The organism is Rhizobium sp. CB2179, from assembly GCF_057653455.1.
This window is the reverse complement of record NZ_CM172781.1, coordinates 1009182-1120021: the sequence shown is the minus strand read 5'-3', so window position 1 is coordinate 1120021 and position 110840 is coordinate 1009182. Positions and strand designations below refer to the sequence as shown.

Annotated in this window: 114 protein-coding genes and 1 pseudogene (2 of these 115 cut by a window edge); 61 read left to right on the top strand and 54 right to left on the bottom strand. The window is 62.1% G+C overall.

Annotation, left to right across the window (positions count from 1 at the left end; genetic code table 11):
• On the top strand, window positions 1-491 hold the 3' portion of the coding sequence (locus tag AC244Q_RS05650; protein WP_128407180.1) for a helix-turn-helix transcriptional regulator. The gene continues 343 nt to the left of window position 1, outside the view; the window shows 491 of its 834 coding nt (coding positions 344-834); its start codon lies beyond the left edge, outside the window; its stop codon occupies window positions 489-491.
• A 203-nt stretch (window positions 492-694) separates the two neighbouring features.
• Window positions 695-856, top strand: coding sequence for a hypothetical protein (locus tag AC244Q_RS05645; protein WP_012756769.1), 162 nt, complete (start codon window positions 695-697; stop codon window positions 854-856).
• A 104-nt stretch (window positions 857-960) separates the two neighbouring features.
• On the opposite strand, the pseudogene AC244Q_RS05640 reads toward AC244Q_RS05645, so the two are convergent.
• Window positions 961-2328 (bottom strand): annotated as a pseudogene (locus AC244Q_RS05640) (MATE family efflux transporter).
• Window positions 2329-2409: 81 nt separating this feature from the next.
• Window positions 2410-2850 (bottom strand): glyoxalase superfamily protein, encoded by a 441-nt coding sequence (locus AC244Q_RS05635; RefSeq protein WP_012756767.1) that lies wholly within the window; start codon window positions 2848-2850, stop codon window positions 2410-2412.
• Window positions 2851-3205: 355 nt separating this feature from the next.
• Here AC244Q_RS05635 and AC244Q_RS05630 point away from each other — a divergent pair, with 355 nt between their 5' ends.
• On the top strand, window positions 3206-3538 hold the full coding sequence (locus AC244Q_RS05630) for a hypothetical protein (RefSeq protein ID WP_128407179.1): 333 nt from the start codon (window positions 3206-3208) through the stop codon (window positions 3536-3538).
• Here the strand turns inward: AC244Q_RS05630 and AC244Q_RS05625 are convergent.
• On the bottom strand, window positions 3489-3752 hold the full coding sequence (locus tag AC244Q_RS05625; protein ID WP_113547140.1) for a hypothetical protein: 264 nt from the start codon (window positions 3750-3752) through the stop codon (window positions 3489-3491). The two genes, AC244Q_RS05630 and AC244Q_RS05625, sit on opposite strands and share 50 nt — an antisense overlap.
• A 90-nt stretch (window positions 3753-3842) precedes the next feature.
• Here AC244Q_RS05625 and AC244Q_RS05620 point away from each other — a divergent pair, with 90 nt between their 5' ends.
• Complete coding sequence (locus AC244Q_RS05620) at window positions 3843-4709, top strand: LysR family transcriptional regulator (protein ID WP_128407178.1); 867 nt, start codon at window positions 3843-3845, stop codon at window positions 4707-4709.
• A 47-nt stretch (window positions 4710-4756) separates the two neighbouring features.
• Here the strand turns inward: AC244Q_RS05620 and AC244Q_RS05615 are convergent, their stop codons facing one another.
• Window positions 4757-5203 carry a baeRF12 domain-containing protein gene (locus tag AC244Q_RS05615; protein WP_012756763.1) on the bottom strand — a complete coding sequence of 149 codons (447 nt, stop codon included), beginning with the start codon at window positions 5201-5203 and terminating at the stop codon, window positions 4757-4759.
• Window positions 5204-5364: 161 nt separating this feature from the next.
• Here AC244Q_RS05615 and AC244Q_RS05610 point away from each other — a divergent pair, with 161 nt between their 5' ends.
• The 3 genes from AC244Q_RS05610 (at window position 5365) to AC244Q_RS05600 (ending at window position 7580) form a co-directional block, all read left to right on the top strand.
• The gene (locus AC244Q_RS05610; RefSeq protein WP_012756762.1) at window positions 5365-5766 is read left to right on the top strand and encodes a DUF2177 family protein; all 402 of its coding nucleotides are present in this window, start codon (window positions 5365-5367) and stop codon (window positions 5764-5766) included.
• Between the two features lie 199 nt (window positions 5767-5965).
• A complete protein-coding gene (locus AC244Q_RS05605; RefSeq protein WP_003558031.1) occupies window positions 5966-6367 on the top strand; it encodes a pilus protein PilZ in 402 nt (133 codons plus the stop codon).
• 97 nt (window positions 6368-6464) lie between these two features.
• Window positions 6465-7580: a pyridoxal phosphate-dependent aminotransferase gene (locus AC244Q_RS05600; RefSeq protein ID WP_128407177.1), complete on the top strand. Its 1116-nt coding sequence runs from the start codon at window positions 6465-6467 to the stop codon at window positions 7578-7580.
• A gap of 141 nt (window positions 7581-7721) precedes the next feature.
• Here the strand turns inward: AC244Q_RS05600 and AC244Q_RS05595 are convergent, their stop codons facing one another.
• Window positions 7722-7988, bottom strand: coding sequence for an SEL1-like repeat protein (locus AC244Q_RS05595; protein ID WP_012756760.1), 267 nt, complete (start codon window positions 7986-7988; stop codon window positions 7722-7724).
• A 443-nt stretch (window positions 7989-8431) separates the two neighbouring features.
• On the opposite strand from AC244Q_RS05595, the gene AC244Q_RS05590 reads away from it, so the two are divergent.
• The 5 genes from AC244Q_RS05590 to AC244Q_RS05570 all read left to right on the top strand — a co-directional run bounded on the left by AC244Q_RS05590 (window position 8432) and on the right by AC244Q_RS05570 (window position 11482).
• Window positions 8432-8770, top strand: coding sequence for a DUF2147 domain-containing protein (locus AC244Q_RS05590; protein WP_128407176.1), 339 nt, complete (start codon window positions 8432-8434; stop codon window positions 8768-8770).
• A 72-nt stretch (window positions 8771-8842) separates the two neighbouring features.
• Window positions 8843-9112, top strand: coding sequence for a CopG family ribbon-helix-helix protein (locus AC244Q_RS05585; protein ID WP_128407175.1), 270 nt, complete (start codon window positions 8843-8845; stop codon window positions 9110-9112).
• Window positions 9109-9405: a type II toxin-antitoxin system RelE/ParE family toxin gene (locus AC244Q_RS05580; RefSeq protein WP_128407174.1), complete on the top strand. Its 297-nt coding sequence runs from the start codon at window positions 9109-9111 to the stop codon at window positions 9403-9405. Before AC244Q_RS05585 ends, AC244Q_RS05580 begins: the two co-directional genes overlap by 4 nt.
• A 210-nt stretch (window positions 9406-9615) precedes the next feature.
• Complete coding sequence (locus AC244Q_RS05575; protein ID WP_012756756.1) at window positions 9616-9795, top strand: hypothetical protein; 180 nt, start codon at window positions 9616-9618, stop codon at window positions 9793-9795.
• A gap of 184 nt (window positions 9796-9979) precedes the next feature.
• The gene (locus tag AC244Q_RS05570) at window positions 9980-11482 is read left to right on the top strand and encodes an AMP nucleosidase (RefSeq protein WP_113547136.1); all 1503 of its coding nucleotides are present in this window, start codon (window positions 9980-9982) and stop codon (window positions 11480-11482) included.
• Window positions 11483-11491: 9 nt separating this feature from the next.
• On the opposite strand, the gene AC244Q_RS05565 is transcribed toward AC244Q_RS05570, so the two are convergent.
• Entirely contained in the window at window positions 11492-11707 is a 216-nt protein-coding gene (locus AC244Q_RS05565) for a hypothetical protein (RefSeq protein WP_245459826.1), read from the bottom strand.
• A 154-nt stretch (window positions 11708-11861) separates the two neighbouring features.
• On the opposite strand from AC244Q_RS05565, the gene AC244Q_RS05560 reads away from it, so the two are divergent.
• The 4 genes from AC244Q_RS05560 to AC244Q_RS05545 are packed head-to-tail and all read left to right on the top strand — an operon-like array spanning window position 11862 to window position 14201.
• On the top strand, window positions 11862-12218 hold the full coding sequence (locus AC244Q_RS05560) for a YciI family protein (RefSeq protein WP_113547134.1): 357 nt from the start codon (window positions 11862-11864) through the stop codon (window positions 12216-12218).
• Between the two features lie 10 nt (window positions 12219-12228).
• Entirely contained in the window at window positions 12229-12588 is a 360-nt protein-coding gene (locus tag AC244Q_RS05555; protein ID WP_113547133.1) for a YciI family protein, read from the top strand.
• 2 nt (window positions 12589-12590) lie between these two features.
• Window positions 12591-12950 carry a YciI family protein gene (locus AC244Q_RS05550; RefSeq protein WP_113547132.1) on the top strand — a complete coding sequence of 120 codons (360 nt, stop codon included), beginning with the start codon at window positions 12591-12593 and terminating at the stop codon, window positions 12948-12950.
• A gap of 9 nt (window positions 12951-12959) precedes the next feature.
• Window positions 12960-14201 (top strand): RNA polymerase sigma factor, encoded by a 1242-nt coding sequence (locus AC244Q_RS05545; RefSeq protein ID WP_128407173.1) that lies wholly within the window; start codon window positions 12960-12962, stop codon window positions 14199-14201.
• Here the strand turns inward: AC244Q_RS05545 and AC244Q_RS05540 are convergent.
• Window positions 14169-15131 (bottom strand): lysylphosphatidylglycerol synthase domain-containing protein, encoded by a 963-nt coding sequence (locus AC244Q_RS05540; protein ID WP_113547130.1) that lies wholly within the window; start codon window positions 15129-15131, stop codon window positions 14169-14171. The genes AC244Q_RS05545 and AC244Q_RS05540 overlap by 33 nt on opposite strands.
• A 173-nt stretch (window positions 15132-15304) precedes the next feature.
• Between AC244Q_RS05540 and AC244Q_RS05535 the strand changes: the two genes are divergently transcribed.
• From AC244Q_RS05535 to AC244Q_RS05520, 4 genes are all read left to right on the top strand, one after another.
• Window positions 15305-16798: an ArnT family glycosyltransferase gene (locus AC244Q_RS05535; protein ID WP_113547129.1), complete on the top strand. Its 1494-nt coding sequence runs from the start codon at window positions 15305-15307 to the stop codon at window positions 16796-16798.
• A 137-nt stretch (window positions 16799-16935) separates the two neighbouring features.
• On the top strand, window positions 16936-17952 hold the full coding sequence (locus AC244Q_RS05530) for a glycosyltransferase family 2 protein (protein ID WP_003546851.1): 1017 nt from the start codon (window positions 16936-16938) through the stop codon (window positions 17950-17952).
• A 12-nt stretch (window positions 17953-17964) separates the two neighbouring features.
• Window positions 17965-19464: a glycosyltransferase family 39 protein gene (locus AC244Q_RS05525; protein WP_113547128.1), complete on the top strand. Its 1500-nt coding sequence runs from the start codon at window positions 17965-17967 to the stop codon at window positions 19462-19464.
• A 1-nt stretch (window position 19465) separates the two neighbouring features.
• Window positions 19466-20953: an ArnT family glycosyltransferase gene (locus tag AC244Q_RS05520; RefSeq protein ID WP_113547127.1), complete on the top strand. Its 1488-nt coding sequence runs from the start codon at window positions 19466-19468 to the stop codon at window positions 20951-20953.
• A gap of 6 nt (window positions 20954-20959) precedes the next feature.
• Here AC244Q_RS05520 and AC244Q_RS05515 read toward each other — a convergent pair whose 3' ends face one another.
• On the bottom strand, window positions 20960-22327 hold the full coding sequence (locus tag AC244Q_RS05515) for an aspartate aminotransferase family protein (protein WP_128407172.1): 1368 nt from the start codon (window positions 22325-22327) through the stop codon (window positions 20960-20962).
• An 83-nt stretch (window positions 22328-22410) separates the two neighbouring features.
• Between AC244Q_RS05515 and AC244Q_RS05510 the strand changes: the two genes are divergently transcribed.
• Window positions 22411-23763 carry a glutamine synthetase family protein gene (locus AC244Q_RS05510; protein ID WP_113547125.1) on the top strand — a complete coding sequence of 451 codons (1353 nt, stop codon included), beginning with the start codon at window positions 22411-22413 and terminating at the stop codon, window positions 23761-23763.
• Window positions 23764-23798: 35 nt separating this feature from the next.
• On the opposite strand, the gene AC244Q_RS05505 is transcribed toward AC244Q_RS05510, so the two are convergent.
• Entirely contained in the window at window positions 23799-24743 is a 945-nt protein-coding gene (locus AC244Q_RS05505; RefSeq protein WP_128407171.1) for a diacylglycerol/lipid kinase family protein, read from the bottom strand.
• A gap of 299 nt (window positions 24744-25042) precedes the next feature.
• On the opposite strand from AC244Q_RS05505, the gene AC244Q_RS05500 reads away from it, so the two are divergent.
• Window positions 25043-26269: an MFS transporter gene (locus tag AC244Q_RS05500; RefSeq protein WP_113547124.1), complete on the top strand. Its 1227-nt coding sequence runs from the start codon at window positions 25043-25045 to the stop codon at window positions 26267-26269.
• On the opposite strand, the gene AC244Q_RS05495 is transcribed toward AC244Q_RS05500, so the two are convergent.
• Window positions 26228-26632 (bottom strand): winged helix-turn-helix transcriptional regulator, encoded by a 405-nt coding sequence (locus tag AC244Q_RS05495; RefSeq protein WP_113547123.1) that lies wholly within the window; start codon window positions 26630-26632, stop codon window positions 26228-26230. The two genes, AC244Q_RS05500 and AC244Q_RS05495, sit on opposite strands and share 42 nt — an antisense overlap.
• Before the next feature lie 103 nt (window positions 26633-26735).
• Here AC244Q_RS05495 and AC244Q_RS05490 point away from each other — a divergent pair, with 103 nt between their 5' ends.
• Window positions 26736-27749, top strand: coding sequence for a zinc-binding alcohol dehydrogenase family protein (locus AC244Q_RS05490; protein ID WP_113547122.1), 1014 nt, complete (start codon window positions 26736-26738; stop codon window positions 27747-27749).
• A 314-nt stretch (window positions 27750-28063) separates the two neighbouring features.
• Entirely contained in the window at window positions 28064-29437 is a 1374-nt protein-coding gene (gene mgtE, locus AC244Q_RS05485; protein ID WP_113547121.1) for a magnesium transporter, read from the top strand.
• A 23-nt stretch (window positions 29438-29460) separates the two neighbouring features.
• Here mgtE and AC244Q_RS05480 read toward each other — a convergent pair whose 3' ends face one another.
• Window positions 29461-29982, bottom strand: coding sequence for an Lrp/AsnC family transcriptional regulator (locus AC244Q_RS05480; RefSeq protein WP_206641100.1), 522 nt, complete (start codon window positions 29980-29982; stop codon window positions 29461-29463).
• 96 nt (window positions 29983-30078) lie between these two features.
• Here AC244Q_RS05480 and AC244Q_RS05475 point away from each other — a divergent pair, with 96 nt between their 5' ends.
• The gene (locus AC244Q_RS05475; protein ID WP_113547119.1) at window positions 30079-30984 is read left to right on the top strand and encodes a DMT family transporter; all 906 of its coding nucleotides are present in this window, start codon (window positions 30079-30081) and stop codon (window positions 30982-30984) included.
• 98 nt (window positions 30985-31082) lie between these two features.
• On the opposite strand, the gene AC244Q_RS05470 is transcribed toward AC244Q_RS05475, so the two are convergent.
• Together AC244Q_RS05470 and AC244Q_RS05465 are read right to left on the bottom strand one after the other, a co-directional pair.
• Window positions 31083-31697: a L,D-transpeptidase gene (locus AC244Q_RS05470; RefSeq protein WP_012756735.1), complete on the bottom strand. Its 615-nt coding sequence runs from the start codon at window positions 31695-31697 to the stop codon at window positions 31083-31085.
• Between the two features lie 135 nt (window positions 31698-31832).
• A complete protein-coding gene (locus AC244Q_RS05465; RefSeq protein ID WP_113547118.1) occupies window positions 31833-33497 on the bottom strand; it encodes an electron transfer flavoprotein-ubiquinone oxidoreductase in 1665 nt (554 codons plus the stop codon).
• A gap of 252 nt (window positions 33498-33749) precedes the next feature.
• Between AC244Q_RS05465 and AC244Q_RS05460 the strand changes: the two genes are divergently transcribed.
• Window positions 33750-34538, top strand: a complete 789-nt coding sequence (locus tag AC244Q_RS05460; protein WP_003557979.1) for an SDR family oxidoreductase — start codon at window positions 33750-33752, stop codon at window positions 34536-34538.
• 10 nt (window positions 34539-34548) lie between these two features.
• Here the strand turns inward: AC244Q_RS05460 and AC244Q_RS05455 are convergent, their stop codons facing one another.
• Window positions 34549-35427 (bottom strand): phosphotransferase family protein, encoded by an 879-nt coding sequence (locus AC244Q_RS05455; protein WP_128407170.1) that lies wholly within the window; start codon window positions 35425-35427, stop codon window positions 34549-34551.
• Window positions 35428-35722: 295 nt separating this feature from the next.
• On the opposite strand from AC244Q_RS05455, the gene AC244Q_RS05450 reads away from it, so the two are divergent.
• The 6 genes from AC244Q_RS05450 to AC244Q_RS05425 all read left to right on the top strand — a co-directional run bounded on the left by AC244Q_RS05450 (window position 35723) and on the right by AC244Q_RS05425 (window position 43136).
• Window positions 35723-37018, top strand: coding sequence for an efflux RND transporter periplasmic adaptor subunit (locus tag AC244Q_RS05450; RefSeq protein ID WP_012756731.1), 1296 nt, complete (start codon window positions 35723-35725; stop codon window positions 37016-37018).
• Window positions 37015-40131: an efflux RND transporter permease subunit gene (locus AC244Q_RS05445; protein WP_012756730.1), complete on the top strand. Its 3117-nt coding sequence runs from the start codon at window positions 37015-37017 to the stop codon at window positions 40129-40131. Before AC244Q_RS05450 ends, AC244Q_RS05445 begins: the two co-directional genes overlap by 4 nt.
• A 219-nt stretch (window positions 40132-40350) precedes the next feature.
• Window positions 40351-41643: an Hsp70 family protein gene (locus AC244Q_RS05440; protein ID WP_113547117.1), complete on the top strand. Its 1293-nt coding sequence runs from the start codon at window positions 40351-40353 to the stop codon at window positions 41641-41643.
• Window positions 41644-41713: 70 nt separating this feature from the next.
• Window positions 41714-42613 carry a uracil-DNA glycosylase gene (locus AC244Q_RS05435; protein WP_113547116.1) on the top strand — a complete coding sequence of 300 codons (900 nt, stop codon included), beginning with the start codon at window positions 41714-41716 and terminating at the stop codon, window positions 42611-42613.
• Between the two features lie 131 nt (window positions 42614-42744).
• On the top strand, window positions 42745-42936 hold the full coding sequence (locus AC244Q_RS05430) for a hypothetical protein (protein WP_003546802.1): 192 nt from the start codon (window positions 42745-42747) through the stop codon (window positions 42934-42936).
• Between the two features lie 44 nt (window positions 42937-42980).
• Window positions 42981-43136 (top strand): hypothetical protein, encoded by a 156-nt coding sequence (locus AC244Q_RS05425; protein WP_164902339.1) that lies wholly within the window; start codon window positions 42981-42983, stop codon window positions 43134-43136.
• Here the strand turns inward: AC244Q_RS05425 and AC244Q_RS05420 are convergent, their stop codons facing one another.
• Together AC244Q_RS05420 and AC244Q_RS05415 are read right to left on the bottom strand one after the other, a co-directional pair.
• Window positions 43137-44009 carry a hypothetical protein gene (locus AC244Q_RS05420; protein WP_012756726.1) on the bottom strand — a complete coding sequence of 291 codons (873 nt, stop codon included), beginning with the start codon at window positions 44007-44009 and terminating at the stop codon, window positions 43137-43139.
• A gap of 245 nt (window positions 44010-44254) precedes the next feature.
• Window positions 44255-45193 carry a DMT family transporter gene (locus AC244Q_RS05415; protein WP_012756725.1) on the bottom strand — a complete coding sequence of 313 codons (939 nt, stop codon included), beginning with the start codon at window positions 45191-45193 and terminating at the stop codon, window positions 44255-44257.
• Between the two features lie 347 nt (window positions 45194-45540).
• Between AC244Q_RS05415 and AC244Q_RS05410 the strand changes: the two genes are divergently transcribed.
• The 3 genes from AC244Q_RS05410 to AC244Q_RS05400 all read left to right on the top strand — a co-directional run bounded on the left by AC244Q_RS05410 (window position 45541) and on the right by AC244Q_RS05400 (window position 51986).
• The gene (locus AC244Q_RS05410; RefSeq protein ID WP_012756724.1) at window positions 45541-46647 is read left to right on the top strand and encodes a methyl-accepting chemotaxis protein; all 1107 of its coding nucleotides are present in this window, start codon (window positions 45541-45543) and stop codon (window positions 46645-46647) included.
• A gap of 188 nt (window positions 46648-46835) precedes the next feature.
• Window positions 46836-49484 carry an aminopeptidase N gene (pepN, locus tag AC244Q_RS05405; protein WP_113547115.1) on the top strand — a complete coding sequence of 883 codons (2649 nt, stop codon included), beginning with the start codon at window positions 46836-46838 and terminating at the stop codon, window positions 49482-49484.
• 192 nt (window positions 49485-49676) lie between these two features.
• Window positions 49677-51986, top strand: coding sequence for a PAS domain-containing sensor histidine kinase (locus tag AC244Q_RS05400; RefSeq protein ID WP_113547114.1), 2310 nt, complete (start codon window positions 49677-49679; stop codon window positions 51984-51986).
• Window positions 51987-51998: 12 nt separating this feature from the next.
• Here the strand turns inward: AC244Q_RS05400 and AC244Q_RS05395 are convergent, their stop codons facing one another.
• The 13 genes from AC244Q_RS05395 to AC244Q_RS05335 form a co-directional block, all read right to left on the bottom strand.
• Complete coding sequence (locus AC244Q_RS05395) at window positions 51999-52649, bottom strand: glutathione S-transferase family protein (protein ID WP_113547113.1); 651 nt, start codon at window positions 52647-52649, stop codon at window positions 51999-52001.
• 100 nt (window positions 52650-52749) lie between these two features.
• Window positions 52750-55707: a bifunctional [glutamine synthetase] adenylyltransferase/[glutamine synthetase]-adenylyl-L-tyrosine phosphorylase gene (locus AC244Q_RS05390; protein WP_113547112.1), complete on the bottom strand. Its 2958-nt coding sequence runs from the start codon at window positions 55705-55707 to the stop codon at window positions 52750-52752.
• 235 nt (window positions 55708-55942) lie between these two features.
• Complete coding sequence (locus tag AC244Q_RS05385) at window positions 55943-57352, bottom strand: sensor histidine kinase (RefSeq protein ID WP_017993455.1); 1410 nt, start codon at window positions 57350-57352, stop codon at window positions 55943-55945.
• On the bottom strand, window positions 57349-58104 hold the full coding sequence (locus tag AC244Q_RS05380) for a response regulator transcription factor (RefSeq protein WP_017993454.1): 756 nt from the start codon (window positions 58102-58104) through the stop codon (window positions 57349-57351). Before AC244Q_RS05380 ends, AC244Q_RS05385 begins: the two co-directional genes overlap by 4 nt.
• A gap of 66 nt (window positions 58105-58170) precedes the next feature.
• Window positions 58171-59766, bottom strand: a complete 1596-nt coding sequence (locus AC244Q_RS05375; RefSeq protein ID WP_017993453.1) for a Do family serine endopeptidase — start codon at window positions 59764-59766, stop codon at window positions 58171-58173.
• Between the two features lie 215 nt (window positions 59767-59981).
• A complete protein-coding gene (locus AC244Q_RS05370; RefSeq protein WP_012756717.1) occupies window positions 59982-60437 on the bottom strand; it encodes a cytochrome c-type biogenesis protein in 456 nt (151 codons plus the stop codon).
• Entirely contained in the window at window positions 60434-62431 is a 1998-nt protein-coding gene (locus AC244Q_RS05365) for a heme lyase CcmF/NrfE family subunit (protein ID WP_128407377.1), read from the bottom strand. Before AC244Q_RS05365 ends, AC244Q_RS05370 begins: the two co-directional genes overlap by 4 nt.
• Window positions 62428-62895, bottom strand: a complete 468-nt coding sequence (gene ccmE / locus AC244Q_RS05360) for a cytochrome c maturation protein CcmE (RefSeq protein ID WP_128407378.1) — start codon at window positions 62893-62895, stop codon at window positions 62428-62430. The genes AC244Q_RS05365 and ccmE overlap by 4 nt, the downstream gene beginning before the upstream one ends.
• Complete coding sequence (gene ccmI, locus AC244Q_RS05355; protein WP_432431724.1) at window positions 62892-64049, bottom strand: c-type cytochrome biogenesis protein CcmI; 1158 nt, start codon at window positions 64047-64049, stop codon at window positions 62892-62894. The genes ccmE and ccmI overlap by 4 nt, the downstream gene beginning before the upstream one ends.
• Window positions 64050-64231: 182 nt before the next feature.
• Window positions 64232-64654: an RT0821/Lpp0805 family surface protein gene (locus AC244Q_RS05350; RefSeq protein ID WP_012756713.1), complete on the bottom strand. Its 423-nt coding sequence runs from the start codon at window positions 64652-64654 to the stop codon at window positions 64232-64234.
• Window positions 64655-64772: 118 nt separating this feature from the next.
• The gene (locus tag AC244Q_RS05345; protein ID WP_113547103.1) at window positions 64773-66176 is read right to left on the bottom strand and encodes a sensor histidine kinase; all 1404 of its coding nucleotides are present in this window, start codon (window positions 66174-66176) and stop codon (window positions 64773-64775) included.
• Window positions 66166-66837: a response regulator transcription factor gene (locus AC244Q_RS05340; protein WP_012756711.1), complete on the bottom strand. Its 672-nt coding sequence runs from the start codon at window positions 66835-66837 to the stop codon at window positions 66166-66168. Before AC244Q_RS05340 ends, AC244Q_RS05345 begins: the two co-directional genes overlap by 11 nt.
• A 55-nt stretch (window positions 66838-66892) precedes the next feature.
• Window positions 66893-67141: a hypothetical protein gene (locus AC244Q_RS05335; protein ID WP_003557930.1), complete on the bottom strand. Its 249-nt coding sequence runs from the start codon at window positions 67139-67141 to the stop codon at window positions 66893-66895.
• 373 nt (window positions 67142-67514) lie between these two features.
• Here AC244Q_RS05335 and AC244Q_RS05330 point away from each other — a divergent pair, with 373 nt between their 5' ends.
• Window positions 67515-68741, top strand: coding sequence for an MFS transporter (locus AC244Q_RS05330; protein WP_113547102.1), 1227 nt, complete (start codon window positions 67515-67517; stop codon window positions 68739-68741).
• Window positions 68742-68980: 239 nt separating this feature from the next.
• Here AC244Q_RS05330 and AC244Q_RS05325 read toward each other — a convergent pair whose 3' ends face one another.
• The gene (locus tag AC244Q_RS05325) at window positions 68981-69286 is read right to left on the bottom strand and encodes a Dabb family protein (RefSeq protein ID WP_012756708.1); all 306 of its coding nucleotides are present in this window, start codon (window positions 69284-69286) and stop codon (window positions 68981-68983) included.
• 51 nt (window positions 69287-69337) lie between these two features.
• Window positions 69338-70042 (bottom strand): hypothetical protein, encoded by a 705-nt coding sequence (locus tag AC244Q_RS05320; protein ID WP_113547101.1) that lies wholly within the window; start codon window positions 70040-70042, stop codon window positions 69338-69340.
• A 156-nt stretch (window positions 70043-70198) separates the two neighbouring features.
• Here AC244Q_RS05320 and AC244Q_RS05315 point away from each other — a divergent pair, with 156 nt between their 5' ends.
• Window positions 70199-70330: a hypothetical protein gene (locus tag AC244Q_RS05315; RefSeq protein WP_020486941.1), complete on the top strand. Its 132-nt coding sequence runs from the start codon at window positions 70199-70201 to the stop codon at window positions 70328-70330.
• 130 nt (window positions 70331-70460) lie between these two features.
• On the opposite strand, the gene AC244Q_RS05310 is transcribed toward AC244Q_RS05315, so the two are convergent.
• From AC244Q_RS05310 to AC244Q_RS05295, 4 genes are all read right to left on the bottom strand, one after another.
• Window positions 70461-71021: a TetR/AcrR family transcriptional regulator gene (locus AC244Q_RS05310; RefSeq protein ID WP_012756705.1), complete on the bottom strand. Its 561-nt coding sequence runs from the start codon at window positions 71019-71021 to the stop codon at window positions 70461-70463.
• A 20-nt stretch (window positions 71022-71041) separates the two neighbouring features.
• Window positions 71042-71503: a nuclear transport factor 2 family protein gene (locus AC244Q_RS05305; RefSeq protein WP_113547100.1), complete on the bottom strand. Its 462-nt coding sequence runs from the start codon at window positions 71501-71503 to the stop codon at window positions 71042-71044.
• 82 nt (window positions 71504-71585) lie between these two features.
• The gene (locus AC244Q_RS05300; protein WP_113547111.1) at window positions 71586-72518 is read right to left on the bottom strand and encodes a pyridoxamine 5'-phosphate oxidase family protein; all 933 of its coding nucleotides are present in this window, start codon (window positions 72516-72518) and stop codon (window positions 71586-71588) included.
• 61 nt (window positions 72519-72579) lie between these two features.
• Complete coding sequence (locus AC244Q_RS05295) at window positions 72580-73191, bottom strand: glutathione S-transferase family protein (RefSeq protein ID WP_113547110.1); 612 nt, start codon at window positions 73189-73191, stop codon at window positions 72580-72582.
• Window positions 73192-73333: 142 nt separating this feature from the next.
• On the opposite strand from AC244Q_RS05295, the gene AC244Q_RS05290 reads away from it, so the two are divergent.
• The gene (locus AC244Q_RS05290) at window positions 73334-74233 is read left to right on the top strand and encodes a LysR family transcriptional regulator (RefSeq protein ID WP_012756701.1); all 900 of its coding nucleotides are present in this window, start codon (window positions 73334-73336) and stop codon (window positions 74231-74233) included.
• Window positions 74234-74342: 109 nt separating this feature from the next.
• Here the strand turns inward: AC244Q_RS05290 and AC244Q_RS05285 are convergent, their stop codons facing one another.
• From AC244Q_RS05285 to AC244Q_RS05275, 3 genes are all read right to left on the bottom strand, one after another.
• Window positions 74343-74711 (bottom strand): DUF983 domain-containing protein, encoded by a 369-nt coding sequence (locus tag AC244Q_RS05285; RefSeq protein WP_003546717.1) that lies wholly within the window; start codon window positions 74709-74711, stop codon window positions 74343-74345.
• 311 nt (window positions 74712-75022) lie between these two features.
• Window positions 75023-76426 (bottom strand): aminotransferase-like domain-containing protein, encoded by a 1404-nt coding sequence (locus tag AC244Q_RS05280; RefSeq protein WP_012756700.1) that lies wholly within the window; start codon window positions 76424-76426, stop codon window positions 75023-75025.
• Between the two features lie 377 nt (window positions 76427-76803).
• A complete protein-coding gene (locus AC244Q_RS05275; RefSeq protein WP_012756699.1) occupies window positions 76804-77763 on the bottom strand; it encodes an SDR family NAD(P)-dependent oxidoreductase in 960 nt (319 codons plus the stop codon).
• A 126-nt stretch (window positions 77764-77889) separates the two neighbouring features.
• Here AC244Q_RS05275 and AC244Q_RS05270 point away from each other — a divergent pair, with 126 nt between their 5' ends.
• Together AC244Q_RS05270 and AC244Q_RS05265 are read left to right on the top strand one after the other, a co-directional pair.
• Complete coding sequence (locus tag AC244Q_RS05270) at window positions 77890-78834, top strand: AraC family transcriptional regulator (RefSeq protein ID WP_113547099.1); 945 nt, start codon at window positions 77890-77892, stop codon at window positions 78832-78834.
• Between the two features lie 156 nt (window positions 78835-78990).
• A complete protein-coding gene (locus AC244Q_RS05265; RefSeq protein WP_012756697.1) occupies window positions 78991-79896 on the top strand; it encodes a S1C family serine protease in 906 nt (301 codons plus the stop codon).
• A 67-nt stretch (window positions 79897-79963) separates the two neighbouring features.
• Here the strand turns inward: AC244Q_RS05265 and AC244Q_RS05260 are convergent, their stop codons facing one another.
• Complete coding sequence (locus tag AC244Q_RS05260; RefSeq protein ID WP_041935489.1) at window positions 79964-80965, bottom strand: LacI family DNA-binding transcriptional regulator; 1002 nt, start codon at window positions 80963-80965, stop codon at window positions 79964-79966.
• A 208-nt stretch (window positions 80966-81173) separates the two neighbouring features.
• On the opposite strand from AC244Q_RS05260, the gene AC244Q_RS05255 reads away from it, so the two are divergent.
• Genes AC244Q_RS05255 through AC244Q_RS05245 form a run of 3 tightly spaced genes read left to right on the top strand, consistent with a single transcriptional unit; the run spans window position 81174 to window position 84227 of the window.
• The gene (locus tag AC244Q_RS05255; RefSeq protein ID WP_012756695.1) at window positions 81174-82088 is read left to right on the top strand and encodes a sugar phosphate isomerase/epimerase family protein; all 915 of its coding nucleotides are present in this window, start codon (window positions 81174-81176) and stop codon (window positions 82086-82088) included.
• A gap of 41 nt (window positions 82089-82129) precedes the next feature.
• A complete protein-coding gene (locus tag AC244Q_RS05250; protein WP_012756694.1) occupies window positions 82130-83053 on the top strand; it encodes a TIM barrel protein in 924 nt (307 codons plus the stop codon).
• Between the two features lie 7 nt (window positions 83054-83060).
• Window positions 83061-84227 carry a Gfo/Idh/MocA family protein gene (locus AC244Q_RS05245; RefSeq protein ID WP_162770431.1) on the top strand — a complete coding sequence of 389 codons (1167 nt, stop codon included), beginning with the start codon at window positions 83061-83063 and terminating at the stop codon, window positions 84225-84227.
• A 103-nt stretch (window positions 84228-84330) separates the two neighbouring features.
• Here AC244Q_RS05245 and AC244Q_RS05240 read toward each other — a convergent pair whose 3' ends face one another.
• From AC244Q_RS05240 to AC244Q_RS05225, 4 genes are all read right to left on the bottom strand, one after another.
• Window positions 84331-84492, bottom strand: a complete 162-nt coding sequence (locus tag AC244Q_RS05240; protein ID WP_012756692.1) for a hypothetical protein — start codon at window positions 84490-84492, stop codon at window positions 84331-84333.
• Window positions 84493-84557: 65 nt separating this feature from the next.
• Window positions 84558-84950 carry a hypothetical protein gene (locus tag AC244Q_RS05235; protein WP_012756691.1) on the bottom strand — a complete coding sequence of 131 codons (393 nt, stop codon included), beginning with the start codon at window positions 84948-84950 and terminating at the stop codon, window positions 84558-84560.
• 66 nt (window positions 84951-85016) lie between these two features.
• A complete protein-coding gene (gene groL / locus AC244Q_RS05230; protein WP_012756690.1) occupies window positions 85017-86651 on the bottom strand; it encodes a chaperonin GroEL in 1635 nt (544 codons plus the stop codon).
• A gap of 49 nt (window positions 86652-86700) precedes the next feature.
• Window positions 86701-87018, bottom strand: coding sequence for a co-chaperone GroES (locus AC244Q_RS05225; protein WP_012756689.1), 318 nt, complete (start codon window positions 87016-87018; stop codon window positions 86701-86703).
• Between the two features lie 512 nt (window positions 87019-87530).
• Here AC244Q_RS05225 and AC244Q_RS05220 point away from each other — a divergent pair.
• The 6 genes from AC244Q_RS05220 (at window position 87531) to AC244Q_RS05195 (ending at window position 90159) form a co-directional block, all read left to right on the top strand.
• Window positions 87531-87794 carry a hypothetical protein gene (locus tag AC244Q_RS05220; protein WP_012756688.1) on the top strand — a complete coding sequence of 88 codons (264 nt, stop codon included), beginning with the start codon at window positions 87531-87533 and terminating at the stop codon, window positions 87792-87794.
• Window positions 87791-88126, top strand: a complete 336-nt coding sequence (locus AC244Q_RS05215; protein ID WP_012756687.1) for a hypothetical protein — start codon at window positions 87791-87793, stop codon at window positions 88124-88126. The genes AC244Q_RS05220 and AC244Q_RS05215 overlap by 4 nt, the downstream gene beginning before the upstream one ends.
• On the top strand, window positions 88123-88452 hold the full coding sequence (locus tag AC244Q_RS05210; protein WP_012756686.1) for a hypothetical protein: 330 nt from the start codon (window positions 88123-88125) through the stop codon (window positions 88450-88452). The genes AC244Q_RS05215 and AC244Q_RS05210 overlap by 4 nt, the downstream gene beginning before the upstream one ends.
• The gene (locus AC244Q_RS05205) at window positions 88443-88718 is read left to right on the top strand and encodes a DUF1488 family protein (protein WP_012756685.1); all 276 of its coding nucleotides are present in this window, start codon (window positions 88443-88445) and stop codon (window positions 88716-88718) included. Before AC244Q_RS05210 ends, AC244Q_RS05205 begins: the two co-directional genes overlap by 10 nt.
• Before the next feature lie 27 nt (window positions 88719-88745).
• Window positions 88746-89588, top strand: coding sequence for a transglutaminase-like domain-containing protein (locus AC244Q_RS05200; protein ID WP_012756684.1), 843 nt, complete (start codon window positions 88746-88748; stop codon window positions 89586-89588).
• A gap of 190 nt (window positions 89589-89778) precedes the next feature.
• Window positions 89779-90159, top strand: coding sequence for a VOC family protein (locus AC244Q_RS05195; RefSeq protein WP_012756683.1), 381 nt, complete (start codon window positions 89779-89781; stop codon window positions 90157-90159).
• Window positions 90160-90166: 7 nt separating this feature from the next.
• Here the strand turns inward: AC244Q_RS05195 and AC244Q_RS05190 are convergent, their stop codons facing one another.
• A complete protein-coding gene (locus AC244Q_RS05190) occupies window positions 90167-91129 on the bottom strand; it encodes a LysR family transcriptional regulator (RefSeq protein ID WP_012756682.1) in 963 nt (320 codons plus the stop codon).
• 123 nt (window positions 91130-91252) lie between these two features.
• Between AC244Q_RS05190 and AC244Q_RS05185 the strand changes: the two genes are divergently transcribed.
• The 5 genes from AC244Q_RS05185 to AC244Q_RS05165 all read left to right on the top strand — a co-directional run bounded on the left by AC244Q_RS05185 (window position 91253) and on the right by AC244Q_RS05165 (window position 95622).
• A complete protein-coding gene (locus AC244Q_RS05185; protein WP_012756681.1) occupies window positions 91253-92653 on the top strand; it encodes an MFS transporter in 1401 nt (466 codons plus the stop codon).
• A gap of 96 nt (window positions 92654-92749) precedes the next feature.
• Complete coding sequence (locus tag AC244Q_RS05180) at window positions 92750-93127, top strand: hypothetical protein (protein ID WP_017993428.1); 378 nt, start codon at window positions 92750-92752, stop codon at window positions 93125-93127.
• Window positions 93128-93326: 199 nt separating this feature from the next.
• Complete coding sequence (locus tag AC244Q_RS05175; protein WP_012756679.1) at window positions 93327-93662, top strand: hypothetical protein; 336 nt, start codon at window positions 93327-93329, stop codon at window positions 93660-93662.
• Window positions 93663-94131: 469 nt separating this feature from the next.
• Window positions 94132-94275: a hypothetical protein gene (locus tag AC244Q_RS05170; RefSeq protein ID WP_003546677.1), complete on the top strand. Its 144-nt coding sequence runs from the start codon at window positions 94132-94134 to the stop codon at window positions 94273-94275.
• 297 nt (window positions 94276-94572) lie between these two features.
• Window positions 94573-95622 (top strand): fatty acid desaturase, encoded by a 1050-nt coding sequence (locus AC244Q_RS05165; RefSeq protein WP_113547096.1) that lies wholly within the window; start codon window positions 94573-94575, stop codon window positions 95620-95622.
• A gap of 100 nt (window positions 95623-95722) precedes the next feature.
• On the opposite strand, the gene AC244Q_RS05160 is transcribed toward AC244Q_RS05165, so the two are convergent.
• Window positions 95723-96637 carry an SDR family oxidoreductase gene (locus AC244Q_RS05160; protein WP_113547095.1) on the bottom strand — a complete coding sequence of 305 codons (915 nt, stop codon included), beginning with the start codon at window positions 96635-96637 and terminating at the stop codon, window positions 95723-95725.
• Between the two features lie 170 nt (window positions 96638-96807).
• On the opposite strand from AC244Q_RS05160, the gene AC244Q_RS05155 reads away from it, so the two are divergent.
• Window positions 96808-97377 carry a TetR/AcrR family transcriptional regulator gene (locus AC244Q_RS05155; protein ID WP_012756675.1) on the top strand — a complete coding sequence of 190 codons (570 nt, stop codon included), beginning with the start codon at window positions 96808-96810 and terminating at the stop codon, window positions 97375-97377.
• On the opposite strand, the gene AC244Q_RS05150 is transcribed toward AC244Q_RS05155, so the two are convergent.
• The 4 genes from AC244Q_RS05150 to AC244Q_RS05135 form a co-directional block, all read right to left on the bottom strand.
• Complete coding sequence (locus AC244Q_RS05150) at window positions 97374-98000, bottom strand: exopolysaccharide biosynthesis protein (protein ID WP_041935487.1); 627 nt, start codon at window positions 97998-98000, stop codon at window positions 97374-97376. The genes AC244Q_RS05155 and AC244Q_RS05150 overlap by 4 nt on opposite strands.
• A gap of 28 nt (window positions 98001-98028) precedes the next feature.
• Window positions 98029-98331, bottom strand: coding sequence for a hypothetical protein (locus AC244Q_RS05145; RefSeq protein WP_012756673.1), 303 nt, complete (start codon window positions 98329-98331; stop codon window positions 98029-98031).
• A gap of 44 nt (window positions 98332-98375) precedes the next feature.
• Window positions 98376-99359, bottom strand: coding sequence for a TerC family protein (locus AC244Q_RS05140; protein WP_012756672.1), 984 nt, complete (start codon window positions 99357-99359; stop codon window positions 98376-98378).
• 200 nt (window positions 99360-99559) lie between these two features.
• Entirely contained in the window at window positions 99560-100036 is a 477-nt protein-coding gene (locus AC244Q_RS05135) for a YcgN family cysteine cluster protein (RefSeq protein WP_113547094.1), read from the bottom strand.
• 203 nt (window positions 100037-100239) lie between these two features.
• Here AC244Q_RS05135 and AC244Q_RS05130 point away from each other — a divergent pair, with 203 nt between their 5' ends.
• The 3 genes from AC244Q_RS05130 (at window position 100240) to AC244Q_RS05120 (ending at window position 103784) form a co-directional block, all read left to right on the top strand.
• Window positions 100240-102450 (top strand): transglycosylase domain-containing protein, encoded by a 2211-nt coding sequence (locus AC244Q_RS05130; RefSeq protein ID WP_113547093.1) that lies wholly within the window; start codon window positions 100240-100242, stop codon window positions 102448-102450.
• A gap of 205 nt (window positions 102451-102655) precedes the next feature.
• A complete protein-coding gene (locus AC244Q_RS05125; RefSeq protein WP_012756668.1) occupies window positions 102656-103243 on the top strand; it encodes a DUF1214 domain-containing protein in 588 nt (195 codons plus the stop codon).
• On the top strand, window positions 103236-103784 hold the full coding sequence (locus tag AC244Q_RS05120; protein WP_012756667.1) for a DUF1254 domain-containing protein: 549 nt from the start codon (window positions 103236-103238) through the stop codon (window positions 103782-103784). Before AC244Q_RS05125 ends, AC244Q_RS05120 begins: the two co-directional genes overlap by 8 nt.
• Before the next feature lie 13 nt (window positions 103785-103797).
• Here AC244Q_RS05120 and AC244Q_RS05115 read toward each other — a convergent pair whose 3' ends face one another.
• Window positions 103798-103965: a hypothetical protein gene (locus tag AC244Q_RS05115; protein WP_164902352.1), complete on the bottom strand. Its 168-nt coding sequence runs from the start codon at window positions 103963-103965 to the stop codon at window positions 103798-103800.
• A 540-nt stretch (window positions 103966-104505) separates the two neighbouring features.
• On the opposite strand from AC244Q_RS05115, the gene AC244Q_RS05110 reads away from it, so the two are divergent.
• The gene (locus AC244Q_RS05110) at window positions 104506-104712 is read left to right on the top strand and encodes a hypothetical protein (RefSeq protein ID WP_113547109.1); all 207 of its coding nucleotides are present in this window, start codon (window positions 104506-104508) and stop codon (window positions 104710-104712) included.
• Between the two features lie 248 nt (window positions 104713-104960).
• Window positions 104961-106010, top strand: a complete 1050-nt coding sequence (locus tag AC244Q_RS05105) for a DUF2336 domain-containing protein (protein WP_012756663.1) — start codon at window positions 104961-104963, stop codon at window positions 106008-106010.
• A 125-nt stretch (window positions 106011-106135) separates the two neighbouring features.
• Here AC244Q_RS05105 and AC244Q_RS05100 read toward each other — a convergent pair whose 3' ends face one another.
• Window positions 106136-106738, bottom strand: coding sequence for a TetR/AcrR family transcriptional regulator (locus tag AC244Q_RS05100; protein ID WP_113547092.1), 603 nt, complete (start codon window positions 106736-106738; stop codon window positions 106136-106138).
• Between the two features lie 184 nt (window positions 106739-106922).
• Here AC244Q_RS05100 and AC244Q_RS05095 point away from each other — a divergent pair, with 184 nt between their 5' ends.
• Window positions 106923-107930: an SDR family oxidoreductase gene (locus AC244Q_RS05095; RefSeq protein WP_128407380.1), complete on the top strand. Its 1008-nt coding sequence runs from the start codon at window positions 106923-106925 to the stop codon at window positions 107928-107930.
• Between the two features lie 115 nt (window positions 107931-108045).
• Here the strand turns inward: AC244Q_RS05095 and AC244Q_RS05090 are convergent, their stop codons facing one another.
• The 3 genes from AC244Q_RS05090 to AC244Q_RS05080 all read right to left on the bottom strand — a co-directional run.
• Window positions 108046-108393 (bottom strand): DUF1491 family protein, encoded by a 348-nt coding sequence (locus AC244Q_RS05090; RefSeq protein ID WP_113547090.1) that lies wholly within the window; start codon window positions 108391-108393, stop codon window positions 108046-108048.
• Window positions 108394-108526: 133 nt separating this feature from the next.
• The gene (locus tag AC244Q_RS05085) at window positions 108527-109975 is read right to left on the bottom strand and encodes a methyl-accepting chemotaxis protein (RefSeq protein WP_113547089.1); all 1449 of its coding nucleotides are present in this window, start codon (window positions 109973-109975) and stop codon (window positions 108527-108529) included.
• Between the two features lie 135 nt (window positions 109976-110110).
• Window positions 110111-110840, bottom strand: the 3' portion of a protein-coding gene (locus AC244Q_RS05080) for an oxidoreductase (protein ID WP_113547088.1). 245 nt of this gene lie beyond the right edge of the window; only the last 730 of its 975 coding nucleotides appear in the window; its start codon lies off the right edge, out of view — the gene reads right to left on this strand; its stop codon occupies window positions 110111-110113.

Here is a 110840-nt window from a genome sequence, read left to right as displayed (position 1 = left end):
AGCGCCGGCGGATCGATCCGCGCGCGCAGGCGCTGGTCGCTCTCCTGCGTCATGGTCTCAGCCGCAACGTCGCCGAAACGCTGGAAGCGGAAATATTGGCGCTGACGCTGGTGCGCCGCTCGCTCGGCGAGCGCACATCGCATGCGGCGGGCGCCAGCGCCGGCCGACAGAAGCTCGTCGACCGGGCAAAGCTGGTGCTCTCCTCCGATCTCGCGCGGCGCTGGACACTTTCGGAAATCGCCACCGAAGTGGGCGTCTCGCCCGTTTATCTCACCCAGGTCTTCCAGCAGGTCGAGGCGACGCCACTTTACCGCTACCAGCTGCGGCTGCGGCTTGCCCGCGCGCTCGATCTGCTTGGCCAATATGAGGATCTGACCGCGCTCGGTCTCGACCTCGGCTTTTCCAGCCACAGCCATTTCAGCGCTTCCTTCAAGCAGACTTTCGGGCAGACTCCGGCCGAATTCCAACGCGCGGCGCAGCTTCGGCGCTAGTGAAAGCCTACAGCGCCGCGGGTCTTTTCGAGAGCCGCAAGGACGCTGTAGCACTTTGAATCCCCGCATAATTCCTTAAATCGATCCCAATTTAAGGAATTATGCGGGGGGTCGATCGCTAAAGATTTCGACAGCGGCAATGCGGACTTCAATGATCTTATCAGCCTGTCCCGATCGCGGGACGATCAACGGAGGATCATCAGATGAAGAAGACCACATGCGCCGCCTGCGACTGCGAACTCGGTGCGGAGACCATCACCGTCAAGCTCGGCGGCAAGACTGTCGAGGTCTGCTGCCAGGAATGCGCCGAGGCGCTGAATGAGGCGGAAGCCGCGACAACGGCCGCTTCGAGCGGCAAGGAATAGACGATATCAGGCAAAAGCCGCGCTCCCGGCGCGGCTTTTGCGTCTATATCTTTATTCTGCACAATTCCGGACGCAAACCGTTGCACCGTTTTGCTGGAATTGCTTTAGACGGGCAGAAGCCCGTACCGCCAGCCCCGGCGTTTGGCGTTCTGCGACAGCACCAGGAAGGCAAGGATGAACATGCCTGCCTCGGCAAAGACCGGCACCATCCAGATCCCCTGTTCGCCGAAGACGAAGGGTAGCAGGAAGGTAAGCGGCAGGGTGAGCAGATAGGGCCGCGACAGGCCAAAGATCGCCGCACGCGGCGCATCGCCGATCGACTGGAAATAGGATGACAGGATCATCATCTGCCCGAAGAGAAAATAGGCGCCGATCGTCCAGGGCAGAATTCGCCTGACCTCGGCAATGATCGCGGGATCGGCGACGAAGACGGCGCCGAGGCGGCCGGCCAGCAGCTCGACGATGATCTCCACCAGGGTGCAATAGACGAGTGCGGCGAGCATGGCGATCTGCAGGCTGCGGCCGACGCGGAGCCGGAGGCCGGCGCCGTGATTGTTGCCGGCGACCGTCTGCAGCGCGATGCTGAGACCAAGCAGCGGCAGATAGGTGAAGGTCATGATCCGGGTGATGATGCCGTAGGCGGCCACCGTCGCGACCTAGTCATGTTCGCTCCAGAGAGAGATGTTGATCAGAATGGCGGCCGAGGCCAGCGATATGCCGATGAAACCGAGGCTCATCGGCGCGCCGAAGGCGACGATGCCGCGCCATTCGGCAAGAGCCAACCCCGGAGACGGCCTTAGTGCCGCCGGCCGGCGCCAGCGAAAGGCGAGCACGGCTGCGAGACAGACGCATTGCGATGCGATGGAGCCGGCTGCCGAACCGAGCACGCCCCAATGCATCACCGCCATGAACAGCCAGTTGGCGAAGATGTTGAGCAGCGAGGCCGACAGCGTCACCAAGGTCATGAAACCGATCTTGCCTTCGCAGCGCAGCCCGTCGAGATGCAGCGACAGGAAGAAGCTGATCGGCGCACAGGCGATCATCGCGCCCATGAACAGCATGGCGCCATCGGCCACGGCAGCATTGCCGGCAGCACCGGCATCGATGATCTGTCGGCCAACGATCCAGTAGACCAGATTGAGGATGAGGGTGACGGCGAGCGCCAGCGCATGCGCGCCGGCAAACACCCGACGCGCGCCTTGACGATCGCCGGCGCCGAGCCGGCGGGCGAGGATACTCGCCATACCGTTCGAGACCAGCGATTGCAGGGCGACCAGCAGCATCAAACCGGGAAAAATCAGGCTGACGGCAGAGAGCGCATCCGGGCCGACATAGGCGCCAAGGAAATAGGCGTCGACGACGGTGAACAGGCCGTTGACGGTGGTGATCGCGACGATCGGTGCCGCCGTTTTGATGAAGACGCCCGGCAGCCAGCCGGTGAGAAAGGCATTGCCTTCGGAAAGATCGGTCATGGAGAAATCCGTGCGATAGGAGGCAGGGCCCGATCCGGCTAAATCATTTGGATCCGGACGGCCTCAAAAGGACAAAACAATCTAGAGATCGAGCACCAAATGCGGCACGCCGTTCGAGGTCTTCCTCGGCGACACGCCGTCGGCATCGATCTGCGCGTTCACACGCCGGCGAAAGGCTGAAAAGCTCTCGAAGGTGACGACATCCACCGGCTCGTCGAAATGGATGGTGATCCTGTGAAGGTCGCCGCCCGGCAGGGCCGAAAGCGCCAGGACTTCGCCGGTGAACGGCTGATTGAGATAACGGCCGCGAATATGCGCGCCGACGAAGAGCGGTGTCTTCGGGCTGGCATTGGGCTTTGCCGCAAGGGCCGCGAGCGTGTTCCAATCGCGTACACCGTGCTGGCGGGCAATCATTTCCAGAGCCGCACTGTGGGTCAGCGGGGTGCCGCGATCGTTCATCGCCTGGCGCAGGCGCTTGGCCTGAGCCTTCAATTCTTCAATGGCAGGATAGGTCGTCGTCATGGCGTGAGCCTTCGCAAGGCATGCTCTTCGACTGTGGATGGGAGCTCGCATTGCCGCCAGTCAGCATGCACAAAGGGCCGTGACCATGATCGCGAGGACTTCACCATGGATTTTCATCCGCGAGCGGCCGGTGCCTCGAACCGGCCTTTGTATGCGCGAACGCCGCCGACATGTCAAGAATGGCGCATCTGCCTTGGGAATGCGCAACTTTGGGGCAAATCTGCACGAAATCGGTGCGATTTTCCCGCAGCGGTCACATAAGCATTCAATTTTTAACGATGTTCTTCAGCAAATGTCAGCATTCTTCACGTAATATCCTGTCGCATTACAAGCGGAGGCTAAAAGGGCCTTTCAGATGCACCTCGACACAGAACACCCCAAGCCGGAACGTGCCTACAGGGAATTCAATCTCGACAGGCCCAGCAACATCATCTTCGTCGGCCATCACCTCAGCACCGGAACGCAGGTGCGCTGCCTGATCCGCACGATCACGCTTGCCGGCGCATTGCTCGAAGTCAGCCCGAACCTGGAAATACCGAGCCATTTCTTCCTCGAAATCCTCGGCATCCATGACGAGATCGGTGCGACCGTGGTCAAGCGCGAAGGTGAATTGGTGACGATCAGCTTCAACATGCTGATCAATCCGGAATTCCTGCACCACGTGTTGCGATTGAACTTCGAAACCTGAGGCTTTTTCCGATCCGCGAATCATCGCGGCACGGCACCTTTGTTTCTGCAGCCCGTCTTGCGACAAGACGCGCGATGATCGAAACGGTCCAGAGAAATCCACGCCATTCCGGACGATCAAGCGGATCGGCGAGCGGATCGGCAAAGCGATCGCGGCGGATTCGGCGATTGCAGATTTCGATTTCCCTGAAGAGAATAACCCAGTTGAGATCCATTACTTCATCCTCCATCTATTGCTGGAGCACTTGAGCTAAGCCTTCGCGCCCTTCTGATGTAGAGGCGCTGGGGAAAGGGGGTTTTCATCCATGAAAGATGCGAGCTGGGACGACCTGCAACTTTTCTTCCATGTTGCGACCGGCGGCGGGCTGTCGGCGGCGGCTCAGCGCACCGGGCTCAGCGCGCCGACGATCGGCCGGCGCATGCTGGCGCTCGAACGGGTGACCGGCCGCTCGCTGTTCAGCCGCGGCCCCACCGGTTATCTTCTGGCCAAGGACGGGCAGGAGCTGCTCGATCGCGTCCGGCTGATGCAGGATGCGGCGCGTGCGATCTCCGACTGGCGCGGCGAGGTGCTGACACTGCCGATCGTCTCGACGGCGGCCGACAGCTGGACTTCACGCTTCGTCGCCGACCATCTGGCCAGCGTCTGGACGCCGAAAGACAGCTTCCGCATGTGCTACAAGACCTGCGATGCGAGCGTCGATTTCACCTATCGCGAGGCGCATATCGCCATTCGCCACAGCCGGCCGGAGAGCGGCAACGTCGCGATCCGCCGTTCGGTCAAGGTGGCGCATGCGGCCTATCAGGCCGCCGGCTATGACGAGACAAACTGCAACTGGATTTCGCTCGGCACCGATACCGCCATCACGCCGGCGGACAAATGGACTTTCGAGCAGCCGGATTATTGGATCACCAGCTGGACGAACACGCCACATATGCTGTTTCACCTCATCCGCGGCGGTGCGGGACGCGGCGTGCTGCCCTGTTTCATCGGTGACCAGGAGCGCAGGCTCGTCCGCGCCGGCCCTGTGATCGACGAGCTGACTTACGAGATGTGGATCGTCGCGCATGACGACGAACGGCAACGGCCGGAGGTCAGGATCGTGATCGACCGCCTGGCGGCGCTCTTTGCCGATCATGAAGACCTGTTTGCCGGGCATAAGGCGGCGACATAAGAAAACGCGGGCCGTTCGACCCGCGTTCTCTGAGGTTGCTAACCGGCTCAGGCGGCGAGATGCCGCTCGATCTCGTCGACCGGCATATTGGTATAGTCCTTCGCCAATTCTACGGAGATCGCTGCCTGCGTGTCGGCGCTGAGGGCCGGCCGCAGCGCGCCGAGTGCTCTCGGCGGCGCAACGAGGACGATGCGGCGAACATCCTTTTCCTGCGCCAGCTCATCCAGCCTTTCCGCGACCTGTTTCAGGAATTGGGCTTCGGCCTGATCCTGCCAGTTGGTCTCCTCGACAGCACTGCGGCTGAAGCCATCGGCGGCATGGCTGCGGCCGGGCTTGTCGGCGCCGATTTCGCGATCCGGCTCACTCGGCTGCGTCAGAGTTTCCAGCACCTTCAGGTTCATCAGTTGGGCATCGCCGGCATTCTGCATGATCAGAGCCTTGGCTCCGTTGCAGACCACGACCCATGATTTCCAAGGGATTTTAACGTCGGTCATCTTCAACTCCTAGCTGTCGTCATTCGAAGCGCGCCGTGCTTCATCGATCAAGGCAGAACGCCTGGCCATTGAAAGAGTTCGGGAAAATTGCACCGAAATCGAACGGGCGGCGATCCGGCCGGCCCTGGCTGCGTAGAAAGGCCAAGTTCGGGAGATTGACGATGAAGACATCACTGCTCGCCTATGCCGGCACCTTTCTCACCCTTCTCATCTGCGACGGGATATGGCTCGGCCTCATCGCCCGCAACTTCTATCGCGATCAGCTGGGAGCGCTGATGCTGCCCTCGCCTAATCTCGCGGTCGGCGCACTGTTCTACCTGTTCTTCGCCGCCGCGGTGGTTGTGCTTGCCGTGCTGCCGGCGCTGTCGGCGGGCTCGATCGCCACCGCGTTTCTCCACGGTGCCATTCTGGGACTGGCGGCCTATGGCACTTATGACATCACCAATCTCGCTACGCTTCGCAACTGGCCGCTCGCCATGAGCCTGGTCGACATGGTCTGGGGCACGGCCCTGACGGCGCTGACTGCCGCCGGCGGATATCTCGCCGTCAGATTTTTTGGCTGAAACGGGAGCCTGGAGATGAAAGCCCGCGTCCCGATTATGAACATCGGGCGTCCCGCTTGGGCACAAAGTTTAAACTCGTTAAAATTGTCATTTTATATTTGACGAATGTGCAAAACATTCATGTGACCTTGGTTCGAGCAAGACCCCAGCTTGCTCGCGATCAAGACCCCAAATGTGCCCCGTCTGACGGAGAATGTGAATGACTATGCTCCGCGCCACACACCTTGCCACGGTCAAGTCCGCTGTCTACGACCTGCGCTGGGAAGAATTCAGTGTCAAACGGCCAGCCCGCATTGTCGCCGTCCGGCCGTGCCTCACAGGCGTCTCCATGCGAAGCGCCGAGATCATCGATATCTCCCAGGGCGGCGCCACCTTCATCGTCTCGACCACGGCCGGCCTGCCAAAGCATTATTATCTCAACATTCTCGGCCTCGCCTACCGGATCGGCTGCGCCGAGGTCTATCGCCATAAGGAACGCATCGGGGTGCGGTTCATCAACATCATGGACCCCGAGGTTCTGCGCCGCGTCGTCCGCACCGATTTCCTTGTCGGCAACATGGAAGCAATCGCTGCCCGACGCGCGCCGATCTTCCGCGCCTGAACAGGCCGAGTCGTTGCGGAAATAATCTTGCTTGCGTTGGCCGTGCCCGGGCCTATTGTTTCGCCAATTGTCATTATGTCCGGGAAACTGCCGTCGCATGTCCGCCTTTTCGCGCTTTACACCTCTTGCCAGCGCCCTGCCCTCCACAGTCCCCTTCGTCGGCCCCGAGGCGATCGAGCGCCAGCGCGGACTTGCCGTTTCGGCGCGCATCGGCGCCAATGAGAACGGCTTCGGCCCAGCCGCTTCCGTGTTTGCAGCGATGCGCGAAGAGGCCGGCAATATCTGGAAATACAATGACCCGGAGAATTTCGCGCTCAGGGAAGCGCTGGCCGCCCATCTCGGAGTCTCGGCCGCCAATATCGCCATCGGCAGCGGCATCGACGAATTGCTTGGCCAGATCGTCCGGCTGGTGATCGAGCCGGGCGCGCCCGTCGTTACCTCGCTCGGCGCCTATCCGACCTTCAATTTCCACGTCGCCGGTTTCGGCGGCCGGCTGGTGACCGTTCCCTACGCAAACGACCGCGAGGATCTCTACGGGCTGCTCGATGCGGTGAAGCGCGAGAACGCGCCGCTCGTCTATTTCGCCAATCCCGACAATCCGATGGGAAGCTGGTGGGATGCCGACAGCATCGTCGCGTTCGCCCGGGCGCTGCCCGAGACGACGCTGATGGTGCTCGACGAGGCCTATAGCGAGACGGGACCATCAGGTTCGCTGCCGTCGGTCTCCTCGCTGATCGAAATGCCGAACGTTGTTCGCACCCGCACCTTCTCCAAGGCCTACGGACTTGCCGGCTCACGCACCGGCTATGCCATCTCGACGGCAGGCACGGCGCAGGCCTTCGACAAGATCCGCAATCATTTCGGCATGAACCGGCTGGCAACGGCTGCAGCGCTCGCGGCGCTGAAGGACCAGGCCTATCTCGTGGAGGTGGTCGGGAAAATCCATGCGGGCCGGGAGCGGATCGGCGGCATCGCCCGGGCGAACGGCCTCGTCCCCCTGCCCTCGGCAACAAATTTCGTGGCGATCGACATAGGCCGCGACGGCTCTTATGCGCGGTCGATCGTCGACGGCCTGATAGAGCACGGCGTCTTCATCCGCATGCCTGGTGTGGCGCCCCTCAACCGCTGCATCCGCATCAGCGTCGGGCCGGAGGCGGATATGGCGCTGCTCGAACAGGCTCTGCCGCAGGTTCTGAAAAAGATCGGCCGATAAAACAGAAGAACCGCGGCCGGTGGAGGAAATCCGGTCGCGGTTCTCTTCTCCCGGCGTCGGCCCCCTCCAAAGCGCCCCGCCACCCCCCTCTTTTTGAGGTTGTTATTACTGCTCTTGTCGAATTCCTGATCGGAGACGGTCTTAGTGAACCGTCATCCACTCGCGGGCGGCGCGCAACGCTGCTGCGAGCTGCATCTTGTCCATGGCGGCGGCCACGTCGGCACGAAGCTCGGCGGCGCGGTCGTTGCCCTTGATTGCGGCGATGTTCAGCCATTTGTGGGCTGCAACGAGATCGACTTCGCAGCCGCGGCCGGTCGCATACATCAGACCCATTTCGCAGAAGACATCGGCGCTGTTGTCGCCACCCATGGTGGCCGTTTCAGCATTGTGCATTTCAAAGCGTGCCATCGGTTTTATCCCTGTTAGCCTGTTTATGACTTACCCTGTTTTACCTCGGGGCCTTGCCGTCTATCGCGGCTTGCGGCCCTTCCGGTCCGGCGGGTTTGCCCCGCTCGTTTGATGGGTTCACTATGCCAAACGGCTTTCAAAAAACGCCTAAAATGCATGATTAATTTGAGACAAACAAAGTGCAAACACTTGGTAAAATTGGATTTTCGTTAAACATCGGACTCCCTGCGAATTAAGGATTTTCGAGCGGGTTTTACGAAAGATTCAGATTTGAAAATAAACGGAACGTTCATCATGAAATCAGCAGGCGATCTCTTTGAACGCTCGCCGCATAGCTTTTTCTCCCGTTTTTCAGCAGTCAGCATGATAGTGATTGACCTTATTTACCTTTACGTTCGCGTCAGTTATTTTCACGGCCGAACAGGGACATCATGGAGGAAAAGATGATCCGCAGCTTCGTTCTTGCCGGCGTCATAACAGTCATCGCGGGTATCGCGCATGCCGAGGAGCCGATTGTCGGCAACTGGAAGACGGCCGCCGGCGATACGGCGGTGATCGCATCCTGCGGCGGCAGTTACTGCGTGACGCTGAAGACCGGTAAATATGCCGGCCGGAAGATCGGCACGCTTGCGGGAACCGGCGGCAGCTATGCCGGCGAGATCACCGACCCGGCCGCCGAAAAGACCTATAGCGGCGCGGGCAAGGTTTCCGGCAATTCGCTAAGGATGCAGGGCTGCGTGATGAAGATCCTTTGCAAGTCTCAGACCTGGACGCGGCTCTGAGAGAACGCGGGGGATAGCTGGCAAGGCCGACATGTGTTAGATTGTACACAGTTCAACACAGGAGTTTTCGAAATGGCCGGCAGCACGACCATGACGATTCGGGTCCGCCCCGACGTAAAAGAAAAGCTCGACAGGATTGCCGCCGATACGCACCGCAGCAAATCGTTCCTCGCTGGCGAGGCCGTAGCGGCCTATGTGGAGCGCGAGCTTGAAATCATCGAGGGTATCAAGCGCGGCATGGCCGATGCGGAAGCTGGGGGCGTTATACCGCACGAGCAGGCTGTCGCCGAAATGCGTGAGGTCATCGAAGATGCCAAGCGCAGGAAGACCCCGCGCGGATGAGGCCGGTTCTTTGGTCGAAGGAAGCACACCAAGATAATCTGGAAATTCTGCGTTACATCGCGAAGGACAGCCCCGATGCGGCCGAAAGGGTCGTGGACGCCATCGAGGAAGCCGGCAAGAAACTTGGGGAATTTGCAACCGGTCGGTCAGGGCGAGTAGCTGGCACTTATGAAAAATCCCTCACCCGGCTCCCCTACATAATTTCTTATGAGCTGCGGTCGATCGCGGGACGTGAAAGCGTCGTTATCTTGCATGTGATCCATACCGCGCGGGATTGGCCGGCCGAAGAATAGCCGAACCAACTTATAAGCGTATCGTAGCGCACCTGCGCAGCCATTATCCAAAACGCCAAGCATGTCGACGCGGCATGCCTCCAAGTCCCTGGCGGTCGGCCGAGCCTGTCCGGCAAGCTGAACGGCTGATGAACCGGCAGCTCAGCACCCGTTCAGCCATCGCATGCCAAAACTCTTGTCACGATAGAGTTGCGTATCGGGGATAAGGGGATGAACATCTATATTCTGGCAAGACGCTTTAGCATCATCACGCTGTTTGCGGCGATCTTCGCGATCACGTTTTCGGCAGTCGTGGTGCACGAAGGCGGCGGCGGGGCGCAGTCGCATTTCGGGGCGAGCTATACCTGCCTGGAGAGAAACGGCACCTTCTGCGCGCCTGCGGTGCGTTGACTAAAGCGCATCGCATCGAACCGAATTCATGCAATGCGCATTAAGTCTTTGATTTATGCAGATCGTCATACAAAACCGCTGCACACTTTTGGGCGACATCGCATCGGACAGGCAGCAGGATAAAAAATCGGAATCCGCCGGCGCGCGTCGTTTGCTTGTCAAGAACAACTCTCTATAATGTGTCATGAACAAACGAATCCCCCCTTTGTCGCCCCTCGACATTTCCTCTCCACCGCCTTTCCAGCCTGAGAGTTTCGATGATCCCGCCAAGGCGGTCGAGGCGCTGACGGCGCTTTACGAGCGCAATACGGCGTTTCTCATCCAGAGCTTCGCCGAACTCGCACAGGGCGCGCCGATCTCCTCGCGCTACCGCGCTTTTTATCCGCAGGTCAGCATCGAGACGACAAGCTTCGGCCATGTCGATTCGCGGCTTTCCTATGGTCATGTCACGGCACCCGGCATCTACACGACGACCGTCACCCGGCCGAAGCTCTTCAAGCATTACCTGAAAGAGCAGCTGGGGCTGCTGGTGAAGAGCCACAATGTGCCTGTCATCGTCTCGGAATCGACGACGCCGATCCCCTTGCACTTCGCCTTCGGCGAGGGTGCGCATGTGGAAGCATCGACCAACGCCTTCATCGACGTTCCGATGCGCGATATCTTCGACACACCCGATCTCAACACCACCGACGACGAGATCGCCAACGGCGAATATATCCCGCCGCCTGGAGAGCCCTCGCCGCTTGCGCCATTTACCGCGCAACGCATCGACTATTCGCTTGCCCGACTGTCGCATTATACGGCGACGCATGCCGAGCATTTCCAGAATTTCGTACTGTTTACGAATTACCAGTTCTATATCGACGAATTCTGCAGCTGGGCGCGCAAGCTGATGGCCGAGGGCGGCGACGGCTATACCGCCTTCGTCGAGCCCGGCAATGTCGTCACCCTGCCCGGCTCGAACGCGCCGGAAACGGATTCCGCCCTCACCCGCCTGCCACAGATGCCAGCCTACCATCTGAAGAAGAAGGGCCATGCCGGGATCACCATGATCAATATCGGCGTCGGCCCCTCCAACGCCAAGACGATCACCGACCACGTCGCCGTGCTGCGCCCGCATGCCTGGCTGATGCTCGGCCATTGCGCCGGTCTTCGCAACAGCCAGCGGCTCGGCGACTATGTTCTCGCCCATGCCTATATGCGCGAGGACCATGTCCTCGACGACGACCTGCCGGTCTGGGTACCGATCCCGGCGCTGGCCGAAGTGCAGGTGGCGCTGGAAGCCGCCGTTGCCGAAATCACCGGTTATGAGGGTTTCGAGCTGAAGCGCATCATGCGCACCGGCACCGTCGGCACGATCGACAACCGCAACTGGGAACTGCGCGACCAGCGCGGGCCGGTGAAGCGGCTCTCCCAGGCGCGCGCAATCGCGCTCGACATGGAATCGGCAACGATCGCCGCCAACGGCTTCCGCTTCCGCGTGCCCTATGGCACGCTGCTCTGCGTCTCCGACAAGCCGCTGCACGGCGAATTGAAGCTGCCGGGCATGGCGACGGCCTTCTACCGCACGCAGGTCAACCAGCACCTGCAGATCGGCATCCGCGCCGTCCAGAAGCTTGCCGCCATGCCGAAGGAAGCGTTGCATTCACGCAAGCTGCGCAGCTTCTTCGAAACGGCCTTCCAATAGGCCGTTTCCTCATCTGCCCGTGACGACAGGCGCCGACCCCTCGGCCAGCATCTGCGGCCTGCCGGCGGCAAGGTTCAGCCCTGATATCAGCAGGGTGAAGGCGACGACGACGAAAACGATGCGCAGAAGAACCTTCAGCGCATCGGCATCGTCGAGTACCAGCTGATGCCTCTCACGACGGCGTGCCCAGATCTGGCTTGCCAGGGCGATTTCAAGAATGCTCATTTCCGTTCTCCTCGACAGGTTTCGATGAAGCCTTGTCGAGTGCTGCCTTGCGATTTCGACAGCCGGCCGGCACAAAGATTTTTTCCACCGCTGTCGAAACGCAGGGAACTCGGTCGTCCAGAGTTATTGAGACGCTCACAAGGAGGCTGCCGCGATGAAATATCTCTGTCAGGTCTGGTTCGATGGCGGGGTACTCGACGCCATGACGAAAGAGGAAAAGATAGAACTCGACAGCAATTCCTTGAACTATGACAAGGACCTCGTCGAAAGCGGGCATATGATCGTCGCCCAGGCGCTGCAGCCGCCGAAATCGGCGGTGACCGTGCGGGTGCGCGGTGGCGAGATGTCAGTGACCGACGGTCCCTTCACTGAGACGAAGGAGGCGCTCGGCGGCTTCATCCTGATCGAAGCAAAGGATCTCAACGAAGCGATCCGGATTGCGTCAGGCATCCCGCTCGCCAGGCTCGGCGCGATCGAGGTGCGGCCAATCCACGAATTCGGAGCTAAATGAGGAGAGACCAATGAAATTTCTATGCCAGATCTGGTTCGACACGGAAAAAAGCAAGCTGGTCCCTCAAACCGAATGGGATGCGCTCACACAGGAGTGCATCACCAGCGACAATCGCTGGCGCGAGAGCGGTCATCTGCTGGTGGCGCTCGCCTTGCATGAACCGTCAACGGCGGTCACGGTCCGCCTGCGCAATGGCGAAGCCTTTGCGACCGATGGCCCATTTGCCGAAATCAAAGAGCACCTCGGTGGTTTTGTGCTGATCGAAGCCGAGAATATCGAGGAGGCGAAGACGATCGCGTCGAGTTTTCCGATCCTCAAATATTGCTCGATCGAAGTGCGCCCGACTTACTCCATCCAGGATGGGAAATAGCCATGCGCTACATCTGCCTGATTTATAACAGCGCCGACACGGACGGGACGCTGACGCCTGATGAAACCGATGAACTCGTCAAAGCGCATTTCGCCTTCGACGAGGAGCTGCGCCGCGACGGCATCATGATCCATGCCGATGCACTTGAGATGCCTGACAAGGCGACCGTGCTGCGGGTTCGAGACAATAGGCTGTCCGCTACCGACGGCCCCTATGTCGAGACGAAGGAGCATCTGGCCGGTTTCTACGTGATCGAGGCGCCGGATGTGTTGAAAGCCAGGGAAATTGCCGGGCGGATCCCGTCGGCGCGTTTCGGCGCGGTCGAACTGAGGCCCGTGCGGATGCTGACTCTGCCGGACTGAGGTGCCCCATTGGAAAGCGTGATCGAGGACATCTATCGGACGCAGTCGCGCCGGGTGCTGGCGACGCTGATCCGCCTGCTCGGCGATTTCGACCGGGCGGAGGAAGCGCTTCACGACGCCTTTGCCGCGGCCGCGCGGACATGGCCGACGGACGGTATTCCCGGCAACCCAGTCGCCTGGCTCGTTTCGACGGGGCGCTTCAAGGCGATCGACACGATCCGGCGGCGGGCGCGTTTCGATGCTTCGCAGCATCATATCGAAGACAGCCTCTACACGCCCGATGCAACGGAGATCGGCGGCATGGAACCGATCGAGGACGACATGCTGCGGCTGATCTTCACCTGCTGCCATCCGCTCATTCCGGCCGATGCGCAGATGGCGATGGCGCTGAGGGAAATCTGCGGGCTAACCACCGAAGAGATCGCCCATGCCTTCCTCATTCCGGCGCCGACGGTCGCCCAGCGGATCGTGCGCGCCAAAGGCAGGATCCGGGCGGCGAAGATCCCCTACGAGGTGCCGGGCCGCGAGGCGCTGCCGCCGCGGCTAGACCGGGTGCTGCACGTTATCTACCTCGTCTTCAACGAGGGCTATTCGGCCTCTTCGGGCGAGGAGGTGGTCCGCGCCGACCTGACCGCAGAGGCGATCCGTCTGGCGCGGCTGCTTCTGGCGCTGCTACCGCATCCCGACGTTTCCGGCCTGCTGGCGCTGATGCTGCTGCAGGACTCCCGCCGCACCGCCCGCCGCGTCGGGGACGGATCGCTGGTGCTGCTTGCCGATCAGGACCGCTCGCTCTGGGATCATGTGAAGATTGCGGAAGGCCTGGCGCTGCTCGCCGCGGCGATGGAAGCCGGAGAAATCGGTACCTATACGCTGCAGGCGGCGATCGCCGCCGAACATGCCCGGGCGCCGGCTGCCGAAGAGACCGACTGGCGGCGGATCGCCTTTTATTACGATCTGCTTCTGGCGGCGCAGCCCTCCCCGATCGTCGAGCTCAACCGCGCCGTGGCGATTGCGATGGCGGAAGGGCCGGCGAAGGGGCTGGATCTGGTCGATAGCGTTCTGGGACGCCGGGAGCTGCAGGCCTATCATCTCGCCCATTCGGCGCGCGCCGACTTCCTGCGCCGTCTCGGCCGGACCGATGAGGCGATCGCGGCCTATGAAACGGCGCTGTCTCTCTGCCGGCAGGAGCCGGAGCAGGCGTTTCTGAGAAAACGGATTTCAGAGCTTGCCGCGACGCCCGAGCGGCAGTGAAATCGCGGTGCCTGTCAGTGCCGAGACGATGATCAGCAGGTGGGCATTGACGCTTGCCTGCGCCAGCGCGGCCAGGGCCAGCCGCTCGCTCGAGGCGCCCAAGGCGATGGCGCCGGCGGTGATGCCGGCCGGATAGGTGCCGACGCCGCCCGGCGCATGCATCGGCAGCACGGAGGAGAGCTCGCCGCCGAGCGCTCCGCCGAAGCTCGCCGCCATCGGCAGCACACCCATCAGGCCGAGCGCCCAGGCCAGCACCATCACCTTCACCAGCCAGTTGACGATGGTCATCGCCCAGGCACGCGCAAAGGCGATGGCATCGATCGGCAAGCCGTTTTCGATCTCGGCGACAAATTTCTGCGCCTTGTTCGGCAGCAGTCTGGCGGCTAGGCGCAGCAGCGGCTTGCGGGCGGCGAAAGCCGCGACCGGCAGCAACAGGAAGACCGTCCAGAGCGACCAGGCAACAGCCGCATCGGCTGAAGCGACGGCAAAACCGATGCCGGCGGCGGCCAGAAGGGCGTGCAGATCAAGCAGCCGCATGACGAACAGCGCCGAGGTTCCGCGCGTCAGAGGAATGCCGAATTCGGTGCGCATCAGCAGCGGAAAGCTGGTCTCGCCGGTGCGGAAGGGCAGCATGATGTTCAACAGGTTGTGGATCTGCGTGACGCGGAAGAGGACCGCGAACCGGCCAGCCGTTTCCTTCGGAAAATAATCATAGATGCGCCAGGTGCGCAGGAAATAGGTGCTCGTCAGCAGCACCAGCGCACCGATCACCGGACCCGCGCCGACATCGGCCCACTGCCTGATGATAACAGGCCAACCCCAGAACCATTGGATGAAGAGGCCATAGGCTGCGACGATGACGACCGTCAGAACGGTCATGCGATTGCGCATAAACCAGGATTGCCGGCTTTCAACGATCGAACTCTTCATGTAGTAGGCATTCCTCGCTTGGCTTCGGCATAGGCAGCGGTTCCGTCGCCAGGCCTTTTAGGAGAAATGAAGGTTGCGCACAACGACGGAGTTGATGGCGGCGGTGGCGAACAGGCTTCCACGCCGACGATCCGAGCGCCGTGACGGCGCCTTGCCGGCTTGACGTGGAGACGATGTTGGAGCGGATTACCAAAAGCATTACGAGCGCAAGTATTTTTCTGGCAGGCTATTTCCTGCTGAACATCGCGCTTCGCATCGCCTTGCCGCATACGCTCGATCTCGACGAGGCGGAGCAATCCTTCTACTCGCAATACCTGCTTGCCGGCTACGGCCCGCAGCCGCCCTTCTACAACTGGATCCAATATGCCATCGTTTCGGTGACCGGCATATCGATGTGGGTGCTCTCGGTGCCCAAGAACATCATCCTCTTCGGCTGTTATCTCTTCTACGGGCTTGCTGCCCGCGAGGTACTGAAGAGCCGTTCGCTCGCAGCCGTCGCCATGTTGAGCCTGATTACTCTGCCGCAGGTCGGCCTGATGGCGCAGCGCGAACTGACCCATACGGTTGCCCTGCTGTTTGCGACCTCGCTCTTCCTCTTCGGTTTTTTCCACACGCTGCGCCAGCCGACGATCGGGAGCTATCTCCTCATCGGCATCGCCACGGGCATCGGGCTCATCTCGAAGTATAATTTCGCCATCCTGCCATTTGCTGCTCTCGTCGCCGTGCTGCCAGAGCGGGAATGGCGCAGCCGGCTCATCGACTGGCGTTTGCTGCCGGCCGCCGTCCTTGCCATTCTGATCGTGCTGCCGCATGCGCTCTGGCTGCCTGACAATCTTGCCAGCGCCTCTGCGCCGACGCTGGAGCGGATGACTGCCGAACACCTGGCCCCGGCCGGCCTCCCCCGCATCGGGCAAGGACTGCTGTCTCTCGTCATCGCCGTCCTCGGCTTCGTCGCATTGCCGATCGTTCTGATCGCGGCCGCCTTCCGGCGCAACTTCTTTCGCGCGCTCTCCTCTTCCAGCCCGATGATCCGGGTGATCGAGCGGATGATGGTCATCAGCCTGCTCGCCTTCGTCGGCGTGATCCTCTTCGCCGGCGCGAGCGATATCCACGAGCGCTGGCTCGACCCATGCCTGCTCGTCCTGCTGATCTATCTGTTCCTGAAACTGGAAACCGCAGACCTCGATCTTTCCGCCGGTCTTGCGCGCTTCCGGCCGGTGGTGCCGGTCTTCATGGTCGTCATCCTGTCGATCCTTCTTTTCCGGATCGTCGGCATTCAATATATCGGCACTTATACGAGAACGAACGTACCCTTTTCCGGCTACGTTGCTGAATTGACCGCGACCCGCAAGCCGGTTCTGATCGTGGCGGGAACCAAGTTCGTTGCCGGCAACATGCGGCTAAAGTTTCCCGACGTTCCCGTCGTGATCCCGTTCTTCCCCGGTCCCGGAGTTCCCGAATATGCTGACGCGAAGGGGCCGGTGCTGGTTATCTGGCGCGGCGAGACCGCAGATGATCCAACAATTTCCCCCGGCTTCGCCAATGACCTCGTCAAATCGGGCATTCATCTGCCAGAGTTGAAGACGCTGACGCTGCCCTATCTCTTCGGTGACGGCAAACGCAGCTTCTCCATTGGTTACTCCTGGGTGGACGGCGGCGCGAAATAGCGCCCCGGCAGATCAGCCGATTGCGGGAAACCGGCATTGCCCGCTGGCAACCGGCGGACACTTCATGTAGTAGCCTTCCGCAAGTGCGGCGGCAGCAGTAAAGATTGCTCGGCCGTCCGGCCTTTTGGAGATGAAAGTTGCAGACAACCGTAGAGCCCATTCGCGGTACGAATGATCCGGTACAATCGCTCGAACTGTCGCTGGTCGTGCCCATTTTCAACGAAGAGCAAAGCGTCGGCCCGCTTGTCGAGCGCGTCGCGGCTGCGATGGTTAGCTACCCCCATCGCTGGGAGCTGATCCTCGTCGACGACGGCAGCACGGATGCGACGCTCGTCAACGCCCGCAAGTATGTGGGACGCGAGGGGCTGGCGCTCAGGATCGTCGAGCTGCAGCGCAACTTCGGCCAGACAGCCGCCATGCAGGCCGGCATCGATACCGCCCGTGGCCGCCTGATCGCGACGATGGACGGCGACCTGCAGAACGACCCGAAGGACATTCCTTCGATGGTCTCCGAGCTGGAACGGCGTGAACTCGACCTCTTGGTCGGCTGGCGCAAGAACCGCAAGGACGGCCTGTTCCTGCGCAAGATCCCCTCCTGGTGCGCCAACTACCTGATCGGCCGCATCACCGGCGTCAAGCTGCATGATTACGGCTGCAGCCTGAAGATCTACCGTGCCTCGATCATCAAGCAGGTGAAGCTGATGGGCGAGATGCACCGCTTCATCCCCGCCTGGGTCGCCGGTGTCGTCCCGAGCTCGCGCATCGGCGAGATGGCCGTCACCCACCATGCCCGCGAGCACGGCGTTTCGAAATACGGCATTTCGCGCACCTTCCGCGTCATCCTCGATCTGCTGTCGGTGATGTTCTTCATGCGCTACAAGGCGCGGCCAGGGCATTTCTTCGGTTCGCTGGGTCTCGGCCTCGGCGCGCTCGCCATGCTGATCCTGCTCTATCTCGGCTTCGACAAATTCATCCTCGGCAACGACATCGGCACGCGACCGATGCTGATGGTCGGCGTCGTGCTGCTGCTGTCGTCGGTACAGATGATCACCACCGGCATCCTGGCGGAAATGATCGCGCGCACCTATTACCGCGACGATGCCTCTCCGAATTATATCGTGCGGCAGATCTTCGACGATCAAAGCCAAGCCTAAGCCGGCAGCACGATGCTGGAGCGCGCGACGAGGACGATCAGAACCGCGGGCCTGCTGCTTGCAGCCTATTTCGTGCTCAACATCGCGCTGCGCATCGCGCTTCCGCATTCGCTGGAGCTCGACGAGGCCGAGCAATCCTTCTTCTCGCAATATCTGCTGGCCGGCTACGGCCCGCAGCCGCCCTTCTACAACTGGATGCAATATGCAGTCGTTTCGGTGACGGGCATGTCGATCGGCGCGCTGATCGTTCCGAAGAACATCCTGCTGTTCCTGTCCTATCTCTTCTATGGCCTTGCCGGGCGGCGCGCGCTGAAGGACGAGGCGCTTGCCGCCGTCGGCATGCTGGCGCTGATCACCCTGCCCCAGGTCTCCTACATGGCCCAGCAGGATCTGACCCACACGACGGCGCTGCTCTTTGCCAGCTCGCTGTTTCTCTACGGCTTCTTCCGCACGCTCGACCGGCCCGATATGGCGAGCTACCTGCTGCTCGGGCTTGCGACCGGCATCGGGCTGATCTCGAAATATAATTTCGCCCTGATGCCTGTCGTCGCCTTGATCGCCATCCTGCCCGATGCCGAATGGCGGCGCCGGGCGCTCGACTGGCGCATGCTGGCAGCGATCGCTGTTGCGCTCGTCATCATCCTGCCGCACGCGATCTGGCTGCAGGGCAATCTCGCATTCGCCTCCTCCGACACTCTGGTCAAGATGGCCGCCGGCAGCGAACCCGCCGGCGCCGTGCGGATCGGCAAAGGCCTTCTCGCCTTTCTCGTCGCCATCATCGCCTTTGCGGCGCTGCCGGTGGTGATCTTCGCCGCTACGTTCCGCCGGGATTTTGTCAGGGCGCTTTCGGCGGGCAACCGCTGGACTGGGATGATGGAGCGGATGATGCTTGCAAGTCTTGCCGGCATCGTTCTGATCGTGCTGTTCACCGGCTCCACCACGGTGCGCGAGCGCTGGCTCGACCCGTTCCTGCTGGTGCTGCCGATCTATTTCCTGGCGAAAATACAGGCGGCCGGGCTCGACCTTTCCGCCGGACTACGCCGCTTCCGGCCGGTACTGCCGGTGCTGATGGCCTGCGTGCTGATCGCACTCGGCTTGCGCGTCGTCGGCGCCGGGCTGATCGGCACTTACAGCCGGCCGAATGTGCCGATGGCGGGTTTTTCGCGCGAGATTACGCGACAGGCGCAACCGGCGCTGGTGATCGCTTCCGACACCTATATCGGCGGAAACATGCGGCTGCAATTTCCCGATGTGCCGGTCGTGATTCCGGATTTTCCGGCACCCGGCATTCCGTCCTATGCCGAGGCCAAGGGGCCGGTGCTGATCGTCTGGCGCGGCAAGAAGACGGCGACGGCTGCCGATGCGGTCATGCCGGAGCGGTTTTCCTCGGCGCTGACGACGGCTGATATCGCGCTGCAGGAGATCGGCTCGCTGTCGCTTCCTTATTATTTCGGCCGCCGGGGCGACAATTTCGCGCTCGGCTACGCCTGGGTTCAGCCGGGGGCCAGATAGAATGACCGAAAGCAACCGTCGCGACACCAGTTGGATCTTTGTGCTGCTGGCCGCTTATTTCGTGCTTCAGGTCGGCGTGCGGCTCGCAACCTCGCATTCGCTCGATCTCGACGAGGCCGAACAGGTATTCCGCTCGCAATGGCTTGCCGCCGGCTACGGTCCGCAGCCGCCCTTCTACAACTGGCTGCAATATACCGTCTTCCAGTTTGCCGGTGTCTCGCTAACCGCGCTTTCGGTGGTGAAGAACCTGCTGCTGTTCAGCTCCTACGTGCTCTACGGCCTGACCGCGCGGCTTATCCTGCGCGACAAGGCGCTGGTGGCGATCGCCACGCTCGGGCTGCTGACGATCCCGCAGATGGCTTTCGAGATGCAGCGCGACCTGACGCACACGGTCGCCGTGTTCTTCTCGGCCAGCATCTTCTTCTACGGCTTCATCCGCAGCCTGAAGCAGCCGAGCCTTGCCTCCTATCTGATTGCAGGCATCGGCATCGGTTTCGGCCTGCTTGCCAAATATAATTTCGCGATCCTGCCGGCGGCAGCCCTGATTGCCGCGCTTTCGGATGCGCGCCTGCGGCCACGGATCTTCGACTGGCGGCTGGTGCTGACGGCGGCGGTGGCGCTCGTCATCACCCTGCCGCATCTCTTCTGGCTGAAGGACAATCTCGATTTCGCCACCGCACGCACCCTGGAGAAGATGACCGCGAGCGGCCATGCGAGCTATCTCACGCAGGTGGCCATGGGCGTCAGTTCACTGGCTCTCGCCACCATCAGCTTTGCCGGATTGACTGTGGCGGTATTCGCGCTCGTCTTCGTCAAGAGCCTTCGTCCGGCACTCGGCTCCGGTTCGGAATGGACGCGGCTGCTCGAGCGGATGATGCTCGTCTTCCTGGCCGGCATTCTGCTTCTGATCGTCTTCGGGGGTGCTGCCGGCATCAAGGATCGCTGGCTGGTGCCGATGCTCTTCATCCTGCCGCTCTATTTCTGCCTGAAGATCGAGGCAGTGGGCGTCGCGACAGACAGGGCGTTCCGGCGTTTCATGCCCATCGTCGCCGTCATCATGATCGGCGTGCCGTCGGCCCTCTACGGCAGCGTCGCGACGGCACGCTTCACCGGCCATTACGAGCGGCTGAACAGGCCCTATGCCGGCATGCTGGAAATCCTGCGCAAACAGTTCGAACCGGCGGCGATCCTTGCCGGCGACAGCCTGCTTGCCGGCAATCTCAGGCAGGATATTCCCGGCGTGCCGATCCTCTCCGTGGATTATCCCGGCTTCAACCCGGATCTCTCCAGCCGGCGGCCACTTCTCCTGGTATGGCTCCTTCCGCAGAAGGGGGGAAGCGAAGCGCTTCCGCCTGATATGGCTGAATGGTTGCAGGCCAATCTCGGCGTTGCCGCACCGCAGGCTTCGGCGATCGACGTGCCCTATTTCTACCGGCGCGGCGACGACAGCGACCGTTTCGGGTACGCCTGGGTCAACCAGCCGGGCTGAGCGCAATCAGGATTTCAGCTCCTTCCAGGTCAAATCCAGCGCCAGCCTGGTGATCCTCGCCATCTCGTCCACCTCGGCGTGGCTGATGACGAGAGGCGGCGAGGCGAGCATGCGGTCGTCGGTGGCGCGCAGCACGAGGCCGTTCGCCAGCGCGTGGTTGCGCACCAGCGCACCGACCTGATCGGGCTTGGCATAACGGGTGCGGGTGCTCTTCTCGGCGGCAAGCTGCAGTCCGCCCATCAGGCCGATGCTGGCGGCTTCGCCGACCAGATCATGTTCGGCGAGCGCTGCCCAGGCCCGGCCGAAATAGGGACCGATATCGTCACGCACGCGTTCGACCAGTCTTTCCTCCTCGATGATGCGCAGGTTTTCGACTGCTGCGGCAGCGCAGACCGGGTGGCCGGAATAGGTGAAGCCGTGATTGAAGTCGCCGACCTCGTTGATCAGCACATCGGCGATGCGGTCGCTGACGAGCACGCCGCCGATCGGCAGGTAGCCGGAGGAAAGCCCTTTGGCGAGCGGCGCCAGATCGGGCTCGACGCCGAAATACTGGTGGCCGAACCAGGCGCCCAGTCGGCCGAAACCGCAGATCACCTCGTCGGTCACCAGCAGGATATTGCGCGCCTTGCAGATGCGGTCGATCTCCGGCCAGTAGGTCTCGGGCGGGATGATGACGCCGGCAGCCCCCTGTACCGGCTCGGCGACGAAGGCGGCGACGTTCTCCTCGCCGAGTTCGTCGATCTTCGCTTCGAGCTCTCGGGCAACCTTGAGACCGAATTCGGCGGGTGAGAGATCGCCGCCCTCGCCGTACCAATAGGGCTGGCCGATATGGACGATGCCGGGGATCGGCAAGTCGCCCTGCTCATGCATGTATTTCATGCCGCCGAGGCTGGCGCCGGCAACGGTCGAACCGTGATAGCCGTTCTTTCTCGATATGACGATTTTCTTCGACGGCTTGCCGATGGCGCTCCAATAGACGCGCGCCATGCGGAACCAGGTGTCGTTCGCCTCCGAGCCGGAGCCGGTGAAGAAGATGTGGTTGAACCGCTCCCCGGCATGGGAGGTGACCTTCTGCGCAAGCAGCGTCGCCGGCGTCGAGGTCGTGCCGAAGAAGGTGTTGTAATAGGGCAGCTCATTCATCTGCCTGGTGGCGGCATCGGCGATCTCCCGGCGGCCATAGCCGATATTGACGCACCAGAGGTCGGCGAAGCCATCAAGATATTTCCTGCCGTGATTGTCGAAGATGTAGACGCCCTCGCCGCGTTGGATGATACGCGCGCCCTCGGCATTCAGCTTCTTCATGTCGGCGAAGGGATGCAGGTGGTGCGCAGCGTCGATCGCGGCAAGATTCGAGGGTGGGTAAGTATCGGGCATGACTGGTAAAAGACCCTCGCGGATTGAAAGGCTGATGTCGATGAGATAGGAGCTTGGCCTTGTCCCGGAGGATTTTCAAGGTCATGGCGAGCGACAGGATGGACGGCAAGGCCGACGGCGGCGATCCGCGCTTCGAGATCCTGATCGTCGGCATGAATGGCGACCTGCGTGGCAAGCAGCTTCCACCTGGTACCGAAGACAAGGTCTGGGCCGGTGACATCCGCCTGCCGACCTCGACGCAATCGCTCGACATCTGGGGCGACGACAATGACGATATCACCGGCCTGTCGCTGACGATCGGCGATCCCGACGGCAAGGTCATCCCCGACCGGCGCAGCCTGGCGCCGATGCCCTGGGCGCCCGAGGGCTCGATGCAGGTGCTCGCCACCATGCACGAATTCGACGGCAGCCCGAGCTTCATGGATCCACGCGCCATCCTCGCTTCGGTGGTCGAGCGCTATTCGGCACGCGGACTGACGCCCGTCGTCGCCACCGAGCTGGAATTCTATGTGATGTCGGGAGACTGGCGCGAAACCGGACGCCCCTCCCCGCCCGAAAGCCTCACCTATTGCGGCCAACCGAACGGTTTCCAGCTCTACGATATGAGCGCCGTCGACGCGCTCGACGGCTATTTGCAGACGCTGAGGGCCTATGCGAGAGCGCAGGACCTGCCGGCGGATGCGACGACGGCGGAATTCGGTCCGGGACAGTTCGAGGTCAACCTGCTGCACCGCCCGGATGCGCTGGCAGCCGCCGACGATTGCCTCTATCTCAAGCGCATCGCCGAACAGGCGGCGCGCCGCCACGGGCTGAAATCGACCTGCATGGCCAAGCCCTATTCCGAACATGCCGGCTCCGGCCTGCATGTGCATGCGAGCATTATCGACGGGCAAGGCCGCAACATCCTCGATGCCAAGGGCGGCGAACCGAAGCTGCTCAAATCGGTGACAGCAGGCCTGCTTAACACCATGCGCGAGGCGCAGCTGATCTTCGCCCCCTTCGCCAATTCCTACCGCCGCTTCCAGCCGGGCTCGTTTGCGCCTGTCGATCTGACCTGGGGCAGCGGCCATCGCGGCACGGCGATCCGCATCCCCGACAAGGATGGGCCGGCAGCACGCATCGAGCACCGCGTCGCCGGCGCCGACGCCAATCCCTATCTGCTGCTGGCAGCGATCCTCGGCGGCATGCTCACCGGTCTCGACGGCGAACTGGACCCCGGTGAGGAGACGACTCCCTCGCGCATACCTGCGAATACGACGCGACTGACGCATGATTTCCTCAGCGCCGTCGAGACTTTCCGCACCTCGCCGTTCATCGCCGATATCTTCGGCGCGCGCTATCAGGCGCTCTATGGCGACACCAAGCGCAAAGAAGCGCTTGCGCATCTGCGCACCGTTTCGGATTTCGACTACCGCACTTATCTGCCGCGGCTCTGAAATTACGCGGCCGCCGATTTACGCAGCGGGCCGACTTACGCAGCGGGCTCGCGGCGTTCGTCCGCATTCACTTGAGCGGCAAGCCCCTGCTTGACGAGAACCTTCAATTCGCCCGGATGCAGCCGGATCGAGACGTCGCGTTCGAGCGGCAACAACTCGCCGTCCATGACGCAATTGGCCTTGGAGCGCAGTTTCGGGAAATGCAGGTGCACTTCGGCCGGGTGCATCACCATGACATCGGCATTCTCGCGGACCTTGCCGCGCAGCATGTCGATGGCGAGGCGGGCGACACCAAGCGGCTTCAGCGGATTTGCCGTGTAAAAGCCGAGTTCGCCGCTTCTCAAATAATCGGCGTAAAGCAGCGCGTTCTCGCCGAAGGGATTGTTGGAGACTGATATCGCCGACACCCTGCGGCGCTCGCGCATGCCGATCGCCTCGAACTCGACCTCGAATTCCGGCGGGTTGAAGATGACGCCCAAGGCAGCCTTCGTACTCGCCCGGATCTTGCCCAGCCGGGAACGATAGCTGTAGGCGTTGCGGTAACGCACCATGCGGGCATGCAGGCCGGCGGAAAACTGGTGGATGAAGGGCCGGCCGTTGGCGCTGGCGATATCGACATTGTCGACCTCGCCAGAGGCAAGCACATCGAGCGCCTGCCAGATATCGAGCGGCACACGCAGCGAGCGGGCAAAGAGGTTCATCGTGCCGGCCGGCACGACGCCGAGCGCAATGCCGTTTTTCCAGGCAATCGATGCCGCCGCCGAAATCGTGCCGTCACCACCGCCGGCAACGATACCGTCGATATCGTCGCGCTTGGCAGCCCGCTCCATGGCGGGAACGATTTCCTTTCCTGAGAAGACGATGGCGTCAAAATCGTGCCCCGCTTCGCGGAAAGCCGCCTCCGCCCTTTTTTCATAGGCCAGCATGTCGGTGGTCTTGAAGGTCCCGCCGTCGCGATTGAAAAAGCCTACAAGCTTCATAAGAGCTCCCGTCTCTGGCGCGGAAATGCTCCTGCCTTGCCCTGAGATGGTTGCGGTATCGCCGATTTCAAGCGCAGCCTTCTTTCCTGACAAAGGACAGAAGTGCAAAAATTGCAATAGACGTATGCACATAGCAGGACGCTGCACTGCAAAAAATGCACTCGACGGCAGCCGAGAGCTCACGGATAGATGGTCTATCGGAGACATCGTCTCCACCTCCCGCCATTTCCACCGATCGGCTTGCGGCTGCGCCTGCGCCAGGGGCCATTGCCAAGCAGAAACCGCCTCGAGGAGCTCTCGTGAGTGAGATTGCCGCCAATATTTCCATCGATAGCCGGGATGAAGAGCTGCCGTCGGCAATGACCGTGGCGCTGGTCCAGCTGGCGCTCGCCTGCGGCGGCTTCGGCATCGGCACCGGCGAATTCGCGATCATGGGATTGCTGCCCAATGTCGCCGAGACCTTCTCGGTCACGACGCCACAAGCCGGCTACGTCATCAGCGCCTATGCGCTCGGCGTCGTCGTCGGCGCACCTGTTATTGCCGTGCTCGCCGCGAAGATGGCGCGCCGCACGCTGCTTTTGACGCTGATGCTGATCTTTGCCGCTGGCAATATATCGAGCGCCATGGCGCCGACCTTCGAAAGCTTCACGCTGCTGCGCTTCGTCAGCGGCCTGCCGCACGGCGCCTATTTCGGCGTCGCGGCCCTTGTCGCCGCCTCGATGGTGCCGGTGCATCGCCGCGCCCGTGCCGTTGGCCGCGTCATGCTCGGCCTGACCGTCGCGACACTTCTCGGCACGCCGTTGACGACCTTCTTCGGCCAGTCGCTCGACTGGCAGGTGGCGTTTTTCTCGGTCGGCGTGCTCGGCCTGCTGACGGTGGCACTGATCTGGTTCTACGTTCCGAAGGACAGGGTTTCCGCGGAAGCGGGTTTCCTGCGCGAACTCGGCGCCTTCCGCCGGCCGCAGGTGTGGCTGACGCTCGGCATTGCCGCTGTCGGTTACGGCGGCATGTTCGCGATGTTCAGCTATATCGCCTCGACGACGACTGAGGTGGCGATGCTGCCGGAGACGGCCGTTCCGATCATGCTGGTCCTCTTCGGCGTCGGCATGAATGCGGGCAATTTCATCGGCTCTTGGCTCGCCGACAAATCGCTGCTCGGCACGATCGGCGGGTCGCTCATCTATAATATCGTCGTGCTGACCATCTTCTCGCTGACCGCCGCCAATCCCTATATGCTCGGTCTCTCCGTCTTTCTCGTCGGCTGCGGTTTTGCCGCCGGACCGGCGCTGCAGACGCGGCTGATGGATGTCGCCGCCGACGCGCAGACGCTTGCGGCCGCTTCCAACCATTCCGCCTTCAACATCGCCAATGCGATCGGCGCTTGGCTCGGCGGTCTCGTCATCGCCGGGGGCTACGGTTTTGCGGCGACCGGTTATGTCGGCGCGGCACTGTCCTTCCTCGGCCTCTTCGTCTTTGCAGCCTCGCTACGCCTCGAGCGCCGCGACCGGAGCACGCAGGCCGTCTGAGGCCAAGCGCAGCTCGCGGCCTTCCGGGCTGCAGAAGACATAATCGTCACCCCAGGCGGCCAACGCCTGGATGACGGGCTTTAGCGTCCGGCCGAGCGGCGTCATTGCATATTCGACCCTCGGCGGCACGACCGGATAGACGGTGCGTGAGACAAGGCCGGACTCTTCCAGTTCACGCAGCTGCTTGGTCAGCATGCGCTGGGTCACGGCCGGCAGCTTACGACGCAATTCGTTGAAGCGCAGGGTTCCCTCCATCAGATGAAACAGGATCACGCCCTTCCACTTCCCGTCGAGGTAAGTCAGCGTCGCTTCGACCGGGCAGCCGGGGAAATTCTTGACGAGCTTGGCGCGCGGCAACGACATTTTACAGTATCCTTTTGGGTACTACGTACAGAATTTGTGCATTCTTGCGTTGTCAGATCATAGTGCGCATCTAGCTTCCGTGCAACGAACACAGGAGTTTCCCATGCGCGCCGTCGCCTATAAAAAGCCCCAACCGATCTCCTCCGAAACCTCGCTGATCGATGTCGATCTGCCGATGCCGGAGGCCAAGGGTCACGATCTGCTCGTCGAGATCAAAGCCGTTTCGGTCAATCCCGTCGACGTCAAGGTGCGCGCCCATTCCGCACCGCCCGCAGACGAGTTCAAGGTGCTCGGCTGGGATGCCGCCGGCATCGTCAAGGCCATCGGCGCCGATGTCACCCTGTTCAAGCCCGGCGACGAGGTGTTCTACTCCGGCGTCATCAGCCGCCCGGGCAGCAATGCCGAATTCCATCTCGTCGACGAGCGCATCGTCGGCACCAAACCGAAGAGCCTCGACTTCGCGGCCGCGGCGGCCCTGCCGCTGACCTCGATTACGGCCTACGAGGCGCTGTTCGACCGGCTGAAGGTGCAGGACGCAGTTTCAGGAGCGGCACGATCCATCCTGATCATCGGCGGCGCTGGCGGCGTCGGCTCGATCGCCATTCAGATCGCCCGGGCATTGACCGACCTGACGGTGATCGCTACGGCCTCGCGGCCGGAAACGCAGGACTGGGTGAAGGAACTCGGCGCGCATCACGTCGTCGACCATTCCAAACCGATCGCGCCGCAGGTGGCAGCGCTCGGCATCGGCGCGCCGGGATTCATATTCTCGACCACCAACACCGACAGCCATATCGGCGACATCGTCGAAGCGATTGCGCCGCAAGGCCGCTTCGCATTGATCGACGATCCGAAAACGCTCGACATCGTGCCCTTCAAGCGCAAGGCCGTCTCCGTTCATTGGGAGCTGATGTTCACCCGCCCGCTCTACGGCACGCCTGACATGATCGAGCAGCACAAGCTGCTGAACAAGATTTCCGAGCTCATCGACGGCGGAAAGATCCGCACCACGCTTTCGGAGATCGTCGGGCCGATCAATGCGGCAAACCTAAAGACGGCGCATGCCATGGTCGAAAGCGGCAGGATGAAGGGCAAGGCGGTGCTTGCAGGATTCTGAGGTCACAGCCGGCAGGCCGGTATTCGGGGACCCCCAAGATCATCCAAACCATACCCGCCTGGAATGCCGCATCGTGGGGTGCGGCATTCTGGCGTTAAGCATTTATCCCGCTTGACTTTTTCTGCGTCCGGGACCACCTAGCATTCACGTGGATGACACTCGTCGACCACGGATTTCAACGGAGCCATCATAACGATGCCAAGCGACAGTAGCAGTCGATTGCCTTTGCCGTACGCGACCCTCGTGCGCTGACCGACTCCTGTCGGCTCGCCCGATCGGACGCTACGGCGGATCGACGGAAAGGCGAGCCTCAAATGAATATCAATCGCTTCCCTCTTCGGGCAGGCCATGCCGCCCGTGTCTTCATCAACAACAGCCGCGGCGCAACGATCGCCGAACGTGTCGAATCGTTGAACGTACTCAGCGTCCAGGATGCCGGGCGGGTGCTGACCGGCATGCCGCTCGACTATGCGGTCAACATTCTCGACCGGCCGGAGCTTCGCAACGCTGCACAGATCCTTGCGCTGATCAGCCCCGAGGATGCCGCACGGCTGTTGCACGGCATGTCCAACGACCGCGTCGCCGACGTGCTGCTCGAACTCGACGGCGAGACCCGCGCCCGGCTTTTCTCCAGCCTCGACGAACCGGTGCGCATCGCGATCCAGCACCTGATGGGCTATCCGCCGCGCACGGCCGGCGGCATCATGACGACGGAGTTCGTCAGCGTGCCTGATAGCTGGACCGTCGCCCGCACGCTCGACCATGTGCGTCAGGTCGAACGCTCGCGCGAGACCGTCTACGCCATCTATGTGCTGGACGAGGTCAGCCATGCGCTACTGCATGTGGTGACGCTGCGCCGCCTCATCACCGGCGAGCCGGAGGCTTCAATCCTTTCAGTGGCACAGAAGGGTGCGCCGGTTTCGGCCGATCCGCTGATGAAGCAGGAGGATGTCGCCAGGCTGATCCGCAAGCACGACCTGCTCGCCCTGCCCGTCACCGACGAACAGGGGCAGATTCTCGGCATCGTCACTGTCGACGACGTGATCGACACGATGATATCGGACACGACGGAAGCGGCTCAGAGGTTCGGCGGCATGGAGGCGCTCGGCCAGCCCTACATGAAGATCAGCTTCGCCGGCATGATCCGCAAGCGCGCCGGCTGGCTCGCTGCGCTCTTCCTCGGTGAGATGCTTACGGCAAGCGCCATGCAGCATTTCGAAGGCGAGCTGGAAAAGGCCGTGGTGCTGACGCTGTTCATCCCGCTGATCATGAGCTCGGGCGGCAATTCCGGGTCGCAGGCGACATCGCTGATCATCCGGGCGCTGGCGCTCGGCGAGTTGAAGCTTTCGGACTGGTGGAAGGTGCTTTTGCGCGAACTGCCGACCGGCATCGTGCTCGGCGCGATCCTCGGCCTCGTCGGCTTCATCCGCATCGTCTTCTGGCAATCGGCCGGGCTCTACGATTACGGCCCGCACTGGCAGATGGTTGCCGTCACGGTGTTTGCCGCCTTGATCGGGATCGTCACCTTCGGTTCGATCTGCGGCTCGATGCTGCCTTTCGTGCTGCAGAAGCTGCGGCTCGATCCGGCCAGCGCGTCAGCCCCCTTCGTCGCCACGCTGGTCGATGTCACCGGGCTTGTCATCTACTTCTCGGTGGCGCTGCTCATCCTCAGCGGGACGCTGCTCTAGCCCGCAATAATGCCCGAGGGAAATTATTTTCCCTCGGGCAACTTCAACGGCCCATGCGTCTTCATGCTGCGGATGGCGAAGTTCGAGCGGATGTCGCTGACATTCGGCAGGGTCAACAGCGTTTCGGTCAGAAGCCGTTCGTAGGCGGCGAGATCCTCCACCACCACTTCGGCGAGGAAATCGGCCGTGCCTGAAATCAGGAAGCAGGAGACGATCTCAGGGATGGCGAGCAGCGCCTTCTGCTGCGCCTCGGAATTTTCGCGACTGTGCTGGACGACCTTGAATTCGACGAAGACGGTGAGGCCGAGACCGACCTCCTTGCGGTCGATATCTGCCGTGTAACCGCGGATGATCCCGGACCGTTCGAGATTGCGGATGCGGCGCAGGCAGGGCGACGGCGAAAGGCTCACCTTCTCGGCGATCTCGACATTGGTAGCCCGTGCATCCTCCTGCAGGCATTTCAGGATGGCGATATCGAATTTATCGAGATTTGGCATTTTCGCGATCCCTGTTGGCGTCAATTGGCAGAAGATTGCGCATAGCATGATTTTTGAGCTAGAGATAGCAAGGACATGCCCTGGCCTCTGGCGCTAGTCTTCTCTTCAACCGGACAGGCTCCGGATGAAAGAAAGGACAGGACGATGACCACCATTGCTTTCACGAACGACAAGTCGCCATCGCAGGTACTGGGTTATGCCGGCGGCACCATTACCGTGCTGATCTGGGCGGCATGGTTTCTTGTCACCCGCCACAGCGCCGCAACGCCGCTCGGCTCGATCGATATCGGGCTGATCCGCTTCGGAATTCCGGCGCTGGTGCTTTCGCCTGTCTGGCTGAAGACGGGACTGCTGCCGAAGGGCCTGCCGCTTCACCTGCTGGCGATCATGGTGTCCGGTTCGGGCGCCGTCTTCTTCCTGCTGACCACGCTGGCAATCCATTCCACGCCGGCGGCTTCTTCAGGGATTCTGCTCGGCGGCTCGATGCCGCTCGCCGCGGCGCTGATCGGGATTGCGCTGTTTCGCGAAAGACCTGACGGCACACGCATCGCCGGGCTTATCGCAATCGTTGCCGGCGTGCTGATCCTGCTCACGCGCAGCCTTGCAGACGCCTCGCTGCCATGGACGAGCTTCGTGCTGCTGCCGGCCGGCGCCATTCTCTGGGCAAGCTATACGCATGCCTTCCGCCGCTCCGGTCTGACCGCCGTACAGGCAAGCGCCCTGATCGCCGTCTGGTCCTTCCTGATCATGGGCGCGCTTGCCCTCGTCTTCGGCATCTCGCTGCCAGAGGCTACTCTCCCGGAGATCGGCCTGCAGGTGCTAAGCCAGGGCGTTCTTTCCGGCCTCGTCGCCATGGTCGCCTACGGCACCGCCGTCAGAACACTCGGCGGAACACAGGCTGCCGCCTTCACGGCGCTGACGCCGGTTCTCGCGACGCTTGGCGGCGGCTTGCTGCTTGGCGAAGCAATCGGCATGACGGAAATCAGCGCCGCCGTGATCACCGGCATCGGCGTGGCGCTGTCAACAGGTATCGCCACGCCACGCCGCTGAAATCCAGCCCCAACAGCAAATGGAAAGCCGCCTGCAGCCTTCGCTGCGGCGGCTTTTTCAATGGAGACGGCGTCCTTACCGAGTGTCGAACGGGCACTTCAGGCCTGGATAACGACGACCCTGGCGCCGACTTCGACGCGGCTATAGAGGTCGATCACATCGTGGTTCATCATACGGACACAGCCGCTCGACATGGCGAGACCAATCGATTGCGGCTGGTTGGTGCCATGAATGCGGAAATGCGTGTCGCCGCCGCCGCGGTAAAGATACATCGCCCGCGCGCCGAGCGGGTTGTTCGGGCCGCCCGGCATGCCGCCGGCGAGCTTGCGATAGCGCTCTTCGCGGCGCTGCATGTTTTCGGTGGGTGTCCAGCTCGGCCATTCGGCCTTGCGGCCGATATAGGCGTTGCCGGCAAAGGCCAGCCCCTCGCGGCCGACACCAACGCCATAACGTACTGCCCTGCCGCCGCCGAGGACGTAATAGGCGCGGCGCGCAGGTGTATCGACGATCACGGTGCCGGCAGCATGCGTGGTTTCGTAGGCCACTTCCTGGCGGCGGAGCTCCGGCTTGATCTTGTCGATCGGCACCTGCTTCAACGGGAATTTTTCGTCCGGAAGTGCGGCATAATTCGTCTGGCTGTTTAGACCGGTCGAAGAGCAGCCGGCCACGAAAAGCGGCAGAGCGATCAGAAAGCCCCGGCGGGAGATCGTCATGAATGTGTCCTTAGTGCGTCAACTTGATGTCGCAAGCTAAGGAAATTATGGTTAACGAACGGCTAACAGCCTCCGGCAGAAGGCGATCACGAAGGCGTCAGCACGCAAGAATTGTCGCGGTGGGGATAATCCGCCTCACATATTCGGATAGACGGGCCCCTCGCCGCCCTGCGGCGGTACCCAGTTGATGTTCTGGTTGGGGTCCTTGATGTCGCAGGTCTTGCAGTGCACGCAGTTCTGGGCGTTGATGACGAAGACATCCTTGCCGTCCTTTTCCACCCATTCATAAACGCCGGCGGGACAGTAACGCGTCGACGGGCCGGCATAGATGTCATGCTCGGACGACTTCTGCAGGTTCATGTCCTTGACCTGCAGATGCACCGGCTGGTCTTCCTCGTGATTGGTGTTCGACAGGAACACCGAGGACAGCCGGTCGAAGGTCAAGACGCCATCGGGCTTCGGATAGACGATCGGCTTGTGCTGCGAGGCCGGCTCAAGCGATTGGGCATCGGTCTTGCCATGCTTCAGCGTGCCGAAGACGGAAAAGCCGAACAGCGTGTTGGTCCACATGTCGAAGCCGCCGAGCGCCACACCAAGCGCGGTGCCGAACTTCGACCACAGCGGCTTGACGTTGCGGACGCGCTTCAAATCGCGGCCGATGTCGCCCTTGCGCCATTCGTTCTCGATCTCGGTCACTTCGTCATGGCTGCGGCCTGATACAATCGCCGCGGCGATCTTCTCGGCCGCCAGCATGCCCGACAGCACCGCATTGTGGCTGCCCTTGATGCGCGGCACGTTGACGAGACCGGCCGAACAGCCGATCAGCGCCCCGCCGGGGAAGGAAAGCTTCGGCACCGACTGGTAGCCGCCCTCGGTGATGGCACGCGCCCCATAGGACAGGCGCTTGCCGCCCTCGAAGGTGGTGCGGATCGCCGGATGGGTCTTGAAGCGCTGGAATTCCTCGAAGGGATAGAGATAGGGGTTCTTGTAATTGAGGTGGACGACGAAGCCGACGGCCACCAGATTGTCTTCCAGGTGATAGAGGAAGGAGCCGCCGCCGGTCTTCATGCCGAGCGGCCAGCCGAAGGAGTGCTGCACCAGGCCCGGCCTGTGGTTCTCCGGCTTGACCTGCCAGAGCTCCTTGATGCCGATGCCGAACTTTTGCGGTTCACGGTCTTTCTGCAGATCGAACTTGGCAATCAGCTGCTTGGCGAGCGAGCCGCGCACGCCCTCGCCGATCAGCACATATTTGCCGAGCAGTTCCATGCCGCGGGTATAGTTCGGCCCGGGCTCGCCGTTCTTCTCGATGCCCATATCGCCCGTCGCAACACCGATGACGGCACCCTCGTCATTGTAGAGTACTTCGGTTGCAGCAAAACCGGGATAGATCTCGACGCCGAGTTCTTCGGCCTTGGTCGCCAGCCAGCGACAGACGAGCCCAAGCGAGACGATGTAGTTGCCGTGATTGTTCATCAGCGGCGGCATCAGCACATTCGGCAGGCGAACGGAGCCGGCCGGGCCGAGCAGCAGGAAGTGGTCGGCGGTGACCTTGGTCTTGAACGGATGATCGGCCTCATCGCGCCAGCCGGGCAGCAGCCGGTCGATGCCGATCGGATCGACCACGGCGCCCGAGAGGATATGCGCGCCGACTTCAGCGCCCTTCTCCAGCACGACGACCGAGAGTTCCGGATTGACCTGCTTCAGCCGGATCGCCGCCGCAAGACCGGCAGGACCGGCGCCCACGATCACAACGTCGAATTCCATGCTCTCGCGTTCGGGCAGCTCAGTCGTCTCGGTCATTCACTCGTCTCCGCTTGGCGGCACGCGGCCGTCATCCCCGTCATGGCACTTTCTTGTCAAAACGAGAAAGCATTGTCGAGCCGGGATACGACAGCCAATCTTCCAATTCGCACAATGATAACGCCTCGCGCGGCAGAATTACATATCGTTTACGTCAACGTCAATTTTCAAGTGCCATCAAACCGCTGACATGCCCTTTCCTTTTCCGCCGCTTGCGCCTTATACATCGCTCAAAGCTATCGGAGAACAATCATGGATCTCGGCATCAAGGGCAAACGGGCACTCGTCCTCGCCTCCTCGCGCGGCCTCGGCCTCGGCATCGCCGTGGCGCTGGCGCGTGAGGGCGCAAACGTGCTGCTCTGCGGGCGCAGCGGCGACCAGCTGGAGGCCAATTGCAAGGCGATCAATGGCGAAGGCAAAGGCCGGGCCGACTGGATCTGGGCCGATCTCGGGGACGAACGCTTCGTCGAGATGGTGACGACGGCGGTAAAGGAAAAGTTCGGCGGGCTCGATATCCTGGTCAACAATACCGGCGGGCCGACACCCGGCACGACCGAGGACATGACGGGAGAAAAGCTCGAAATCTATTTCCTCTCCATGGTCGCGCGCGTGATCACGCTCACCAATGCGCTGCTGCCCGGCATGAAGGCGCAGGGCTGGGGCCGCATCCTGACGGTTGCCTCATCCGGCGTGATCGAACCGATCGCCAACCTGGCGCTGTCGAATACGTTGCGCCCGGCCCTTGCCGGCTGGAGCAAGACACTTGCCTCGGAAGTGGCGGGCTTCGGCGTCACCACCAACCTGCTCCTGCCGGGCAGCATCCTGACGGCGCGGCTCGACGATCTCGACGGGGCGGCGGCAAAGCGGACCGGCAAGAGCCTCGAGGAGATCCGTACCGACAAGGAAGCGCGCATTCCGGTCGGCCGCTACGGTAGGGTGGAGGAATTTGCCGCAACCGCGGCCTTCCTGTGCAGCCAGCCGGCAAGCTATATCACCGGCTCGCTCATCCGCTGCGACGGCGGCGCGGCGCGGTCCGTCTGAGCATTCCCTCTCAGCCGACGCGGGCCGACGCCGCCCATGTCGCCACACTTCGGATCATCTGTTCGACGTTCGCCGGATCGTCCGCAAGTTCGGCGAGCTCGGACAGACGATGGAAGCCGGTCAGGATCGCAATGCGCCGCCGGTCGAGCCTGCGTCCGGTCAGCATTTCATAGGCCGATACGATGCGGGCGGTCAGATCGGGCGAGATGAAATTCGAGTAGATGAATTCCTGGTGCAACGGGCCAAAACCTGAATCGGCGAAATCATAAATGCCGTTCAGCCGCCTTTGCGCGTGGTCGAAGGCCATGTTCCAACCATGACCGTCGAAGACGCCGTAGATGTTGCCATAGGGATCGGGCGGCAAGGCTTCGAAATCGAAAATGATCACCTGCGCAAAGCTCCGGATGTCAGGCGGCAGCAGCGCCAAAGCCTTTGTTCGCACCGTCTCGGGCGATTGCCATGGCTGGATCGCCCCGGCACCGGCCGACCGCATGCGATCGGCATCGAGCACATGCAGCTCGGCGTAAAAACGCGCGAGATCTTCCGCGAGGTGCTGACGATCGCTTTCGCCAAGCGCATCGTAATCTTCGACAATGAGATGTTCGCCGTCGAGCTTGGCATGGCTGGAGAAGATCGGCGGCCCGTCGTGAATGCGCATGTCGGGAACCGCCATCGACAGCGACGGCCGAACGATCTCGAGCAAGGCGGCTTCCTTCTGAAGCGCTCTTTCTGCGCCGAGATTGCGGGGAAACTTGAAGATCAGCGTGTCATCGACGTCGACGGCAAGCGAATCCCAGCCTTTTGCCGCCAGCTTGAAGACGGAGGCCGTGAGCTCAGGAAACACACTTGTTATGAGAGAGCGAAATTCGCTGGCGTCCAACTCAGTCATGACGACCTGCCTTCTCTAGTTTTTCCTCCCGGGCGACGGTCGGCTTACGGGCCGAAATCGTCGCCCCGCGAACCACCCTCGCCGCCGCCGTCAGACGGCACCGGCTACACTGGCTCTATATTAGTATAGTTTGAATATTACGGAATATTCATTACAAAAATTTAAGCCATTATAACCACTTAGTGATTACCCGCCGGGAATTATGTCTTTTTTGCGCCGCAATATAAGTGGCTCAATCGGGGCATAAAATTCGCAACCTTGCCCCCGCAACCTTGCCCAAAGTCCGGTATCGCCCATGAAGAAATTTTGGATCACCGTCAGCGTTATCGCAATTGCCGCCGTCGGCGTCTGGCAATTCGGGAATCTGGTCCCTAATGCCTCCCGCATTCCCTACCTCTCGCAGTTCATCAAGCAGCCGGCCGGCGGTAATGGCGGCGGGCAGCAGGCACAGGCCGATCAGGGGCAGGATGGTGGGCAACATCAGGGCGGCGGGCGCAGACGCGGTGGCGGCGGCCCGACCGTCGTTAAAACAGTCGCAGCCGTGAAAACGACACTGCCGATGGACGTGACGGCGACCGGCTGGGCCGATGCCGATGACAATACGACCATTGCCGCACAGGAACAGGGCCTGATCGTCAGCATCGATGCGCAGGACGGGGCGACCGTCAAAGCCGGCGACCTGATCGCCAAGCTGGACGATCGGACGGCCAAGGCGACGGTCGACAAGGACAATGCGATGATCGTGCGCGACGCGGCAACCCTTTCGGAAGCCGCGACCGCATTGACGCGTGCGCAGGATCTCTTCAACCAGAAGGCCGGCACCCAGCAGAGCCTCGACCAGGCAGTCGCCGCCCGCGATACCGCTGCAGCCACTGTTGACGCCGACAAGGCGTCGCTGGCCTCCGATCAGATCTTGCTCGAGCACACCGATATCCGCGCTCCCTTCGACGGCCGGCTCGGCGATATCGTTGTCAGCAAGGGGGCTTTCCTCAGTGCCGGGGCGGCAATCGTCACCATCGCGAAATACGATCCGATCTATGTGAAATTCCACCTGCAGGAACGCTATCTGCGGGAGCTGAAGAGTGCCTTGGCAGCCGGTCCGGTCGAGGTCAGCACCGCCCCCAATTCCACCAAGGGGCAAGTGCGAAAGGGCGAAATCAGCTTCTACGACAACACGGTCGATACGGCCTCGGGCACGATCCTCGCCAAGGCGAAATTCGAGAATGCCTCCGGTGCGCTCTGGCCCGGCCAGTCAGTCAACATCGTCGTGCATTTCAACAATGACGAACAGCAGGTGGTGGTGCCGACGGTTGCCGTCAGCCCCGGTCCGGAGGGATTCTTCGCCTTCGTCGCCAAGGACGGCAAATCGCATCTGACGGCCGTCACCGTTGCCCGTGCAAATGGCGGCTTCACCGCCATAGAATCGGGCCTTCAGGCAGGCGATCACGTCGTCGTCGAGGGCCAGGGCCAGCTCAGCGACCAGCAGGCGATCAACGAGCAATTCGACGAAAAGGCGCTTGATGTCGCCTCCGCCGAAGAGCCTCGGCAACAGCAGCCGTCCGAGACGATCGCGGTGGGAGCTCAGCAATGATCCCGAATTTTTGTATCCAGCGCCCCGTCGCGACGACGCTGCTTGCCATCGGCGTCATTCTGGCCGGTCTTGCCGGTTATCAGCTCGTGCCGGTCGCGGCCCTGCCGCAGGTCGATTTTCCCACGATCAACGTTTCGGCGCAGTTGAGTGGCGCCTCGCCGCAGACGATGGCAACCTCGGTTTCGACACCGCTGATCAAGCAGTTCGAGACCATTCCCGGGATCACCGAAATCAGCGCCTCCAGCTCGCTCGGCAGCACCAGCATCGTGCTGCAGTTCGACCTCAGTCGTAATATCGATGCGGCTGCAGCCGACGTGCAGGCGGCGATCTCGCATGCCACCCGGCAACTGCCCGACAATCTGACGACGCCGCCGAGTTATCGCAAGACAAACCCGGCCGATGCGCCCGTCATGCTGCTCTCGGTGCAGAGCAACACCATGCCGCGCAGCAAGCTTGACGACATCGCCGAGAACATCATCTCGCCGTCGCTTTCCACACTTCCCGGCGTCGCCCAGGTCAGCGTCTACGGTGCACAGACCTATGCCGTCCGCGTCGAGGTCGATCCCAACAAACTGCTGACCCGCGGCATCGGCATCGACACCGTCAACAAGGCGCTTGCTGCCGCCAACAGCCAGCAGCCCGTGGGAACACTGCAGAACAATTCGCAGAGCATGACCATCACGGCGAACACGCAGAGCACCAGCGCCGAGCAGTTCCGTTCGCTGGTCATTGCCAATCCGAACGGTGCGCCGATCCACCTCGGCGATATTGCCGACGTGCAGGACAGCGTCGAGAACCAGTATACCGGCAGCTGGTATGACGGCCAGCGTGGCATCATCCTCGCCATCCAGCGCCAGCCGGACGCCAACACCGTCGATGTCGTCGATGCGATCAACGCCAAGCTGCCGCAGCTTCACGCCGAAATCCCACCCTCGGTCAACACGGTCGTCATGAACGACGCCGCAAAGCCGATTCGCGATGCCATCTCCGATGTGAAGTTCACGCTGCTCCTGACGATCGGCCTCGTCGTTCTCGTCATCTACCTCTTTACCGGCCATGCGACCGCAACGATCATTCCCGGCCTTGCCGTTCCTCTGTCGCTAATCTCGACCTTCGGCATGATGTATGTGCTCGGCTATAGTATCGACAACATCTCGCTGCTCGGGCTAACGCTCGCGGTGGGGCTCGTGGTGGATGACGCCATCGTCATGCTCGAGAACATCCTGCGACATGTCGAGGAAGGCATGCCGGTGCGGGAAGCGGCGATCAAGGGTGCGGGCGAAGTCAGCTACACCATCATTTCCATGTCGGTTTCGCTGATCGCGGTCTTCATCCCGATCCTGCTGATGGGCGGTGTTGTCGGCCGCGTGTTCAACGAATTCGGCATGGTGGTCGCCATCGCCATCATCTCCTCGGCAATCGTCTCGCTAACCGTGACGCCGATGCTCGCCTCGCGCCTGTCGAACCACCAGAGCCGCCCGCCGCTCATCATCCGCATCTTCGATGCCGGCTTCGAACGGACGCTGCGCGGCTACGACAGGGCTGTCGGCTGGTGCCTTCGCCACCGCCCAACGATCCTCGGCGTTTTCCTCGCCTCGGTCGCGCTGACAATCTATTTCTTCATGACGCTGCCAACGAGCTTCTTCCCACAGGAGGATATCGGCCGCCTGACGATCAGCACGCAGGCCCGGCAGGACATTTCCTATTCCGCGATGTCGGCGCTGCAGCAGCAGGCGGCCGCCGTCGTGAAAGCGAACCCGGCGGTCAACCATGTGATGTCGACGATCGGCGGCAACCCCAACAAGCCGCAGAACAATGGCTCGATGTTCGTCGAACTCAAGGACAAGAAGCAGCGTGCGCCGCTTGACCAGACGCTGCGCGAACTGCGCACGGCGATCAACAAGATCCCCGGCTTGCAGGCCTTCGTGACGCCGAACCAGAGCCTGCGCTTCGGCGGCCGCCAGACCGCCAGCCAGTATCAGCTGGTCGTGCAGGCGCTGAACGTCGACCAGACCAACCTCTGGGCCGGCAAGATCCAGGCGGCGATGCGCAAGGACCGGCTGTTCACCGACGTGACCTCGGACGCCCAGAACAACGCCCTGCAGGCCAATATCGTCATCGATACCGAGCGGGCAGCCGCCTACGGGATCGACAACGACACGCTGCGCACGACGCTGCAGGAATCCTTCAGCGGATATTCCGCTGCGGAAATCCAGTCGACCGGCGACAGCTACGACGTCATCGTCGAATACGACACCAGCAAACCCTGGGACGACCAGAAGCTCTCGGAGATCCGTGTCGCCTCGGCCAATGGCAGCCTGGTGCCGCTTTCGAACTTCGCGCATGTCCAACGCACCACAGGCCCGGTCACCATCAACCAGACGGGCCAGCTGGTCTCGACCACCGTTTCCTTCAACCTGCCGGAAGGCGTCTCGCTCAGCGACGCCACGGCAGCGATCGACCAGATCAAGAAGGACATCAGCGTGCCGGCAGACGTCTTCACATCCTACGGCGGTACGGCGCAAATCTTCGAGCAATCGCAGGGCAATACGCCCTATCTGATCCTGGCGGCGGTGCTGACCATTTATGTCGTGCTCGGCGTGCTCTATGAAAGCTTCATCCACCCGCTCACCATCCTGTCCGGCCTTCCGGCCGCGGCATTCGGTGCGCTGCTGGCATTGAAGATCATGGGCTTCGACCTGTCGATCATCGCCCTGATCGGCCTCTTGATGCTGATCGGCATTGTCAAGAAGAATGCGATCATGATGATCGACGTGGCGGTGGAGACCATGCGCACGACGGGCGAGAAGGCGACGGCGGCGATCCACGAAGCCTGCGTGCGACGCTTCCGGCCGATCATGATGACGACCTTCTGTGCCCTGCTTGGCGCCCTGCCGATCGCGCTCGGCACCGGCGCAAGCTCGGAACTGCGTCAACCGCTCGGCATCGCCGTCGTCGGCGGCCTGATCGTCTCGCAGATGCTGACGCTCTTCATCACCCCGGTCATCTTCGTCGAGATGGACCGCTTCGGCAATTTCCTCGGCCGCCTGATCGGCCACAAGAAGGTCGAGGAGCCGGAGCTGCACGAGGCAAGGGCGATGGCCGCCGAATAACGGCGGACTGTTGAACCTTCATGGCTGATCTGCCCTGCGGCATCCTTCTTCTCCCTGGCGGGAGGAGAAGGATGCCTGCTCGACATATGCGCCTTCAATCCTCTTGAATGTGTCACGCCCCTGTGGCATCACCCGCCCTCCTGATTTCGGGGCGTGCTTACGCCCTTTCGCGGAGCGATGCTCCGTCTCCAATAACAATCGGCATGAAGAGGTGCGGGCATGGCTCAGGCGCTGGGTTTCGACTTCGGCACGACGAATACGGTTCTCGCCACGGCGGATGGCGGGGCGACGCGCTCGATGGCGTTCACGAGCACGGAGGGTACGGCCGACAGCATGCGCACGGCGCTTTCCTTCATGAAGGATGCCCAGCTCGGCGCATCGGCGCTGAAGGTGGAAGCCGGCCATGCGGCGATCCGCCAATTCATCGACAATCCCGGCGAATGTCGCTTCCTGCAGTCGATCAAGACCTTTGCGGCGAGCGCGCTGTTCCAGGGCACGCTGATCTTTGCCAAGCGGCATAATTTCGAGGATCTGATGGAGGTCTTCGTTCGGCGGCTGCGCAACTATGCCGGCGACAACTGGCCTTCGGATGTCAGCCGCATCGTCACCGGTCGGCCGGTGCATTTTGCCGGCGCCAGCCCCGATCCGGCGCTGGCGACCGAGCGCTACAATGAGGCGCTGTCGCGCTTCGGCTTTCCCGAAATCCACTATGTCTACGAGCCGGTCGCCGCCGCCTTCTATTTCGCGCAGAACCTGAAGCGGGATGCCACCGTGCTGGTCGCCGATTTCGGCGGCGGCACGACCGACTATTCGCTGATCCGTTTCGAGACCGTCGCCGGCAAGCTGACGGCAACGCCGATCGGCCATTCCGGCGTTGGCGTCGCCGGCGACCATTTCGACTACAGGATGATCGACAACATCGTCGCGCCGCTGATCGGCAAGGGCAGCCATTTCAAAAGCTTCGACAAGATCCTGGAAGTGCCGTCCAACTACTATTCCAGCTTCGGCCGCTGGAACCAGCTGTCGATCTTCAAGACGACGCGCGAATTCGAGGATCTGAAGAAGCTGGTGCGCACCAGCCTGGAACCGGAAAAGCTCGAAATCTTCATCGACCTCATCGACCACGACGAGGGCTACCCGCTTTATCAGGCGGTGTCGGCGACGAAGATGGCGCTCTCGGCATCCGAGGAGGCGCCTTTCGATTTCGCACCGCTCGGCCGCGGTGGACATCGCAGCATCAAGCGCAGCGACTTCGAAGGCTGGATCGCCGATGATCTTGCCCGCATCGAAGGCGCGCTCGACGACGTGCTCGACAAGACCGAGACGAAACCGTCGGAGATCGACAAGGTGTTCTTGACCGGCGGCACCTCTTTCGTGCCGGCGGTGCGCCGCATCTTCACCGAACGCTTCGAGCGCGATCGGATCGAAAGCGGCGGTGAACTGCTGTCGATCGCCCATGGCCTGGCGCTGATCGGCGAACGCGCCGACATCGCGCAATGGACTGTGCAATAGAGGCAGACAAGGACGGGCAATCTGCCGCCCGCCCTTTCAATGCCCCTGTCACTCCGTTAAGCTTACCCACATGATCTCCGCCAACGACCTTTCCCCAGCCGAGCTCGCAGCGCTTCTGCATTTCCATGCCGATGCCGGCGTGGAATGGCTGCTGGAGGAAGAGGCGATCGACCGCTTCGCCGAATTCGAGGCAATGAAGGCCGCCCGCCGCCCGGCGGCACAGGCGCAGCAGCAACGTCCCGCCGCTGGGGAACGCCCTGCCCCAGTTCAGTCACCGGCGCGCCCGAACACCGCAGCCCGCCCGGCACCTGCCGAACGCGCAGCGTCCGGTCCGCAACCGGCAATCCCGGATGGCGAGGCGGTGCAGCAGGCGCGCTTCGTCGCCGAAACTGCGCGATCGCTCGTCGAGCTCAAGACCGCGATCGAAACCTTCAACGGCTGCAACCTCAAGCACAGCGCCCGCTCGACCATCTTTGCCAGCGGCGATGCCGAAAGCGGGATCATGGTAATCGGCTCGGCGCCGAGCGCCGAAGACGATCGCGAGGGTTTGCCCTTCTCCGGAAAATCCGGTCAGCTGTTCGACAAGATGCTGGCGGCGATCGGGCTGACGCGCTCAACCATTCTGTTGACGCAGGTCATCCCCTGGCGGCCGCCTGGCAATCGTGCGCCCTCGGCGGCGGAAATGGACATCTGCCGACCCTTCATCGAGCGGCAGATCGCGCTTGCCGAACCGAAAGCGATCCTGCTGCTCGGCAATTTTTCGGCGCGTTTCTTCTTCGGCGAAAACGATACGATTCACGGCCTACGCGGCCGTTGGAAGGAGATTGCGGCTGCGGACTGTGTCATTCCTGCCATAGCCAGCCTGCATCCGCAGGATCTGTTAACCGCACCTGTAAACAAGCGGCTGGCCTGGAACGACCTGCTCGCCTTTCAAGCGAAGCTTAAGTCCCTCTCTTTGCTTAGAAATTAGCCAAAGTTGAGTAATTTGTGAATCAATCCATGCGTTTTTCGCATGGCTGCATCCCGTCGTGACGCATTGCGGAATCTATGCTGCATCGCAATATCAGCTGTGTCTTGGGAGGAATCACAGGAACCAAGGCCATGAACAAACGTTTTCGTCCTATCCATAGCGGGTTTGAAACCCTTCGCCTCGCCGGCGACCAGGTTCGTTCTACTCAAGGCTACAGCCGTTTCGGCTTTGCCACGAACGAACAGATGATTGCCCGCGGCACCGGCATCAACAGCCGTACGGCGCGCCCGAACGCCATTTTTTCGGACTTCCAGCAATATTAAGCGGCAGACCCTGCGCCTGCCCTTTCGTGTCAAGAGTACCCAACATGTCGAGCCTGATATCACTTCTGCGCAACATCGAAACCTTCGAGCACATCCGCGTCGCGGTCTGCGCCGCGCGGGAATATGAGCGCGAGCTCTCGGTCAAGCCGGCCGATGCCGGAACTCGCAATGGCGCAGGCACAGCGGCGATCGTTCTCTGATCAAACGGCCATTTCCTCGATCTGGGCTTTCGCCCATTCGAAGGCTTCGTCGACATAGGCGAACTTGACGGCTTGCCAGGCGCAATATTCCTCGACGAAATCCCGCGATATCCAAAGGTGCGTCTTGCGCGGCTCGTCATACCAGCCGACGCAGCCGCGTTGCGCCGCTTTTGCAAGCAGCCGCTGCAGGTGCGTGCGCGACATCATGAAATCGGCAGCAAGAGCCCGGGTTTCGACACGGCCGACGGACAGCCGCCCCGGCTCGCTGCTTTCCATATCCATCCGGCCGATGAAGTTGTCGACGACGAGGCCGCCGGCTTCCGTCCAGAGGAACAACGCCACCTGCTCCGGCGGTTCGCGCCAGGCGGCATCTTCGATGCAATGGCGGGCAATGCGCGGCTGAATGAGCCGCATCAGTGATGGATTTGCCTGGAGAAAGGCGGCCCTTTGACCGCCGTCGAGCAGGTCGAGCGCGGCGAGATTGGAGAAAAGCCAGGCAAACATTCCCTGATGGCTGACGTCGGCCGGTTCGAAATGACGTGGCCGCCGCCGCTCGTCGCCGGGCGTGTGGGTTATGAAGCGGTAGGTATAGAGTTCTTCGATGAAGGCGAGCACGGTGTTGCGGCTCGCCACCTTGTGCGCGGTAATGCGCCCGGTCAGGCGCACGGCGGTGAAACCCGATGTCGGGTCGCGCGGATCATATTCCAGATTGAGGGCATAGGCAGTCTGGGTCAGAAGCCAGCGTTGATGGGAAGCGAGCAATCGCGCCAGCCGCGGACCGGCATCGAACATGCCGCGCATCTGCCCAGCCAAAAAGCGAATGCTCATCAGAAAGGAAGAGTTCCCCACCAATTGCTCCGCTGTGAATGCCATTATGCTTTTCTCCACCTCCGCTCGCCGGCCAGCGTTCGGAGCAACGACACCCGAGAGCTCCTCCGGCATCAGCGGCCATTCAGACATGCACAGCTTGGAATAAATGATACTCTCTCATGTTCAACAATCATATTCCACAGGCCGACGGTATCCCAAGAATTCACCATTCTTTTCACTCTTTGAGCGCAATCCTCAACCCACTGCAATCGGCGCGTTAAAACCTTGATAACATGCACTTGCAGGTCTCAGGCTTGCGGCGTCGTGGCCTTGCGCGCCTCTCTTTGCTCGATGCCCAGTTGGTGCTCGCGATAGATGATGAAGATGCCGGCGGCGACGACGATGACGGTGCCGATCAGCATGGTCACGCTCGGCACGTCGCCGAAGACGAAGTAGGCGACGATGCCGCCGAGCAGGATCGAGGTATATTCGAACGGTGCGATGGTGGAGACGTCGGCATGGCGGTAACTTTCCGTCAGCAGGATCTGCGCGACGCCGCCGCAAAAGCCGGCGGCGATCAGATAGAGCGCCGTCGGCCATGGCAGGATGAGCCAGCCAAAGGGAAGAGAAGCCAGCGAGAAGACCGAGGCGGTGATCGAGAAATACAGCACGATCGTCGCCGTCTTCTCTTCCTCGACGAGCCGGCGCACCTGGATCATCGCCACGCCGCCGAGAACGGCCGAGAACAACACGCAGAGCGCACCGACGGCCTGGTCTGCTTCCATGCCGCCGTCGCGAAACAGCGTGAGTTTCGGCCAGGAAACGATGGCGACGCCGACGATGCCGACCAGGACGGCGCTCCAGCGATAGATGCGCACGGTCTCGCCGAGAAAAACGGCAGCGAAGATGACGGCGACGAGCGGCAGCGCATAGCCGAGCGCGATCGCCTCGGGCAGCGGCAGATGCAGGAGGCCGTAGAAACCGAAAGCCATCGACAAGATGCCGATCGTGCCGCGCTTCAGATGACCGATTGGATTGGCGGTGTAGAAGGCGGCGCGCAGCTGCCTGTTATAGGCCAGATAGGCCATGATCGGGAAGAGCGCGAAGAACGACCTGCAAAAGGTGACCTGACCCGGCGGGATGTCTGAGCCCGCCAGCTTGATGAAGGTCTGCATGGCCAGGAAGACCACGACCGACGAGACTTTCAGCGCAATGCCTCTCATCGGGTTTCTGAGAACCGAGTGCATGATCCTGGCTCTTGATACTGACTTAACCGGAACGGGGAGACGCGTTCGACTCGGGAACGCAGCAGGTGACGTCATCCATCGTAGCGAAAGAAAAACCCGATTGGCGAAAAAACCGCAAGCAACATGGCAGAATCGCAGAATCGCCGTCAGCCGCGGGATGAACCGTGCTGCATACGCGTCACTGCGCTGAAATTTCCATATTTGAGTCATTCACCCCCAAAATGTTCGTCTCCCGGCGCTCGGCGTTAACCAATTGAAAACCATAGGCAAGCATCGTTTTTTATCGCTGATCTCGAAATTTTCTTCACCGCACAAACAATTGCCCGCTCCTTTCAGGATCCCATTTGATGAAGCCGCTTAGCGCCGAAACCATCGCCCAGTCGCAGAATGCGACCCCGCGCTCCATGCGCGTCGTCACCGACGGCATCAGCACCGACCTCGAGCGCTTCAGCGCCGACAACACCCATATCGTCAAGCAGATCAAGCTGCTGGCGATCAATGCGCTGATCGAGGCGGCCAGAGCCGGCGAGACCGGAAAGGGCTTCGCGGTCGTTGCCAACGAGGTGCAGCGGCTGGCGCAGATCGCGACCGACATTACCGGCAGGTTTGAAAGCAACGTGCTCGGCCGCATCGGCCTCAGCCGCGCCATGGCCGATTCGCTGGTCGAGGAGATGGAGGGCGTTCGCCTCACCGATCTGGCGCAGACGCTGGTGCAGCTCATCGTCCGCAATCTCTTCGAGCGTACGGCCGATGTGCGCTGGTGGGCGACGGATCCGGCGCTCTGGCAGGCGCTGCAGAACCCGGCCCGTGAGACTGTCGCCTTTGCGGCGGAGCGTCTCGGCGCCATTAACCGCTTCTACACCGTCTATCTCGATCTCGTCATGACCGATCTCTCGGGCAAGGTGATCGCCTCCGCCAATCCCAAGTTCCAGCGCAAGATCGCAGGCACGAGCCTTGCCGGCGATCCGTGGTTCCGCGCGGCGTCGGTCTGCTCCTCCGGCGACGCGTATATTGTCGACGACGTCAAAGCGAGCCCGCTGCACGAGAACAGGCATGCGCTCGTCTATGCCACAGGCATCCGCGAAGAGGGCAAGCTCGACGGGCGGCTGGTCGGCACACTCGGCGTCTATTTCGACTGGCAGAACCAGGGCCAGGCGATCGTCGAGAAAGAGGCCAACCTGCCGCCGCAGCTGGCGGAAAGAACGACGGTCATGCTGCTCGACGGCAAGAGCCGGGTCATCGCCACCACCAATCCCGCCTTGCTTTTTTCCCATTTCGCGCTCGCCAATCCGTCCGGCCAGGCGAAAGGCAGCTACTACGACAATAACGGCTCAATCGTCGCCTTCGCACGCACCCTCGGCTATGAGGATTACGACGGGCTCGGCTGGTACGGCGTCGTCGTGCAGCAGACGGAAAATGACGCGACGATCAAGGCTGCGCTCAATCTGAAGTAGAGGCTTTCTCCCCTCAGCTGCGTTCATTCGTTTCCAATAAGATATTTTGCCCGCGAACTTGGTGTTCGCGGGCAATTTGCTTTAACTTTAGTTCAGACTTTAATGTAATCATTCCCGGCAAAATTTATGGCAGAGTGCGCCCGCCTCTGTATTCCGCGGTTGTCAAATAACGGTCTTCAGGAAACACCATGCGAACAGATACCGGCCAGGTCATTCATCTGGCAGATTACCGTCCCACCGACTTCGTGCTGGAACGTGTGGACCTGACCTTCGAACTCGACCCGACGGAGACAAAGGTCGAGGCGCGTCTGATCTTTCATCGTCGCCCGGGCGCCGATCCGGCAGCGCCGATCGTTCTCGACGGCGACGAACTGACGCTGTCGGGGCTACTGCTCGACCAGGTGGAGCTGGACCCTTCGCGTTACGACGCAGCACCGGAAAGCCTGACGGTGCGCGACCTGCCGGAGAGCGCGCCCTTCGAGCTGACGATCACCACCGTCATCAATCCTGAGGCTAACACCAAGCTGATGGGCCTTTACCGCAGCGGCGGCATCTACTGCACGCAGTGCGAGGCGGAGGGTTTCCGCCGCATCACCTATTTCCCCGACCGGCCCGACGTGCTTGCGCCGTTCACGGTCAACATCATCGCCGACAAGGACGCCAACCCGCTGCTTTTGTCGAACGGCAACTTCCTCGGCGGCGCCGGCTACGGCCCCGGCAAACATTTCGCCGCCTGGTTCGATCCGCATCCGAAGCCGAGCTATCTCTTCGCGCTCGTCGCTGGCGATCTCGGCGTTGTCGAAGACACGTTCACGACCATGTCCGGTCGCGAGGTGGTGCTGAAGATCTATGTCGAGCACGGCAAGGAGCCGCGCGCAGCCTATGCCATGGACGCGCTGAAACGCTCGATGAGGTGGGACGAAGAGAGGTTCGGCCGCGAATACGATCTCGACATCTTCATGATCGTCGCCGTCTCCGATTTCAACATGGGCGCGATGGAGAACAAGGGCATCAACGTCTTCAACGACAAATACGTGCTTGCCGATCCCGAGATCGCCACCGATGCCGACTATGCCAATATCGAGACGATCATCGCGCATGAATATTTTCACAACTGGACCGGCAACCGCATCACCTGCCGCGACTGGTTCCAGCTGTGCCTCAAGGAAGGCCTGACGGTCTATCGAGACCACGAATTCTCTTCCGACCAGCGCTCGCGCGCCGTCAAGCGCATCGCCGAAGTGCGCCACCTGAAATCGGAGCAGTTCCCGGAAGATAGCGGCCCGCTCGCCCATCCGGTGCGGCCGACGACATATCGCGAGATCAACAATTTCTACACGACGACCGTCTACGAAAAGGGCAGCGAAGTCACGCGCATGATCGCGACGTTGCTCGGCAAGGACGGCTTCAAGAAGGGCATGGACCTCTATTTCGACCGCCATGACGGTGAGGCCGTGACGATCGAGGATTTCGTCAAATGCTTCGAGGATGCAAGCGGGCGCGACCTCGCGCAATTTTCGCTCTGGTACCATCAGGCCGGCACGCCGCTCGTCACCGCATCGGGCAGCTATGATGCGGCAGCCGGCAGCTTCACCCTGTCGCTCGAACAGATGATCCCCGCAACGCCCGGCCAGCCGAGCAAGGAGCCGATGCATATTCCGCTCAGCCTCGCGCTGTTTGGCGAAAACGGCGGCAAGATCGAGCCGACCTCGGTCGACGGCGCGGAATATGCCGGCGAGGTGCTGCATCTCACCGGCCGCACGCAGACGGCCGTGTTCCATGGCGTTGGCTCGCGGCCGGTCGTTTCGATCAACCGCAGCTTCTCGGCGCCGATCAACCTGCATTTCGATCAGAGCCCGGCCGATCTTGCCCATCTCGCCCGCCATGAGACCGATCATTTTGCCCGCTGGCAGGCATTGACCGATCTGGCGCTGCCGAACCTGCTGAAAGCGGCACGCGACGCCCGCGAGGGCAAGCCTGTGATCTGCGAGACTACCTTCGTCGAGACGCTGATTGCCGCCGCTGCCGACGAGAGCCTCGAGCCCGCCTTCCGCGCCCAGGCGCTGGCTCTGCCGAGCGAATCCGATATCGCCCGTGAACTCGGCGGCAACAATGACCCCGATGCCATCCATGCCGGCCGGCAGGCGGTCCTGAAACAGATCGCCGATGCCGGAAAGGATGTCTTTGCCGGCCTCTACGCAGCGATGACGACATCAGGCGATTTCAACCCGGATGCGAAGAGCGCCGGCCTGCGGGCGCTGCGCAATAGCGCCCTCACCTACCTCTCGCATGCCGAAGAGACGCCGACCCGCGCCAAGGCCGCCTTCGATGCGGCCAACAATATGACCGATCTCAGCCATGCGCTGACCATCCTCGCCCATCGTTTTCCCGACAGCGCGGAGACGAGCGAGGCGCTCGCCACCTTCCGTGACCGCTTCGCGGAAAATGCGCTCGTCATCGACAAATGGTTCGCGATCCAGGCCGGCATTCCGGGCGCAAAAACCCTGGGACGGGTCCGCGCGCTGATGGACGATCCGCTCTTCAAGCGCACCAATCCGAACCGGATGCGGTCGCTGGTCGGCACCTTCGCCTTTGCCAACGCCACCGGATTCGGCCGCGCCGATGGCGAAGGCTATCACTTCCTCTCGGATCAGATTCTCGATATCGACGGGCGCAACCCGCAGCTTGCCGCCCGCATTCTCACCTCGATGCGCTCCTGGCGCTCGCTCGAACCCGTGCGTGCCGATCACGCCCGCTCGGCGCTGATCGAGATCGAGCGAGCCACCGATCTTTCGACCGACGTGCGCGATATCGTCGAGCGCACGCTTAAGGGGTAATTTGATTCGACCGGCCATCAGGAGAAATTCGGCGGCCGGTCGCCCAGCACCTCGAATCATCTGGAAAAACCCGAAATTATAAATAGTTAACGGATTTTTACCTTTGCCTCTGGACAAGGCGAATCACCCATGATTCTCTAGGTCAGGTTCGAGCGAGCGGCGCGCGAATCACATGAGGGACAAGGCGAAGAGATGATGGACGTGCGGCGGGCAACCGTGGCCGGAGGACGGCTGCGTGTCGATTTTGACGGGCTCAATGCCTGGCGCGACAGCCTTTCGGGCCATGCGACATCGGAACCACTTCTGCGTTATCTGCCGAAGGCCGAGCTGGTCTTGAAGCGGGCCATCCCGGCGCTGATTGTCGCCTTCCTCTCCGTCGTCGCCGCCTCGCATTTCTTCGGCATGATGAGCGAATATGGGCGGCTGGAGGCCTCGGCGCGCCATGCCACCGCACTTTCGGCGGCGACCGCCTCTGCGGTGTTTGCCGATGCGTCCGACATCTTTGACAGCGGCGATATCACCGGGGCGCAGGCCCGCCTCGCCAAATACCTGCCGCAGGACCGGCTGGACAGCGGCGCTTTCGTGCTGCTCGTGCAGGCAAGCGGCAAGGTTTTTGCCGCGACCACCGCCGGGCTTTCGCATGTTGGCAGCAATGTCGGCGACTTCTTCCCCGAGGTCTCGGCGATCCGCCGCTTCGGCGATCGCGCCGGCGTCATCGAAACGACGATCGGCGGCGTGCCGCACTATGCCGAGATCACGCTGATGGGCAATGCCGGCGGTTATATCGTCGCCGCCACCTCGCTCGACGAGATCGGCCGGCTCTGGCGTGAGGAACTGGCGCTCAACGTGACGCTGTTTGCCGGCATCTCCTCTATCCTGCTCGTCATCCTCTATGCCTATTATACGCAGGTGAAGCGCGCTCGCGACGCCGACGACATCTTCCTGGAATCGAACCTGCGCGTCGAGACGGCGCTGTCGCGCGGCCGTTGCGGCCTCTGGGACTTCGATTTCGAGAACCGCGAATTCTTCTGGTCGCGCTCGATGTACGACATGCTCGGCCTGCCGGGTTCCGACAAGACGATGGGTTTCGGCGAAGCCGCCCGACTGATGCATCCCGATGACGGCGGGCTCTACGAGATCGCGCGCGCCATCGGCAAGGGCGCTTCCGGCCAGGTCGATCAGATCTTCCGCATGCGCCATGCCGGCGGCCACTATGTCTGGATGCGGGCGCGTGCCCAGGTGATCCGCAGCAATTCCGGCCGTATGCACCTGATCGGCATCGCCATGGACGTGACCGAACAGCATCGGCTCGCCCAGCGCTACGCAGAAGCCGACCAGCGCCTGGCCGACGCCATCGAATGCACCTCGGAAGCCTTCGTGCTCTGGGACAAGAACGATCGGCTGGTCATGTGCAACACGCATTTCCAGCAGGCCTATGGCCTGCCGGACAGCGTGCTCGTGCCCGGCACCGAGCGTTCGACCGTCAATGCCGCCGCCGCCCGGCCTGTCATCGAGCGGCGGATTTCCGATGCCGACGGCTCCGGCTATTCGCGCACGACGGAGGTGCAGCTTGCCGACGAGCGCTGGCTGCAGATCAACGAGCGGCGCACCCGCGACGGCGGCAGGGTTTCGGTCGGAACCGACATCACACTGATGAAACGCCACCAGGAGCGGCTGCGCGAATCCGAGCGCCGGCTGATGGCGACGATCGGCGATCTGTCCGCCTCGCGCCAGACGCTGGAGATCCAGAAATCCGAGCTTTCGACGGCCAACTCCAACTACCAGGCGGAGAAAGAACGCGCCGAGGCCGCCAACAAGGCGAAATCGGAATTCCTGGCCAACATGTCGCATGAGCTGCGCACGCCGCTCAACGCCATCCTCGGCTTCTCGGAAATCCTGCAGAACCAGATGTTCGGTCCGCTCGGCTCGCTGAAATACGACGAATATGCCCGCGATATCCATGACAGCGGCAAACATCTGCTCAACGTCATCAACGACATTCTCGACATGTCGAAGATCGAAGCCGGCCATGTCAGGCTGCATTGCGAGCGCATCGATCTTGTGCCGCTGATCGAGGAAAGCCTGCGCTTCACCGCCATGCCCGCGGCTGAAAAGAACATCGTCATCGAACAGCGCATCTGCTCCGGCCTGACGCTGATGGCCGACCGCCGGGCGATGAAACAGGTGCTGCTCAACCTGCTCTCCAATGCGGTGAAGTTCACCGACAATGGCGGCCGCATCGCGGTGCGCACCCGCCGCGTCGACGGCGCCGTCGTCGTCACCATCGCCGACACCGGCATCGGCATTCCACGCTCGGCGCTGTCGAAGATCGGCCAGCCCTTCGAGCAGGTGCAGAGCCAATATGCCAAGAGCAAGGGCGGCTCCGGTCTCGGGCTCGCCATCTCCCGCTCGCTGACCTCGCTGCATGGCGGCCGCATGAAGATCCGCTCACGCGAAGCGATCGGCACCGTGATCTCGCTGCGCATTCCGGATGATATCTAGAGCCGACCTCATTTAGCCGGCCGATGCGGCGGTGAAAACCGCCAGCTGAGCGTCGAAAGCACGCTTGTATGCCGGCCGCGCTTCGCCGCGGGCGACATAGGCGGAGAGGTTCGGATATTCCTCCAGTAGAGCAGATCCCTTCAACCTGAGCAGCACCGACACCATCAGCAGGTCACCGGCGCCGAAGGCACCATCGAGCCAGTCGGCATCGCCAAGACGGTGGGAGAGGCCGATCAGCCGTTTGCGGATGCTGTCCTCGAGGGCAGAAAGGCGGTGATCGTACCAAGGCTTGTCGCGCTCGAGGATCATGACGAGAGCGCGGTCGAAGATCGGTGGTTCCACCGTGTTGAGCGCGGCAAACATCCATGTGAGCGCGCGCGCCCGGGCATTCACATCGTCCGGCAGCAGGCCCGCATGGCGCTCGCCGATATGGAAGACGATGGCGCCGGACTCGAACAAAGTGAGATCGCCTTCCTCATAGGTCGGGATCTGCCCGAATGGCTGCAGCGCCAGATGCGCGGGCTCCTTCATCTCTTTGAACGAAACAAGACGAACGTCGTAAGGTTGGCCCACTTCTTCGAGCGCCCAGCGAACGCGCATGTCACGGGCCAGGCCCCTGCCGCGATCGGGCGACCGTTCAAAGGCGGTAATGGTAATCGTCATTCGTGTTCTCCATAGCTTTGCCCTGAAGACGACTGGCTAACCGAGAATCCGACAGGCGATGCTCGAGATAATCCTCACGGTCGTTCCATCTGGTGTGAGATCAGGCTTTCACGACAGTCAGGAATATTTTCCGAACCGCTTTCGAAAGCCGCTTCATCTCCGCTTCCAGCGTCCTGATGTCGGGGCAGTCGCCAGCGCGGCAGACGAGTTCGACGAGACCCGCCGGCGCCTCCTTCGGATCGAACAGGCCATCAATGCAGAGGCGGATCAGTTGCGAAAGGCCGGTATAAAGCGTGAAGGCCTCGAGACATATGTCGAGATCGGACGTTGCCATCAGCCGGTCACCAAGCACTTTCAGGGCCTCGCCAGTGCTCACCCCATTGACGGCAATGCCGACGCCCTTGGTCGGTGCGATCAGTGCAAGATACTGGGCGATGAATTCGAGATCGATGACGCCGCCGGGAATGAGCTTCAGGTCCCACGGACCGGAGGGCGGCTTTTCCTTGTCGATCAGTCCGCGCATCTCGGTGACATCATGCGCCACCTTAGCAATATCGCGATCGGCCGACAGCACCTCGCGAACGATCAGTTCCGCCTCAGCGATCAGGCTCTCATTGCCGCAGATCAGCCGGGCACGGCTGAGCGCCATATGCTCCCAGGTCCATGCCTCTTCGCGTTGATATTTGCCGAAGGCATTGATGCGGGTGGCGACCGGCCCCTTGTTGCCGGATGGGCGCAGCCGCATGTCGACCTCGTAGAGCACACCTTCGGCGGTCGGCGCCGACAAGGCGGCCATCAGCCTCTGGGTGATGCGGGTGAAGTAACGCGTCGCATCGAGCGGCTTCGGCCCGTCGGATTCGGAAGCCGAATCGTCATAATCATAGAGCAGGATCAGATCGATGTCGGAACCGGCCGTCAGCTCGAAACTGCCGAGCTTGCCCATGCCGGCGACCGCGATGCGCCCGCCGGGATAGTCGCCGTGTGCTGCCCGCATCTCGCCGACCACGGCATCGAGTGCCGCTGCGATGATGAGGTCGGCGAGATGGGTGAAGGCGCGTGCGGCCATCACGCCGTTGATCACGCCTGTGAGCAGGCGGATGCCGATCAGGAAGCGCTGCTCGGCGGCGAAGATGCGCAGCCGGTCGAGCACCTCTTCATAATGGCGGGCCTGGGCAAGCGAGCCCTTCAGCCGTTCGCCGAGATAATCTCGCGTCGGCAGCTCGGCCATCAGGCCGGGATCGAGCATGCCGTCGAAGACATGCGGCTTGGCGGCGATCACCTCGGCAAGCCGGGGTGCCGAGGACATGACGTTGACGATCAGCGACAGCAGCGCCGGGTTGCTGCCGAGCAGCGAGAACAGCTGGATGCCGGAGGGAAGGCCCGAGATGAAGCTGTCGAAGCGCAACAGCGCCTCGTCGGCGCGCTTGCTTTCGCCGAAGACCCGCAGGAGCTGAGGCGCCAGCTCCGTCAGCCTTTCACGCGCCTCGACCGATTGCGTCGCCCGGTAGCGGCCATAGTGCCAGGTGCGGATGATACGGGAAATATCCGACGGCCTGGTAAAACCGAGTTTCTTCAGCGTCTCCAGCGTATCCGGGTCGTCGCCCTGGCCGGTGAAGACGAGATTTCCGGTGTCTGTGGAAAGCCTGCTCTCCTGTTCGAAGAGGTGGGCATAACGCCGCTCGACCGTCTTCAGCACGCCGACCAGCCGTTCGGAGAAGCTCGGCGTGTCGGAAAAGCCCATCATGAAGGCGATGCGCTTCAAATCGGCATCCGTCTCCGGCAGCAGGTGAGTTTGCTCGTCGCGCACCATCTGGATGCGATGCTCGACATCGCGCAGGAACCAGTAGGCCTCGATCAGCTCGTCGCGGGTTTCAGCGTCGATCCATTTCGCTTTGGTGAGTTCACCGAGCGTCTCCTCCGTCGCCCGGCCACGCAAGGCCGGCATGCGGCCGCCGGCGATCAGCTGCTGCGTCTGGACGAAGAATTCGATCTCGCGAATACCGCCGCGGCCGAGCTTGACGTTGTGGCCTTTGACGGCGATCGCACCGTGGCCCTTATGCGCGTGGATCTGCCGCTTGATCGAATGGATATCGGCAATCGCCGCGTAATCGAGATATTTGCGGAAGACGAAAGGGGCGAGCCCGCGCAGGAAGTCACTGCCCGCGGTCAAGTCGCCGGCAACGGCGCGCGCCTTGATGAAAGCCGCCCGTTCCCAGTTCTGACCCCTGCCCTCGTAATAAATCATCGCCGCATCGACCGGGATCGCCAGCGGCGTCGAACCCGGATCAGGGCGCAATCTGAGATCGGTGCGGAAAACGTAGCCGTCCGCTGTCCGCTCCTGCAGGATGCGCACCAGCCGCCGCATCATCCTGGGGAAGATCTCGATCGCGTCATCCGGGGCGGGCACGATTCCCGCCTGTTCGTCGAACACGACGACGAGGTCGATATCGGAGGAATAGTTGAGTTCGGATGCGCCGAGTTTGCCCATGCCGAGCACGATCAGCCCGGAGCCGTCGCTCGGCGCCGCCACATCCCGCAGCCGCAGCTTTCCGCCCTCATGCGCCGAAAGCAGCAAATGGTCGATCGCGGCGGCAACCGAAGCTTCGGCAAGCTCGCTCAGCCAGGCCGTCGTCGCCCGGCCGTCGAAGATGCGTGCAAGATCGGCGAGCGCGACCAGGAAGGCCACCTTGCGCTTGATGATGCGCAGCCTGCTCATTACCACGGATTCCGCGGGCGCTGCCCCCTCGCCGTCCGGTTGCCAGCAGCGCCGCGCCTCGGCGACCAGCGCCTCGATCTGCGGCTCCAGCGGTTGGGTGATGGCACCAGCGAGGATGGCGGGATCGAGATTGACGATTTCGCGCAGATAAGGCGACAGCGTCAGCACGGCCGCGATGAAATCGCGAAGCGGCCCTTCCGTCTTCAGCATCGCAGCCACGGAAGGCTCGCTCCCGCCGGCCTCCTGAAGGTCGGCCAGCGCCAGCTTCAACTCCGTCTGGTTCAGCGGACGCAGCAGCCCTTCGGCCACATCCTTCAGACCATGCGTCGATTTCGTCAGCATGCGCTCTCCTGCTTTAGCACCTAAAGCGCATCACGATCTTTCGGATTCGCTCCTTGCGCTTTCAGCCTTTGTTTTACGCATGCCGTTATCGCAAAACCGCTGCACAGTTTTGCGCGACATGCTCGAGGGAAACGACCACGCAGAATCTCGGGAACGCCTCCTTCGATCGGCATTAAACTAGGGTCTTGGTGGAAAACCGCCAATACGCGATTCAGCCGATCATCGATCTCGGCAATCAGGCAGCCTTGGCGGGGAAGATCATGCTGACCGTCAATCCGCGCTTTTCGGGTTTGTCGGGATCGGTGTCGGAGAGTTCCAACCGGCCATTGTGCAGCTCCATCACCGCTTCCACCAGCGAAAGCCCGAGCCCCGTTCCCGGCTTCGACCGGCTTTCATCGAGGCGGACGAAGCGCTTCACCACGTCGTCGCGCCTGTCGGCCGGAACGCCCGGCCCGTGGTCGGCGACCGAAAGGCAGATGCCATCCGGGCGGCGGGCGAGCTTCAGCGTTACCTTGCCCGCCCCTTCCGTATCGGAAGAATATTTGATGGCATTGTCGAGCAGGTTGAAGATCGCCTGGCCGATCAGCTCGCGATTGCCCTGCACCTCGACATCGGGTTCGATGCTGGAGCTCAAGCCAAGCCCCGCCTCCTCCGCCGCCGGTTCGTAAAGCTCGGCGCTATCGGAGACGATGGCCGAAAGCTCCACCGGCGACATCTCGGCGGCGACCGATCCGGCCTCGACGCGGGAGATCATCAACAGCGCGTTGAAGGTGCGGATCAGTTGGTCGGATTCGGAAATGATGCCTTCGAGCGCGGTGCGCCGCGTCTCGCCATCGGCGATATCGAGCGCATCGGCCGCCTTGTTGCGCAACCGCGTCAACGGCGTCTTGAGATCGTGGGCGATGTTGTCGGAGACCTGCCGCAGGCCCTCGTTCAGCTTCTCGATGCGCTCCAGCATGGTATTCAAAGACATCGACAAGCGGTCGAATTCATCGCCGGATCCGCCCACCGGCAGGCGCTGCGACAGGTCGCCGGCCATGATCTTCTTGCTGGCATCCGACATGCGGTCGATGCGTTTCAGCGCGTTGCGGCCGATGCCGAACCAGATGATGATGGCGCCGAGCCCCATGATCGCCAAGGCCACCATCAGCGCCTGGCGCACCAGCAGACGGAAACGCTCGGGGTCGCCGAGGTCGCGGCCGATCAGGATTCTGAGGCCATTGTCGAGCACGAAGATATTGGCAATCGCCTTGTGGCGGCGCTCGACGCCGCTGTCGGTATAACGCTGGTAGCCGAATGGCGCGGAGGTCCAGCCGATCTCCTCGAAGACACCCGGCTGCACCGACGCGACGTTGCCGGCGAGAATATCGCCCGAAGGACCGGCGATGATGTAGAGGTTGGCGCCCGGCTGGCGGGCACGCCGCTCCATCGTGCGCAGGAGAAGGTTCATGCCGCCGGTGTCATAGGCGCGTTGCACCTGTTCCACCTCCTGCCTGACGGCATCGCGGATCTGGCCCGTCAGCAGCCGTTCCGACATTGCCGTCACATAGAAGACGAGCGTCGCGGCGCAGATGGCGAAAAGCAGGATGTAGAGTGCCGAAAGGCGGACTGCGGTGGACTTGAAGAGAACCTTGAAACGGCTCATCCCTCATCCTTGATCATATACCCCGCGCCGCGAATGGTCTTCAGGAGCGGCTGGCTGTAGTCCTTCTCGATCTTCGAGCGCAGGCGCGAGACATGGACGTCGATGACGTTGGTCTGCGGGTCGAAGTGATAGTCCCAGACATTTTCGAGCAGCATGGTGCGGGTCACCACCTGGCCGGCATTCTTCATCAGATATTCGAGCAGGCGGAATTCGCGCGGCTGCAGCGGGATCTCCTTGCCGCCGCGGCGCACCTCATGGGAGAGCCGGTCGAGTTCGAGATCGCCGACGCGATAAACGACGTCCTGATCCGGCGTGCCCTTGCGGCGGCCGAGCACCTCGACGCGCGCCAGCAATTCGCTGAAGGCATAAGGCTTCGGCAGATAATCGTCGCCGCCGGCACGAAGCCCGGTGACGCGGTCATCGACCTGGCCGAGCGCGGAGAGGATGAGGACCGGCGTATGGATCGCCTTGCGGCGCAATTCGCTGATGACCGAGAGCCCGTCCCGGCGCGGCAGCATGCGGTCGATGACGATGACGTCGTAGGTATTTTCCGACCCCATGAACAGGCCGCTCTCGCCGTCGCTGGCGTGATCGGCGACGATGCCCGCCTCGCGAAAGGCTTTCGTGAGGTAGACCGCGGCTTCGAGATCATCTTCGATGATGAGAATCTTCATGCGGCCGACATTACCCACCGGCTGCGTTTCGGCAAGGCTCAAAGCATCTTCCTGCGGGGCGGCGCTCATCGCGATCATCCTTCAAAGGTCAGAAGAATCGAGCCGCGCGGACTCTCGTCCGCACGGCTCCAGTTTTCTTGAAGATCAGCCCTGGCCGTTGATCGGAAGCGCTACGAAGCGGCTCCCCTCACTGGACTGGATCTGGAAGAGAGCGCGGGTGCGCCCGTCCTTCTTGGCTTGGTTCAGCACCTTGACGATGTCGTCGGCGCTGGAGACCTCCTGGTTGTTGACCGAGGTGATCTTCTCACCTTCCTTAATGCCCTTGTCGGCGGCATCGGAGTTCGGGTCGATGTCTGTTATCGCCAGGCCCTTGCCGTCGTCAGACGGGCCGACCGTCAGGCCGAGATCGGCAAGCGCCTTCTCGGAAGCCGGTGCCTCAGGCTGCTGCGGCTGGCTGTTGTCATCGGCAGACGCATCCTTCTGGTCGATCGGCAACGTGCCGAGTTCGACGGTGAGAGGCTGGGCCTTGCCGGCGCGCCAGACCGAAAGCTCAACCTTGCTGCCCGGCTGCATCGCACCGATACGGCGGCTGAGATCACGGGCATCCTTGATCGTCTCCCCATTCAGCGCGGTGACGACGTCTCCGGCCTTCATGCCGGCCTTGTCACCCGGCGACCCGGCCTGCGGGGCAACGACCAGGGCGCCGCTCGGCTCGGAAAGGCCGATGGATTCGGCGATGTCCTTGGTTACCGGCTGGATCTGGACACCCAGCCAGCCGCGCGAAACCTGGCCGTCCTTCATCAGATCGGCGACGACGTCCTTGGCGGTCGAGGCGGGAATGGCGAAGGCGATGCCGACGCTGCCGCCCGACGGCGAGAAGATCGCGGTGTTGATGCCGACGACTTCGCCGCTGAGGTTGAAGGTCGGACCGCCGGAGTTGCCGCGGTTCACGGCGGCATCCACCTGCAGATAATCGTCATAAGGACCGGAACCGATATCACGGCCGCGAGCTGAGACGATGCCGGCTGTAACCGTGCCGCCGAGACCGAAGGGATTGCCGACGGCAACGACCCAGTCACCGACGCGGACATTGTTGTCGTCGGCCCAGTTGACGTAGGTGAACTTCTTGCCCTTGCCGTCGACCTTCAGCACAGCGAGATCGGTGCGCGGATCCTTGCCGATCAGCTTGGCATCGAGTTCGGTGCCGTCTTTCATGACGGCGACGAAGGCCTGACCATCGGAAACGACGTGATTGTTGGTGACGATGTAGCCGTCCTCAGAGATGAAGAAGCCGGAGCCCTGGGCGACGGGGCGGAGGCGACCCTTGCCGCCCGGACCATTCGGGCCACCATTCGGTCCGTTCTGGCCGAAGCGCCTGGAATGGCCCTGCTGATCATTCGGATCCTGGCCGAACTGCTTGAAGAACCGCTTCAGCGGATGATCGTCGGGTAGGTCGTCGAAGCCGCGGCCGTTGAAATCGAAGGAGAAGCCGTCATTGTTGTTGTCGGAGACGGGATTGACGCGATTTTCGACCCGGACGGAAACGACGGCCGGCGAAACGGCGTCGACGACATTGGCGAAGCTCGGAACGGCGGGCGCCTGAACCTTGACAGCTTCGGCATAAGACCGGGTGATTTCGAGCGGAACGCCGGTTGCGAGCACAGCGGCTGCGATACCGGCAACGGTAGAGGCCTTGAGCACAGTGGCGAGGGACGGACGTCCGTTGAAATTCTTGAGCATTGGAGCACCTTCTCTTGTTCTTAGTTCTCAGAGCCGGCGATGCCGGATCAGTCGATGAGTAAAGATATAGGACGCCGCACCTTACTGCGAACTGTCCGGCCAATGAAAAGTTGGTAATGTTTGCAAGGTTTGGCAAACGGCCGAACGTGCCGCGGGCTTCTCTGGGCGGCCTGGACGCGGTCGGAAATGCTCGTCTACCGGCTCAGCCCGGTCGGTTATTTCTTCAGCAGCTCGCTCAGCCGCGCCTGCTCGTCTGCCGTCAGCTTGCTGCCGGTCGGCTTGCCCGCCCTCTTGCGCGCAAAGACCAGCAGCGACAGCCCGCCGGCGAGCACCAGCAGTACCGGTGCGCCCCAGAGCAGCACCGTCTTCATGCTGACACGCGGCTTCAAGAGCACGAACTCGCCGTAGCGCGAGACGATATAGTTCAGCACCGCCTCGTCGCTGTCGCCATCGGTGATGCGCTCGCGCACCAGCAGGCGCAGGTCCTTGGCCAGATCGGCGTTGGAATCGTCGATCGACTGGTTCTGGCAGACCATGCAGCGCAGTTCCGCCGAAAGTGTGCGGGCCCGCGCCTCGAGCGCCGGATCGGCCAGCACCTCGTCCGGATTGACGGCGAAGGCGGGGGCCGCCATCAGCAGCAAAGCAAAAGCCAGGAGCAGACGCCGCATCATTCCGCCGGCTCCATTTTGGGAGCTGCCGGCCTTGCCGGCTTCGCCTTGCGGCGCGGCGCGCCGACACGCAGGCGGCGGTCGCTGAGCGAGACCAGGCCGCCGAAGGCCATAAACACCGCTCCGCCCCAGATGCAGAGAATAAACGGCTTCCACCAGATGCGCACGACAATGCCGCCGTCCTTGGTGGCGTCACCGAGCGACACATAGAGCTGGCTGAGCCCGAAGGTCAGGATGCCGGCCTCCGTCGTCGGCATCTGGCGGGCAGTGTAGAGGCGCTTGGCTGACCAGGTATCGGCAACCGCGACACCGGCGCGCCGGACGGTGAAGTGGCCGCGGTCCTCGGTATAGTTCGGCCCGGTCGCCGGCTGCATGCCGTCGAAATGCAGACTGTAACCGCCGGCCTCGGTCACCTCACCGGGCTTCATCTCGATGACATACTCGCTCTCGAACGTCGTCACCGCAACGATGCCGAGCACGGTGACGCCGAGCCCGGCATGGGCAAGGGCCGTGCCGAAGGCCGACCGCGGCAGGCCGGAAAGCCGGCGCCAGGCGAGACGGCCTGCGACCTTGCCGATGCCGGCGCGGTACCAGAGATCGGCGACAGCACCGAGGATCAGGAACAGCCCGGCAGCGAGGCCGAGCACCGAAAGCACCGGCCCGCCATGTTGAATGTAGAAGAAGACCACCGCGGCAAGGAAGGCCAGACCTGCGACGACATAGAGCCGCTGCAGGGCGCCAAGCAGATCGCCGCGCTTCCAGGCAAGCATCGGCCCGAAGGGCACGATGACGACCAGCGGCGCCATCAGCAGGCCGAAGGTCAGGTTGAAGAAGGGCGCCCCGACGGAAATCTTGTCGCCGGTCAGCGTTTCCAGCAGCAGCGGATAGAGCGTACCTGTGAGCACCGTGCCGCAGGCGACCGTCAGGATGAGATTGTTGACGACGAGCGCGCCCTCGCGCGAAATCGGCGCAAACAGCCCGCCGGCCGACAGCTTCGGCGCGCGGAAGGCGAAGAGCGACAGCGCCCCGCCGATGAAGATCAGCAGGATGCAGAGAATGAAGACGCCGCGGGAGGGATCGCTGGCAAAGGCATGCACCGAGGTCAGCACGCCGGAGCGCACCAGGAAGGTGCCCATCAGCGACAGCGAGAAGGTGAGGATGGCGAGCAGCACCGTCCAGATCTTCAGCGCCTCGCGCTTCTCCATGACAAGCGCCGAATGCAGCAGTGCGGTGCCCGCTAGCCACGGCATGAAGGAGGCATTTTCCACCGGGTCCCAGAACCACCAGCCGCCCCAGCCGAGCTCGTAATAGGCCCAGTAGGAGCCCATGGCGATGCCAAGCGTCAGAAAGGTCCAGGCGGCCAGCGTCCAGGGCCGCACCCAGCGTGCCCAGGCGGCGTCGATGCGCCCTTCCAGCAGGGCCGCAACCGCAAAGGAAAAGCAGACGGAGAAGCCGACATAACCGAGATAGAGCAGCGGCGGATGGATCGCGAGGCCGACATCCTGAAGAACCGGGTTGAGATCGCGGCCCTCGGCCGGCGCCGGATCGAGACGGAGGAAGGGATTGGAGGTCAGCAGGATGAACAGCGTGAAGGCGACCGAAATCCAGGCTTGCACGGCCAATACGGTGGCTTTCAGCGTCTCCGGCAGATTGCGGCCGAAGATGGCGACCAGCGCGCTGAACAGCGTCAGGATCAACAGCCAGAGCATCATCGATCCCTCGTGATTGCCCCAGACGCCGGAATATTTATAGAGCAGCGGCACCAGCGAATGCGAATTCTCCCAGACGTTCTCGACCGAGAAATCCGAGACGACATGGGCATAAGTCAACACACCGAAGGAGAAGGCCACGAGCGCAAACATCGCCAGCGAGCCGATCGTCGCCACATCCATCATCGCCCGGTCGTGACGGCGGGCTCCGATCAGCGGCACGATGGAGAGGATGAGCGCCGTGGCCAGCGCCAGCACCAGCGCGTAATGGCCGATCTCGATGATCATGGCGTCGCCTTCACTTCCTGGCCTTGGCCTTCCTTCCACAGTCCCTGGGATTTGAGCCTGTCGGCCACATCCTTCGGCATGTAGGTCTCGTCATGCTTGGCAAGCACGGTGTCGGCGACGAAGACGTTCGTTCCAGCGGCAAACATGCCTTCGGTGACGACGCCCTGGCCCTCGCGGAAGAGATCGGGAAGGATGCCGGTATATTTGACCTTCACGGCATTGGTGCTGCCGTCGGTGACGGCAAACTCCACCGTCGAACCGGTGCCGCGCACGACACTGCCCTCACCGACCAGGCCGCCGAGGCGGATGCGGGTTTCCGGCGCCACCGGCGTCTTGGCGAGATCGGCCGGCATGTAGAAATAGGCGACCGACTGGCTGAAGGCGAACATCACCAGCAGCACGGCGGCGAGGATGAAGCCCATGCCGCCCGCAATCACCGCCAGGCGCTTCTGCTTGCGTGTCATTGCGTCGCTCCCTCCGTGGCTATGCCGAGTTCCCTGGCAAGCGCCAGCAATTGCCTGCCCTGTTCGCCGGGCGGCGGAAAGGCCGCAAGCCCACGCTTCAAGGCGCCGGCGGCGCGATCCTTGTCGTTTAATACGGCGTAAGAGCGGACGAGCCGCATCCATCCCTCGAAATTGTTCGGATCCTCGCTGAGCTTGGCGTCGAGGCTCTCGACCATGCCGCGGATCATCTGCTGCTGGTTGCCCGCGCTCATAGTCTCGGCCGCCGCCACATCTTGCTGCGTGGGATTGCCGGGGGCAGCCGGATCGGCGCCGGGGGCAGCCGGATTGGTCCCGGCCGGCGCGCCGCCGTTCATGGCGATATGCTGGTTGACCAGCGGCAGCCAGGGCGCATCTGATGGCGATTGTTTTGCCAGCGCCTCGAAGGCCTGGCGCGCCTCGTTCGGCCGTCCCGCCTGCTCCATGCTGAGGGCGATGTAGAAGCGGGCACGCGGATTGTCAGGTTCGAGCGTCAGCGATTGTTCCAGCACCTGCCGCGCCTCCTCCGTCACCACGCCGTCGGAGACCGCCATCAGCGTCTCGGCAAGGCCATCGAGCCGGACCGGGCTCGGGCCGAGAAGCCGGATGGCATTGCGATAGGCCAGTTGCGCATCGTTGACGCGCATCGTGCGGAAATAGATCGGCGCCAGCACGTCCCAGCCCTTGCCGTCATCGGGCTTCTCAGCCAGGTGCCGTTCCGCCTTGGCGATCAGCACCGCCACGTCGTTGCCAGGGTTTTCCAGCCGCGCCTCCAGCGGCTGCGAGGGCAGGTCCGGCCTGCCCGTCGTCAAATAAAGACAGAGCCCGAGAACCGGCAGGACCAGGAGAACGAAGGCTTCGGTGAAACGGTGATGCCGTGCGGGTTTCGGCGTCTCAGCCGGCTCGTCGGCAGAGACGGCGATCAGCCGCCGGCCGATTTCCGCCCTCGCATAATCAGCCTCCTCCGGGGTGATCAGCCCGCCATCGAGATCGCGGTCGAGTTCGCGCAACTGGTCGCGATAGACCGCCGCCTCGCCCGCACGGATATTATCCGCCGCCTTCGCTCCGCGCAGAAGGGGGTAGAGCAGGATGACGGCGAGGGCTGCCGTCAAAGCGGCAACGAGAATCCAGAACAGCATGTCGCCCAAATACGTGAAGCGCGCCTTCATTCCAACTGCCAAAGCCGGAATGACGAAGATTTGAGGCTAGCGCATAACCCCGAGAATCGGAATCGATTTTCGGAAAGGATTATGCGCCATTTAAAGTGATAGAGCGTCCTTAGCGCGTCCTGTCGGACGCGCGGCGCTCTATTGGCCGCAATTCAGAGCGGCGACCAGCTGCCGTCGTCATTGCGGCAGGCAGCGCCGCGCGTCACCGTGTCCTTGCCGTCGACGGTCAGCGTGTGGGTGTATTGCCGGCAGTTCTGGGAACCGACCTGATAGGGTGCAGCCGCAACGACCTTGCCGGTCACGTCCTTGCCGGTCCAGAGCACTGGCTGGCCGACGGCGGCGCCTTCCAGCGCCCGATATTCCGCCTCGAGCGCGCGCTGCTTGTCGCTGTCGTTCAGCGTCACGCCGCTGCGGCCGACGATGCCGCCCTGCAGCGCGGTGATGAAGGCGGCCGATGCCGAGGGCTTGCTCGAAAAAATGCCACGCGAAGCGGCACTCTTCGTCGTCGTGCAGCCGGACAGCGCGACGGCGACGAGAAGAGCGGAAGCGATCATGCCTTGCGAGCGTAAAATCATTGCGTCGAACCACGATCAGGGGTCAATTTCAGCCGATCGAAGTGCAGCGTCCCCGTGTCAGCATTAAGGCAAAGCATGCTATGCATTTGCCAGTATCTTTGTGACATCAAGCAGTTGCTCATGCAACATCCTTTGTGACGCCGGGCAGGATAAGCTTGGCCTTCAGCCCGCCCCATTCACCGCGGGAAAGCTCGAGCCGTCCCTGGTATTCGTTGGAAATCTCGGTGACGATCGAAAGGCCGAGCCCGGTTCCGGGTTTGCTTTCGTCGAGCCTGCGGCCGCGCTTCAGCGCCTCGCGGATCTGGTCCGGCTCCAGGCCCGGCCCGTCATCCTCGACTGTGAGCTCCACCCAGTGGCGGCGCACGCTCGCCTCCACCCCCTTCACATCCTCGCCGGCCTCGACGGCCGAAAGCCGCACCCTGCTTCTGGCAAAACGCGCCGCATTTTCCAGGAGGTTGCCGACTGTCTCCTCGAGATCCTGCTGCTCCATGGCAACGGCCAGATGCGGCGGTGAGACGACGAGATCGAATTCGGTATCGACGTTCAGCCGGCGCATGACGCGCACCAGCCGTTCAAGCGCCGGCTCGGCATCGGTGCGGGCGAGCACGGATTCGCGCTGCGCGGCGATGCGCGCCCGATTGAGATAGGACTGCACCTGCCCCTGCATCGCTTCCGCCTGGCTGCGCACCAGCTCACCATGGGATTTTTCGAGGACGCGCGCCTCGTTGAGAAGCACGGCGATCGGCGTCTTCAGCGAATGCGCGAGATTGCCGACCTGCATGCGGGCCCGCTCGACAATGCGGCGGTTGCTGTCGATCAGCGCATTCACCTCGTTGGCGAGCGGCAGGATTTCGCGCGGGAAGTCGCCTTTCAGCTGTTCGCTCTCGCCGGCGCGGATGCGCTCCAGCGCGGCGCGTGCCTTGTCGAGGGGCTTAAGGCCGTAGAGAATCGCCAGCGCGTTGACGATCAGGCTGCCGACGCCGAAACCGGCGAGCGCCAGATAGAGGCTGTGAGAGAAGGTGCGCACGTCGTCTTCGACGACATCGACATTGCCGGTGACGCGGACGCGCGCCGCGCGGCCGTCGGTATCGAGCACCACTTCGGTTTCGGCCACCTGCACGCGGTTCCCGGAGGCATCCGTCACCTGGTAATAGCGCTCGTAATTCTTGTCGAAGGGCGCCTCGACGACCGAGGGAACCGGAATGAGCGCCGAGCCGAGCGAAGGCGACACCAGCGGTGCGGTCGTATAGGTGCCGAGCGGCTCCACCACCCAATACCAGCCGGTCTTCGGCTGGGCAAAACGCAGGTCGCCGAGCTGCGGGCTGCCGCTGAGAGCGCCCTGATCGCCGATCGTCACCGAATTGATGACGTTGTAGAGCTGCGCCCGCAACAGATCCTGGAAACCGCGTTCGGCACTCTTGCGGTAGAGGGTGGAGATCAGCAAGCCGATCACCACCAGCGCCACCGTCGACCAGACCGTGGTCAGCAGCAACACACGTGCGGTGAGCGACTTAATTCGCATGTTTCGGCGCTTGGATGCGGTAACCGAGACCGCGCACCGTTTCGATCAGATCTACCCCCATTTTCTTGCGCAGGCGGCCGACGAAGACCTCGATCGTGTTGGAATCACGGTCGAAATCCTGGTCGTACATATGCTCGACCAGTTCCGTGCGCGAAACGACCTCGCCCATGTGGTGCATGAGATAGGAAAGCAGTCGATATTCGTGCGAGGTCAGCTTCAGCGTCGTGCCGTTGACCGTCGCCTTCGAGGACTTGGTATCGAGCCGCACCGGCCCGCAGATGATCTCGGATGAGGAGTGCCCGGCCGCGCGCCGGATCAGCGCCCGAAGGCGGGCCAGCACTTCCTCGACATGGAAGGGCTTGGTGACGTAGTCGTCGGCACCTGCATCGATGCCGGCGACCTTGTCGCTCCAGCGGTCGCGCGCCGTCAGGATCAGCACCGGCACACCGCGGCCGGCGCCACGCCATTTTTCTAGAACGGTGACCCCGTCCAACTCCGGCAGGCCGATATCGAGAATGATGGCGTCATAGGGTTCAGTGTCGCCGAGGAAATGGCCTTCCTCGCCATCGAACGCCTGGTCGACGACATAGCCCGCCTCCTTCAGCGTGTCGGCCAGCTGCCGGTTCAGATTAACGTCGTCTTCGACTACCAGGATGCGCATCGGTCCGCCTTCGTCCGCTTCAAATCAATCAATGTCCTGAATAAGCCGATTCCGCCTACATCGGAACCTTTACCGTGACTTTGCGTGGGCGCTGTCCATTGCCCTGCACAAGCACGGTGATGATGCAGGTATCGCCCACCGGTTGCACGGACAGGAGCTGGCCGCCGGTCTGCTCGACGACCTGGGCTGCGGCGGCGCTGCAATCGCCTCCGATACGCACGACAAAAGTGCTCGTGGCGTCCGGTGAGGGCGCCGATACCACCAGTCCGGCGGCCAATGCTGCGACGCTCAGAGGAAAGGCCATGTGTTATGCTTTCAAGGTAATGCCAACTTGCTCCGAATATGTACTCACGCGACCTGAATGGCAAATGAATGCCCCGTAATGCAGGGTGTTTAGAACTGTTCTCGACTGTTCGATGCAGCCGGTTTCAGGGCCTGGAAAACGCCGCAGCAGCCAGCTACGGCCACCGCCATTGCACCCAAAAACGATGACCTCCAGCCTTATCCACGCGTTCTTTATCACCTCCGGTAAAGGTGGGGAGCCGGCGGGACCGACACCACAGTCTTTGTCCGCGAATCGGCCGCGCCGTTCCGATTCCTGCCGACCGCAGCTTTCACGGGCCGGTTGAAACTGTTATGTCCTTGCCGCCCCCACATTTCAGACCGTTTCAGCACCAATGCCAAAATCCTCCCGCTTCCGCTCGGCGCAGACGGTCACCGTCCTCGCCGTTACCCAGCTGATCGGCTGGGGCACGACGTTCGACATGCTCGGGGTCATGGGCCGTGTCGTCGCGCCGGATCTCGGCCTGGCGAACGAAGTGGCGTTTGCCGGCCTGACGATCATGATGGTGGTCAGCGCCATCGTCGGTCCGGCGACCGGCCGATGGCTCGGCCGCTATGGTGCTGCCCGTGTGCTTTCGGCCGCCTCGCTGACCTTTGCGCTCGGGCTGCTTCTGCTTGCCGCCGCAAACGGCATCGTGCTCTATGCCAGCGCCTGGGTCATCATCGGCATCGGCGGCGCATTTGGCCTCTCGGCGCCGGCCTATACCGCCGTCGTCGAGCGCGAAGGAGCAAACGGCAAACGCGTCATCGCCATCCTGATGCTGTTCACCGGGCTTTCGAGCGCCATCTTCTGGCCGATCCTCAGCCTGCTCAACGAGGCGGTCGGCTGGCGCCTCACCTTCCTGGTCTGTGCGGCGCTGCAATTCTTCGTCTGTCTGCCGCTGCATCTCTTAGGCCTGCCGAAGCCGATCGCAACACATGTCGAAGGCGGCACAGCCGAAATCGCTCCGGTGCCGCTGTCGAAAGCCAAGCAGCGAAAAGCCTTCCTGCTGATCGCCGCGACGACGACGATCTCGACCTTCGTCACCTTCGGCATCTCGCCATCACTGCTCGAAATCTTCCGCCAGTCCGGCGCCTCGCCGGCCTTTGCGCTGCAGCTCGGCTCGGCACGCGGCGTCCTCGGCATCTCTGCACGTTTCCTCGACATGCTGCTCGGCCGGCACGGCAACCCCATGCTCAGCGCGGTCATGGGCATCAGCCTGATGATGATCAGTTTCCTGATGATGCTGGTTGCCAGCCCGTCGACGCCGCTGCTTGTCACCTTCGTCCTGTTTTACGGGTTCGGCACCGGGGTCATGACCGTCGCCCGCGCGCTGCTACCGCTGGCGCTGTTCTCACCGCGCGAATTCGGACTGCAATCGGCCCGGCTGTCGCTGCCGCAGAACCTCGCCAACGCCATCGCCCCCGTCATCTTCACCGCCATCCTCGATCGCGCCGGCACCGGCCCGGCGCTCGCCGCCTGCGCCGTTCTCGCGGCCTTGTCGCTGGCCTTCGTGCTGATGCTGATGGCGCTGGTGCGCGGTGCCCGCGCATCAGAGTCAGCCATTCTTAATGTCTCTTGATTATCATCCAAGCATGGACGAGCGCGGCTTTCCGTCCATACGCCGCAACCGCTGCGGCAGCCAGATCATGAACCAGAAGCCGCTTTTCACGAATCTTTTGAATCGCTTGCCGCCGCTTTTTCGAAAGGTGAGTCTGAGGACTCAGAAGTTGAGTCAGCTTCCGGGCGATCCGAATCCGGAAAATCATTCATCCAGTTGAAATTTCGATGGAATACAGCGTGGCCAAACGCCTGGGCAAGTCAGAGCGGCCGCGTCACAGCCGTGCGGTTATCGTAGTCGGCGGCGATGCGCTTTTCCCGGAGCGGCCGCACGCGATCGATCGAGAGCTGATAATCGGGATGCGCCTTGTAGGCGGCAAGGGCCGCCTCGTCGTCGAATTCGCCATAGACTACGAGATCGATCTCGGTGCCCAGCTGATCGGTCTTCACATTGGTGCCGATTTCCAGCAGCCGCGCATGCGGAATGCCGGTCAGTATAGAAAGCCCGGCCCTCACCTCCTGCAGATGTTCCTCCTGCACGGTGAAGAAGACGATATGACGGATCACGCGGAAGCTCCTGTCCGATTTATCAAAATGATGAAGCGACCTTGGCGCACCCTATCGGAGGCGCGGCGCTCCAGCTGTCAGCCGGGCGATAACACGCGCGCCCCAGGCCTTCAACCGCGCGAGCATGCCACGGGCCGCATCGGGACGTATCGCCGCATCGAAGACCATGGCATAAGCGGCGAGCTTTTCCGCCCGGTCGGTGCCATTGACGATGCGGCGCGCATTCACCCAATCCGCGGTCGTCGCGTTCAGGTGATCGGCGAGCTTGTGGCCGGTAAAACTTCCCTGCAGCATGCCCTCGATCAGGATCGTCACCGCCGCATCCATCTCCATCGCCCGGTCGGGATCGGCAACGAGGTCGATCCCCGTCAGCACACTCATCGCCTCGTAGTTCCGCTTGTGGGTGAGCTGCACCAGGCCGCGTCCGAGCCAGCTGCAGCCATCCTCGTCCGGCCGCCAGTAGGGCGTCTTCACCCAAGAGAGCCGGCCTGCGGCAAAGGCCGTCTCGAGGATCTCGACTGCGCGCGCATCGCTTTCCGCCAGCGTCTCACGCACCGGCTGCATCGTATAGGCGGTCTCGTGGTAAGCGGTTGCGAGGATATAGGCGAGCCACCGCCGGTCGGCATCGGCAAACCGTTCTTCCCAGGCGTCGAGAATCGCCGTGATGCCCACTACCTGAGGCTGAGTCAGGTTTCCCTTGAAGAGTCCGTGCCGTACCGTATCAAAAAAGAATGCCCGGTTCATGTGGACAACCATTCCGCGCTTCCCTCAAATATCAAGGTTAAAACTATCTTAATCGATTAAATTCGGTTTAATCGTTTAAAGTGTTTAAGCCACTGATTTACACGCCTTTTGTCTTGTGCAATGCATCTTCCTGCCCTGAAGCCTTACTGCGAAAAGAGGAGACTTCCGATGCAGACGTCCGCCAATAGCCCAACCACCATTCCCCAGCATGTCGTCGACCAGATGGAAAACGAATGGCGCCAGGTTCGCCCTGAACGGGAAAATACGCGCCCGGCCCAGCAGCCTCAACAGCAACGCTGAAATAGACGCAAAGCGGTACCGATTTAAGCTCGAGCGCCGCCCCAGCGCCCGATCAACGCCCCGGCCAGTCACTCATGGCCGGGTGAATTTTTTCATAGGTACAATACACGTCCCAGCGGTTGACCGCCCCTCATCGCATCACAGCATCTAGCCGTTTCGCCAGCGTGTCCAATGATCGGGTGAAAATCATCCTGTCGTCGAGCGCACGCGACAGCACCAGTGCGCCTTGAATGCCCGCGACGCCCTCCTCGGCGAGTGTTTGCGCCTCCCCCTCAGAGCAGCCTGCCCGCATCAACGCCGAGCGCAAGGCGTCGATCCAGCGAATGAAATAATCGCCGATCTCTGCCGAAAACCGCTCGCGGGTTTCGTCAAGCGCGAAGGCGCCGACGAGGCAGATGCGGCGACCGGAGCGGAAGTAGTCGTTCACATTCGTCCACATCGCCGCGATCGCCTGATCGGCGTCGTCCTTTCTCAGCGGCTGATAGATCGCATGTTCGAACCAGGCATCGACATCGGCGAGCACGGCGCCCGCCATCTCCTCCTTACCACCGGGGAAGAAGTGGTAAAGGCTGCCCTTGCCGATGCCGGTGCGTTCGGTGATGCGGCTGAGTGACGTGCCCTCATAGCCGAGTTCGCGGAAGATTTCCGCCAGCAGCGGTACGATGTCGGCGCGTTCGTAGACGGTCTTCACCCGCGGCTTCCCTGGCTTATTTAGAGGCCGAGTTCGGTCAGACCGGGATGGTCATCCGGCCGCCGGCCGAGCGGCCAATGGTACTTGCGCTCCGATTCCCGGATCGGCAGGTCGTTGATGCAGGCGAAGCGGCGCTGCATCAAGCCGGCGGTGTCGAATTCCCAGTTCTCGTTGCCATAGGAGCGGAACCAGTTGCCGCTGTCATCGTGCCATTCATAGGCGAAGCGCACGGCGATGCGATGATCGGTGAAGGCCCAGATCTCCTTGATCAACCGGTAATCCAGCTCCTTTGCCCATTTGCGGGTGAGGAAAGCGACGATCTCGGCGCGGCCGGTGATGAATTCGGCGCGGTTCCGCCAGCGGCTGTCCGGCGTATAGACGAGCGAGACGCGCTCGGGATCGCGACTGTTCCAGCCATCCTCGGCAAGGCGGACCTTCTGGGTGGCGGTCTCAAGGGTGAAAGGCGGGACGAGGCTGGACATAGGTTCTCCGGGCGCTCCTGTACTGAACGGTTATCATTGTACTGATCAGTACATTGATTGACAAGCCGCCAGGCGGCGTTTCTCAAAGGCCGGGAGGCCGGCGCCACCGCAACGGCAGGGCATCCGGGCGAAGCACGATCTTTTGCGGCGTGAAACGCCACAACCGTTCCGCCCGTTGAAAGGTGGCGATCTCAGGCGAATCCAGCAGCACCTCGGCCCTGCCCGTCATCTGCAGCATGTCCCCGGTTTCGAAATCGATGAAGACCAGCCCCGCCTTCGGGTTGACGAGGAAATTACCCAGCGTGTTGAAGAACCGATTGCCGGGAAAATCGGGAATGGTCAGTACGCCGTCGGCGCCGACATGGACGAAGCCGGCATTGCCGCCGCGATGGGACACGTCCACCTGCCGCTCGCCATTGTCTCTGTCGACATAGGAGGCAACGAAAAACGTATCGGCGCCCTCGATCATCCCTAGCGCCCGATCGTCGAGTTGGCCGGAATGAAGCGTCGGCATCGCCGTCGGCAGATCGGGATCGCGGACGAAGGCGGCGGAGCGAAGCTGGATATATTGCGGGCAATTGCCGAAGCTCTGGCCGACGCGTACTTGGAAAGCTTCAGCATCCGTCCTGTGGATCACGCCGTTCAGCCGGTTGCGCCGCCGGGTCTCGAGCTGAATGCCGAGCATTCCAATCGCGTCACCATCCTCCATGCCGGCATCGGCAGGATCGGCTGCGTCACGCGGCAGGTGCACCTCGAGAATCTCCGGCTCCGGCGAGGCCATGAACCCCGGGCGCTCGGCCCTGACCGTTGCCCAGACATCGCCCTTGGCATCGACCGCGCCGAGCACGACGAAAGGCAGCATCGGAAAGAAGGCGCGATGCTGCTCCGGCATGGCCTTGCGGACGAAATTCCGGCCCGGCCCGTCCATGCGTTCGGCGACACCGACACTGCGCTGCATGGCGAGTTCGCCCGCATGCCAGGGCGATGTGGCGTCCTGTCTTGTCTGTTCCAGCATCACGGCCTCCTTCAGGGCAGCATTTTGGGAACCGGGGCAGCGTTCCTGCCCCGGCAACTTGTCACGCGGCAAGGCCGATCTTGGTCTTGCGAAAACCGACGAAACCCGGCAGCGCCTCGATGCGCGCAAGCCAGGCGCGAACGCTTGGATAGGCCGAGATATCGACATTACCCTCCGGCGCATTGGCGATGTAGCTGTAGAGCGCCACGTCGGCGATCACAGGATTGTCGCCGAGCAGGAAGCTGTGACCGTGGAGCTCCGCCTCGATCAGCGCAAGAATGCGGTGCGCCCGGGCGATCACCTCGTCGGTGCGGAAGTCAGCGCCGAAGACGGTGACTAGGCGCGCAGCACATGGCCCATAAGCGATCTCGCCCGCTGCAACCGAGAGCCATTTCTGTATCCGCGCCGCGGCCACCGCCTCTTCCGGCAGCCAGTCGGTGCGGCCGTATTTGCGCGCGAGATAGACGAGGATGGCAGAGGAATCGGCAATGACCGTGCCATTGTCGTCGAGCACCGGCACCTGGCCAAAGGGATTGAGCTTCAGAAAGTCCGGCGCCTTGTGGGCGCCAGCCGCCAGGTCGACCTCGACCAGTTCATAGGGCACGCCAAGCAGCGACAGGAACAGGTGAGCCCGGTGGGCATGGCCGGAAAGCGGGTGATGGTAGAGTTTCATGATGGTTCCTTTGGTCTTCCGATCGACGGGACGCGGTTGGCGATGGCCGCTTGTAACCATCTGCGGTCTATTTACTGCCTTCCATCCATCAGCAGTAGAATGCTAATCTGGAAGGCATGTTACCAATTCATGGAAGGATAGAATGGACCGCCTCGACGCCATGACCGTGCTTCTTGCCGTTGTCGAACAGGGCAGCCTGTCGGCCGCCTCACGGCATCTGCGATCCCCGCTCGCAACCGTCAGCCGCAAGGTTTCGGAACTGGAAGCCCATCTCAACGCCCAGCTGCTGCAACGGAGCAACCGGAAGGTCACGCTGACGGAAGCCGGCCGCTCCTATGTCGAGGCGGCGCGGGAAATTCTTAATCGGGTGGAAGAGGCGGAACGGACCGCGGCCGGCGAATACAGCGCCCCGAAGGGCGAACTGACGATGACCGCACCGATCGTCTTCGGGCGGCTGCATGTCCTGCCTGTGGTGGTGGATTTCCTGAAGGCCTATCCCGATATCAATCTGCGGCTGATGCTTGGCGACCGGCTGTCGAACCTCGTCGAGGATCATATCGACGTGGCGCTGAGGATCGGCAACCTGCCTGATAGTAACCTGATCGCCACAAGGCTCGGCGCGATCCGCCGCACAGTCTATGCCAGCCCGGATTATCTCACACGGCACGCACTCCCCCGGCATCCAGGCGATCTCGCCGGGCACGACTGCGTCACCTTCGAGGGTATGGCCTCGATGCTGAGCTGGACATTCATTGAAGGGAGACATGACCTCACGGTGCCGATCCGCTCGCGGCTTGCCGTCAACACTGCCGAGGCCGCGGTCGATGCGGCTGTCGCCGGCCTCGGCATCACCCGCGTGCTCTCCTACCAGGCCGCACGCGCCGAGATGGCTGGCCTGCTGGTGCCGCTGCTTGCCGATTTCGAACCGCCGCCGGCGCCGGTGCATCTCGTTTATCCCGCGCAGGGACTGGTGCCCTTGAAACTGCGGGCGCTGCTCGATTTCGCGACGCCGCGCCTGCGCGCGACGCTAAACAAGTCCTAGATCAGGATGCTTTTAGGCCCGATCGGCCTAAAATCTGAATCCTGATCTAAATCAAAGAAGTAGAGCATGATGTCGTCTGAAAACCGCTCACACTTTTCGGCATCATGCTCTAGGCGAGCTTGCCCTCTTCCGCCTTGTAGAAATACTGGCTGGCGACCAGCCAGCCCTTCAGCGGCCGGAGCGGCGGAATACAGGTGGCGAGCATGAACGGACCGGTGACCAGAAGCTGCACCCAGATCGGCGCCGAAAAGGCCACCTCCAACCAGACGCCGAGCAGCACGCTCGGGATGCAGGCGAAGCAGATGACGAAGAAGGCCGGACCGTCGGCCGGATCGGCGAAGGAATAATCGAGACCGCAGACCTCGCATTCCGGCCGCAACGTCAGGAAGCCCTTGAACATATGGCCCTGGCCGCAGCGCGGACAGCGTCCCTTGATGCCGGTCTGCATCGGAGGAAGTGGGGGATATTCCGTGTCCATGACGATCTCGCTTTCTTGCTTCGCGAACATTTATGCCATCAATATCTATAATGACTGCATTCAATATAATTACATTATAGGGAAATTACCAGTCAATTCGCCAGAATGCCGCAGAGCTCCCCAGCGCATGCCGGCAGCAAGCTGACTGCAGATTTATCAAGCAGCATTTGGGGCCGCAGCCAGGCCTGGCAGCCTGGGCGAATCAGACGTGAACGTGACGGTTTCGCTTCGCCCAGGCCCCGACAGATCAGGGCCAGACCGATCTGATCTCGACCGCTCGTGCCTGATCAGCCTGGGGCGGCGTTTCCGCGTCAGAAGAACGACGCTGCCATTTCCGGCGGGCCTTCCAGCGCATGGGCCATGAATTCCAGTGCGCCCTGCAATTTCTCCCGGGTGATCGGTCCGCCAAGGCAGACACGCACGGCCTCGGGCGCCGCGCCCTCGACCGTGAAGGCATCGCTTGCGACGACGCCGATGCCGGAAGAACGGGTGTGGCTGCCGAAGGTCGAGCGGGTCCAGCCGTTGGAGAGCGGCAGCCAGATGTTGAAACTGATCGGATCGGCGCGGTAGCTGCCGGCCGGCAGGATGGCGGCGACCATCTGCTGGCGGGCGGCGGCCTCGGCGCGGATGAAACGCAGGATCGTATCGGCGGTGCCGTCCTCGATCCAGCGGGTGGCGAGCGCCACGGTCAGCGGCGAGGCCATAACATTGTTGGCGCGCATGGCGCTGACGAAGGGCCACACGGCCTTGCTGTCCGGCGCTACGACATAAGCAAGTCGCAGACCCGCGCCGATGCATTTCGCCAGCCCGCCGATATGCCAGGTCAGATCGGGCGCTGTTGCCGCGAGCGGCGCCGGGCCGTGCTGCGGAATGAAGCCATAGGCATCGTCCTCGACGATCGGCACATGATATTTGCGGGCAACGGCGCAGATCTCCTCACGGCGCCTGGCCGGAATGGTCAGCGTCGTCGGATTCTGCAGCGTCGGATTGAGATAGAGCGCCTTCGGCTTCAATCTCTCGCAGGCCTCGGCAAAGGCGTCCGGCAGGATACCGTCCTCGTCCATCGGCAGACCGGCCAGATTGAGCCGCAGCTGGGCGGCGATCGAGCGCATGCCGGGATAGGTGATGATTTCCGAAAGCACGGTTTCGCCCGGTTTTGCCAGCAGGCCGAAGATCGCCAGCAGGGCCGGATGGGCACCGGGTGTGACGAAGATGCGCTCCTGCGAGGGCACCAGCCCGCGACGGCTGAGCCAGGAGGCCGCAGCCTCCTTGTCCATGCTGGAGCCGCCGAAGCCCTGGTAGCGCAGAAGCGGAATGAGGTTCGCCGTCACCGCCGACATGCCCTCGCGCATGCGGGCGATCAGCTCGGGGTCGTGCGTTTCCGGCGGCATGTTCATCGAGAAATCGACGATGGAGGCGCGGCGGGGATCGGGCGCGGCGTCGGGCGCGAATCCCTGGCGCTCCTTGTCCGCGCCACCGGTAACGAAGGTGCCTCGGCCGACATGCGAATCCACAAGCCCACGCTTCTGCGCCTCGACATAACCTCTCGCCACCGTCGTGAAATCGACATTCAGCCGCTTGGCGAGTTCGCGTTGCGGCGGCAGCCGGTCCCCAACCACCAGATGCCCGCTGCGCAGATCCATTTCGATCACATCGGCGATCGCCATATAACGCGGACTGCTGCTGCGGCTGAGATCGGGATGCCAGTCTTTCATGTCGTGATCCGTGTCGGTCTGATTCCTGATGAGATTGACCGTATATTGTTGCATAATGCCGCTGTCACGAAAAATGTCGCGCGCCAAGTCCCGAGAATGATGCACGTCGAAATGCCGCAGCTTTTGCGCACGCCTTGATACAATTTAATGACGGATTGTCGCCGGATTTGACTGTTGTTTGCGCAAATTCGATCTGGCACGACGACCGCGCTGTCGCAGGCCGATTTCGGCAGCGTGTGCGCCAATGACGTGCTGACGATCCGCTCGGCTTGCCGATCGGGCTTCACCCGAGAAGTCCCGGGTGAGGCGCGAGGACGGCAAGACAATCGGCAGCGTCTTCAGCGCGCATTGACGACGGTTTGCCGCGAGCCATGGCTTCAGGCGTACGCCGCGAAAGCGTCAATGCCGGTCAGCCTTGCCGACAAGATCCACAGGCGTGCCGCCTCCTCGGGATCGGCTGCATGGTCGCTGACGCCGCCGGGTTCTCCAACCGTTGCGCGGATGGCGATATCGCAGTCCTCGCAATAGAGGCCTCCCATACCTTCGAGTTGTGGCGAGGTCGCCGCCCAAACCTGCGTCGCTGCCCCCTGGGCTGGTGTCTTGAACGTCGGATCAATCGGATTGCCGTCTGCATCGATCCAGCCGGCACTGACCATTTCCTCCTTTGCGAGATGGCGCTGCAAGGGGGTAAAAATCTTGCCCGGGTGCAGCGAGAAGGCGCGGATGCCGGTGTCGCGCCCGAGCCTGTCCAGATGCACGGCGAAAAGTGCGTTGGCGGTCTTCGACTGGCCGTAGGCCTGCCATTTGTCGTAACCGGTCTCGAAATGCACATCCTCCCATCGTATGGCCGAGTTGCCATGGCCACCGGAGGAAACCGAAACGATGCGAGTGCCGCGCGAGATCGCCGGCCAGAGGCGGTTGACCAAGGCGAAATGGCCGAGATGATTGGTCGCGAACTGTGCCTCCCATCCGTCGCCGACACGCGTTTCCGGGCAGGCCATGATGCCGGCGCTGTTGATCAAAATGTCGATGCTGCGGCCAGATGCGACGAACCGCTCGGCAAAGGCGCGAACGCTTTCGAGGTCGGAAAGGTCGAGCCGATCAATCTCTACGCCATCGATACCGGCGACCGCGCTACGCGCCGCCTCGATGCTCCTTGCGCCGATGGTCACCTTCGCGCCGGCGCCCGCCAGAGCGCGCGTGGTCTCGAGCCCGAGGCCGGAATGGCCGCCGGTGACGATGGCGCGCTTGCCGGAAAGATCGAGACCGGCCAAAACCTCGCCGGCCGTCGTGTGGGCTCCAAATCCGGAGCGGATGGGGACTTGTTTGTCACTCATGATAATTACCTTTGTTCTGCGGCGCGTTGCCGTCGCTCGGGATGACGGTCGCGAGAATAAGGCGTGGCTTCCAGACGATCCATGCGCTAAAGTCCGGCATCTCTTCGCCATCGTCCGGATTTCTACATGGACCCGTTATCCGATGTTCTCGCATTGCTCAAACCGCGCAGCTATGTTTCCGCGGGGCTTGACGCTGGCGGTGCTTGGGCGATCGATTTTCCTCCCCCTGACGGCATCAAGTTCAACGCAGTGATTTCAGGCGCGTGCTGGCTGAGCGTCGATGGCGTCCCCGAAGCTGTCCGCCTGGAGGAAAGCGACTGCTTTCTGCTGACGAGCCGCCGAGCCTTTCGTCTCGCCAGCGATCCGGCTCTCGAAGCGATCCCGTCCGATGCGATCTATTCGATCGCCCGCGACGGCATTGCGACTTGCAATGGCGGCGGCGATTTCTTCCTGATCGGCAGCCGTTTTTCCTTTTCGGGAGGAAATTCGGACATCCTTCTCGGAATCCTGCCGCCGATCGTCCACGTGAAGAGGGATTCCGATCACGCCGCCGTGCTGCGCTGGTGTCTCGATCGGATGACGCGCGAATTGCGCGACCAGCAGCCGGGTGGCTTTCTGATGGCGGAGCATTTTGCTCATGTTATGCTCATGCAGGTGTTGCGCCTCCATATCGCATCGCCGAATGCGCGCGGCGTCGGCTGGCTTTTCGCGCTTACCGACCGGCGGATCGGTGCGGCTATCGGTGCCCTGCATGCCGATCCAGCCCGCAAGTGGACGCTGCAGTCACTGGCTGAACGTGCCTCGATGTCGCGGTCCAGTTTTGCTCTCCACTTCAAGGAAAAGGTCGGGCTTGCGCCGATGGATTATCTGACGCGCTGGCGCATGCTTCTCGCCGGTGACCGATTGACAAACTCGGCCGAAGCAATTGCCGGTGTCGCCCTGTCGCTCGGCTATGAATCCGAAAGCGCATTCAGCACCGCTTTCAAGAGAGTGATGGGATGCTCGCCGCGGCAATATGGTCGCGCTCAGCCGCCCGCCGGTGCCATGCGAGATAGTCTCGGCGCTCAGTGAAACCTTGATTGGTGCAGGCATCGGAGGGAGGTCGCGCGTTGGCCTGCCGAAATTCGCTCCGATACGGTCTTGCACCTGCCGTCGATTCTCTTACCTATTCAAGGAAGAATGCGCCGGCTTTCGGCCTTTCGCGTCGGCGCCCATCGGGATGAAAGCATGAATATCGATCCGATTTTGCGGTCAGTCGTGGCCGTCCGTTCCTCCATTCCGGAAGATGCCTTCACAGCGGAGACGCTGGGCACTGTCCGGGAGGGCAGCGGCGTGGTCATTCGCGACAACGGGCTGGTGCTGACCATCGGTTATCTGATCACCGAGGCCGAAGAGGTCTGGCTGACGACCCATGACGGGCGTGTGGTTCCCGCGCATGCGCTTGCCTATGATCAGGAAAGCGGCTTCGGTCTGGTGCAGGCGCTTGGCCCTCTGAATGCGCCGGCGGTGGATCTCGGCGACGCGGCCACGGCCAAGGCCGGCGATCCCGTCGTGCTGGCCGATGGCATCGGAGAATTCGTCGAGGCTAATATCGTCGCCCGGCAGGAATTCGCCGGCTATTGGGAATATCTGCTGGACGAGGCGATTTTCACGTCACCAGCCCATCCCTCATGGGGCGGTGCGGCGCTGATCGGTTCGGACGGCAAGCTTCTCGGCATCGGTTCGCTTCGCCTGCAGATGAGCGATGGCGACGAGGTCGCCGATATCAACATGGTCGTGCCGATCGACCTTTTGCCGCCGATCCTCGACGATCTCTTGAACCGGGGACAGGTCAACAGACCGCCGCGGCCCTGGCTCGGCGCCTTCTCCGCCGAGAGCAATGGCGGCGTGGTGGTCATGAGCGTGGCCGAAGGCGGGCCGGCCGCTCAGGCGGGCCTGCGTCAGGGCGATATCATATCGGAAATCCGCGACGAAGAGGTCGACGGCCTGGCCGATTTCTACCGCAAGGTCTGGAGCAGCGGCCCGGCCGGCGCCGAGATCCCCATGCGCATCCTCAGGAACGGCCGGGAAGCCTGGCTGCGCATCAAGTCCGCCGACCGCAACAGCTTTCTTAAGAAGCCGCAGCTGCAGTAAGTCCGCGCCGGCGCCGTGAAAGCCGCTGGCGCTCATTCGAGCGGATTGTCCGGGCATCCTTATCCCCTCAAAGATTTTCCGGTGTGATCGTCAGAAAGCGCACCGGCTCGGCGCTGACCTCCATCTCGATGAGACCGAGCCTGTTCAGGGCAAGGTCTATCGATCGCCTCGCCTGGACCTCCGGCGCCTGGTCGAGCACGATCGACATGATGCCACGGCTGAGATAGTCCTGCGTCTCTCGCGTCAATTCGTGGCCGACCCAGAAGGGCCGCCCAGCCTTGTTGGCCGCGAGCACCCTGGCAACACCCTTGTTGTCGCCGCCTGCACTATAGACCCCGATGATGCCGGGCTCGCGCCGGAGTGCCGCTTGCAGCAGCTCCATGGCATTGTGCTCGTCATCGAGGTCGAACATGACCTCGATGAAACGATGGTCGTTTGAACCCTTCTCCGAGAGATAGCTGGAGAAGCCGCGGATCCGCTCCTTATGGTTCTCATAGGCGCCGCTGTGGCAGAGAGCGACGAACGAACCGGTGCGCTGCGCCAGCATGCCCGACATGTAGTGAGCTGCGGTGCGTCCTGCAGCATAGTTGTCGATGCCGACATAGGGCAGTTCGGGGGCCGGACGGGTCATGATCTGTACAACGGGAATGCCGAGACCGGCCGCCTTGCGCACGCTTGTGACCACATCGGCATGGTCGGGCGCGACCACGATCAGCGCCGACCGGCGTGCCGTCGGGTTGGCGATGTAGCGGGCGAATTGCGCCGGCTCGTTCTCGCGGACGAAGGTGCGGTGAACGGTGATGCTGTCGTCGAGCGAGGCGGCGATGCGCTCGAACGCCCGGTTCAGACGCGAATAGAAGCTGGTCTCCGGGCGAACGAGGATCACCTCTATCCGGATCAGACCGCGATGGGCGACCGGCAGGCTTTGCCGGTATTCAAGCCGCCTTGCCGCCAGGAAGACTTTCTCCACCGTTCCCGGCCGCACGCCACCGCGGCCGTTGAGGACGCGCTCGACGGTCGCTGTGCCAACGCCGGCTTGGCTTGCGACATCCTTCAAAGTCACCTTCATCAGGCTCACCCACTCCCAAAGCTTGACACAGCAAAGCATCGGCCTGCTGTGAGGTCAATGATCAAATTTGATCAAGGAAGCATTGGAGCATGGGGGCGCCGCAGCCGTATCGTACCAGCAATCCGGGAGGAGCACCGGACGGTCCAAAACAACCGAGATCAAGGATCATCCGCCGGCCCGAAGCGGCCGGGGATGACGGAGGAGCCAGATGAAGATCGCACTCGACCCGCATATGCACCGTCACCTCAACCTGCGCGACCTCTGCCGCAAGGCAGCGGAACTCGGTTATGAGCATATCGAGCTTTCACCGCGCGACGATTTTCTGCCCTGGTGGGTGCGCCCGCGGGCGCACAAGGAACGCATCGCGGAATTCAAGGCGGCCCTCAAGGATCACGGCGTCCAGCTCGCCTCGATCCTGCCGATGTACCGCTGGGCGAGCCCGCATGAGGACGAGCGGCAGGCAGCAGTGCGTTACTGGAAGGAAGCGATCGCGATTTCGGCCGAAATGGGCTGCGATACGATGAACTCGGAATTCGGCCGCGGGCCATCGCCGGATCGCAGCCACCGCGCCAGCTGCTGCGGCGGCATGCATACCCACGAGCACAGCGAGGCCGCCTGGTGGCGCTCGATAGAAGAACTCGTTCCGGTGTTCGAGCGCGAAGGCGTCACGCTCAACATGGAACCGCATCCGGAAGACTGGTGCGAAACGCTGCATCCGGCGATCGACATGCTGAAGACCATCGGCTCGAAGAACGTCAAGTTCCTCTACTGCGCGCCGCATACCTTCTATTTCGGTGACGACATGGCGCAGATGATCCGCGATGCCGGCCCGCTGATTGCCCATGTGCATGTGGCCGATACCTATAATCACAAGGCCTCATCCGGGCTGCGCTACATCATCAATCCGCCGGGCGCGAAGGTCACCATCCATCAGCACATGGATATGTACCAAGGCGAGATCAATTGGGATGTCTTCTTCTCCTCGCTCGCCGCGGTCGGATTCGACGGCATCATCACCGCCTGCGTCTTCGGCTGGGAGGAGCGCGCCGACGATTCCGGGCGCTTCATGCGCTCCGAAATCCAGAAATATGTCGACAAATACTGGCCCGGGAAACTTGGCTGATCGTCAACATCCGCCCCGGCACCACTATCAGGAATAAAACCGTGACCATCACCATTACGACAGCCCCCTGCTGCTGGGGCGTGGACGACGTTAACAATCCAAACCTTCCCGCCTGGGAACGCGTCTTCGACGAGGCGGCGGCGGCCGGCTATGGCGGCCTCGAACTCGGCCCCTATGGTTACGTGCCGCTCGATGATGCGCTCGTTGCCAAGGCGCTCACCGAGCGCAATCTCTTCATCGTCGCCGGCACGATCTTCGACGATCTGGTCTCTCCTGAAAACCGGGAGACATTGCTGCGGCAGACGGATGAGATCTGCGCCGTCATCACCAAGTTGCCGCAGCCGGATCAGGTGGCAGGCCAGCGGTTCAGGACACCCTATCTCACAGTGATGGACTGGGGCCACGACGAGCGCGACTATGCCGCCGGCCATTCCGATCGTGCACCGCGTCTCGATGACAAGGCCTGGGCCGGGATGGTCGCCAATATCACGGCGATCGCCGAACTCGCTCAGCGCAAATACGGCGTGCGCGCCGTCATCCACCCGCATGCGGGCGGCTATATCGAATTCGCCGATGAGATCGAGCGGGTGGCAAGAGACATTCCGCAGGAGATCGCCGGCTTCTGCCTCGACACCGGCCATAGCTATTATGCCGGCATGGAACCCGTGGAGATGCTTCGCCGCTATGCCGACCGGCTCGACTATGTCCACTTCAAGGACATCGACCAGACCGTCTTCGACCGCGTGCTTGGGGAAAAGATCCGCTTCTTCGATGCCTGCGGACAGGGCGTGATGTGTCCGATCGGCCGCGGCGTCATCGATTATCCCGCCGTCAAACGAGCTCTCGAGGAGATCGGCTATCACGGCTTCATCACCGTCGAACAGGAGCGTGATCCGAGGAATGTCGCCGGCAGCCTCGAAGATGTGAAGCAAAGCCGCGATTACCTCCGGTCGGTTGGTTTTTAGGGAAAAGATGATGACGAATAACAGGCAAAAGCCGATCCGTTGGGGCATGGTCGGCGGCGGCAGAGGCAGCCAGATCGGCTATATTCATCGCTCGGCAGCGCATCGCGACGACGTCTTTGCCCTTGCGGCGGGTGCCTTCGATATCGATCCGGAACGCGGCCGCGCGTTCGGCGTCGATCTCGGGCTCGACGAAGCCAGGAGCTACCGGGACTATGCGGCGATGTTTGCGACTGAGGCCCGGCGGGCCGACGGCATCGAGGCCGTGTCGATCGCGACACCCAACAACACCCATTTCGCGATCTGCAAGGCAGCACTCGAACATGATCTGCATGTGATCTGCGAAAAGCCACTCTGCTTCACGACCGCCGAAGCCGAAGAGCTGAAGACGCTTTCCCAGGCGCGCGGCCGGATCGTCGGCGTGACCTATGGTTATGCCGGCCATCAGATGATCGAGCAGGCGCGCGCCATGGTCAGGAATGGCGATCTCGGCGAAATCCGCATCGTCAACCTGCAATTCGCCCATGGTTTCCATAGTGCTGCGGTGGAGGAGCAAAACCCCTCGACGCGGTGGCGCGTCGATCCGAAATTCGCGGGGCCCAGCTATGTCCTCGGCGATGTCGGGACCCACCCGCTTTATATCGCCAAGGTCATCCTGCCGCACCTCAAGATCAGACGTCTCCTCTGCACCCGCCAGAGCTTCGTCAAAAGCCGAGCGCCGCTCGAAGACAATGCGGTGACCCTGATGGAATATGATAATGGCGCGATCGCCACCATCTGGTCGAGCGCCGTCAATGCCGGCTCCATGCACGGCCAGAAGATCCGCATCGTCGGCTCGAAGGCCAGTATCGAATGGTGGGACGAGCGGCCGAACCAGCTCTCCTACGAGATCCAGGGCGAACCGGCCCGTATTCTCGAGCGTGGCATGGACTATCTCTATCCCGAGGCCAGGATCGACGACCGGATCGGCGGCGGCCACCCGGAAGGTCTCTTCGAAGCCTGGGCGAACCTCTATCGCCGCTTCGGCTTCGCCATCAACAGAGAGCGCGGCCTCGCCCCTGCGGGGATCGAAGAGCTGGTCTTTCCCGATGTCGATGCCGGACTGGAAGGGGTGCGCTGGGTGGAAAACTGCGTGCGTTCCGCCGATGCCGGCGGGATCTGGCTGGATTATCGCTAGGTGTTCAAGGGGCCCTGGTGCGTCCCTGTTCTCAGATCGCGCCGTATGCCGGCTTTACACAGCTGCGCTGGAGACCTGTTCAAGGACGCCTTTCCATACCCTCTCAGATAAGCGGGTCTTCATCTTCCGGCGCCCGCGGGGCGCGGCGGGGCGTGCTGTCATTGGCGGCTTTCTTATGCTCGTCGGCAGCTGCCTCGCGGATTTTCTGGAAGCGGTTGTCGTCTGCGGGTGGCTGCGGGTCGCTCTTTTTCACGAAACGGATCATTGGTCATTTCCTGCTTTGAGAGTGGAAGCGCTCCGCACACATATCGGAGCGCTCTGAAAATGGTGTCAGACGGCAAGCGCGGTGGCGCAGGCTTGAACACTTCGGCTGTCGGGTGAAGTCTGCCCAGGCATGGTCGCCCAACCGCCGGCCTCGACGAACTGCCGCTGCTTGTAGCCTTCGGTAATCGCCTTGAACTCGATCAGTTTAGCGCTCGCGTCCGGCGCCGCATTGAACCGCTCGACACAAATGGCCGACGCCAGCTCTCCGCGTGCGGTGTCGCCGGCGGCGACTGCCGCTTTGCTTGACGTGCCGCCTGTTACCCAACCTCCCCAGCTGAAGCCGATAATCATCGTGGCGATCGCCGTGACGACGCAGGCCCAGACGAGAAGCGTCTTGGATGGCTGGTAACTCTCGAAACGCTGGGTGATCGATGTCTTGCTGCTGCTCTGCACGGACATTGGAATTCTCCCTGTCTATTGTTCGGGTTGCGCCGTCCGGCCACGCCGGAACAGTTCAGGCTGTTCTCAGTATCCCATATCTCCCATGCCGCCATTTCCGGCTGCAGGGGCGGAGTCTCTTGCGGGAATGTCGGCGATCATCACCTCGGCGGTGATCAGCAGCGCCGCAATCGAGCCGGCGTCCTGCAGAGCGGTGCGCACGACCTTGGCGGGATCGACGATGCCGGCCTCGATCATATCGACATAGGTCTCCGTCTGTGCGTCGAAGCCCTGATTGTGATTATTGCTGCCGGCGAGTTTTCCAACGACGATGGAGCCCTCGAACCCGGCATTGTCGGCGATCTGCCGGATCGGGGCTTCGAGCGCCCTGAGCACGATCGAGATGCCCGCCGTCACGTCGGCGTTCTCCCCGGTCAGCCCCGTCAGCGCCGACTTGGCGCGCAACAGTGCCACGCCGCCGCCGGGCACGATGCCCTCTTCGACCGCCGCACGGGTGGCGTTCAGTGCATCGTCGATGCGGTCCTTCTTTTCCTTGACTTCCGTCTCGGTGGCGCCGCCGACACGGATGACCGCGACGCCGCCGGCGAGTTTCGCCAGGCGCTCCTGCAGCTTTTCCTTATCGTAATCGGAGGTGGTCTCCTCGATCTGCGCCTTGATCTGCTGGATGCGCGCCTGGATGGCCGCTTTCTCGCCGGAGCCGTCGATGATCGTGGTGCTCTCCTTGTCGATCAGCACGCGCTTGGCGCGGCCGAGCATATCGAGCGTGACGTTGTCGAGCTTGATACCGAGATCCTCGGAAATCATCTGGCCTGATGTAAGCACGGCAATGTCTTCGAGCATCGCCTTACGGCGATCGCCGAAACCCGGCGCCTTGACGGCTGCGACCTTCAGGCCGCCGCGCAGCTTGTTGACAACAAGCGTCGCCAAGGCCTCGCCTTCGACGTCCTCCGAGATGAGCAGAAGCGGTTTGCCGGTCTGTACGACGGCTTCCAGGATCGGCAGCATCGCCTGCAGGCTGCCGAGTTTCTTCTCGTGAACGAGGATATAGGGATCCTCCAGTTCCACGCGCATCTTCTCGGCATTGGTGACGAAATAGGGTGAGAGATAGCCGCGGTCGAACTGCATACCCTCGACGACGTCGAGTTCGGTCTCGGCGGTTCGCGCCTCTTCGACCGTTATGACGCCCTCATTGCCGACCTTGTCCATCGCCTTGGCGATCATCTCACCGATGGCGGCGTCGCCATTGGCGGCAATGGTGCCGACTTGGGCGATCTCACCTGACGATTTGACCTTCATCGCCCGCGCCTTGATTTCCTTGACGACGGCGGTAACGCCGAGATCGATGCCGCGCCTGAGATCCATAGGGTTCATGCCGGCAGCGACGAGCTTGGCGCCTTCGCGGAAGATGGAGGCGGCGAGAACGGTTGCCGTCGTCGTGCCGTCGCCGGCAAGATCATTGGTCTTCGAAGCCACTTCACGCACCATTTGCGCGCCCATGTTCTCGAACTTGTCCGCGAGCTCGATCTCCTTGGCGACGCTAACGCCGTCCTTGGTAATGCGCGGCGCGCCATAGGCCTTGTCGATGACAACGTTGCGACCCTTCGGGCCAAGCGTCACCTTGACGGCGTTGTTGAGCAATTCGACGCCGCGCAGCAGGCGGTCGCGCGCGTCGGTGGAGAACCTGATTTCCTTGGCAGACATGATATTTCTTCCCAGTTCGGTCTTGAGATGCTGGTCACAAATTCGACGGTCAGGCAGCTTTGTCGGCAGCCGCTTCAGTCTTTTCGACGATGCCCATGATGTCGGTCTCCTTCATGATCAGAAGGGTTTCGCCATCGATCGTGACCTCTGTCCCCGACCATTTTCCAAACAGAATGAGATCACCGACCTCGACATCGAGCGGGACCAGATTGCCGCTTTTGTCGCGAAGGCCCGGGCCGACTGCGACCACTTCGCCGTGCTGCGGCTTCTCCTTGGCGGTGTCTGGAATGATGATCCCGCCCTTGGATTTGACATCGCCTTCCGCACGTCGAATGACGACGCGGTCGTGAAGTGAACGGAATTTCATAGAGGTCTTTCTGCTGCCGGCGCGTAGGGCGGCTGCAACTCATAAATAGCACTCGTGGCACTCGATTGATAGGAGTGCTAAGAAATATTATTCGCCCATGAACTTTTTTGAGATATTCAGGAAATCAATCCGACCGGATATTTTGTATTGATCAGCAAATAAATAGAATTTTTTACGCCATCGCGCTCCATTTTATTTTCGTGAGCGAAGAGTTAATTTGGCGTTTTTCATAGATAAATCAGAATTTATCTTGATTTAAACTCAATCGAGGCGCAATGATAGGCTTCGTCGATTTGGCCGACTTGGCTTCGCGGTGTCAGAGACCTACGACCCGCCATCACCACTGAATTCTCGATAGCGATCCATGACGTCGTTCCGGCGTTGAGTTCGCCTGTTCCGATCCGGAATGAGCTTGGCGCTGACCGCGGATGTACCGGCAGCCTCGAGTTCGTCCGGTTCGGATCTCAACGATACAGGAAACGCATCGGTGTATTCCTGCGGAGGCCTCAGCCGTGACCAGTCGTACCACACAAACCGTCGTCCGCTTTTCATCCCCATTCCGTCTGCCCGGTTTCGACGGGGCGCAGCCAGCCGGAGAATACCGCGTCGACTATGACGAGGAATTGATCGACAGCGTTTCCAGGCTTGCCTGGCGACGGGTCGGCGCCTTCATCCACCTGCCGGCGATCGCTGCGCAGAGTTCGACGCAGCAGATGATGCCTATCCACCTGTCAGATCTCGAAACCGCGATCGAAAAGGACCACAAACCGTCATGACCGCTACGCGCATCCCGCAACGCAATGGACGCTCAATCCGGCGCGAGGCAGCAACGCATATCTTCAAGGTGGGGCAGACTGTCCGAGTGAAGGACGGGTTCTTGGTCGTTCCCTCCAAGCTTCCCGACACATACCGCATTACCGCCACACTGCCTCTGAGAGGAAATGTGCTGCAATACCGTATCCACAGTGACGATGAACGTCATGAGCGGGTCGCGACGGAAGATAGCCTGGAACTGGTAAACCTATCGCCCGCCGGTAGCGGCGCAACACTGATCGAGAGGACGTTTGGCCATGGCCACGGCCCGAATGACGAAAGGTTGACATCGTGAACAGTCATGAAGACGAAGCCGAACGCAGACGGAATGCCGTTGCCGTCGGCACATGGGAAAATAAATGTGGTGCGTCGGGCCGCTACTTGATGGAGGTCGAACATGACCGCCGGATCGAATCTGCCCGTTCGTGGACCGTCTATCGTGTCTCTGCAAGCGTTCCAGTGCACGCCGACCATGGCATGATCGGCAAGAGCCGTTCGGAGGCCGGTGAAGACATGATGTCCTTCAATCTTCTCAACATAGGATACCGGAAGGAGTGGCTGAGGCTGTCGGACGCCGCCCGGAGCGGTCGCCAGACCCCGCCGGTTCAACCATGGCGCTAGCCTTTTTGAACCAAAGCCGCAGCTTCGATGCGGCGAGAAATGCAGTGCGCTTCATCGGCCATGACGGCATGTTCCAGGTGTTGTTTTTCGTCGAGGTTGGCGCGCTGGCGAAATCCGACGCCGCATTGCAAAGAACCGAGCCTTCGGAAACGGGGTGGCTTTCGTCGTTCGACGCCCTGCGCAACTCCATTCAGGACGTGGCGCACAAAGCCTATTCGTACCGCCGCCGCGCCTTCTATACTCTAACTGCGGCGGATTTCCGCTAGACGGATCCGGACGCGCGAGAACGCTCCATGTTGATCCGTTACGGCTATGAAATGACGCTGACCTGCCCGCAGCCGACCGCATTGGTCTGTCTGCTGTCGGTTCATGACGATCGCGCGGCCGACATCAGAATTCCGGAAACGGTCTTCACCACGCCCGATGTCCCCACTTCTTCCTATCGCGATCTCTTCGGCAACCGCTGTCTTCGGCTGGTTGCGCCAGCGGGCGACCTGACCATATGGGGCGATGCGACGATCGAAGACGACGGCAAACTGGACAGGTCGCTGCCAGGCGCCAGGGAAGTCCCGGTTTCGGAGTTGCCGGATGATTGCCTCGTCTACCTGATGGGCAGCCGCTATTGCGAGACGGATCGTCTCAGTCAAATTGCATGGGATATGTTCGGCACCGTCTCACCCGGCTGGGGCCGCGTTCAGGCGATCTGCGACTTCGTTCACGGCCATATCCAATTCGACTACATGCAGGCGCGATCGACGCGGACAGCCTTCGAGGCGTTCCACGAACGTGTCGGCGTCTGTCGCGACTTTGCGCATCTCGCGGTGGCGCTGTGCCGTTGCCTCAACATTCCTGCCCGATATATCAATGGCCATCTCGGTGACATCGGTATTCCCGTCGTCGATCCGATGGACTTCAGCGCCTGGATCGAGGTCTTCCTGGACGGTGCATGGCATACATTTGATCCGCGCAACAACACGCCGCGGATCGGTCGTATCATCGTCGCACGCGGGCGCGACGCCGCCGACATACCGCTCATCAATTCCTTCGGACCGCATGTGCTGAAGGCGTTTCGAGTCTGGACCTATGAGGTGACGAACGTGGAGCCGATGCAAAACGTCGCCGAGGAAGCTGTTTAGAACGAGACCTGAACGGATGCGGCAATGTCCAGCCGCAGGCTTTGCCGCAGGCGGCAGATGTCGCGGGACTGCCTGTCCCACACACTTTTATCCGACATGCTTAGAACAACGGTTGAAAGATGTTGGCGTCGAGCCATCTTGGGTGTGGGCAGTCCTTCGGGGTTAGCGGAAGATAGGGAGTTGGCAGTCCATGTTCGATCACATTTCCATCGGCGTAAAAGACCTCGCAAGAGCCCGCCGTTTCTACGATGCGGCGCTGACGCCGCTCGGATATGAGCGCCTGTCCAATTCCGACTCCATGATCGGCTACGGCCCGGAAAGGGTCGGGCTCTGGGTGATGCAGGTCGAACAGCCCGTTGTTGCCGACATGCGATCCGGGCTGCACTTCTGCTTCGTCGCGCCTGATGAGGCCGCTGTCGATGCCTTTCACGCGGCGGCCGTTGCATCCGGCGGCACGGATAATGGCGAACCAGGTGTGCGGCCGGATTATGGGCAATTCTATTACGCCGCCTTCATCATCGACCCGGACGGCTATCGCCTCGAAGCTTATTTCCACAAAGGCGAGCTATAACGGACCGTCAGGCAGCGGCTCTCGGAATGGATACGCAGCAGCCGGAAGCTTCGAGCGCTTTATTGGCTACATCGATGAACAGGCGACGGAACCAGCGCGCCCGGCCGTCCGTCTGGTCGACTCGGCGATAAAGCATCGTCACGGGATCGGCCGGCAGCGAAAGCGGCGGCTCGCAAAGCATCAGCCCATGTAACTGCGCCATGCAGCGACCGATCGATTCCGGCACCGTGGCAATGGCGGGCATCGCCTTCAGCACCATCGGCAGAGCGGAAAAGCGCGGCACGGTCGCCACCACCTGTCTCACATCGCCGGTGCGGTTCAGCGCCATGTCGATACCGGTCGAGGTGTTGCCTTCGAACGAGACGGTGACATGCGCGACATTGGCGAAATCCCTGAGGCTCAACGGCGCCTTCAGCCCGAGCTGAGCTTCATCGTAGATGCAGATCGAGACTTGGTCGAACAGCGGCGCGCGAATGTGCCAGGAGGCGGGCTCGTCGTGCATCGCGACGCTGAAATCGAAGACGCCTTCATCCAGCCGGCGTGCAGCATCGCGCTTTTCGGAAGCGATACCGATCAGCCGGGCGCCGGGTGAAAGCTGGAGGAGACGGGCGGCAAGCGGGCCGAAGAAGGCCGACTCGAGATTGTCGCACATGCCGATGCGGAACTCGCCCTGCCAGCTTGCCGGATCGAACTCGGCCTGCGGGCGGATGGCGCGCTCGATACCCGACAGCGCATCCTCGATCGCCGGGGCGATGGAAAGGGCGCGCGGCGTCGGTTGCAGGCCGCGCCCGACACGCACGAATAGTTCATCGTCCAGCGCCTCGCGCAGGCGCCGCAAAGCGGCCGACAGGCCTGGCTGACCGAGCAGCAGGCGCTCGGCGGCGCGACTGACATTGCGCTCCTGCATCAGCACCGAAAAGGCCAGCAGGAGATTGAGGTCGATCTTGCGAAGGGTGACATCATTCATCATCGTCAGTAATACCTGGCATGGCTACTATCAATTTGCAATAGGAATGGAAGCTGTACATTTTCTCGTTCCCTGCCGCCCGGCAACCTCCCCCGATGAGGCGGCAGCAAAGAAGGAACGATTTCGATGACTCTTTCCAAATCGCGAAGCGGAGCGGGGCTGGCATTGCTGCTGCTCTGCGCCGCCAATTTCCTCGACGCCATGGACGTCTCCACCATCGGCGTTGCGCTCCCCGCCATCCAGGCCGAACTCGGCATGGAGGCGACCTCGTTGCAATGGGCCGTCAGCGCCTATGTGCTCGGCTATGGCGGCTTCCTGCTGCTCGGCGGCCGGGTCGCCGATGTCTTCGGCCATCGCCGCGTCTTTCTCTGGTCGCTGGCGATCTTTGCCGCCGCCAGCATCGCCGGCGGCTTCGTCAACAGCGGCCCGACGCTGATCGCCGCCCGATTGGTCAAGGGCATTGCCGCCGCCTTCACCGCGCCCGCGGCGCTTGCGCTGCTGCTCTCCGTCTTCGGCGAGGGAACGGCACGGGCAAAGGCGCTCGGGGTCTTCTCCTCCACCGGCGCCGCCGGCTTCGTGCTCGGCATGGTGCTCGGTGGTGCTGCGACGATTATCAGCTGGCGGGCGACATTGGTCATGGGCGCGCCCGTCGCCATCCTGACGCTTTTTGTTGCGCCACTGGTGCTGCCCGCCGACCCGAAAAGGACGGGACCGCGGCCGGCCTTCGACTGGGCCGGCGCGCTGACGATCACCCCTGGGCTGCTGCTCTTCGTCTTCGGCATCACCAATGCTGCGGCCGCCGGCTGGCAGGCTTTTGCGACCTGGGGTTCGCTCGTCGCGTCGCTGGCGCTGATCCTGCTCTTCCTCGTGGTCGAAGCGCGCCATGCCGATCCAATGGTGCCGCTCGGCATGTTCCGGCGGGCCAAGCTCCGGCATGCCAATGCGATTGCCGCCCTCTTCCAGGGCGCCTATGTCGGCTTCCAGTTCCTGGCGACGCTCTATTATCAGAACGTCCTCGGCTGGTCGGCCTTCACCACCGGCTTCTGTTTTGCGCTTGGCGGTGTCTTCGTGATGTTCCTGGCGCCCCGCTTTGCGACGCTTGCGCAAAATCGCGGCGCCACCGGGCTGATGGCAGTGGGGGTCGGTCTGCAGGCGTTCAGCTACATCTTCTGGGTGACCGCACTTGGACATGTCGATCCGATCCTGCTCGTGCTGTTCTCGCAGATCCCGCTCGGCCTCGGTTACGCCCTGACCTACCCCTCGGTGCAGGTTGCGGCCCTTTCCGATGTGGAGGATGACAAGGCGGGACTCGCCTCCGGACTGCTCTTTGCCTCATTCCAGATCGGCGGCGGCATCGTGCTTGCGGCCGCCTCGGCAGTCTTCGGCGCCGCACCGCATTTCGGCTGGAACCCCTATGTCGCCGGCATCGCCTTCGTGGCGCTGCTTGCGGTGGCGATTACCCTGCTTGCCGCTGCCGGTCCGCGGACATCGGCCGCCCGGAGACCCAGCTATCAGGCGGCGGAATAACCGTCATCGGCCCGCACCCTGACCGGTGCGGGCTGCTCATGAACCGGAGCGATATCTGCAGCAAGAATCCCGTTGCGTTGCCTGGGTGAAAGGCGCATGGTCGCAACTTCGGCAGCCAGTGTACGGGCGCTGCCGACTGAGGGTTTTTATACCCTTGCCCCGATGAAAGGAGGACCGATGTCTTCCACTTTCGAAAAGTCGCATCTGACTTCGTCCGATCTCGACATGCTGCAAGGCGTGCTCGACGACGCCGGCTACGACGCCAAAATCCTGATCGGCAACGAACGTGTCTTCAACGTCGCGGCCATACTGTTGATCAGGCTGTTCGAAGAGGGCGTCACCTCGCCGGCCATGCTCTCACAAGCGCTCGAACACCATTTCGGCAAGCTGAAGACGCCGCCGAAACCGGTAACCCCCGTCTTTAACCGATATGCGATACAGGGATTGCCCCGCGAAAGACGCGCTGCTGGCTAGAGCATAACGCGAAAAGTGTGAGCGGTTTTCGGACGACCTCATGCTCTCACTGAATGTTCTAAAGCGCGTCGCGATCTTTCAGATTCACTCCTCGCGCTTTAGGTCTTTGTTTTACGCATGCCGTTAGCGCAAAACCGCTTCACACTTTTGCGCGACATGCTTTAGCGGCAAGCGAGCCGCCCGGCTCCGAAGGAATATTGTGCGAAAAACCCTCTTGCTTTGTATCTGCGTCGCAGCGGCCGGTTATTTCGGATGGGTGCAATTCGGGGCTTACCAACAACGGCAACAGGCTAGAGATCTTGCCGACATCGACAGGGAGCGCCGGGTGGCGCTCCTGGAAGTCGATGGCTGCCAGGCGAAAGTGGATATGCTTCTGTCGATGACAGACCGCCTGCTCAAGGCCGGCGGCATGCTGGTGCCGCTCGATATCGGACGGGACATAGAACTCTGTTTGGACCGCGGCATCATGTCGACATCAGGCCGAGCGGAGATGGAAAGAACGAAGTTGATCCGCCTGTTTTCCGTGAATGACTAAGGCGTTCGCAAGATTCGTTGCTCGCGCTTCAGGTCCTGTTTTTACGTGTGTCGCTATCGCAAAATCGCTGCGCAGTTTTGCGCGGCGCGCTTTATGCCCTGTGGAAATATGGCTTTCCTGCGGCGGCGGCCTTAATGGCACCTCAATTTTAGTCTATAAGGGAAGCTCGCTGATTTGGCCGATGCGGCGTTAGCGGTGACCGGGTTTCCGGCCCCGCCATTTTCCCGATCGCGAAAGCATGGTGACGTCCCGTCTCAACGTCGGGTTTGGCTTTCGGTGACCTCTCCGGTCATCCGCCTCCAGACAGCGATGCGGTTTCAGCAGGCATCATTTTCATTCCATCCCTGCGGCCCGGTGTTGTCGGGTTGCCCCTCATGACGATCCCGCGATCTCCGATCGCGACCGACAAACGGGGCGAATACCACGCAGGCTGCGGCTTTCAATTTCGATCTAAAGGGAGATTTTATCGATGGCAAAAGGACAGGTAAGAAGCAATCGCGAGGTCCGGAAGCCGAAGAAGGACAAGCAGGCAGCGAAGGTGGAAAGCACATTCGCCAATCAGATGAAGACGGCGACCAAAACCGCCCCGCAGGGCAGTGCTCCAAAGAAATAGAACCTCTTATCGAGCCGCCGCTCTCGCCCTCGCTGCGCCTAACAGCGCAAGTGATAACGCGTCCTGGCGGACGCGCCGGCGTGACATCATCACCTATTGACATGTCTTCAGAAAAACAGGAATTGCTGCAACCATGACCACACTTCTTACAATGTACCACTTCGACTATCCGCTCTTCCTCATCCGCTCGGCCGTAGTGATTGCACTCGGCCTTTCGGCCGTCGCGGCCTTTCACGGCGTCACTCTGTGATCGAATCTGCGCGCCGCAGCGAGTGCGAGGAAATCCAAGTGGCCCCTTTGGGCGAGCCCGACGAAAACCCGGAGCGATCCCGGGGGAATGCCGAGCTTTTCGCTGAAAAGCGCTGGTTGAAGATCCTTGCCGGATATCGCCAGCCACGAACCGGACGCAGCGCTTTCGAGCTTGCCGTCACCGTCGTCCCCTTCGCGCTGTTCTGGGCTGCCGCCTGGGCAGCGGTTCACTACAGCTTCTGGCCCGGCCTGATCCTCGTCCTTCCCGCCGCCGCCTTCCTGCTCCGGCTGTTCATGATCCAGCATGATTGCGGCCACGGCTCGTTTTTCGCCCGTCGCCGCGTCGACGACTGGGTTGGACGCACGATCGGCATCCTGACGCTGACGCCCTACGACTATTGGCGCCGGGCGCATGCGGAGCACCACGCCTCGGCCGGAAACCTTGACGAACGCGGCGTTGGCGACATCGAAACGCTGACGATCGCCGAATATAACGCGCTGTCGCGCTGGGGCCGGCTCGGCTACCGGCTCTACCGGCACCCGATCGTGATGTTCGGGATCGGACCGGCATGGCTGTTCCTCTTCAAGCAGCGCCTGCCTTTCGGCATGATGCGCTCCGGCGCCCTGCCCTGGGTCTCGACCATGGCAACCAATCTTGCCATCGCAGTGGTCGCCGCGCTGCTGATCTGGGCGGTCGGGATCGTCCCCTTTTTACTGGTGCATCTTCCGACCGTGCTTCTGGCAGGCGCTGCCGGCGTCTGGTTGTTCTACGTCCAGCATCAATTCGAGGAAACACATTGGTCGAAGGAGCCGGACTGGCAGTTCCAGCATGCGGCCCTCCACGGTGCCTCGCATTACGACCTGCCGCCAGTGCTACGGTGGATCACCGGCAATATCGGCATCCACCACGTGCATCATCTGTCGAGCCGGGTGCCTTACTACCGGCTGCCGGAGGTGCTGCGAGATCATCCTGAGCTTGCCGATCTGGGCCGCATCACGCTCATGGAAAGCCTGCGTTGCGTCAAGCTGGTGCTGTGGGACGAACAGACGAAGCGACTGGTCTCGTTTCGCGAGGCGGCGCGGCTTGCCGCAGCATGATAACGGGGCGTTAGAGCGGTTTAGCTTTCACGGAAGCGCAGAGCCGCTCTAACCTTTTGCCTGCATCCAATTCCAGGGAAAGCCGTTTCCCTGGAATTGTTTAGCGATAACCCGTCACGTCAGCCGGTCTGCCCGGCTCCTGCACTTCCACCATGTAGCGCCAGCAATCCGGCCGCGAACCGTCGATATCGTCGAAGCCGTAGGTCTTGGCCACTCCGCCGCTCGACAGCGACTGGCCGTTCCAGCGGGCGTGGTCGGGATCGGCGGCGATGGCCGCGACGGCGCGGCCGACGAAATGCGGCGTTTCGGAAATGGCGAAATGCGGCTGCACTTTCGTCGCCTCGCGCCAGTTCTCCTCGCGAACACCATAAGCATCCAGCATCATTTCGGAGCGCAGCCAGCCGGGCGTGATCGAAACGGCGGTGGCGCCGTGTTTCGCCAAATCTTGCGCATGCGCCCAGGCCATGCGGGTGACGCCCGTTTTGACGAGGTCGTAAAAGGGCGACAGCCGGTAATGGGTGGCATTGTATTCGGCTGTGCCGTCGGTCATCTCCACCAGCAGCCCGCCGGGCCGCTCGATCATCAGCGGCAAGGCGTAGTGGGCGGTAATCAGATGCGTCTCGATGCCGAGCTGCAGCATGCGCAGGCCCTTGTCCAGCGAATGCTCCCAGACGGCCTTGTCCCATTCGAATAGCTTCTCGCAGCCCCAGATGTCGTTGACGAGAATATCCAGCCGACCGGCTTCGCTGCGGATGCGGGCGACCAGCGCCTCGACCTGTTGTTTGATGAGATGGTCCACCTGCACGGCGATACCCTTACCGCCTGCGGCGGTTACCAGTTCGGCCGTCTCTTCGATCGTCTCCGGCCTGGCATATTCGGATTGCTTGGCGCGCGTCGTGCGCCCAGTCACGTAGACGGTGGCGCCGGCGGCGCCGAGCTCCACCGCGATGCCGCGGCCGGCGCCGCGCGTGGCACCCGCCACCAAGGCAACTTTCTCCCGCAAGTTTGCTGTCACTTCTCCATCCTCCACGCCAATGCAAAGTGTTACAGCGTCCTTTGCGCCTCTAAAGAGGCGCGGCGCTGTAGAACGCCTTATGCCGTAATGGAAGCGCCAGGAATTGGCCGGCGCTCCTTGTTTATAAACGAATGATCGTTTATATATAATGTGAATGCAAGAGGAATTTCATGCCGCGTCGCCGCACACTGTCCGACGAACAGCTTCTCGCCATGGTGCTGGCGCTGATCCATGCCGAGGGGCCGGAGGCGGCGACCTTTGCGGCGGTGGCGAAAACGAGCGGTCTTTCCGGCTCGACGCTGGTACAGCGCTTCGCCACGAAAGCGGCGATGCTGCGCGCCGCGCTGCTTTATGCCTGGGACAGGCTTGATGCGGAAACGGCGCGGCTTGCCGAGGTCGTGCCGAAAACGCAAGAAGGCGCCGTCGCGCTGCTCGTCGGCCTGTCGCAGGATTACGGCGATAATGCCGCCGCCTATGGCGAGGGACTGCTGGTGCTTCGCGAGGATTTTCGCGATCCGGTGCTGCGTGCCCGGGGTGCGGCCTGGGGAGCGGCACTGACGGCGGCAATCGCGCGATGTTTCGGCTCGGCGAAGGCGCCGGAGACGATCGCCCGGCTGATGCTGTCGCAATGGCAGGGTTCGCTCATCTGGTGGGGTTTTGGCGCCGAAGGGCCGGTGGCTGCCTATGTCCAGACGGAGTTGCGGCATTTCCTCGCCGCGGTACCTGTCCATTCAGGTTAAGAGGCCGTGAAGATCATCGCCTTGATAAAATATAGCAAGGCGGCAGTCGCGACGATGGTCGCCAATGTGAGCAGCAGTCCGATCAGGGTGACGAGACCATCCCGCTCCATCAGGGCGACGGCGAGCACCACCAGCGAGAACACCGGCAGAATATTGCCGAAGGGGATCGGCAGCGCGATCACCACGGCGAGCAGGAAGACAGGAATGCCGAGCAGCGCCTGCACCGTCGGGCCGGTGAGGGCCTGCAGCCGGCCGGCGCGCACGACCTTCTCCACCCGGGCGATCACCGGGACCGCGTGACCCACGACGAGATCGAGCGCCGCCGATGAAACCCGGCGATCCCTGACGATGGCGGGCAGCCAGACCTTCCGGCCGCCCGCAACGATCTGGAGGGAGACCAGCGCCAGCGCGGTACCGAAAACCATTCCGAATGGCCCGGGAATCGGGGTCAGTGCCGGGATTGCCAGGAACAGGATGGTGAAGGCGATGCTGGTCGAGCCCATCGCCTCCAGAGCCTCGCCGATGGAGAGGCCGCCCTTCGCCCGGGCGAGTTCCAGCATCTCCCGGAGCCGCGCGGTGGCCACACCGCGCGGCGGCCGTCTATTTCCGGCTTGATCAGACATTACGCAGTCCATTTTCAGCTGGTCGCCGTCACGCACCCGCGCCGGCTCCCTTCAGGGCGCCGACCAGGGCTGCGCATTGCGGGTCGCTGCCGTCGAGAAGTTCGGCCGGCGCGGTATGACCGATCGCTATGCTGACGACTGTGGCCGCCGCCCAGCCGTAGTCGCCGGCGGCGCGCTCTATGAGCTTCGGCCCCTGGGATGTCAGGCAGGCCTGGGACTGGCGGACGATCTCCACGGGAAGCCGGGCGCGCTCAGCCTGTTGCTGGATCTCAGCCTGCAACGGATCGACGACGAGCAGGGCAAAAATCCAACCGATGAAATTCGAAATCATATCTGTTTCCTTCTTTGTTGACGTATTCCCTGTGCAGAGCCCGCTCAGGCGGGCTGCTGCGGATCCCGCGTCTTGAGGAGGCTCCAGACCACGCCGGCTGCGATGATCGCGAAGGTGATGCTGAGCGAGAGCGCGGCCGGGAATTTTTCAAGGCCCAGCAGGTCGGCGAGGAAGATCTTCGAGCCGATGAAGATCAGCACGATGGCAAGCGCCGGCTTGAGGTAACGGAAGCGATGAATCATCGCAGCAAGCGCGAAGTAAAGGGCGCGAAGGCCGAGGATCGCGAAGATGTTCGAGGTGTAGACGATGAACGGATCGGTGGTGATTGCGAAGATCGCGGGGACCGAATCCACGGCGAAGATAACGTCGGCCACCTCGACCATCACCAGCGCCATGAAGAGCGGCGTGATGAACCAAGTCATCCTCCCCGTCCTGGGATTTGCCTTTCTGACGAAGAACCGTTCGCCGTGATGTTCCTCGGTGACGTTGAAGCGGCTGCGCATGAAGCGCACGAGGATGTTCTTCGAGACATCAGGCTCTGCCTCCTTGATGACCAGCATCTTGATGCCGGTGACGATCAGGAACGCGGCGAAGATATAGAGAAGCCAGGCGAATTCGGCGACCAGCGTCGCGCCGACGCCGATCATGATGGCGCGCAGCACGATGACGCCGAGAATGCCCCAGAAGAGCACCCGGTGCTGGTAGATGCGCGGCACGGCAAAGAACGAGAAGATCAGAGCGATGACGAAGACGTTGTCGAGGGCCAGCGTCTTTTCGACGACGAAGCCCGTCATATAGGCAAGACCGGCCTCGGAGCCGAGGTACCACCATACAAAACCACCGAAGGTAAGGCCGAGCGCGATATAGAGAGCGGAAAGCCTGACGCTTTCGCCGACGCCGATCTCCTTGTTCTGCTTATGAAGAATACCGAGGTCGAACGACAGAATGGCGATGACGAGGGCGAAAAAGCTCGACCACATCCAGAGCGGCGTTCCCAGCCACTCGACGAACAAAAATGAGAGATTCAAGGATAGTCCCCTGTCGGCACTGGTTGTCGGAGAAGAGGTCCGACATCGCAAGAGTGCCGAAGCTCTCGCCAGAGGGGCCCGGACCAGCGGGTTGCACCGCAAGTAGGGTCTCACTTTTCAATAATCAAGCAGCGGCCAGTGCCAATTTTACGCATCGCGCCGGAGGCAAGCCGTGCGAGAGAAAGCCTTCGCCAGCGGTCTCAGGCGTCCTCGTCGTCCTTCTCCTCGCCCACGGTCAGCGGCCAGTCGACGACATAATCCTCGAGATCATCGAGATCGATCTCATTTTCGTTGATCGCGCGGCCTCGCGCGGAAATGCCGGCCGCATGGACGGTCTCCGGGTCGCCGGAGACGAGCGGGTGCCACCAGTAGAGGTCGCGGCCTTCATTGACCAGCCGGTAGCCGCAGGTGGGCGGCAGCCAGGCGATATCGGGCACGTTCTCCTTGGTCAGCTGCACGCAGTCCGGCACGAAATCCCAGCGGTTCTCATAGCTGGAGCAGCGACAGCTTTCGCCGTCTAGCAGCTTGCAGCTGACCGAGGTGAAATAGATATCGCCGCTATCCCATTCCTCGATCTTGTTGAGGCAACAGAGGCCGCAGCCGTCGCAGAGGCTTTCCCACTCGGCGACGGTCATCTCGGCAAGCGTCTTGCTCTTCCAGAAGGGCACATCGTTCATCGTCGTTTCATGCAACAGCGACCCGCAAATTCGCGTGACCCTTATGCATCTCTCTTGTTATCGGCCGCAAAATCAATCAATCCTTCAGTATACTCCTGGTACTCGGAGAATTCTCTCCTGGTATCGGAGAGATTTGCGGCCATATGCGGGCCTCGCGCTTTTGTCTGATATGACCGAAGCGAGATCAGGCGGGAATACAGGACGTGCAGGATCCGGACAACCCAGGAAATGGGCCAGGAAATGGGCCAGAAAACGGGCCAGAAAAAAGGCCCGGAAAAGCGGCGAGCGAGGCAGCGGAAAAGCGGCCGGCGAAGAGCCGTCACATTCTACTGCGCATCGATTCCTGGATCGATTCGACCGTCTGGAACGCCGGCTTCCGCGCTGCCGAGATCTGGGAAGACATTACCATTTTCTTCCGCCGCTTCCGCGTGCGCGGCTGGAAGCGCATGGTCTTCGAACTCGCCGGCGAAGGGCTGACGCTCGGGGCGGCCGGCTCGGTGCTGATGCTGCTGCTTGCCCAGCCCGCCTTCGAGGCAACCAAGGAAGACTGGCGCAACCGCGGCGATTTCGCCGTCACCTTCACTGACCGCTACGGCAACGTCATCGGCCATCGCGGCGTCATCCACCAGAATTCCGTACCGATCGACGAGCTGCCGGATTCGCTGATCAAATCGGTGATCGCCACCGAGGACCGGCGCTTCTTCGACCATTTCGGCATCGATTTCATCGGCCTCTTCCGCGCCATGAGCGAGAATGCGCGCGCGGGCGAAGTCGTCCAAGGCGGCTCGACACTGACGCAGCAGCTCGCCAAGAACCTGTTCCTGTCGAACGAACGCTCGATCGACCGCAAGGTCACCGAGGCGTTCCTGGCACTGTGGCTCGAGGCGAACCTTTCCAAGAAGGAAATCCTCTCCACCTATCTCGACCGCGCCTATATGGGCGGCGGTACTTTTGGCGCGGCGGCGGCGGCGCAGTTCTATTTCGGCAAGAACATCACCGATGTGAACCTTGCCGAATCCGCCATGCTTGCCGGCCTGTTCAAGGCGCCGGCGAAATACGCGCCGCATGTCAACCTGCCGGCGGCGCGTGCCCGCGCCAACGAAGTGCTGACCAATCTGGTGCAGAGCGGGTTGATGACCGAGGGCCAGGTGATCGCCGCCAGGCGCAATCCGGCCACCGTCGTCGACCGCAACGAGGTGGAATCGCCCGATTTCTTCCTCGATTGGGCTTTCGACGAGGTCCAGCGGCTTTCGTCGCGCTTCCACCAGCATTCGCTGATCGTGCGCACGACGATCGACATGGGCATCCAGCAGGCGGCGGAGGATTCGGTCGAGACGTCGCTGCGCGAATATGGCGAGGCCTATCACGCCAAGCAGGGCGCGATGGTGATGATCGAAAACGGTGGCGCCGTGCGCGCCATGGTCGGCGGCCGGGATTACGGGGAGAGCCAGTTCAACCGCGCCAGCAGGGCGCTGCGCCAGCCGGGCTCATCCTTCAAGGTCTACACTTATGCTGTGGCGATGGAGAGCGGCATGACGCCGCAGACGACGATCGTCGATGCGCCGATCTACTGGGGCAACTGGAGCCCGCACAATTACGCAAACCGCTATGCCGGCCGCATCACACTCGAGACCGCGATCGCCCAGTCGATCAACACCGTGCCGGTGCGGCTCGCCAAGGAAAAACTCGGTATTCAGCCGATCCGGGCGATGGCGAAGAACCTCGGCGTCGAAACGCCCATCCGCGACGACGTCACCATCCCGATCGGCACCTCCGAGGTGACGGTCCTCGACCAGGCGACGGCCTATGCCACCTTCCCGGCCGGCGGCTACCAGTCGCGCCGCCACGGCATCACCCAGATCCTCGATTACGACGGCGACGTGCTCTACGATTTCGACCGCGACGAGCCGGCGCCGAAACGCGTGCTCTCCGAACAGGCCGACGCCTATATGAACCAGATGTTGTCGCGTGTTCCCTATGTCGGCACGGCGCGCAAGGCAGCCCTCGACAACGGCATCCTGACGGCCGGCAAGACCGGCACGACCCAGGCCTATCGCGACGCCTGGTTCGTCGGCTTCACCGGCAATTACACCTGCGCCGTCTGGTTCGGCAATGACGACTACACCTCGACCAACGAGATGACCGGCGGCTCGCTGCCGGCGATGACCTTCAAGCGCGCCATGGACTACGCCCACCAGGGTGTGACGCTGCGCGCCATCCCCGGCGTCGAAAATCCCCTGCCCTCGGAAAAGGATCTCGCCAAGACCGCCGCCGCCAAGCCGCAGGACGGATTGCCGCAGCTCATCCGGCCGCGCATGCTCTCGGTTCAATCGACCGACATCCTCAAGAAGCTCGGCGAAAAGCTGAAGAATGCCGCCCCGCTCGCGCCAGCGAAGGTGGCGAGCGCGGAGTAGCAGGCTCCGCCTGGCGCACGATCCCGAAATCAGCCTCCGCCCGCCTCGATATATCGGCACGGATTGCCGTTGCCGCACTTGGCATGACGGCTTTGCCGCATGGACATAACCGTGGATCAATCGGCTCCCATGTCACGGCGCGGCATTCCACCCTGCCAGAATCAGTGGTAACCCTTTCATCCGATATGGTTTCCAAGGTCTTGACGTGTTTCGATTCCCCCTCTTTATCGCGATCACGCTGATCGTCGCCTTTGGCGGCGGGATCATGATTTCGCTTTATGCGCTGGACGCGACACAGGGTTTCGGGGCGATCAAGCTCGGCGCCTGGGAGGCCTTTCCAGCGCTGCAGACGGTCGAGGCCGATCCTTATGCCAAGTCGCACCGGGCACGCGCCGGCAAGCTGCTCTATGGCAGCGCCGAGGGCCTGACGTTTACGGCGAGCGTCGACGACGAGGGCGCGCGGCTGAATGCCGGCTGCCGCTACCGCATCAGCGGGCAGACGCCGCCTGCCCGGCTCTGGACCCTCTTTACCGCCGACAATGGCGGCAATCCGGCGGCGGTGACGACCGGGCATCCCTCAGCGCTGAATTCCTGGACGGTGCTGCGCCAGCAAGATAGCGGCTTCTCGATCGAGATCTCAGCCGTCGCACAGCCGGGCAACTGGCTGGCCTTGCCACAGGCCGGCACCTTCCGGCTGGTACTGACGCTGTTCGACACCCCGACCGCCGGCAGTTCCGGCGTGATCGACCTCGCTATGCCGAAGCTCACCAAGACCGGATGCGGCAATGCTTAGGATATTCTTCGCGGTCCTGACCGGTCTTTTCGGCGCAGCCCTGCTGCATCTCGTGATCATCCTGTCGCTGCCGCATTTCACCGGCAGGGATGCGGCGACCCGCGTGGAGGCAGAGGGCGACCTCAACAATTTCTACCTGCTTGGCAACCAGTATGACGAAGCCGGCCTTGCCAATGGCGACCCCTTCCTGCGCACCGCCGTCTGCTCCTTCGACGTCGAGGATGCGCCGGTGCATTTCACTGCCAAGGGCAATGTGCCCTTCTGGTCGATCGCGATCTACGACAGCGCCTCCAACGAGGTCTTCAGCATGAACGACAGGACATCGGTCGGCGGCGCGCTCGATGTGCTGGCCGGCAGTCCGATCCAGCTGACAGACCTGCGCAAGAACTTGCCGCAGGAGCTGCAACAGGCGATCCTGGTGGAAATGGCACGGCCTGACGGCTATGCCGTGCTGCGGACGCTGGCGCCGCAGGCGAGCTTCGATGAGGCTGCGCGCAACTTCCTGACGGAAGCCGGCTGCGAGCAATTCGCCGCTCGCTGAGGTTGAAGAGCGGTTACTTCTTGTTGACGCGTGGCGCGGGCGCCGTACGATGTTTCGGGCTCTCGGCCAACCGCTCGTAGCGGACGCCGGTGAACCAAAGAATCTTGGCTTCGCGGGGCTCTTTGTCCGGACGACGCGGCGCCCGCGGCTGCCGATCCGCCAATGCGACTACTATTGCCATTCTCGTCTCCATGCACTGCCCGAGACGGATGAACTTGCGATGGATTTCACCCTGCCCGCCAATGTGCGGGCCGGCGCGTCCTGCAGTACCGGGATGACCGGACCGAGGGCATTCGCGCCTTTCCCACGGCACCTGATTGAAATACCGTGATGCGGAGTTTCAACGATCCAAATACTCAAATCGCGTCGTTCCTATCCGAATTGAGACAGATGACAGTTAACAGTTTACTAATATTCGGCCGATGCCAAACACAGTTCACGTTACTTCCCCTTTAACGCTCGAAGAGTTGATTTGGTTTCACCCCGCCTGCGCAAACTGCCGGCTGGAGTTCAACGGATAAATTTAGAAACAATTCATATAGTTGACATCGGCGCTGCAATCCGCCGGCCGGGAAAAGCGCGATGTTGCAAAAATACATCACGAAAATATTTAATTGCGAGGCGCGCGGATGCGCGTATGTTCGCTCATGTCGATCACACGTTTCCGGGCTCCGATCGATCGGGATTTTCCACGTTCTTGCCGGAATGCGGAGGGCAAGCGGTGTCTTTGCTGGTAAATTCATCTTTCTCGCCTGACGATCTCGACGTGCTGCGCAGTGCGCTTGATGCCTGGTGCACAGAACGGCGCATCGACATCAAAAGCGTCGACGCGCAATTCGCGGCATCCGCAGCACTCGACCTTTATCAGGCAGGTTACGACAGCCGCGAAAAGCTGCTGCACGCGCTACGCGATCAAAGGGCCGCCTGAGTTTTTCCACCATCACGGCAGCGATACGCATCGTTGCAATACTCCTTTCAAACCGCGCATTTTTATATTGCCGGCCAACCATGTCGCGACACTTTTCGCGTGTATATTTCTGTAGCATTTTAATAAAATCTTCAGCATGCATTAACCGTACCGGTGTAGGATTTGTTCATAACCGTATGGCCTGACATGCGTTCCGCCAGCGCATATCGGCCCTTGGTCCCCTTGTTCTGCGTTTTCGGGGTGTTTTTGTGCGTGACCGGTTTCGAGACCTAGAAGGCCCCTTGGCCGTCAGGAAAAAGGACGTGGTGTTGATGGCGACTGTCAGCAGTTTCGAGAACCTGTCTCATCCGACAAGGTCCGAACTGCGCCAATTCGCCGAACTTTTCATGCCGCTGTTCCAGGCTTCCTCCGACGAGGCCAAGCGCCAGGCGGTCGCGGCGCTGTCCCAATGCCAGAACATGCCGGCCGCTGTAGCGCTGTTCATCGGCAACCAGCCGATCGAGATCGCGGCGCCTTTTCTTGCCGCCTCAAAGGCAGTCGCCGACGATACGCTGATCACCATCGCGCGCATGCAGGGTGCAGCACATGTCAAGGCGATCGTCAGCCGCGATTCACTCTCGCCGAAGGTCATCGATGCGCTGGTGGCGCTGCGCCAGAGCCAGCCGCGATCCGCGAGCGCATCGGCGCCAGTCATGGAATCGCCGGCGGTCCCGCTTTCACCAGCGCCGACCGAGACCAACGAGGCAGATGCGCTGGAGGAACAGCGGATTGCCAATGAAGAGGCGTTGCGCGAGCGCATCCTCGGGCTTGCCGGCCATCTCGGCCGTGCCGACGAGGACAGGCTCGGTCTGCGCACGCTCACCGACATTCAAGAGGCGCTGCTGGTGCGCTTCGCCCGTTCGCGTGAGGCGACGCATTTCGCAACCGCGCTTGCCGATGCGCTTTCCGCCAGCCGCTGGCTTGCCGAGCGCATCATGCTCGATCTTTCCGGCCAGCAGCTCGCCACGACGCTGACCAGCCTCGGCATGGGCTTTCTCGACGCCGTCTTCGTGCTCGAAAGGCTCTATCCGCACCTTGCCGAACAGCAGCATAACGTCACGCGCGGCTGGATGGTGCTCGATGCGCTCGACCCGGAAGAATGCCACGAACGCGTCGAAGCCTGGCGGCGCGCCGATCGCTACACTTATAAGCCGGAAGCGCCCGCCATGCCCGCGCCGGCGGCAACGCCCGACTATCGCTTCATCCGCCAGGCGCCGCCGCAGCGCGACATGCGCGTCATGGGACGGCGGTCTCGCTGAAGGCAAAATAGCCCGATCCGCCTAATGCACGTCGTGATCGTTCAGATTCGCTCCTCGCGCTTTAGGTCTTTGTTTTTACGCGTGTCGTTATCGCAAAATCGCTGCGCAGTTTTACTCGACATGCTTTAGAGCGGCCTGTCTGCTCCCTCCGCCTCGATGAGCAACTGGAAGACCGGTGCAAGCAGCTTCACCAGCGCTTCGGGTTCCGCATCGGCAAGTGCCGAGAGGCCCATCATCTGCCGCATCACCTGGAAACCTGCGACAATAGATAGAATGAGAGCGGCGCGCTGCGGCGCCAGATCGCCGCTGAGCGCACCCGTCATCACCTTTTGATGGCCAGCCTCGATCTGTTCACGGCCGATCTCGGCGGCGCGTTTGCTCGATGCCGAATGCAGCATGATGAGAAAGCCCTCCAGCGGAGTATCGCCCGCCTTGGTGATGTCGACAAGCGAGGCGGCGATGGCCTCGCCAAGTTTTGCGGAGGCAAGGTTTTCCGCCGTCAGGATAATCGGGGCCGCCATCGTCGCGGCAATCACCTCGGCAAACAGCTTCTCCTTCGAGCCGAAATAGCGATTGACGAGCATGGCGGTGACGCCGGCGCCAGCTGCGATGTCGCGTACGCCGGCGCCGTCATAACCCGATTGCGCGAATGCGCGCCTCGCGGAGGCCAGGATCGCCTCGCGTGTCGCCGCCGCATTACGCGGACGCGCGTTGGTGGTGCGTGTCATTCCTCTTGTTCCATCCATTATCTACATCTGTAGACTCTTGCTTCTCCCTGAAGTATACGAGTGTAAACAATTGATGGCAACGACGGGCCGAAGGCCTGTGCAGCACAGCACGAACGAGACTGTCGCGAGGGCAAGAACGCAGATCCCGGCGCATGATACCTTGATGTGTTAACGAGGAGACGGCATGGCTGAGACAGTGCTTGTAACCGGCGGCTCCGGATTCGTGGCCGGCTGGTGCATCGTCGAACTGCTGAAGCGCGGTTATCTCGTGCGCACGACGATACGCGACCTTTCCCGGGAAGCAGGTCTTCGCTCGGCTATCGCCGTAGTAGCCGGGAACACCGACAACCTCTCATTCGTCGTCGCCGATCTGCTTGCCGACGCAGGCTGGGAGATAGCGATGCAAGGCTGCGATTATGTCCTCCATGTCGCATCACCGCTCGGCGGCGGAGAGCCCGGCGACAAGCATGCATTCCTCGAACCCGCCCGCGCCGGAACTCTGCGCGTGTTGCGAGCGGCCATTGCGGCAGATGTGAAACGCGTCGTCATGACGTCGGCTGCGGCCGCCGCCCGCCCGCCGCTCAGCACCTACCGGATCAGCGACGAGACGATCTGGGCCAATCCCGACGATCCGCAGTTCGATGCCTATCGCGTGTCGAAGATCCTCGCAGAACGCGCGGCCTGGGATTTCATGGAAGGGCGCGGAAAAACCAGCCGGCTGACGACGGTGCTGCCGGGCGCCGTCTTCGGCCCGGTCCTTTTCAAGGAGACGCCCGGCTCCGCCGGGATCATCCAGGACTTGCTGCAGGGCCGCCCGCGCGCGATGCCGCGGCTTGGCTTCTGGGTGGTCGACGTGCGCGATCTGGCGGAACTGCACATAAAGGCGATGATCTCGCCGGGGGCAGCCGGCGAACGCTTCATCGCCGCCGGCGAATTCATGTGGATGGAAGATATTGCCAGGGCGCTGCGGGTGGGCCTCGGTTCGAGCGGGCTCAAGACGCCGACACGGCGCCTGCCGACCATATTAGTGAGGCTCCTGCTGCCCTTCCTGCCGAAGCTGAAAAGCCTGGCGCCGCTGATCGGACGCAAGTTCCGACTCACCTCAGAGAAGGCGCAGCGATTGCTCGGCTTTACGCCCCGACCCGGCGCCGTGACCGTCGTCGACTGCGCCGAAAGCCTTCTGAAGGCATGACCGCTCCATTCAACAGGGTCGCCGCGACCAACATCTGCTGCGCGACGCGGACAGGCTCTGGGATCTCAGCGAGCGGCTGTTGAAATGGCGCTGACCTGACGGCTGCCTCCGGCCGTCATCCGCTGTCCCTGATAAGTGGGATCATATCCCCCAGTTCATCCGCCTCCAGCTCTACGATCCAGAGATCGGGATCGAATTTGCGTTCGCGCTCCAGCATCGTGCGCACCGCTTCCGGTTCGCCGCGCGACAGGCGGATCTCGAACAGGCGGTCGCCGGCCTGGCCTTCGTCGAAGGCGGTCTGCGGCGCCGGCGCGTAGAGCGTTTCCAGGCCGTCGCGGAAGTGCTGGCGGATGAAGATCGCACCCGCCTCCTCCGCGCCCTTCTTCTCGACGGCGGCGAAATCGCCGCTGGCAAAGACGCGGCGCAAGAGGGCGGAAACGAAGATGTCGGCGCGTAATCTCATCGGCGCGGTATAGACCGGCGCGCCGGTGGCGGCAATGCGGGGTCGGTCAGAGTTTGACCCCTGGGGAGTCAGAGTTTGACCCCTGGGGAGTCAGAGTTTGACCCCTGGGGAGTCAGAGTTTGACCCCTGGGGGTCAGACCTTGACTGCCAGACGCACGCCTCCCCAATGCCGTCCACGGACGGTGATCGGAGCGGAGATATCCTTCATCATCACGAAATTGCCGCCGCCCATGTCGCGCCTGTAGGTCTGGACGAGGAAGGGCGCGGTGCTGCGGCCGGCGGCAAGGCCGACGCGATCGGCGAAGATGCGGCGGTTGCGGCAATTGGCGGTGTTCCAGACGGTGTCGCCGGGCCGCTGGGCTTGCGAGAACTTCCGGTTGTGAGTCGGCAGATAGCCGTTCTCGTCGATCGCCGCGCAGAAGGCGATGCGCTCGTCCAAGGTTGTGACGGGTTCCTGGATCGGCGGCAGCAGGCGGTCGGTGAGTTCGGTGAAGGCTGCCATCACCTGTGCCGGATCGGAGCCCGCTATCGGCCGATAGCGTCGGTCGAAGAGAGCATCGAGCCCGATCTGCCCTTCAGCGACGGCACGTTCGAAGGCGCCGGAAATCTGTCTTGCCACCGACTGCGCTTCCTCGATCCAACGGCTGTCGGCAGTCTTGACGCCGGCGCTCGCCGTCAGCTGGATCAGGGTTTCCGAGAGGCCGACGACGCTGTCGACGCGCTTTGCCGCCTGCTGTAGCCTGACATTCGAGCCGGCGACCTCGGCTGACATCTCGCCGAGTTTCTCGACGAAGCCGGCGCATTGCTGGTCGACCGCCTCGGTGGTGTTGGCCATGACAGTCGAACTGTCGAGGATGCGGGTGATCACATGTTCCATGCTTTCGAAGGCGCCGCGCATCGCCTCCGACTTGTCACGCACGCCGGCCGCACTGTCGCGCGCATCGCTGCCGACAGCCGACAGCCGGTCGATCTTGACACGCAGTTCGTCCAGCGTCTGCTGGATGGAACCAGTCGCCTTCGAGGTCTGCAGCGAAAGGGCTCGGACCTCGGTGGCGACGACCGCAAAACCCTTGCCCGCATCGCCGGCGCGCGCCGCCTCGATCGCGGCATTCAGCGCCAGCAGGTTGGTCTGGCGGGCGATGATGCTGATCTCCTCGGCAATATTGTCGACATCGGCAAGCGACTTGGAGAAGCCGGCAATCTCAGTGCCGATCTCGTTGGAGGACTGGACCATATGGCCGATCTCGGCGACGGAGCCGGTCAGGCGGTCGGCCGATTCTTTCAGCATGTGGCGGGCCTCGGCCGCCGTGCGGTCGGTCTCGCGCAGCGACACGGCGACCGAGCGGTTGGTCTCGGCAATCGACAGCGCGGTGCGGGTGACATGATCGAAGGCCGAGGCATGCCGGGCCGACATTCCCGCCATGTCCTGGATGGCGCCGGCGATATCGACGAGGTCGATGCCAAGGGTGGAGGCTTCTTCGGCAAGACGCAGCAGGATGTGGCGCAGCGCCTCGGGATCTGGCCCCACCGCTTCGACCACAGGTTCTGCGGCCAGATCGTCTATCGCCTTCAGCGCATGCATGACCGACGCTCCCCCGCCCCAATCAGAAAAGCTTCAGGCAACATGGTTAACAAGTTGCAAACAGTGGCAGCACCTTAGACTTAGGTTGTAGGGAAATCGAACTCCGTGACTGTGGGCCGGCCGTGCGGCGCCCCATCAGCTGGCGATGAAGCCCGTCAGCCGCTCGCTCAACTGCCAGAGGCGTTCGGCGAGCTCCGGATCGGTTGCCCAAGGACGGACGCCGAGCATCTCGGTCGAATCGCCGGGGACGGCGGTGGCGATATCGCAGTTCTCGCAATAGACGCCGCCGAGCCCCTCTAGCTTCTCGCTGACGGCGCACCAGACGGTGGTCGCCGCCCCCTGCTGAATCGTCTTCTTGTTGTTTTGCGGATCGATGACCGGCTTGCCATCCTCGTCGACATAGCCGCTCGTCTTGAGGAAGTCGCTCGACTGGTGGCGGACCAGATCGGTGGTGACTATACCGCCGGGATGCAGCGAGAAGGCTCTGACACCGTGCTTCGCACCCAAAGCGTCCAGTGAGATCGCAAAGAGAGCATTTGCCGTCTTCGACTGGCCGTAAGCGAGATAGGGCGCGTATTCGCGGTTCTCGAAATTCGGATCATCGAAATCGACGCCGGAGAAGACGTGACCGCGCGAGGAGACGGCGACGACGCGCGCGCCCTCGGCCTTCACCAGTGCCGGCCAGAGGCGAGCCGTAAGCTGAAAATGGCCGAGATGATTGGTGGAGAACTGCGATTCGTAACCGCGGGCGTCACGCGTCAGCGGGTTCGCCATGACGGCAGCATTGTTGATGAGCAGATGCAGGGGCTCGCCGCTTTCGAGGAAGCGGTCGGCGAAGTCGTCGATCGAGCCGGGGTCCATCAGG

What these genes read in the sequence shown, in the direction of transcription:
- ccmE (WP_128407378.1), bottom strand. Translation starts at nt 62,895, where the DNA reads ATGACACGCAAGCAGAAGCGCCTGGCGGTGATTGCGGGCGGCATGGGC.
- groL (WP_012756690.1), bottom strand. Translation starts at nt 86,651, where the DNA reads ATGTCTGCCAAGGAAATCAGGTTCTCCACCGACGCGCGCGACCGCCTG.
- AC244Q_RS05370 (WP_012756717.1), bottom strand. Translation starts at nt 60,437, where the DNA reads ATGATGCGGCGTCTGCTCCTGGCTTTTGCTTTGCTGCTGATGGCGGCC.
- AC244Q_RS05170 (WP_003546677.1), top strand. Translation starts at nt 94,132, where the DNA reads ATGGCAAAAGGACAGGTAAGAAGCAATCGCGAGGTCCGGAAGCCGAAG.
- AC244Q_RS05235 (WP_012756691.1), bottom strand. Translation starts at nt 84,950, where the DNA reads ATGTCCGTGCAGAGCAGCAGCAAGACATCGATCACCCAGCGTTTCGAG.
- AC244Q_RS05305 (WP_113547100.1), bottom strand. Translation starts at nt 71,503, where the DNA reads ATGTCCAGCCTCGTCCCGCCTTTCACCCTTGAGACCGCCACCCAGAAG.
- AC244Q_RS05385 (WP_017993455.1), bottom strand. Translation starts at nt 57,352, where the DNA reads ATGAGCCGTTTCAAGGTTCTCTTCAAGTCCACCGCAGTCCGCCTTTCG.
- AC244Q_RS05535 (WP_113547129.1), top strand. Translation starts at nt 15,305, where the DNA reads ATGTTGGAGCGGATTACCAAAAGCATTACGAGCGCAAGTATTTTTCTG.
- AC244Q_RS05400 (WP_113547114.1), top strand. Translation starts at nt 49,677, where the DNA reads ATGATGGACGTGCGGCGGGCAACCGTGGCCGGAGGACGGCTGCGTGTC.
- AC244Q_RS05590 (WP_128407176.1), top strand. Translation starts at nt 8,432, where the DNA reads ATGATCCGCAGCTTCGTTCTTGCCGGCGTCATAACAGTCATCGCGGGT.
- AC244Q_RS05380 (WP_017993454.1), bottom strand. Translation starts at nt 58,104, where the DNA reads ATGATCGCGATGAGCGCCGCCCCGCAGGAAGATGCTTTGAGCCTTGCC.
- AC244Q_RS05115 (WP_164902352.1), bottom strand. Translation starts at nt 103,965, where the DNA reads ATGGCAATAGTAGTCGCATTGGCGGATCGGCAGCCGCGGGCGCCGCGT.
- AC244Q_RS05600 (WP_128407177.1), top strand. Translation starts at nt 6,465, where the DNA reads ATGTCCGCCTTTTCGCGCTTTACACCTCTTGCCAGCGCCCTGCCCTCC.
- AC244Q_RS05575 (WP_012756756.1), top strand. Translation starts at nt 9,616, where the DNA reads ATGAACATCTATATTCTGGCAAGACGCTTTAGCATCATCACGCTGTTT.
- AC244Q_RS05290 (WP_012756701.1), top strand. Translation starts at nt 73,334, where the DNA reads ATGGACCGCCTCGACGCCATGACCGTGCTTCTTGCCGTTGTCGAACAG.
- AC244Q_RS05445 (WP_012756730.1), top strand. Translation starts at nt 37,015, where the DNA reads ATGATCCCGAATTTTTGTATCCAGCGCCCCGTCGCGACGACGCTGCTT.
- AC244Q_RS05215 (WP_012756687.1), top strand. Translation starts at nt 87,791, where the DNA reads ATGACCGCTACGCGCATCCCGCAACGCAATGGACGCTCAATCCGGCGC.
- AC244Q_RS05335 (WP_003557930.1), bottom strand. Translation starts at nt 67,141, where the DNA reads ATGGCCTTTCCTCTGAGCGTCGCAGCATTGGCCGCCGGACTGGTGGTA.
- AC244Q_RS05580 (WP_128407174.1), top strand. Translation starts at nt 9,109, where the DNA reads ATGAGGCCGGTTCTTTGGTCGAAGGAAGCACACCAAGATAATCTGGAA.
- AC244Q_RS05550 (WP_113547132.1), top strand. Translation starts at nt 12,591, where the DNA reads ATGCGCTACATCTGCCTGATTTATAACAGCGCCGACACGGACGGGACG.
- AC244Q_RS05420 (WP_012756726.1), bottom strand. Translation starts at nt 44,009, where the DNA reads ATGGCATTCACAGCGGAGCAATTGGTGGGGAACTCTTCCTTTCTGATG.
- AC244Q_RS05185 (WP_012756681.1), top strand. Translation starts at nt 91,253, where the DNA reads ATGACTCTTTCCAAATCGCGAAGCGGAGCGGGGCTGGCATTGCTGCTG.
- AC244Q_RS05395 (WP_113547113.1), bottom strand. Translation starts at nt 52,649, where the DNA reads ATGACGATTACCATTACCGCCTTTGAACGGTCGCCCGATCGCGGCAGG.
- AC244Q_RS05455 (WP_128407170.1), bottom strand. Translation starts at nt 35,427, where the DNA reads ATGACTGAGTTGGACGCCAGCGAATTTCGCTCTCTCATAACAAGTGTG.
- mgtE (WP_113547121.1), top strand. Translation starts at nt 28,064, where the DNA reads ATGAATATCAATCGCTTCCCTCTTCGGGCAGGCCATGCCGCCCGTGTC.
- AC244Q_RS05260 (WP_041935489.1), bottom strand. Translation starts at nt 80,965, where the DNA reads ATGAAGGTGACTTTGAAGGATGTCGCAAGCCAAGCCGGCGTTGGCACA.
- AC244Q_RS05520 (WP_113547127.1), top strand. Translation starts at nt 19,466, where the DNA reads ATGACCGAAAGCAACCGTCGCGACACCAGTTGGATCTTTGTGCTGCTG.
- AC244Q_RS05245 (WP_162770431.1), top strand. Translation starts at nt 83,061, where the DNA reads ATGATGACGAATAACAGGCAAAAGCCGATCCGTTGGGGCATGGTCGGC.
- AC244Q_RS05560 (WP_113547134.1), top strand. Translation starts at nt 11,862, where the DNA reads ATGAAATATCTCTGTCAGGTCTGGTTCGATGGCGGGGTACTCGACGCC.
- pepN (WP_113547115.1), top strand. Translation starts at nt 46,836, where the DNA reads ATGCGAACAGATACCGGCCAGGTCATTCATCTGGCAGATTACCGTCCC.
- AC244Q_RS05615 (WP_012756763.1), bottom strand. Translation starts at nt 5,203, where the DNA reads ATGACCGACGTTAAAATCCCTTGGAAATCATGGGTCGTGGTCTGCAAC.
- AC244Q_RS05350 (WP_012756713.1), bottom strand. Translation starts at nt 64,654, where the DNA reads ATGATTTTACGCTCGCAAGGCATGATCGCTTCCGCTCTTCTCGTCGCC.
- AC244Q_RS05275 (WP_012756699.1), bottom strand. Translation starts at nt 77,763, where the DNA reads ATGAGTGACAAACAAGTCCCCATCCGCTCCGGATTTGGAGCCCACACG.
- AC244Q_RS05510 (WP_113547125.1), top strand. Translation starts at nt 22,411, where the DNA reads ATGGCGAGCGACAGGATGGACGGCAAGGCCGACGGCGGCGATCCGCGC.
- AC244Q_RS05300 (WP_113547111.1), bottom strand. Translation starts at nt 72,518, where the DNA reads ATGCTGGAACAGACAAGACAGGACGCCACATCGCCCTGGCATGCGGGC.
- AC244Q_RS05630 (WP_128407179.1), top strand. Translation starts at nt 3,206, where the DNA reads ATGCACCTCGACACAGAACACCCCAAGCCGGAACGTGCCTACAGGGAA.
- AC244Q_RS05645 (WP_012756769.1), top strand. Translation starts at nt 695, where the DNA reads ATGAAGAAGACCACATGCGCCGCCTGCGACTGCGAACTCGGTGCGGAG.
- AC244Q_RS05295 (WP_113547110.1), bottom strand. Translation starts at nt 73,191, where the DNA reads ATGAAACTCTACCATCACCCGCTTTCCGGCCATGCCCACCGGGCTCAC.
- AC244Q_RS05205 (WP_012756685.1), top strand. Translation starts at nt 88,443, where the DNA reads ATGGCGCTAGCCTTTTTGAACCAAAGCCGCAGCTTCGATGCGGCGAGA.
- AC244Q_RS05180 (WP_017993428.1), top strand. Translation starts at nt 92,750, where the DNA reads ATGGTCGCAACTTCGGCAGCCAGTGTACGGGCGCTGCCGACTGAGGGT.
- AC244Q_RS05625 (WP_113547140.1), bottom strand. Translation starts at nt 3,752, where the DNA reads ATGGATCTCAACTGGGTTATTCTCTTCAGGGAAATCGAAATCTGCAAT.
- AC244Q_RS05410 (WP_012756724.1), top strand. Translation starts at nt 45,541, where the DNA reads ATGAAGCCGCTTAGCGCCGAAACCATCGCCCAGTCGCAGAATGCGACC.
- AC244Q_RS05475 (WP_113547119.1), top strand. Translation starts at nt 30,079, where the DNA reads ATGACCACCATTGCTTTCACGAACGACAAGTCGCCATCGCAGGTACTG.
- AC244Q_RS05225 (WP_012756689.1), bottom strand. Translation starts at nt 87,018, where the DNA reads ATGAAATTCCGTTCACTTCACGACCGCGTCGTCATTCGACGTGCGGAA.
- AC244Q_RS05415 (WP_012756725.1), bottom strand. Translation starts at nt 45,193, where the DNA reads ATGCACTCGGTTCTCAGAAACCCGATGAGAGGCATTGCGCTGAAAGTC.
- AC244Q_RS05095 (WP_128407380.1), top strand. Translation starts at nt 106,923, where the DNA reads ATGGCTGAGACAGTGCTTGTAACCGGCGGCTCCGGATTCGTGGCCGGC.
- AC244Q_RS05620 (WP_128407178.1), top strand. Translation starts at nt 3,843, where the DNA reads ATGAAAGATGCGAGCTGGGACGACCTGCAACTTTTCTTCCATGTTGCG.
- AC244Q_RS05285 (WP_003546717.1), bottom strand. Translation starts at nt 74,711, where the DNA reads ATGGACACGGAATATCCCCCACTTCCTCCGATGCAGACCGGCATCAAG.
- AC244Q_RS05565 (WP_245459826.1), bottom strand. Translation starts at nt 11,707, where the DNA reads ATGAGCATTCTTGAAATCGCCCTGGCAAGCCAGATCTGGGCACGCCGT.
- AC244Q_RS05120 (WP_012756667.1), top strand. Translation starts at nt 103,236, where the DNA reads ATGCTTAGGATATTCTTCGCGGTCCTGACCGGTCTTTTCGGCGCAGCC.
- ccmI (WP_432431724.1), bottom strand. Translation starts at nt 64,049, where the DNA reads ATGCTGTTCTGGATTCTCGTTGCCGCTTTGACGGCAGCCCTCGCCGTC.
- AC244Q_RS05425 (WP_164902339.1), top strand. Translation starts at nt 42,981, where the DNA reads ATGTCGAGCCTGATATCACTTCTGCGCAACATCGAAACCTTCGAGCAC.
- AC244Q_RS05265 (WP_012756697.1), top strand. Translation starts at nt 78,991, where the DNA reads ATGAATATCGATCCGATTTTGCGGTCAGTCGTGGCCGTCCGTTCCTCC.
- AC244Q_RS05460 (WP_003557979.1), top strand. Translation starts at nt 33,750, where the DNA reads ATGGATCTCGGCATCAAGGGCAAACGGGCACTCGTCCTCGCCTCCTCG.
- AC244Q_RS05470 (WP_012756735.1), bottom strand. Translation starts at nt 31,697, where the DNA reads ATGACGATCTCCCGCCGGGGCTTTCTGATCGCTCTGCCGCTTTTCGTG.
- AC244Q_RS05435 (WP_113547116.1), top strand. Translation starts at nt 41,714, where the DNA reads ATGATCTCCGCCAACGACCTTTCCCCAGCCGAGCTCGCAGCGCTTCTG.
- AC244Q_RS05330 (WP_113547102.1), top strand. Translation starts at nt 67,515, where the DNA reads ATGCCAAAATCCTCCCGCTTCCGCTCGGCGCAGACGGTCACCGTCCTC.
- AC244Q_RS05315 (WP_020486941.1), top strand. Translation starts at nt 70,199, where the DNA reads ATGCAGACGTCCGCCAATAGCCCAACCACCATTCCCCAGCATGTCGTC.
- AC244Q_RS05100 (WP_113547092.1), bottom strand. Translation starts at nt 106,738, where the DNA reads ATGACACGCACCACCAACGCGCGTCCGCGTAATGCGGCGGCGACACGC.
- AC244Q_RS05585 (WP_128407175.1), top strand. Translation starts at nt 8,843, where the DNA reads ATGGCCGGCAGCACGACCATGACGATTCGGGTCCGCCCCGACGTAAAA.
- AC244Q_RS05495 (WP_113547123.1), bottom strand. Translation starts at nt 26,632, where the DNA reads ATGTCGTTGCCGCGCGCCAAGCTCGTCAAGAATTTCCCCGGCTGCCCG.
- AC244Q_RS05505 (WP_128407171.1), bottom strand. Translation starts at nt 24,743, where the DNA reads ATGAAGCTTGTAGGCTTTTTCAATCGCGACGGCGGGACCTTCAAGACC.
- AC244Q_RS05200 (WP_012756684.1), top strand. Translation starts at nt 88,746, where the DNA reads ATGTTGATCCGTTACGGCTATGAAATGACGCTGACCTGCCCGCAGCCG.
- AC244Q_RS05375 (WP_017993453.1), bottom strand. Translation starts at nt 59,766, where the DNA reads ATGCTCAAGAATTTCAACGGACGTCCGTCCCTCGCCACTGTGCTCAAG.
- AC244Q_RS05480 (WP_206641100.1), bottom strand. Translation starts at nt 29,982, where the DNA reads ATGCTATGCGCAATCTTCTGCCAATTGACGCCAACAGGGATCGCGAAA.
- AC244Q_RS05440 (WP_113547117.1), top strand. Translation starts at nt 40,351, where the DNA reads ATGGCTCAGGCGCTGGGTTTCGACTTCGGCACGACGAATACGGTTCTC.
- AC244Q_RS05450 (WP_012756731.1), top strand. Translation starts at nt 35,723, where the DNA reads ATGAAGAAATTTTGGATCACCGTCAGCGTTATCGCAATTGCCGCCGTC.
- AC244Q_RS05430 (WP_003546802.1), top strand. Translation starts at nt 42,745, where the DNA reads ATGAACAAACGTTTTCGTCCTATCCATAGCGGGTTTGAAACCCTTCGC.
- AC244Q_RS05390 (WP_113547112.1), bottom strand. Translation starts at nt 55,707, where the DNA reads ATGCTGACGAAATCGACGCATGGTCTGAAGGATGTGGCCGAAGGGCTG.
- AC244Q_RS05085 (WP_113547089.1), bottom strand. Translation starts at nt 109,975, where the DNA reads ATGCATGCGCTGAAGGCGATAGACGATCTGGCCGCAGAACCTGTGGTC.
- AC244Q_RS05525 (WP_113547128.1), top strand. Translation starts at nt 17,965, where the DNA reads ATGCTGGAGCGCGCGACGAGGACGATCAGAACCGCGGGCCTGCTGCTT.
- AC244Q_RS05155 (WP_012756675.1), top strand. Translation starts at nt 96,808, where the DNA reads ATGCCGCGTCGCCGCACACTGTCCGACGAACAGCTTCTCGCCATGGTG.
- AC244Q_RS05365 (WP_128407377.1), bottom strand. Translation starts at nt 62,431, where the DNA reads ATGATCATCGAGATCGGCCATTACGCGCTGGTGCTGGCGCTGGCCACG.
- AC244Q_RS05595 (WP_012756760.1), bottom strand. Translation starts at nt 7,988, where the DNA reads ATGGCACGCTTTGAAATGCACAATGCTGAAACGGCCACCATGGGTGGC.
- AC244Q_RS05345 (WP_113547103.1), bottom strand. Translation starts at nt 66,176, where the DNA reads ATGCGAATTAAGTCGCTCACCGCACGTGTGTTGCTGCTGACCACGGTC.
- AC244Q_RS05190 (WP_012756682.1), bottom strand. Translation starts at nt 91,129, where the DNA reads ATGATGAATGATGTCACCCTTCGCAAGATCGACCTCAATCTCCTGCTG.
- AC244Q_RS05145 (WP_012756673.1), bottom strand. Translation starts at nt 98,331, where the DNA reads ATGATTTCGAATTTCATCGGTTGGATTTTTGCCCTGCTCGTCGTCGAT.
- AC244Q_RS05135 (WP_113547094.1), bottom strand. Translation starts at nt 100,036, where the DNA reads ATGAACGATGTGCCCTTCTGGAAGAGCAAGACGCTTGCCGAGATGACC.
- AC244Q_RS05555 (WP_113547133.1), top strand. Translation starts at nt 12,229, where the DNA reads ATGAAATTTCTATGCCAGATCTGGTTCGACACGGAAAAAAGCAAGCTG.
- AC244Q_RS05465 (WP_113547118.1), bottom strand. Translation starts at nt 33,497, where the DNA reads ATGACCGAGACGACTGAGCTGCCCGAACGCGAGAGCATGGAATTCGAC.
- AC244Q_RS05090 (WP_113547090.1), bottom strand. Translation starts at nt 108,393, where the DNA reads ATGAGATTACGCGCCGACATCTTCGTTTCCGCCCTCTTGCGCCGCGTC.
- AC244Q_RS05255 (WP_012756695.1), top strand. Translation starts at nt 81,174, where the DNA reads ATGAAGATCGCACTCGACCCGCATATGCACCGTCACCTCAACCTGCGC.
- AC244Q_RS05280 (WP_012756700.1), bottom strand. Translation starts at nt 76,426, where the DNA reads ATGAAAGACTGGCATCCCGATCTCAGCCGCAGCAGCAGTCCGCGTTAT.
- AC244Q_RS05610 (WP_012756762.1), top strand. Translation starts at nt 5,365, where the DNA reads ATGAAGACATCACTGCTCGCCTATGCCGGCACCTTTCTCACCCTTCTC.
- AC244Q_RS05320 (WP_113547101.1), bottom strand. Translation starts at nt 70,042, where the DNA reads ATGGTTGTCCACATGAACCGGGCATTCTTTTTTGATACGGTACGGCAC.
- AC244Q_RS05340 (WP_012756711.1), bottom strand. Translation starts at nt 66,837, where the DNA reads ATGCGCATCCTGGTAGTCGAAGACGACGTTAATCTGAACCGGCAGCTG.
- AC244Q_RS05605 (WP_003558031.1), top strand. Translation starts at nt 5,966, where the DNA reads ATGACTATGCTCCGCGCCACACACCTTGCCACGGTCAAGTCCGCTGTC.
- AC244Q_RS05150 (WP_041935487.1), bottom strand. Translation starts at nt 98,000, where the DNA reads ATGTCTGATCAAGCCGGAAATAGACGGCCGCCGCGCGGTGTGGCCACC.
- AC244Q_RS05570 (WP_113547136.1), top strand. Translation starts at nt 9,980, where the DNA reads ATGAACAAACGAATCCCCCCTTTGTCGCCCCTCGACATTTCCTCTCCA.
- AC244Q_RS05490 (WP_113547122.1), top strand. Translation starts at nt 26,736, where the DNA reads ATGCGCGCCGTCGCCTATAAAAAGCCCCAACCGATCTCCTCCGAAACC.
- AC244Q_RS05270 (WP_113547099.1), top strand. Translation starts at nt 77,890, where the DNA reads ATGGACCCGTTATCCGATGTTCTCGCATTGCTCAAACCGCGCAGCTAT.
- AC244Q_RS05515 (WP_128407172.1), bottom strand. Translation starts at nt 22,327, where the DNA reads ATGCCCGATACTTACCCACCCTCGAATCTTGCCGCGATCGACGCTGCG.
- AC244Q_RS05195 (WP_012756683.1), top strand. Translation starts at nt 89,779, where the DNA reads ATGTTCGATCACATTTCCATCGGCGTAAAAGACCTCGCAAGAGCCCGC.
- AC244Q_RS05240 (WP_012756692.1), bottom strand. Translation starts at nt 84,492, where the DNA reads ATGATCCGTTTCGTGAAAAAGAGCGACCCGCAGCCACCCGCAGACGAC.
- AC244Q_RS05635 (WP_012756767.1), bottom strand. Translation starts at nt 2,850, where the DNA reads ATGACGACGACCTATCCTGCCATTGAAGAATTGAAGGCTCAGGCCAAG.
- AC244Q_RS05540 (WP_113547130.1), bottom strand. Translation starts at nt 15,131, where the DNA reads ATGAAGAGTTCGATCGTTGAAAGCCGGCAATCCTGGTTTATGCGCAAT.